The sequence below is a fragment of the Pseudomonas sp. 910_21 genome (assembly GCF_052850735.1).
On record NZ_VXCY01000005.1, the window covers coordinates 288,358 to 402,665 of the forward strand.

General features: G+C 59.8%; 109 protein-coding genes, 1 tRNA gene and 3 pseudogenes (1 of these 113 running past the window's edge). 57 read left to right on the top strand and 56 right to left on the bottom strand.

Annotated features, from left to right (window positions below; all coding sequences use genetic code 11):
• The 3 genes in view from gspK to gspM are tightly spaced (at most 6 nt apart) and all read left to right on the top strand, a layout consistent with a single transcriptional unit that may run on beyond the window.
• Positions 1-149: the 3' portion of a type II secretion system minor pseudopilin GspK gene (gene gspK, locus FW796_RS17920; protein ID WP_346635233.1), read on the top strand. Its footprint begins 739 nt before the window's first position; 149 of the gene's 888 nt are visible here — the last part of the coding sequence; its start codon lies off the left edge, out of view; the stop codon is at positions 147-149.
• Positions 150-155: 6 nt separating this feature from the next.
• Complete coding sequence (gene gspL / locus FW796_RS17925; RefSeq protein WP_446439697.1) at positions 156-1,295, top strand: type II secretion system protein GspL; 1,140 nt, start codon at positions 156-158, stop codon at positions 1,293-1,295.
• A 2-nt stretch (positions 1,296-1,297) separates the two neighbouring features.
• Positions 1,298-1,801 carry a type II secretion system protein GspM gene (gene gspM / locus FW796_RS17930; RefSeq protein WP_446439698.1) on the top strand — a complete coding sequence of 168 codons (504 nt, stop codon included), beginning with the start codon at positions 1,298-1,300 and terminating at the stop codon, positions 1,799-1,801.
• A 73-nt stretch (positions 1,802-1,874) separates the two neighbouring features.
• Here the strand turns inward: gspM and FW796_RS17935 are convergent, their stop codons facing one another.
• On the bottom strand, positions 1,875-2,546 hold the full coding sequence (locus FW796_RS17935; protein ID WP_123725856.1) for a Bax inhibitor-1/YccA family protein: 672 nt from the start codon (positions 2,544-2,546) through the stop codon (positions 1,875-1,877).
• 123 nt (positions 2,547-2,669) lie between these two features.
• On the opposite strand from FW796_RS17935, the gene FW796_RS17940 reads away from it, so the two are divergent.
• Positions 2,670-2,757 (top strand) — tRNA-Ser (locus tag FW796_RS17940).
• Between the two features lie 201 nt (positions 2,758-2,958).
• On the opposite strand, the gene FW796_RS17945 is transcribed toward FW796_RS17940, so the two are convergent.
• The 3 genes from FW796_RS17945 to FW796_RS17955 form a co-directional block, all read right to left on the bottom strand.
• Positions 2,959-3,171: a hypothetical protein gene (locus tag FW796_RS17945; RefSeq protein ID WP_346635230.1), complete on the bottom strand. Its 213-nt coding sequence runs from the start codon at positions 3,169-3,171 to the stop codon at positions 2,959-2,961.
• Between the two features lie 191 nt (positions 3,172-3,362).
• Entirely contained in the window at positions 3,363-3,716 is a 354-nt protein-coding gene (locus tag FW796_RS17950) for a CHAD domain-containing protein (protein WP_404937258.1), read from the bottom strand.
• Between the two features lie 116 nt (positions 3,717-3,832).
• Positions 3,833-4,282, bottom strand: a complete 450-nt coding sequence (locus tag FW796_RS17955) for a tautomerase family protein (RefSeq protein ID WP_346635374.1) — start codon at positions 4,280-4,282, stop codon at positions 3,833-3,835.
• Positions 4,283-4,378: 96 nt separating this feature from the next.
• Here FW796_RS17955 and FW796_RS17960 point away from each other — a divergent pair, with 96 nt between their 5' ends.
• Entirely contained in the window at positions 4,379-5,338 is a 960-nt protein-coding gene (locus FW796_RS17960; protein WP_446439830.1) for a GlxA family transcriptional regulator, read from the top strand.
• Positions 5,339-5,918: 580 nt separating this feature from the next.
• On the top strand, positions 5,919-6,851 hold the full coding sequence (locus FW796_RS17965) for a diguanylate cyclase domain-containing protein (RefSeq protein WP_346635228.1): 933 nt from the start codon (positions 5,919-5,921) through the stop codon (positions 6,849-6,851).
• Between the two features lie 183 nt (positions 6,852-7,034).
• Here FW796_RS17965 and FW796_RS17970 read toward each other — a convergent pair whose 3' ends face one another.
• On the bottom strand, positions 7,035-7,667 hold the full coding sequence (locus FW796_RS17970) for a hypothetical protein (RefSeq protein ID WP_446439699.1): 633 nt from the start codon (positions 7,665-7,667) through the stop codon (positions 7,035-7,037).
• A gap of 571 nt (positions 7,668-8,238) precedes the next feature.
• Here FW796_RS17970 and FW796_RS17975 point away from each other — a divergent pair.
• Positions 8,239-8,438, top strand: a pseudogene (locus FW796_RS17975) (DUF159 family protein); the annotation flags it as partial.
• 287 nt (positions 8,439-8,725) lie between these two features.
• A complete protein-coding gene (locus tag FW796_RS17980) occupies positions 8,726-8,986 on the top strand; it encodes a hypothetical protein (protein WP_123725845.1) in 261 nt (86 codons plus the stop codon).
• Between the two features lie 293 nt (positions 8,987-9,279).
• Here FW796_RS17980 and FW796_RS17985 read toward each other — a convergent pair whose 3' ends face one another.
• Complete coding sequence (locus tag FW796_RS17985) at positions 9,280-10,116, bottom strand: bifunctional allantoicase/(S)-ureidoglycine aminohydrolase (protein WP_123725844.1); 837 nt, start codon at positions 10,114-10,116, stop codon at positions 9,280-9,282.
• A 185-nt stretch (positions 10,117-10,301) separates the two neighbouring features.
• Positions 10,302-11,186, bottom strand: coding sequence for a LysR family transcriptional regulator (locus FW796_RS17990; protein WP_404937259.1), 885 nt, complete (start codon positions 11,184-11,186; stop codon positions 10,302-10,304).
• Between the two features lie 129 nt (positions 11,187-11,315).
• Between FW796_RS17990 and pseH the strand changes: the two genes are divergently transcribed.
• A complete protein-coding gene (gene pseH, locus FW796_RS17995; protein WP_346635226.1) occupies positions 11,316-11,864 on the top strand; it encodes a UDP-4-amino-4,6-dideoxy-N-acetyl-beta-L-altrosamine N-acetyltransferase in 549 nt (182 codons plus the stop codon).
• A gap of 69 nt (positions 11,865-11,933) precedes the next feature.
• On the opposite strand, the gene ykgO is transcribed toward pseH, so the two are convergent.
• Positions 11,934-12,083 (bottom strand): type B 50S ribosomal protein L36, encoded by a 150-nt coding sequence (gene ykgO, locus FW796_RS18000; protein WP_011062095.1) that lies wholly within the window; start codon positions 12,081-12,083, stop codon positions 11,934-11,936.
• A 186-nt stretch (positions 12,084-12,269) separates the two neighbouring features.
• Here ykgO and FW796_RS18005 point away from each other — a divergent pair, with 186 nt between their 5' ends.
• Positions 12,270-12,479, top strand: a complete 210-nt coding sequence (locus FW796_RS18005; RefSeq protein WP_346635225.1) for a hypothetical protein — start codon at positions 12,270-12,272, stop codon at positions 12,477-12,479.
• A 69-nt stretch (positions 12,480-12,548) separates the two neighbouring features.
• Here the strand turns inward: FW796_RS18005 and FW796_RS18010 are convergent, their stop codons facing one another.
• The 3 genes from FW796_RS18010 to FW796_RS18020 form a co-directional block, all read right to left on the bottom strand.
• Positions 12,549-13,766, bottom strand: coding sequence for a TPM domain-containing protein (locus FW796_RS18010; protein WP_446439700.1), 1,218 nt, complete (start codon positions 13,764-13,766; stop codon positions 12,549-12,551).
• 156 nt (positions 13,767-13,922) lie between these two features.
• Positions 13,923-15,329 (bottom strand): aldehyde dehydrogenase family protein, encoded by a 1,407-nt coding sequence (locus tag FW796_RS18015; RefSeq protein WP_446439701.1) that lies wholly within the window; start codon positions 15,327-15,329, stop codon positions 13,923-13,925.
• 10 nt (positions 15,330-15,339) lie between these two features.
• The gene (locus tag FW796_RS18020) at positions 15,340-16,383 is read right to left on the bottom strand and encodes a homoserine dehydrogenase (protein WP_446439702.1); all 1,044 of its coding nucleotides are present in this window, start codon (positions 16,381-16,383) and stop codon (positions 15,340-15,342) included.
• A 272-nt stretch (positions 16,384-16,655) separates the two neighbouring features.
• Here FW796_RS18020 and FW796_RS18025 point away from each other — a divergent pair, with 272 nt between their 5' ends.
• Positions 16,656-16,937, top strand: coding sequence for a hypothetical protein (locus FW796_RS18025; protein ID WP_446439703.1), 282 nt, complete (start codon positions 16,656-16,658; stop codon positions 16,935-16,937).
• A gap of 69 nt (positions 16,938-17,006) precedes the next feature.
• Here FW796_RS18025 and FW796_RS18030 read toward each other — a convergent pair whose 3' ends face one another.
• The 9 genes from FW796_RS18030 to FW796_RS18070 form a co-directional block, all read right to left on the bottom strand.
• A complete protein-coding gene (locus FW796_RS18030) occupies positions 17,007-17,399 on the bottom strand; it encodes a DUF2846 domain-containing protein (RefSeq protein ID WP_446439831.1) in 393 nt (130 codons plus the stop codon).
• A gap of 180 nt (positions 17,400-17,579) precedes the next feature.
• On the bottom strand, positions 17,580-18,032 hold the full coding sequence (locus FW796_RS18035) for a hypothetical protein (RefSeq protein WP_346635221.1): 453 nt from the start codon (positions 18,030-18,032) through the stop codon (positions 17,580-17,582).
• A 45-nt stretch (positions 18,033-18,077) separates the two neighbouring features.
• Complete coding sequence (locus FW796_RS18040; RefSeq protein ID WP_446439704.1) at positions 18,078-26,873, bottom strand: hemagglutinin repeat-containing protein; 8,796 nt, start codon at positions 26,871-26,873, stop codon at positions 18,078-18,080.
• Between the two features lie 27 nt (positions 26,874-26,900).
• Entirely contained in the window at positions 26,901-27,038 is a 138-nt protein-coding gene (locus FW796_RS18045) for a hypothetical protein (RefSeq protein WP_346635026.1), read from the bottom strand.
• Positions 27,039-27,427: 389 nt separating this feature from the next.
• Positions 27,428-27,865, bottom strand: a complete 438-nt coding sequence (locus FW796_RS18050; RefSeq protein ID WP_019095870.1) for an Lrp/AsnC family transcriptional regulator — start codon at positions 27,863-27,865, stop codon at positions 27,428-27,430.
• Positions 27,866-27,887: 22 nt separating this feature from the next.
• Positions 27,888-29,264, bottom strand: a complete 1,377-nt coding sequence (thrC, locus tag FW796_RS18055) for a threonine synthase (protein WP_346635027.1) — start codon at positions 29,262-29,264, stop codon at positions 27,888-27,890.
• Between the two features lie 16 nt (positions 29,265-29,280).
• Positions 29,281-30,171: a LysR substrate-binding domain-containing protein gene (locus FW796_RS18060; RefSeq protein WP_110652790.1), complete on the bottom strand. Its 891-nt coding sequence runs from the start codon at positions 30,169-30,171 to the stop codon at positions 29,281-29,283.
• 41 nt (positions 30,172-30,212) lie between these two features.
• Positions 30,213-31,649 carry an amino acid permease gene (locus FW796_RS18065; RefSeq protein WP_346635028.1) on the bottom strand — a complete coding sequence of 479 codons (1,437 nt, stop codon included), beginning with the start codon at positions 31,647-31,649 and terminating at the stop codon, positions 30,213-30,215.
• A gap of 152 nt (positions 31,650-31,801) precedes the next feature.
• Positions 31,802-33,076 carry a cystathionine gamma-synthase family protein gene (locus tag FW796_RS18070; RefSeq protein ID WP_346635029.1) on the bottom strand — a complete coding sequence of 425 codons (1,275 nt, stop codon included), beginning with the start codon at positions 33,074-33,076 and terminating at the stop codon, positions 31,802-31,804.
• A gap of 247 nt (positions 33,077-33,323) precedes the next feature.
• Between FW796_RS18070 and FW796_RS18075 the strand changes: the two genes are divergently transcribed.
• The 4 genes from FW796_RS18075 (at position 33,324) to FW796_RS18090 (ending at position 35,007) form a co-directional block, all read left to right on the top strand.
• Complete coding sequence (locus tag FW796_RS18075) at positions 33,324-33,860, top strand: DinB family protein (protein ID WP_346635030.1); 537 nt, start codon at positions 33,324-33,326, stop codon at positions 33,858-33,860.
• Between the two features lie 57 nt (positions 33,861-33,917).
• Positions 33,918-34,238: a YceK/YidQ family lipoprotein gene (locus FW796_RS18080; protein ID WP_346635031.1), complete on the top strand. Its 321-nt coding sequence runs from the start codon at positions 33,918-33,920 to the stop codon at positions 34,236-34,238.
• A gap of 63 nt (positions 34,239-34,301) precedes the next feature.
• Positions 34,302-34,559, top strand: a complete 258-nt coding sequence (locus tag FW796_RS18085) for a YceK/YidQ family lipoprotein (RefSeq protein WP_346635032.1) — start codon at positions 34,302-34,304, stop codon at positions 34,557-34,559.
• A gap of 58 nt (positions 34,560-34,617) precedes the next feature.
• Positions 34,618-35,007, top strand: a complete 390-nt coding sequence (locus FW796_RS18090) for a hypothetical protein (RefSeq protein ID WP_346635033.1) — start codon at positions 34,618-34,620, stop codon at positions 35,005-35,007.
• A 36-nt stretch (positions 35,008-35,043) separates the two neighbouring features.
• Here FW796_RS18090 and FW796_RS18095 read toward each other — a convergent pair whose 3' ends face one another.
• Complete coding sequence (locus tag FW796_RS18095; RefSeq protein ID WP_404937277.1) at positions 35,044-35,817, bottom strand: EAL domain-containing protein; 774 nt, start codon at positions 35,815-35,817, stop codon at positions 35,044-35,046.
• 249 nt (positions 35,818-36,066) lie between these two features.
• On the opposite strand from FW796_RS18095, the gene FW796_RS18100 reads away from it, so the two are divergent.
• Positions 36,067-37,068, top strand: a complete 1,002-nt coding sequence (locus tag FW796_RS18100) for an AraC family transcriptional regulator (RefSeq protein WP_346635035.1) — start codon at positions 36,067-36,069, stop codon at positions 37,066-37,068.
• Between the two features lie 46 nt (positions 37,069-37,114).
• On the opposite strand, the gene FW796_RS18105 is transcribed toward FW796_RS18100, so the two are convergent.
• Positions 37,115-37,636 (bottom strand): SgcJ/EcaC family oxidoreductase, encoded by a 522-nt coding sequence (locus tag FW796_RS18105; protein ID WP_346635036.1) that lies wholly within the window; start codon positions 37,634-37,636, stop codon positions 37,115-37,117.
• A gap of 172 nt (positions 37,637-37,808) precedes the next feature.
• Between FW796_RS18105 and FW796_RS18110 the strand changes: the two genes are divergently transcribed.
• From FW796_RS18110 to FW796_RS18125, 4 genes are read left to right on the top strand one after another with little or no spacing between them, the layout of a single operon-like run.
• Complete coding sequence (locus tag FW796_RS18110; protein ID WP_404937278.1) at positions 37,809-38,972, top strand: sensor histidine kinase; 1,164 nt, start codon at positions 37,809-37,811, stop codon at positions 38,970-38,972.
• Positions 38,969-39,637, top strand: coding sequence for a response regulator transcription factor (locus tag FW796_RS18115; RefSeq protein ID WP_346635038.1), 669 nt, complete (start codon positions 38,969-38,971; stop codon positions 39,635-39,637). Before FW796_RS18110 ends, FW796_RS18115 begins: the two co-directional genes overlap by 4 nt.
• Entirely contained in the window at positions 39,634-41,961 is a 2,328-nt protein-coding gene (locus FW796_RS18120; protein ID WP_346635039.1) for an ATP-binding protein, read from the top strand. The genes FW796_RS18115 and FW796_RS18120 overlap by 4 nt, the downstream gene beginning before the upstream one ends.
• Entirely contained in the window at positions 41,958-42,410 is a 453-nt protein-coding gene (locus FW796_RS18125) for a response regulator (RefSeq protein WP_346635040.1), read from the top strand. Before FW796_RS18120 ends, FW796_RS18125 begins: the two co-directional genes overlap by 4 nt.
• A gap of 48 nt (positions 42,411-42,458) precedes the next feature.
• Here the strand turns inward: FW796_RS18125 and FW796_RS18130 are convergent, their stop codons facing one another.
• Positions 42,459-43,256: an AraC family transcriptional regulator gene (locus tag FW796_RS18130; RefSeq protein WP_346635041.1), complete on the bottom strand. Its 798-nt coding sequence runs from the start codon at positions 43,254-43,256 to the stop codon at positions 42,459-42,461.
• An 85-nt stretch (positions 43,257-43,341) separates the two neighbouring features.
• Here FW796_RS18130 and FW796_RS18135 point away from each other — a divergent pair, with 85 nt between their 5' ends.
• From FW796_RS18135 to FW796_RS18160, 6 genes and pseudogenes are all read left to right on the top strand, one after another.
• Complete coding sequence (locus FW796_RS18135; RefSeq protein ID WP_346635042.1) at positions 43,342-44,340, top strand: bile acid:sodium symporter family protein; 999 nt, start codon at positions 43,342-43,344, stop codon at positions 44,338-44,340.
• Between the two features lie 104 nt (positions 44,341-44,444).
• Positions 44,445-45,473, top strand: a complete 1,029-nt coding sequence (locus tag FW796_RS18140) for a hypothetical protein (protein ID WP_404937280.1) — start codon at positions 44,445-44,447, stop codon at positions 45,471-45,473.
• A gap of 187 nt (positions 45,474-45,660) precedes the next feature.
• On the top strand, positions 45,661-46,686 hold the full coding sequence (locus tag FW796_RS18145) for a hypothetical protein (protein ID WP_446439705.1): 1,026 nt from the start codon (positions 45,661-45,663) through the stop codon (positions 46,684-46,686).
• 40 nt (positions 46,687-46,726) lie between these two features.
• The gene (locus tag FW796_RS18150; RefSeq protein ID WP_446439706.1) at positions 46,727-47,410 is read left to right on the top strand and encodes a hypothetical protein; all 684 of its coding nucleotides are present in this window, start codon (positions 46,727-46,729) and stop codon (positions 47,408-47,410) included.
• Between the two features lie 93 nt (positions 47,411-47,503).
• Positions 47,504-48,226 (top strand): CPBP family intramembrane glutamic endopeptidase, encoded by a 723-nt coding sequence (locus FW796_RS18155; RefSeq protein ID WP_346635046.1) that lies wholly within the window; start codon positions 47,504-47,506, stop codon positions 48,224-48,226.
• A 156-nt stretch (positions 48,227-48,382) separates the two neighbouring features.
• Positions 48,383-48,475: pseudogene (locus FW796_RS18160) on the top strand (LysE family translocator); the annotation flags it as partial.
• A gap of 9 nt (positions 48,476-48,484) precedes the next feature.
• Here FW796_RS18160 and ptrR read toward each other — a convergent pair.
• Positions 48,485-49,363: a putrescine utilization regulator PtrR gene (ptrR, locus tag FW796_RS18165; RefSeq protein ID WP_110652865.1), complete on the bottom strand. Its 879-nt coding sequence runs from the start codon at positions 49,361-49,363 to the stop codon at positions 48,485-48,487.
• Between the two features lie 100 nt (positions 49,364-49,463).
• On the opposite strand from ptrR, the gene FW796_RS18170 reads away from it, so the two are divergent.
• The 3 genes from FW796_RS18170 to FW796_RS18180 all read left to right on the top strand — a co-directional run bounded on the left by FW796_RS18170 (position 49,464) and on the right by FW796_RS18180 (position 53,804).
• Complete coding sequence (locus tag FW796_RS18170) at positions 49,464-50,855, top strand: aldehyde dehydrogenase family protein (RefSeq protein ID WP_446439707.1); 1,392 nt, start codon at positions 49,464-49,466, stop codon at positions 50,853-50,855.
• A gap of 262 nt (positions 50,856-51,117) precedes the next feature.
• Complete coding sequence (locus FW796_RS18175; protein ID WP_346635048.1) at positions 51,118-51,366, top strand: Arc family DNA-binding protein; 249 nt, start codon at positions 51,118-51,120, stop codon at positions 51,364-51,366.
• A gap of 254 nt (positions 51,367-51,620) precedes the next feature.
• Positions 51,621-53,804 carry a TonB-dependent siderophore receptor gene (locus tag FW796_RS18180; protein WP_446439708.1) on the top strand — a complete coding sequence of 728 codons (2,184 nt, stop codon included), beginning with the start codon at positions 51,621-51,623 and terminating at the stop codon, positions 53,802-53,804.
• Between the two features lie 207 nt (positions 53,805-54,011).
• On the opposite strand, the gene FW796_RS18185 is transcribed toward FW796_RS18180, so the two are convergent.
• The 3 genes from FW796_RS18185 to FW796_RS18195 form a co-directional block, all read right to left on the bottom strand.
• Positions 54,012-54,494: a DUF4265 domain-containing protein gene (locus FW796_RS18185; RefSeq protein WP_446439709.1), complete on the bottom strand. Its 483-nt coding sequence runs from the start codon at positions 54,492-54,494 to the stop codon at positions 54,012-54,014.
• A gap of 85 nt (positions 54,495-54,579) precedes the next feature.
• On the bottom strand, positions 54,580-55,266 hold the full coding sequence (locus FW796_RS18190) for a hypothetical protein (protein ID WP_446439710.1): 687 nt from the start codon (positions 55,264-55,266) through the stop codon (positions 54,580-54,582).
• Entirely contained in the window at positions 55,266-56,243 is a 978-nt protein-coding gene (locus FW796_RS18195) for a hypothetical protein (protein ID WP_446439711.1), read from the bottom strand. The genes FW796_RS18190 and FW796_RS18195 overlap by 1 nt, the downstream gene beginning before the upstream one ends.
• Positions 56,244-56,669: 426 nt before the next feature.
• Between FW796_RS18195 and FW796_RS18200 the strand changes: the two genes are divergently transcribed.
• Entirely contained in the window at positions 56,670-56,951 is a 282-nt protein-coding gene (locus FW796_RS18200) for a fructose-bisphosphate aldolase (RefSeq protein WP_446439712.1), read from the top strand.
• A 441-nt stretch (positions 56,952-57,392) separates the two neighbouring features.
• Here the strand turns inward: FW796_RS18200 and FW796_RS18205 are convergent, their stop codons facing one another.
• The 6 genes from FW796_RS18205 to FW796_RS18230 are packed head-to-tail and all read right to left on the bottom strand — an operon-like array spanning position 57,393 to position 67,152.
• A complete protein-coding gene (locus FW796_RS18205) occupies positions 57,393-59,342 on the bottom strand; it encodes a hypothetical protein (protein ID WP_446439713.1) in 1,950 nt (649 codons plus the stop codon).
• Positions 59,343-59,355: 13 nt separating this feature from the next.
• Entirely contained in the window at positions 59,356-61,764 is a 2,409-nt protein-coding gene (locus tag FW796_RS18210; protein ID WP_446439714.1) for an ATP-binding protein, read from the bottom strand.
• 20 nt (positions 61,765-61,784) lie between these two features.
• Positions 61,785-62,612, bottom strand: coding sequence for a phosphoadenosine phosphosulfate reductase family protein (locus FW796_RS18215; RefSeq protein ID WP_446439715.1), 828 nt, complete (start codon positions 62,610-62,612; stop codon positions 61,785-61,787).
• A complete protein-coding gene (locus FW796_RS18220; RefSeq protein WP_446439716.1) occupies positions 62,590-66,048 on the bottom strand; it encodes a hypothetical protein in 3,459 nt (1,152 codons plus the stop codon). The genes FW796_RS18215 and FW796_RS18220 overlap by 23 nt, the downstream gene beginning before the upstream one ends.
• Positions 66,041-66,946, bottom strand: coding sequence for a DUF4007 family protein (locus FW796_RS18225; RefSeq protein WP_446439717.1), 906 nt, complete (start codon positions 66,944-66,946; stop codon positions 66,041-66,043). Before FW796_RS18225 ends, FW796_RS18220 begins: the two co-directional genes overlap by 8 nt.
• Complete coding sequence (locus FW796_RS18230) at positions 66,946-67,152, bottom strand: hypothetical protein (RefSeq protein ID WP_446439718.1); 207 nt, start codon at positions 67,150-67,152, stop codon at positions 66,946-66,948. Before FW796_RS18230 ends, FW796_RS18225 begins: the two co-directional genes overlap by 1 nt.
• Before the next feature lie 276 nt (positions 67,153-67,428).
• On the opposite strand from FW796_RS18230, the gene FW796_RS18235 reads away from it, so the two are divergent.
• Entirely contained in the window at positions 67,429-67,941 is a 513-nt protein-coding gene (locus FW796_RS18235) for a hypothetical protein (protein WP_446439719.1), read from the top strand.
• Positions 67,938-68,546: a class I SAM-dependent methyltransferase gene (locus FW796_RS18240; RefSeq protein ID WP_404941058.1), complete on the top strand. Its 609-nt coding sequence runs from the start codon at positions 67,938-67,940 to the stop codon at positions 68,544-68,546. The genes FW796_RS18235 and FW796_RS18240 overlap by 4 nt, the downstream gene beginning before the upstream one ends.
• A gap of 7 nt (positions 68,547-68,553) precedes the next feature.
• Here FW796_RS18240 and FW796_RS18245 read toward each other — a convergent pair whose 3' ends face one another.
• The 3 genes and pseudogenes from FW796_RS18245 to FW796_RS18255 form a co-directional block, all read right to left on the bottom strand.
• On the bottom strand, positions 68,554-69,537 hold the full coding sequence (locus FW796_RS18245; RefSeq protein WP_446439720.1) for a hypothetical protein: 984 nt from the start codon (positions 69,535-69,537) through the stop codon (positions 68,554-68,556).
• Positions 69,534-69,893, bottom strand: a complete 360-nt coding sequence (locus tag FW796_RS18250; protein ID WP_060841984.1) for a nucleotide pyrophosphohydrolase — start codon at positions 69,891-69,893, stop codon at positions 69,534-69,536. The genes FW796_RS18245 and FW796_RS18250 overlap by 4 nt, the downstream gene beginning before the upstream one ends.
• Positions 69,894-70,111: 218 nt before the next feature.
• A pseudogene (locus FW796_RS18255) lies at positions 70,112-70,588 on the bottom strand (sulfatase); the annotation flags it as partial.
• 447 nt (positions 70,589-71,035) lie between these two features.
• Here FW796_RS18255 and FW796_RS18260 point away from each other — a divergent pair.
• Both FW796_RS18260 and FW796_RS18265 read left to right on the top strand, forming a co-directional pair.
• Positions 71,036-71,797 (top strand): SDR family NAD(P)-dependent oxidoreductase, encoded by a 762-nt coding sequence (locus FW796_RS18260; RefSeq protein ID WP_446439721.1) that lies wholly within the window; start codon positions 71,036-71,038, stop codon positions 71,795-71,797.
• Positions 71,798-71,936: 139 nt separating this feature from the next.
• Complete coding sequence (locus FW796_RS18265) at positions 71,937-72,671, top strand: hypothetical protein (protein ID WP_446439722.1); 735 nt, start codon at positions 71,937-71,939, stop codon at positions 72,669-72,671.
• A gap of 66 nt (positions 72,672-72,737) precedes the next feature.
• Here FW796_RS18265 and FW796_RS18270 read toward each other — a convergent pair whose 3' ends face one another.
• The 10 genes from FW796_RS18270 to FW796_RS18315 form a co-directional block, all read right to left on the bottom strand.
• Positions 72,738-73,673 (bottom strand): hypothetical protein, encoded by a 936-nt coding sequence (locus FW796_RS18270; RefSeq protein ID WP_346635061.1) that lies wholly within the window; start codon positions 73,671-73,673, stop codon positions 72,738-72,740.
• On the bottom strand, positions 73,674-74,405 hold the full coding sequence (locus tag FW796_RS18275; RefSeq protein ID WP_346635062.1) for an alanyl-tRNA editing protein: 732 nt from the start codon (positions 74,403-74,405) through the stop codon (positions 73,674-73,676). It lies immediately after the preceding gene.
• 289 nt (positions 74,406-74,694) lie between these two features.
• A complete protein-coding gene (locus FW796_RS18280; protein WP_446439723.1) occupies positions 74,695-75,468 on the bottom strand; it encodes a 1,6-dihydroxycyclohexa-2,4-diene-1-carboxylate dehydrogenase in 774 nt (257 codons plus the stop codon).
• A 260-nt stretch (positions 75,469-75,728) separates the two neighbouring features.
• Entirely contained in the window at positions 75,729-76,742 is a 1,014-nt protein-coding gene (gene benC / locus FW796_RS18285; protein WP_446439724.1) for a benzoate 1,2-dioxygenase electron transfer component BenC, read from the bottom strand.
• Positions 76,743-76,752: 10 nt separating this feature from the next.
• Complete coding sequence (gene benB / locus FW796_RS18290; protein WP_346635065.1) at positions 76,753-77,241, bottom strand: benzoate 1,2-dioxygenase small subunit; 489 nt, start codon at positions 77,239-77,241, stop codon at positions 76,753-76,755.
• Positions 77,238-78,602: a benzoate 1,2-dioxygenase large subunit gene (benA, locus tag FW796_RS18295; RefSeq protein WP_446439725.1), complete on the bottom strand. Its 1,365-nt coding sequence runs from the start codon at positions 78,600-78,602 to the stop codon at positions 77,238-77,240. Before benA ends, benB begins: the two co-directional genes overlap by 4 nt.
• A gap of 222 nt (positions 78,603-78,824) precedes the next feature.
• A complete protein-coding gene (locus FW796_RS18300) occupies positions 78,825-79,781 on the bottom strand; it encodes an AraC family transcriptional regulator (RefSeq protein ID WP_430962741.1) in 957 nt (318 codons plus the stop codon).
• 137 nt (positions 79,782-79,918) lie between these two features.
• Positions 79,919-80,848 (bottom strand): catechol 1,2-dioxygenase, encoded by a 930-nt coding sequence (gene catA, locus FW796_RS18305; protein WP_346635067.1) that lies wholly within the window; start codon positions 80,846-80,848, stop codon positions 79,919-79,921.
• Between the two features lie 51 nt (positions 80,849-80,899).
• Entirely contained in the window at positions 80,900-81,190 is a 291-nt protein-coding gene (gene catC, locus FW796_RS18310; RefSeq protein ID WP_011062149.1) for a muconolactone Delta-isomerase, read from the bottom strand.
• A gap of 10 nt (positions 81,191-81,200) precedes the next feature.
• Positions 81,201-82,349 carry a muconate cycloisomerase family protein gene (locus FW796_RS18315; RefSeq protein WP_446439726.1) on the bottom strand — a complete coding sequence of 383 codons (1,149 nt, stop codon included), beginning with the start codon at positions 82,347-82,349 and terminating at the stop codon, positions 81,201-81,203.
• A 125-nt stretch (positions 82,350-82,474) separates the two neighbouring features.
• Here FW796_RS18315 and FW796_RS18320 point away from each other — a divergent pair, with 125 nt between their 5' ends.
• The 4 genes from FW796_RS18320 (at position 82,475) to FW796_RS18335 (ending at position 85,105) form a co-directional block, all read left to right on the top strand.
• Positions 82,475-83,383 (top strand): LysR family transcriptional regulator, encoded by a 909-nt coding sequence (locus FW796_RS18320; protein WP_346635069.1) that lies wholly within the window; start codon positions 82,475-82,477, stop codon positions 83,381-83,383.
• A gap of 102 nt (positions 83,384-83,485) precedes the next feature.
• Positions 83,486-83,986 (top strand): RDD family protein, encoded by a 501-nt coding sequence (locus tag FW796_RS18325; RefSeq protein WP_446439727.1) that lies wholly within the window; start codon positions 83,486-83,488, stop codon positions 83,984-83,986.
• Between the two features lie 36 nt (positions 83,987-84,022).
• Positions 84,023-84,352: a DUF6388 family protein gene (locus FW796_RS18330; protein WP_346635071.1), complete on the top strand. Its 330-nt coding sequence runs from the start codon at positions 84,023-84,025 to the stop codon at positions 84,350-84,352.
• 48 nt (positions 84,353-84,400) lie between these two features.
• The gene (locus FW796_RS18335) at positions 84,401-85,105 is read left to right on the top strand and encodes a YoaK family protein (RefSeq protein WP_446439728.1); all 705 of its coding nucleotides are present in this window, start codon (positions 84,401-84,403) and stop codon (positions 85,103-85,105) included.
• Between the two features lie 15 nt (positions 85,106-85,120).
• Here FW796_RS18335 and FW796_RS18340 read toward each other — a convergent pair whose 3' ends face one another.
• Positions 85,121-85,870 (bottom strand): SDR family oxidoreductase, encoded by a 750-nt coding sequence (locus tag FW796_RS18340; protein WP_446439729.1) that lies wholly within the window; start codon positions 85,868-85,870, stop codon positions 85,121-85,123.
• A gap of 186 nt (positions 85,871-86,056) precedes the next feature.
• Between FW796_RS18340 and tusD the strand changes: the two genes are divergently transcribed.
• The 6 genes from tusD (at position 86,057) to FW796_RS18370 (ending at position 89,529) form a co-directional block, all read left to right on the top strand.
• Positions 86,057-86,449 (top strand): sulfurtransferase complex subunit TusD, encoded by a 393-nt coding sequence (gene tusD, locus FW796_RS18345; RefSeq protein ID WP_446439832.1) that lies wholly within the window; start codon positions 86,057-86,059, stop codon positions 86,447-86,449.
• 1 nt (position 86,450) lies between these two features.
• Positions 86,451-86,813, top strand: coding sequence for a sulfurtransferase complex subunit TusC (gene tusC, locus FW796_RS18350; RefSeq protein ID WP_123727943.1), 363 nt, complete (start codon positions 86,451-86,453; stop codon positions 86,811-86,813).
• Positions 86,813-87,109: a sulfurtransferase complex subunit TusB gene (gene tusB / locus FW796_RS18355; RefSeq protein WP_346635074.1), complete on the top strand. Its 297-nt coding sequence runs from the start codon at positions 86,813-86,815 to the stop codon at positions 87,107-87,109. The genes tusC and tusB overlap by 1 nt, the downstream gene beginning before the upstream one ends.
• Entirely contained in the window at positions 87,106-87,441 is a 336-nt protein-coding gene (locus FW796_RS18360; protein ID WP_253164781.1) for a TusE/DsrC/DsvC family sulfur relay protein, read from the top strand. Before tusB ends, FW796_RS18360 begins: the two co-directional genes overlap by 4 nt.
• Positions 87,438-88,439 (top strand): glycosyl transferase family protein, encoded by a 1,002-nt coding sequence (locus tag FW796_RS18365; RefSeq protein ID WP_446439730.1) that lies wholly within the window; start codon positions 87,438-87,440, stop codon positions 88,437-88,439. Before FW796_RS18360 ends, FW796_RS18365 begins: the two co-directional genes overlap by 4 nt.
• A gap of 88 nt (positions 88,440-88,527) precedes the next feature.
• Positions 88,528-89,529, top strand: a complete 1,002-nt coding sequence (locus FW796_RS18370) for a glutathione S-transferase family protein (protein ID WP_446439731.1) — start codon at positions 88,528-88,530, stop codon at positions 89,527-89,529.
• 67 nt (positions 89,530-89,596) lie between these two features.
• Here FW796_RS18370 and cysG read toward each other — a convergent pair whose 3' ends face one another.
• From cysG to FW796_RS18400, 6 genes are all read right to left on the bottom strand, one after another.
• Complete coding sequence (gene cysG / locus FW796_RS18375; protein ID WP_446439732.1) at positions 89,597-90,991, bottom strand: siroheme synthase CysG; 1,395 nt, start codon at positions 90,989-90,991, stop codon at positions 89,597-89,599.
• Positions 90,992-92,272, bottom strand: a complete 1,281-nt coding sequence (gene serS / locus FW796_RS18380) for a serine--tRNA ligase (protein WP_404937303.1) — start codon at positions 92,270-92,272, stop codon at positions 90,992-90,994. It lies immediately after the preceding gene.
• 16 nt (positions 92,273-92,288) lie between these two features.
• Positions 92,289-92,663 carry a fluoride efflux transporter CrcB gene (crcB, locus tag FW796_RS18385; protein ID WP_016966951.1) on the bottom strand — a complete coding sequence of 125 codons (375 nt, stop codon included), beginning with the start codon at positions 92,661-92,663 and terminating at the stop codon, positions 92,289-92,291.
• Positions 92,660-93,985: a replication-associated recombination protein A gene (locus tag FW796_RS18390; RefSeq protein WP_346635079.1), complete on the bottom strand. Its 1,326-nt coding sequence runs from the start codon at positions 93,983-93,985 to the stop codon at positions 92,660-92,662. The genes crcB and FW796_RS18390 overlap by 4 nt, the downstream gene beginning before the upstream one ends.
• Before the next feature lie 33 nt (positions 93,986-94,018).
• On the bottom strand, positions 94,019-94,642 hold the full coding sequence (gene lolA, locus FW796_RS18395; RefSeq protein ID WP_123727938.1) for an outer membrane lipoprotein chaperone LolA: 624 nt from the start codon (positions 94,640-94,642) through the stop codon (positions 94,019-94,021).
• Positions 94,643-94,710: 68 nt separating this feature from the next.
• On the bottom strand, positions 94,711-97,119 hold the full coding sequence (locus tag FW796_RS18400) for a DNA translocase FtsK (protein ID WP_346635080.1): 2,409 nt from the start codon (positions 97,117-97,119) through the stop codon (positions 94,711-94,713).
• A gap of 295 nt (positions 97,120-97,414) precedes the next feature.
• Between FW796_RS18400 and trxB the strand changes: the two genes are divergently transcribed.
• The 4 genes from trxB (at position 97,415) to infA (ending at position 100,203) form a co-directional block, all read left to right on the top strand.
• Complete coding sequence (gene trxB / locus FW796_RS18405) at positions 97,415-98,365, top strand: thioredoxin-disulfide reductase (protein WP_446439733.1); 951 nt, start codon at positions 97,415-97,417, stop codon at positions 98,363-98,365.
• Between the two features lie 72 nt (positions 98,366-98,437).
• A complete protein-coding gene (gene aat / locus FW796_RS18410; protein ID WP_346635082.1) occupies positions 98,438-99,118 on the top strand; it encodes a leucyl/phenylalanyl-tRNA--protein transferase in 681 nt (226 codons plus the stop codon).
• A gap of 58 nt (positions 99,119-99,176) precedes the next feature.
• Positions 99,177-99,884, top strand: a complete 708-nt coding sequence (locus FW796_RS18415) for an arginyltransferase (protein WP_346635083.1) — start codon at positions 99,177-99,179, stop codon at positions 99,882-99,884.
• Between the two features lie 100 nt (positions 99,885-99,984).
• Positions 99,985-100,203 carry a translation initiation factor IF-1 gene (gene infA, locus FW796_RS18420; protein ID WP_002553999.1) on the top strand — a complete coding sequence of 73 codons (219 nt, stop codon included), beginning with the start codon at positions 99,985-99,987 and terminating at the stop codon, positions 100,201-100,203.
• Between the two features lie 126 nt (positions 100,204-100,329).
• Here the strand turns inward: infA and clpA are convergent, their stop codons facing one another.
• Both clpA and clpS read right to left on the bottom strand, forming a co-directional pair.
• Positions 100,330-102,600, bottom strand: a complete 2,271-nt coding sequence (gene clpA, locus FW796_RS18425; RefSeq protein ID WP_346635084.1) for an ATP-dependent Clp protease ATP-binding subunit ClpA — start codon at positions 102,598-102,600, stop codon at positions 100,330-100,332.
• A gap of 29 nt (positions 102,601-102,629) precedes the next feature.
• The gene (clpS, locus tag FW796_RS18430; protein ID WP_011062173.1) at positions 102,630-102,992 is read right to left on the bottom strand and encodes an ATP-dependent Clp protease adapter ClpS; all 363 of its coding nucleotides are present in this window, start codon (positions 102,990-102,992) and stop codon (positions 102,630-102,632) included.
• Between the two features lie 224 nt (positions 102,993-103,216).
• Between clpS and cspD the strand changes: the two genes are divergently transcribed.
• Positions 103,217-103,474, top strand: coding sequence for a cold shock domain-containing protein CspD (cspD, locus tag FW796_RS18435; RefSeq protein ID WP_102864728.1), 258 nt, complete (start codon positions 103,217-103,219; stop codon positions 103,472-103,474).
• Positions 103,475-103,553: 79 nt separating this feature from the next.
• Here cspD and icd read toward each other — a convergent pair whose 3' ends face one another.
• Positions 103,554-104,810 (bottom strand): NADP-dependent isocitrate dehydrogenase, encoded by a 1,257-nt coding sequence (icd, locus tag FW796_RS18440; RefSeq protein WP_102864727.1) that lies wholly within the window; start codon positions 104,808-104,810, stop codon positions 103,554-103,556.
• A gap of 505 nt (positions 104,811-105,315) precedes the next feature.
• Here icd and FW796_RS18445 point away from each other — a divergent pair.
• The 8 genes from FW796_RS18445 to FW796_RS18480 all read left to right on the top strand — a co-directional run bounded on the left by FW796_RS18445 (position 105,316) and on the right by FW796_RS18480 (position 114,064).
• Positions 105,316-107,541, top strand: coding sequence for an NADP-dependent isocitrate dehydrogenase (locus tag FW796_RS18445; RefSeq protein WP_446439734.1), 2,226 nt, complete (start codon positions 105,316-105,318; stop codon positions 107,539-107,541).
• 164 nt (positions 107,542-107,705) lie between these two features.
• On the top strand, positions 107,706-108,152 hold the full coding sequence (locus FW796_RS18450) for an NUDIX hydrolase (RefSeq protein ID WP_446439735.1): 447 nt from the start codon (positions 107,706-107,708) through the stop codon (positions 108,150-108,152).
• Positions 108,153-108,223: 71 nt separating this feature from the next.
• Positions 108,224-109,357 carry a tRNA 2-thiouridine(34) synthase MnmA gene (gene mnmA, locus FW796_RS18455; protein ID WP_446439736.1) on the top strand — a complete coding sequence of 378 codons (1,134 nt, stop codon included), beginning with the start codon at positions 108,224-108,226 and terminating at the stop codon, positions 109,355-109,357.
• The gene (gene hflD / locus FW796_RS18460; RefSeq protein ID WP_011062179.1) at positions 109,354-109,977 is read left to right on the top strand and encodes a high frequency lysogenization protein HflD; all 624 of its coding nucleotides are present in this window, start codon (positions 109,354-109,356) and stop codon (positions 109,975-109,977) included. Before mnmA ends, hflD begins: the two co-directional genes overlap by 4 nt.
• Positions 109,978-110,096: 119 nt before the next feature.
• The gene (gene purB, locus FW796_RS18465; protein ID WP_110723301.1) at positions 110,097-111,467 is read left to right on the top strand and encodes an adenylosuccinate lyase; all 1,371 of its coding nucleotides are present in this window, start codon (positions 110,097-110,099) and stop codon (positions 111,465-111,467) included.
• Between the two features lie 83 nt (positions 111,468-111,550).
• Positions 111,551-112,717: a ribosomal protein uL16 3-hydroxylase gene (locus FW796_RS18470; RefSeq protein WP_346635087.1), complete on the top strand. Its 1,167-nt coding sequence runs from the start codon at positions 111,551-111,553 to the stop codon at positions 112,715-112,717.
• On the top strand, positions 112,710-113,132 hold the full coding sequence (locus tag FW796_RS18475) for a GNAT family N-acetyltransferase (RefSeq protein ID WP_016964775.1): 423 nt from the start codon (positions 112,710-112,712) through the stop codon (positions 113,130-113,132). Before FW796_RS18470 ends, FW796_RS18475 begins: the two co-directional genes overlap by 8 nt.
• Before the next feature lie 176 nt (positions 113,133-113,308).
• The gene (locus FW796_RS18480) at positions 113,309-114,064 is read left to right on the top strand and encodes a secretin N-terminal domain-containing protein (RefSeq protein WP_346635088.1); all 756 of its coding nucleotides are present in this window, start codon (positions 113,309-113,311) and stop codon (positions 114,062-114,064) included.
• The last annotated feature ends 244 nt before the right edge of the window (positions 114,065-114,308 follow it).

Genomic DNA, 114,308 nt, shown 5'->3' on the forward strand with positions numbered 1-114,308 from the left:
GGCAATTTCGCGCCACCATCGACGTCGAACAGGGCCTGCGCCGACTGCGGCTGGTCAGCGACCTGCGAGTAATGGATGCCGAGAACGTCCGGGTCCAGCAGCGCACGCTGCTGCCCAGCCCACCTCCTGATCAATCGAAAACCGAGTAAACCGACATGAGCCAGTGGCTTTATCTTTCCCCCCACGCCACCGGGGCGACGCCATGGCGCTGTTTCTGGTGGCAGGCCGACGGCCCCCTGCATCAGGGCAACCTGGAACAGGCCGCAGCGGACCTGGACCAACAGCCGTTGACCTTGCTGCTGCCCATGGAAATGGCCAGCCATCATCAGGTCAGCGTACCCGCACGCAGCGGTCGCTGGCTGCGTCAGGCGCTGCACAGTGCCCTGGAGGAGCAACTGATCGATGAGCTGGACAGCCTGCACCTGGCCCACGGACCGCTCAAGGACAAACGCCATTGCCCGGTGCTGGCCCTCAATCGCGAGCGCCTGGGCTATTGCCTGGAACAACTGGCCAGGCACGGGTTGCAGCCGTCGCGCATTCATATCGATGCTGATTGCCTGCCCCAGGACCGGCCCCGAGCCCTGGCCTGGGACGGCCGCTGGCTGCTGGGCGGCAGTGCGCCGCTGCGCCAGGCCCTGGGACCGGATGAGCTGGGCAGCCTGGCCCCGCTGCTGCCGGCGGACCTGCACTGGCAAGGGCCGCAGCCGCCGGCCCTGGACCCAGTCGAGACCCAGGGCTGGCAAGCCGACGAACGTCCCTGGGACTGCCTGAGCCAGGGTTCGCAACAGGCCATCGACCTGCGCCAGGGCGAGTTCCAACTGCGCCATCGACAGGCCGCCCCCTGGCGCCTGGCCCTGCTGCTACTGCTGATTGCCGGCGGCGCGCAACTGCTGCAGAGCGCTGGCCAGCGCTGGTACCTGGACCATCGGAGCGACCGGCTTGAGGAACAGAGCCTGGCCCTGTGGCAACAGCGTTTTGCCGATGAAGGCCCGGCCACCGACCTGACGGCACAGATTCGCGCCAAGCAACAGCAAGAGGTCGAAGAGGTCATCGGCAGCGCCCACAAGCTGTCGCAACTGGCCGGCCAATGGAGCGCCAGCCACGGCGCCCTGGCGCTGGTCCACCGTCTCGACTACCAGGCCGGCGAAGGCTGGAGCCTGCACATCAGCGCGCCGGCCTTTGCCGATCTTCAACAACTGCGCGAAGGCCTGATTGCCCAGGGCCTGGACGCCAGCACCGACTCTTCCGTACGCGACGCCCAAGGGGTCAGCGCGCGGTTGCAGATCAAGGAGTGAACGTGACCCAAGCCGTACGGAAAAAGTCGCCCCTGTCCACCCTGCTCCGCCAATCCCAAGGGCACTGGCAGCGCCTGGCCAAACGTGAGCAGCAGGCCCTTCAAGGGCTGGCCCTGTTCAGCGCTGCGACCCTGTTTTATCTACTGCTCTGGCAGCCACAGCAGCAGGCGCTGAGGCTTGCAGAGCAACGTTTTATCGAGGTAACCGATTTGCATCATCAGCTTCAACAACTGCCCGCCACCGCGCCGTCCAGCACCGCCATGGCGATTTCCGCCGAAGCCCTGCCCGGGCTGCTGGCTCGCTCCAGCAGCCAGGCCGGTCTCAACCTTGAGCGCATGGACAATGACGCCCCAGGCCGGATCAACCTGGCCCTGGAAGGACCGCTCAACAGCCTGATCATCTGGGTTGATCAATTGGAACAGCAGCAGGTGGAGGTGCAGTCGTTTTCCATCGAGGTCAGCAAGGAAGCCATCGCCACCGCGCGCCTGCAGGTCCAGACCCGCTGAACCCGGCGCCCTTTTCCCGAAGACACAAAAAAGCCCGCCGAAGCGGGCTTTTTCATTGATTCAACGCCAGGGATCAATCATCGCGACCCATGATGCCGAACAGTTGCAGCAGGCTGACGAACAGGTTGTAGATCGATACATACAGGCTGATGGTGGCCATGATGTAGTTACGCTCGCCGCCATGGATGATGGCGCTGGTCTGGAACAGAATGCAGACCGAGGAGAACAGCACAAAACCGGCGCTGATCGCCAATTGCAGGCCGCTGATCTGGAAGAAGAAGCTGGCCAGCACCGCGCCCATCAGGACAAAGAAGCCGGCGGTGATGAAACCACCGAGGAAGCTCATGTCCTTGCGGGTGATCAGCACGTAGGCCGACAGACCGCCAAACACCAGGGCGGTCATGGCGAAGGCCGAGCTGACCACTTCAGCGCCGCCCTGCATGCCCAGGTAGCGGTTGAGAATCGGGCCGAGCAAAAAGCCCATGAAGCCAGTCAGGGCGAAGGCCGAGACCAGGCCCCAGGCCGAGTCACGGAGTTTGTTGGTGAGGAAGAACAGACCGTAGAAGCCGATCAGCACGACAAAAATGTTCGGGTAGCCGACGCGCATCTGCTGCGCCACATAGGCCATGACACCGCTGAATGCGAGGGTCAGAGCCAGCAAGCCGTAAGTGTTGCGCAGGACGCGGCTAACCTCTAGCTGCTCGGCCTGCACGCCGTTGTTAACTGCGTAATCCTGTTCGCGCATGGCGACACTCCTGTTGGGGGAAACGTTTAGTGGCAAAGATCATAACAGAGGCTCTGTAACTCGCGATGCAGAGAGTTTGACAGTGTGTTTCATTCGGGTATTATGGCGCCCGCAATGCGATCTGGAGGTGTGGCCGAGTGGTTTAAGGCAGCGGTCTTGAAAACCGCCGACTGTAACAGGTCCTAGAGTTCGAATCTCTACGCCTCCGCCAAATCTCAACGAGAAAGCCCTGATTTTTCAGGGCTTTTTTGTGTCTGGGGTTTGGCATTCCTGACGCAGTGATGCATAGAGCATTTGCGCATCTTCTCGCTGCTTTTCGCCTCTGCGTCCCCCTTCAAGGCGTTCCGCCTGACAATCCCCCCAAGCTACAGTTCGTCGGTGCGAATCGCGCCTCACTCAAGCCTCTTTGGATTCATCCCAGAGACAGTCCGCTATGCCAGCAGTTCCTCAACTGCCAGGCATCCTGGAAAAGCCCCACGAAAACCAGCTCACGCCAATCGATGCTCTTGAGTCGATAGGCATTGAGCATTAACAGAGCATTGAAGGCACTGTCTTGGGACTGAGCTCCTCCTGCCCAATCAACCACATCTTCATTTTGTAATAATTCAGCTGCAATACTGCGCATACAAAGCGTGCTTTTTTTCCTGCTGCCACCTAAGGCAGCTTTTTTTTGCCCGCTTGTTTTGGGACCGCTTTGTCTGATTGACCAATTGGACCTCAGCCTTTTGCAGTGCCGTCCAGACCTGCTTCAGAGGCCGCAGGTCGGCTTCAATCAGATCGCCATTGGCCTCAATCACGCGAAAGCTTGATGGCCATTTATCCAGCCGAACCAACAGGTTCTTGATGGACTACCCATTGAGAATGCTTTCGTAGCTTGAATCCAATCGAGACGCTCTGGTTTGCGCCAGCCCGCCCCCCCTTCTCCTGAAGCTCCAGGATCATCACTTCCAAATCCCGGGCCGGGGTCGTTTCTCTGCCGACTTCTGCTGCCGCGCTGTTTAAAGCTGCAACCTCATTCAATAAACGAAATGGCTTCAACAGGCTTCTAATCTTCCTGACGGCTATTCTGAGATCGTGCAAAGCCTCATTGTCGGTACGACACTCCAAGCGCGCCTGCGCGTGATAAAGCGCAACTTGGAGGGTCAGTATCTCAGCCACAAACTTGTTCACAAATGATGTTCAGAGCAGCCTCGTCGAGAGATTGCTGGGTTAGATCAAGCAACGACCTTGAACACGTCCTTCATGCACGAACGACAACGGGATAGGCCAAATGCAGTGCACTTCTACTATGCCGGCCCTTGCAGATGTCGGTATCCAGCCGCTTGAATGAAATCAGCCAAGTGCCAAATCTCTCCATTCGCAGCCCATAAACCATCTTTGACTTCATCAAGGATGATAGAAGTCATGACGATCCGTTGATCGCCGGCTGCTTGCGCCTGGCTGACTGCCTGATGCAAACGCTTTACATAGTCGCTTCGCATGGCCTCATTCAACACGCCAACAGGAACCTTGACCTGCACGATGCAGGGAATGGCCCGAGCGCTGATATCCATCGCGCCGCATGTCCAGGAGCCTGCAGGCACTTCATCAATGAGCGTCCAACACAGTCCCTGTTGACGAGGATCATCGCCGATTTGTTCGACTGCCACGGCCACTTTCGTAACCTCTTCGCAAAGCCGTGCCTGTTGCTCGGAAGTAAAAGAACCTTGAGGCACTTTGATCAAAATATTTGGCATACCGGTTAACGCTCGATGAAATGGAGGCGTCATTAAGCCAGTCATGCAACACTGCAACCAGAGACCGATTTGACATCTTTCATGCATAATCAGCCAATGAACGACTTCACGATTTTGGTCGCCAATGGCGCCTTCGCCTCCAGTGTCGCCCTGACTCTGGACATCCTTTCGACAGCAGCCGTAATCGCTCAGCGACAAGGCACTGCCGTACCACGCTGGCAGATCTGCGGGGTGGACACGGATTGCGTGACCCTCGGCCACGGCATGCAAATTGCCGTTCAGCCCTTGACCACTCGATTCGATGACCGCTCTTGCTGGATTATCCCCGGCATCGGAGTCGCCGATGCCCTTACACTCGAACACCGATTGAAACAGACGGATATTGCCCTGTTGATTCCGGCATTACTCACCCACGTGCAATCAGGGGGCGACGTAGCCGCATCCTGTTCCGGGGTATTCGTCCTGCAGGCTGCGAACCTGCTCGCCGGGCACTGTGTGACCACTTCCTGGTGGCTGGCCCCCTTGCTCCGGCAGTGGGCACCTGAGTGCCAGGTCGATGCCGATCGCATGGTCATCATCGACCCGCCATTGATCACCGCGGGCGCAGCGCTGGGTCATAGTGATCTGATGTTGCATCTTCTGCGAAGCCGCTTCTCCCCGGCTTTGGCAGATGCCGTTGCAAGGGCACTACTGATAGATGGCAGGCAACTACAATCGCCCTTCATGGTTCCGGCAATGATGGCTCAGGGGAACGAATTGATCGCACAGTTGACGGCCCATATTGAAGACTCGCTACCAGCGACTATCAGTGTCAGTGCACTCGCCTCCAGCTTTGGTTTGTCAGAACGGACCTTGTCTCGACACGTCCACAAGGCAACCGGTTATAGCCCGTTACGGCTGATCCAGCGAGTCCAGGCCAATAAAGCCCGAGAACTGCTGGCAAACAGTAAATATTCAATCGACACCATTGCCGAACACGTCGGATACAGGGACGCCACCTCCCTGCGGCGACTGATGAAAAAGATGCTGAACGCAACACCACGGCAATTGCGCTAGCGACCATGGCGAACTGTTTTCAATTCAATTGTCCGATGTGGAGTGCGACTCGAACAGCTCGCTTTTTCATAACTGCACGTCGATAACCAGCTTCGCCTCCGCTCGCTTTGCGGCAAGTCTTTATCACCCTGGCTAGATACGCATGGTGGGTTGAAACGCATTACTTGCACGCTTTTAGATCAACTCCCAAGCATTAGCCTTCTGAAAAAAAGTACAGACATCAATCTCAGGCGAGTACTTTTCTACCCTGGAAAGCGAATATGAATATTTAAAAAATGGTCAACACCTGCTGACCGTCAAGCGGTCGCACGAGAAAAAAGCGATGCGTTAAGTCGCTGGCAAAGATAGCGCCAAGCCCCCAATGTTGTTTCACTTCTGAAGCAGCTCAGCGCAGCTGTCGGCATTTCAGCAGCTCTTTTTACTGCCCCCAATCGTAATCACTATAGAAGACATAGAAAAACAGGCATTGAGTCTTTCAGCGACTACAATGAAAAAATAGAACACTCAAACCATTGTCACGCCTCGACACTACAACACTTGAAAACAATCCTTATCCCTCGCTCCTACTGACGGATCATGTATGAAGCTTGAAATACTCAAACAGGCGGTTATGGATTCGCGAGACGGGATCACCATCTCCGACAATTGCATTGATGACAATCCGTTGATATTTGTAAACCCTGCTTTTGAACGGATGACCGGCTATTCATTCGAAGAAATTACCAACATCAACTGTCGATACCTACAAAGAAACGACAGAGATCAACCTGAACTGGAGCTTATTCACAACGCGGTAAAAAAAGGCGAGTACTGCCTCGTAACCTTGCGCAACTACCGCAAGGATGGAAGCATGTTCTGGAATGAGTTAAGCATATCGCCAATCCATGATGAAAACGGGGCTGTCAGCAACTTTATCGGCATCCAAAAAGATGTAACATCGAGAATGCTTATACAGCAGCAACTTCGCGACGAACATCAGTCTCTCGAGGAAATGAAAATACACTTCGAGCAACTGTCCATAAAAGACGGACTCACGGGGATATACAATCGCCGTTTTTTTGATACGCAGTTCGAAATCCAATGGAAAATTGCCTGCCGCAATGGCGACTCATTGACTCTTGCCATGATTGATATTGATCACTTCAAATCTTTCAATGATATTTATGGGCATCAAGCGGGTGATGAAGCGCTCATACGCGTCGCTGACAGTTTGAATAAATCCTTTCAGCGTGGCTCCGACTTTGCAGCCAGGTATGGCGGCGAAGAATTTGTAATCCTGTCCAATGGCATGACCAAAGAGCAAGCCTCTCTGTATGCCCAAACGCTATGCCAACGAGTTCGGGATCTAAAAATACCGCACTCCGCCTCCAGCACGGGATACTTAACCATAAGCATCGGCTTTTCAGTTCATACATTTGGTCTGCGGCATCCGTCTAACGTGCTACTGGCTCAAGCCGATAAAGCGCTCTATGCAGCTAAAGAACGGGGCAGAGACCAATCATTAAGCTTCTAGGTTCTGTAGCAAAAGCTGGAGCTTGCATCACCCGCCTGTCGATAATCCATCGAAAGGTACACGCCCAGGCCAGCCGTACAGATGGTGCAGCAATTCGGCCCATGCAGTACCCGCCGGGGTTATGACGTAATCGAGGGTGCTGACCACAGGATCGAGGCGAAGAAACACCTGGACACGCTTCCTTCATTTGTCCAGATTCAGTAGTTCCTGCATCCGTAAGCCAATTATTCCTCGCAACCACGCAGCGTGAAACTCCATTTCTTCCAGAGAAGTATCCTCAGCCAATCGATATACAAACTCCTTGTCCCTCGGTCCCTGACACACGACGCTAAAATGGCCATGACGGTCATAACTGGCGAGCACGTAAGGGCAGATACAAATAATGTCGCTAAATGGCACCTGCACTTCGGTGGGCTTACGACCGCGACGGGTGACCGTGAAGGTCAGCAATTGCTGGTTTTCGTCGAACGTGAAGGCCAGCACTCTAGGCGCAGAGAAGATCCACGCGAAGACCAGCCCCATGAGCACAACAGAACCACACAGGAGCTGGATGAACAACCACGTTGTGAGGCTAGACCCATCGCTGTTTGGTTCATCTGACATCGCTTCGAACCCGAGAAGGACCAGTATCGTCAGCACTAAGCCCGGCAACAACCCAAGCACCACAAAGCAGAAACCCAAAATGGCCGCACCCGTGCTTCCAATGGTCAGTAAATCCGTGCCGCGATGCCAGATAGGTGGGTGGACGCCAGGGTTTTCAGTACTTGGCGCGGCTAGAGGCGTTGCGACAGGCTGAGGTGGGCTTTGACGATTCATCTAGCAGGCTCCAGGTTTTGCAGCGCAGACGGTACCACTACTACCAGATGGCCAGGTCCAGGATCATCGGATTTTTTCACTGCGTTTATTGGTCGATGCTCTACCCAGGGCGCTCGCCTTTCATACCAGGCAGTCGAAGGTGCGAGCTACAGCGATTCAGTTCCTTGTTCTGAGTATCAGAGCCAGCACTATGAAGAGGCAGGCAGGTAACAAAAACCAATTACCTCCACCCGCCATACCCACACCAAACAATGTGCACCCAACTAATAACAACGGCAGATTGATTGCGAATTTCATAGCACGCTCCGTGTTTTAGAAAGCAATCCAAGTGGGTCAGATAGGCAGCCAATATACCAGTTGATCCTGGTCTTCGGTCCTCAGTCATAGGTCGCGCTACGTTTGGCGAATCTGCAAATTGTGACGCGACAACAGGTGATGCCGGCGATTGAGTTAGCCTTCGAGACGTTCAGCCAGGTTATCCAGTTAACGCCTATGTCACGCTTGGAGATTTCCAGTTATGGGCAGCATATCGGTTGGTCCTATCTGGAGCATGGCGCTAAGCCCACGGGACTTCTTCCGGCAGATCTGATCACACCGGGTGATCGGCCCGATCGACAACTGGTTCGAGTAAGTGGACGACAGCGGCCCGAAGAAACAGACCTATCTGATCCGACACCGCGACGGCTCCCCCATCTCTGCGCCCCGATCGGACAGCTTCCGGCCCCAGATGAAGGCCAGGGCGAGCATGAAGGCTTTTTGATCATCACCGCCCGCCCAGCGCGGAATAGATCGAACCATCTGAGTAAGGCGAGTCAGCGATGAATAGTGTCATTTCTCTCTTCAAGGCTCGGGACGCAAGTAGCCAAATCAAGGACAGACTCAAGAATGTTGTAGAGCACTGCCTTGCTGATAGCAAAATAGTATCTAGACTCCAGTGCGCTTCACCCTCATTGACTGGCAGGTCTAGTTAAGTTGTATAGAACAACATAACGACTGCAAGCATTGGATAGCAGTCAATAGCCAGATCAAATAAACCTCAATCTAAAAGGAATATAGATATGGGTATTACCGTTACCAACAAATCATCGAAAAAAATTGAAGCCTCGATCAACAAATGGGGTAGCGACGGCGACACCAAATTCTTCGGAATCGATAGCGGCAAGCAGGAAAGCTGGGACCGATCAGACGACCGTGGCTTTGTGCTGTCCCTGAAAAGGAACGGCACCCAGGCGCCTTACTATGTGCAGGCCACAAGCAAGATCGAAATCGAAAACAGTACGGTGAAAGACCACGGTGAAACCATTCACCCGGTCGCGTAAGGCACTAGCAACAGCCAAGGCTGCCCTCGGGCGCCTTGGCTTCAAGTTGATACGTTGGAACAGCGCTCAATAACCGTCTACTGGTCCGAGTCAACTCGGCGGATGTCCGCCTGATACGTCGAGATATCCCTCAATCCCGGAGCGAGCGTCGGCGCGAAAGAACATCGCTCCCCCCTCCGGCGCCTTCATCTCTACCCCGCTGCGCAATCAAAAAACCGGCGAATGATCGCCGGTTTTCATGACGTGCCGTTCGGCCGTGCAGAGCGTCAAACCGCCCCTGCCCTGCCATCGAATCAATGCGGCGCGTTCAGGGTCAGGCGCATCTGGCGGTTCACATCCTTGTACAGCAGGTAGCGGAAGCGACCCGGGCCGCCGGAGTAGCAGGCCTGCGGGCAGAACGCGCGCAGCCACATGAAATCGCCAGCCTCGACCTCGACCCAATCCTGGTTCAGGCGATACACCGCCTTGCCTTCCAGAACATACAGGCCGTGCTCCATGACGTGGGTCTCGGCGAAGGGGATCACGCCGCCCGGCTCGAAGTTGACGATGTTGACGTGCATGTCGTGGCGCATGTCGCTCATGTCGACGAAACGGGTGGTGCTCCAGCGACCTTCGGTGTCAGGCATCACCCGCGGCTCGATGTCCTGCTCGTTGGTGACGAACGCGTCCGGATAAGGCACGCCGTCGACTTTCTGGTAGTGCTTGCGGATCCAGTGGAAACGCGCTTCGGTGCCGCTGGTGTTGCGCAGCTTCCAGTCGGCGGCCGGAGGGATAAAGGCATAGCCGCCGGGCTTGAGGACGTGCACCTGGCCTTGCAACGTCAGGTTGACTTCACCCTCGACGACAAACAGCACCGCTTCGGCGTTGGGGTCCTGCTCGGGCTTGTCGCTGCCGCCATTGGCGCCCACTTCAACGATGTACTGGGAAAAGGTTTCGGCGAAACCCGACAGCGGACGGGCAATGACCCACATGCGCATGTTGTCCCAGTGCGGCAGGTGGCTGGTGACGATGTCACGCATCACGCCCTTGGGGATCACCGCGTAGGCTTCGGTGAACATGGCGCGGTCGGTGAGCAGCTCGGTCTGCGCCGGGTGCCCGCCGTGGGGCGCGTAATAAGTGGTTTTGGACATGGAGACTCTCCTCATTGTTGTTTTGCTGCCCCGTGCTGCAACGCCGCCGGGGTGAACAAATCTGCGGAGCGACGCGCCAGGCAATGCCGGGTATCGCTGCTGGCCACCACGATATCCAGCGCCGCTTTCATGCACAAATTAAATACTGAACTACGGCATATTCATTTATCGAATACCAAGCGGATTCAGCCACGGGTGTCCTGGGCCAGCACCCGTGACAATACCCGCGCCAGCTCCTTGACCATGGGATCGGCCGCCAGGCGGTGCAGCAGCGCCACCTCGAACACATCCACCGATGGCAGGCCAATGCTTTTGGGCAGCACCTCATGCCCCGGGGTCACCGCCCGCAGCGGCAGCAAGCCGATGCCCATGCCGTCGGCAATGGCCGACTGCAAGCCACTGAGGCTGGAGCTGGTGAAACTGATATGCCAGCGCCGGCCGATGGTTTCCAGGGCACTGATCATTTCATCGCGATACACCCCGCGAGGCGGGAAGGTGACGATGGGCAACGGGTCGAGGTCGATGCAGGGGTTTTTCGCACTGTCCACCCAGCGAGTCTTCTCGGGCCAGCACGCCACGGCCTCACGGCTGTTGCGCAATTGCTTGAGTACCACCAGGTCCAGTTCGCCACGGTCATAACTGCCACTCAGGTCGCGGCTCATGCCGCTGGTGACTTCCAGCTTGACCTGGGGGTAGCGCCGGTTGAACGCCGCCAGTTGCTCAGTGGTGCGCCCCGCAGCAAAGTCGTCCGGCACGCCGATACGCACCGTCAGCGCCACCGTGGCCCCGGACAGCGCCTCAAGCATCTCGTCGTTCAGCGCCAGCAGCCGCCGGGCATAGCCCAGCAAGGTCTCGCCGGCATCGGTGGGTAGCACGTCGCGGTTGCCGCGCTCCAGCAGCCGGTGCCCGGCCATGTCCTCCAGACGGCGTATCTTCTGGCTGATGGTGGACTGGGTGGAATGCAGGCGACTCGCCGCGGTGGTGAAGCTGCCGCAATCGGCCACCGTGACAATGGCGCGCAGCAAGTCGAGGTCGAACAGGCGGCTATTGGGTTTCTCAATGTCGCTCATGCAGGTATCTGTTTTCTGAATGCGAGGGTTCTTTCTACCGGTTCTTGTCCCAAGAGACAAATCCATGCAACGGCAGTGGATATGCCATCATGCGCCACCACCGCTCACCCATCCGAGAAGGACATCAGGATGCAGTTCATCCCCCTGGTCGATGCCGATCCCGCCACTCAGGCCCATGTACGCACGCTGCGCAACCAGGAAGAGGTGCGCAAGTACATGTACACCTCCCATGAAATCAGTGAACAGGAACACCAGCGCTGGCTGAGTTCCTTGCAGGGCAATCCGGCCCAGGCAGTGTTTGTCGTCGTGGGCGAAGGCCAGGCCCTGGGCATCGTTTCACTGAATGCCATCAATGCCCGACAGAAAACCGCCGACTGGGCGTTCTACCTGGACGCCAAGCAGCAAGGCAAGGGCCTGGGCAGCCTGATCGAGTTCTGGATGCTGGACTACGCCTTCACTGAAGCCGGTCTGGAAAAGCTCAACTGCGAGGTGCTGGCCAGCAACCCGGCGGTGATCAACATGCACCTGAAATTCGGTTTCCAACAGGAGGGGCTGCGGCGCCAGAACATCCTCAAGGATGGCCAACGCATGGACGTCGTCCTGCTGGGCATCACCAAGGCGGAGTGGCAGAGCAAACGCCCGATGCTTGAGCCGCTGATCGCCCGCCTGGGCAGATAAGCCGCCAAGGCACCCGGCTGTAGTTGCAGCGTATCGGGCGCCCTGTCCTGGACAGGAGCAAGCGGCGGTTCAGCCCTTATTGCGGTTTTTCGCCCCGCCCTGGCGCGCCTTGAAGCGTGGATTGGATTTGCAGATCACGTAGATCCGGCCGCGACGCTTGACGATCTGGCAGTCGCGGTGACGGTTCTTGGCTTCTTTGAGGGAGGACAGGACTTTCATGGGAGAGGCTCCTTGGGGTGATTTTAAAACGTAATAACATATCTTATTTGTAAACAAGAATAATTATCAACATCAAATCCCTTCCTCTCGAAAGAAGGCTCAGCTGGCGGCCTAGAGCATTGGCTCTAAAGATCACCACAAAGCGGTCGTTATCCTTTATTCACCCCCACTCAAGGAAGCAGTGACATGGAAATAAGCAACCGTCCCCTCCCACCACTGACCGCCGGCGGCTCCCAGCCCGGCATCAAGCTGCCTGACTCGGGCAAGGTGCTGACCCCACCGCCCCTGACGGCGGAACAGAAAGAGGCGCTGGAAAAACTCCGCGACAAGGCCAAGGAACAGCCTCAGCCACCGGTCACGCCGCCAAAAACCTCGTTGATCGACGAAGTCGTCTGATCCAAGAACCCGGACGGACACGGCAGCGCCTGGGCCGGTCCGTTCGGCATGGGAAGGGAAACAGGCGCGTCACCAACTGCCCGACGCCCCCCCGCCGCCACTGGAGCCGCCGCCTCCGGAGAACCCGCCTCCCGAGCTCGAACGACCGCCGCTGCCGCTACTACCAGCGCCACTGGACCAGTGAAAGCTGCTGCCACTGGCAAACAGCATAAAACCGAGGAAGTAGGCGAACGGCAACACCGTCAGCCACTGCCGGACCGTGCTCCAGGCGTCGACACCCCAGGCCATTAGTAGAATCAGCACCAGCAGCGCCCCCAGTCGCCACGCAAAGCCCTTGGGGCTCTTGCGCCACCGGTTGCGCATCATGCGGTAGAGCAGCCAATGCCCCCCCAGTACCAGCAGCACAGCGGCCGGCCAGGCCAGCCCGTAAAGGAAGGTCGCACTGCCCAGATACTGGCTGACCAGGCTCAACAGCGCGATATACAGCAACAGCCCCAGCACTCCGTAAAACACCCGACGCGCCTGCCACAAACCGGCGAAGGTCGCGCCGCCCACCAGCATGCACAGTGGCACCAGGAACAACTGCACCAGCCACTCGCGACCGCCCACCGCCCCTACCAGCAACGCCACCAGCAGTACCAGAGCGGCCAGGACCCGACGCCACTTCCAGCCTGCGGCCAGCATCACCCCCGCCACCGAACCGCTGATGAACGCCAGCAGCAAGGCATAGGCTTCCAGCGGTACGCTCAAGGGCGCCGGTTCCGGCAGCTCACCGCCGTCCACCAGGATGATCAGATCGTCCAGCGCACGATCGATCCCACCGGCAAAGTCTCCCTGGCGAAAGGCCGGGGTCAGGTCCCGGGCGATGATCTGCCCGGCCAGCAAGTCGGTGACCACCGGTTCCAGGCCGTAGCCCACCTCGATGCGCACTTTGCGGTCGTTTTTCGCCACCAGCAGCAGGAGGCCGTCATCGACCCCCTTGCGCCCCAGTTTCCACGAGCGAAACAGCTGGTTGCTCAAGGCTTCGATGCTTTGCTGGCCAAGGTTGGGCACCAGCATCACCGCGATCTGCGCGCCACGGCGCTGCTCCAGTGCCGCCAGTTTGTTCTCCATACGCTGCTGATCGGCAGCGTCCAGCGTGTTGCTCAGATCGATGACCCGGCGATCCAGGGAGATCTTCAGCAGCCCGGGCGGGGCCGGCTCGGCCACCACCAGTGTCGGTAACAGCAGACCGAGAAACAGCGCCAGCCACAGGCCGCGCCCTTGTTGCCACAACACCTTGATCATCCGAGCGCTTGCCCCATCGTTCTTCCTGAGTGGGCGAACTTTACCACTGCCTTTGTGCGGGTCGATTCGACAGCACGGCCCCCAGGCAAAAAAACACCGGGCAGGTGACCAAACCTGCCCGGTGCCCGACGACCTGTCGTGTTGCTGCAACCAGCCTCAGCCCAGGCGGTTGAGACACACCACTTTGGGCTGGGTCATTTCCTCATAGGCGAACCGCACTCCCTCACGGCCCAGGCTGCCGTATTTGAAGCCGCCAAACGGCATGGCATCGAAACGGTAATCGGACGAATCGTTGATCATCACCCCACCCGCCTCGATCCGCCGCGCAGCGTCCATGGCGGTGCGCAGATCGTTGGTGAAGATCCCCGCGTGCAGGCTGTATTCAGGCTGGTTGGCCAGGGCGATGGCCTGATCCAGATCGTCGAACGGCTGCAGCACCACCACTGGCGCGAACACTTCGTCCTGCCACAGGCGACTGCCGTGGTCGACATTCTCCAGCACCGTGGCGGCGTAGCAGGAACCCTGGCGCCGATGCCCACAGAGCAGGCGCGCGCCCTGCTGCAAGGCTTCATCCACAACTGTCTGCGCATTCTGCGCCGCCTGCAGACTGATCATCGGCCCGATATCCGTGCTGTCGGCCAGCGGATCACCACTGACCTGAGCCCGGGCCAGGCACACAAAGGCCTCGCGAAAGGCCGCATAGATCGAGGCCTGGACCAGCAGGCGCTGGGTGCCGATGCAGTTCTGCCCCGCCGCCCAGAACGCCCCCGACACGCAACTCTGTACCGTGGCCTGCAGATCACAATCGGCCATCACGATCACCGGCGCGTTGCCTCCCAGGTCCATGGCCAGCTTCTTCAGTCCGGCGCTGCGGGCGATCTGCTCACCGGTGACAAAGCCGCCGGTGAAGGAGATCATCCGCACCTCACGCGCCGCCACCAGGGCCTTGCCCAACTCCGCGCCACCGGTGGCCAGGGTCACCACCGACGTCGGCAGCCCGGCATCACGCAGGTATTCCACCAGCTTGATGGCCGACAACGGCGCCAGCTCCGACGGTTTGAGAATCACCCCGTTGCCCCCGGCGATGGCCGGGCCCAGCTTGTGCGCCACCAGATTCAGCGGATCGTTGTAGGGCGTGATGGCCAGGATCAGCCCCAGAGGTTCGCGGGAGAACCAGCCCTGGCGGTTTTCCGAGCCTTCATAGGCATCGAACGGCAGCACCTCGCCCGCATTGCGCTTGGCTTCTTCCGCCGACAGCTTGAGGGTGTTGATGCAGCGTTTGACCTCCTTCTGCGCCTGCTTCAAGGTCTTGCCCGCTTCGTCGACGATCAGTCGAGCAAAATGCTCGGCGTCGCGCTCAATGTTCAAGGCCGCCCGTTCCAGAATCTGTGCCCGCTGATAACGCGGCAGCGCAGCGCAGTCCTTTACGCCCTGGCGGGCCTGCTGCAACAGGTACGGCACGGCACCGGCCTCAAGGCGTGGCACCGTGCCAATGACGCGGCCATCGAAGGGGCTGCAGACTTCAATCGAATCGGCGACCGGCGCCAGGCGTGACAGGTTCATGGGCAGGCTCCTAGCGGCTCGAGCGCGACTGGTGGATGTGGATGATGTCCGAGAGCAAGGCAAAGGCGGTCTCGATACGCCCGGCGCCCGGCCCGGACACCGTCACCGCGCCCAGCAGCCCGGTGTTGAACGACACCGCGTTGATCGCCCCGGAAATACCCGCCAGCGGATGGGCCAGCGGCAACAGCCGCGGCTCGACACTGGCCTGCAGCGAACCATCGGCTTGACGTTGGGCCGAACCGATCAGCTTCCAGCGCGCACCCTCGACCCGGGCCTGCTCCAGGTCCGCAGCCGTCAGACCGGAGATGCCCCGGCAACTGACGTCGCTGACGCTCAGCTGTGCACCGAGCAGTTCATTGGCCAGGATCACCACCTTCAAGCGCACATCGAAGCCTTCGACATCCGCCGTCGGATCAGCCTCTGCATACCCCAGGGTCTGAGCCTCGGCCACCGCCTCGGCAAAGCCCAGGCCGCCTTCCATGCGGGTCAGGACAAAATTCGAGGTGCCGTTGAGAATGCCCTCGAAACCCAGCAGCTCGCTGCCGGCCAGGGACTGCTGGGCCAGGCGGATCACCGGAGTGCCGCTCATCACCGCGCCTTCGTATTCGAAGGCCGCCTGATTACGCTGGGCCAAAGCCTTGAGCTCAGCGCCGTGCAGGGCAATCGGGCCCTTGTTGGTGGTCACCACATGCTTGCCCTGCTCCAGGGCCCAGCGGCAGAAAGTCGTGGCCGGCTCGCCGTCCACCGGGTTGGTGAAGGTGGCCTCGGCAATGATGTCGGCGCCAGAGTCCTTGATCACCTGCTCGTTGAGCGCCTCTACCTGACCACCGGGCAGTTGCGCCAAAGCGCCTTTGGTTGCCGGCAGCTTGCTCAGCAGGCCGGCGTCCAGCCCCTGGGGAGCAACGATGGAACCGAGGAACAGATCGCTGATGCCGACGATTTTCAAACTGAAACCCAGTTGTTTTTTCCATGCCTGATTGCGCTCGGCAATCAATTGCGCCAGGGCCCGATTGACCCCGCCGAAGCCCACCAGGGCGATGTTGTATTCAATCATTTTTGTTGTGTTCCATCCGGGTTGAGAAGCTGATGGACACAAGGTTAGGGGGCTGGCCCGGGCAGTGAAATATGCCGTTTTGCTGTATTTGCTGAGCATTTTGCCCACGCCTGGAGCCAGGTGCGCGGGCATAGAAACATGGCGGGTTGCGCAGGGACGCCTTCAGGAGTGCCTGGTCCTGTATCCCTGGTCCGCCAACCTTGTGCAATCCGTCACCCTTCTCTGCTTGGCGGCAGAGGGTGATGGCTCTGATTGATACAGGAGGAAGCCCCATGACGACTCTGAATCGATACATGCCGATTACCGGCCATGACTGCAACATTCCCTCGCTGCTGATCGATACCCAAGCCCCCATTGACGTCCTCCACGATGCAGCCGCGTATCGCATTCGCGCTGTGATTCAATTGCTGGAGAGTTTCGCGGTTTCTGATGAAGCGCCCAAAGGTGCAGTGGTACTGCAGGAACTGTCGCTGGTGTGCAGCATTTTGCTGCGAGATGGGTGTGATTTGATGGATGTGACGACAAGGCGGATGCAGGAGCAGGTGTTTCAGTAAGCCAAAAAGGGCGACTTGAAAGTCGCCCTTTTTCTCTCGCTGTAGATCGGATAGCGATCGATCAAAGGCTTACTTGCTCTCTTTGGCAATAGTGCCCAGGCTTGCATCTTTGACCAGATAACGGCCTTCCACATCGCTTAACACCTTTAAGCTGTTGCGAGCCATCATCACACCAACTTCCACTTCTTGCTTGAGGTAGATAACCTCGCCTGCTTTCACCGTCACAGGCATGTCTGCCCAGTTTTCAGCCTTGGAGCTAATAACGTGCTGACCAGGGGTGACGTAGAAATAAATGTATTGGTTACCACGGTTGTAGCCCATTTCCGAGTCGGCTTCCTTGTCATCCAGGAAGACATTGAAACGTACCATCATTCCCACATTGCTAGGACGAACGACGTATACCAGGCCTTTATCGGCAACTGCAGGTTTAGGTAGTGAGTACTGCGCGACCTCGGCTTGCATTTTTTCCATAGATGGGGCTGAGGCACAGCCATAAAGCAGGACTATAGAGACAACAGAGGCGATCTTGCAGACAATCTTAATCATGTAAATCTTCCCTATTACACGTAGCTTTATAATTTCCTACAAACTAGAAAAATCGCTCCACTGCCGAAATCAATATCCGCCTGTGATTTCAACTAATTAAACGTTCGCCTTCCCAACCGAAACCGCAACCTCTATTACTATTTTAGAAGCGCCAGACTGATCACGAGATAAACTTTCATCCTTCAGTGGATCAAGCACATAAAAAACTTCAACACGTGAGCCAACCTGATAAAAACTGACATCCTCTTCATCATGAACATAAATACCCTCAGTACACAAAACACCTTCATCCAGCATCACATCCATTGTATTATCAGGCATATCACCATCCTGACCAGAATAATAGGTCCTAACTATAACACCAGAAATTTTCTTTGCAGGCATAACGCCACAACTAATACTACCCCACCATTCCTTAGAACCAAAAAGTCCAAAACTGCCCTTAAGCCCTAACAAAGGTCTATTTTTATCCAAAGTCAACGACTGCACTAAAAAAACCTGCTCTGGATCACGCCTAAGCTCCTCAGCCAATTGATAAACTAATCTCATGGGCACACGACTCTCAGCCAAAGATAAAAACATCCCCACCCCCACCTAACGCAATGTTTCAACACGAAGAATATTTTTATTAAAAATATCTAATGCAACCCCCTTTCCCAGCTGAGTATTCAATACTCCGGCACCGCCGCTTACATGAGCCTCTCCAGTCGCCTCCACTTTAAAGCGAGCATTTGTTTGGTTCCACTTCCCCGTTTGGGTCGACATACTTGGAAACTGGTTTGTCGTTGGAGAGTTTGCGGAAACCCCAATTTCTTGAAGCTTCGCAGACGTGCCTGGTTTTGTAGTAATCCTTACCAACACTCCATTATATTTTCCAACATAGTCCTTGTTTGGCGAAATAGATGTTTCACCTGTGCCAGGTATAAGCCCTGTACGTTGCATCTTTGCGAAATCCGCCTCAGACATTACTCGATACATTATTTCATTACCTTTTGCATCAAACTCCAAAACAGGACTTAGAGGGTTTGATGACTTAGTAACGGGCACTCCAACAATATCATCAGTTCTAAATCTTGCAGCAGCAAGATTCGCTGCATCTTGGGCCGTTCCGTCCTCACTATACATCACTCCCGGATTCAGCTTGTGCTCCGGAGTTACATAGGCACCATCCTTCTGCACTCCATCCAGCTGAGTACCGCCAGTATGAGGCGTAGTGATAACTCCACCCCCTTCAGCGTAGCCCCCGCTGGCGGGATTCCCTCCTGACGTATCAACAATCGGATTGACCAGCTTTCGGTTTTCATCATCAAGCAGGTGAATTGGAAACGCAGTGAGGGTTATAAACTCCCAAAGGCCGATTGAAATTTTTAGCTGCTTCTGCACCTCTTCCTTTGCAGCACCACCTGCTTTTTTAGCGCTCTCAACAACCGAGTTGGCTGTGTTACGCATATTTTCTTGAGTCTCGGGCGACGCTACCGAGCCGACTGCGTCACGCATATTTTCTTGAACCTGAGGCGTCGCTACTGAGTAGGCCAGCGCAAACGCTAAGGCCCCCATCATTCCTGCGGCAGGAGCAGCAGCGAGATTTAGCGATCCATTTGAAGGGTTCTTCAAACTGGCCAACATTTCTGCCAGCTCAAGTGACTTTTCCGGGCTCTCGCGGGCGATATCCTTCATTCGAGCGATAAGAAGTTGCGCGCGCTCTCCATTCGCTTCGCCGACTTTCGCCCGGATCAGATAATCCATACCCTCCGCACGTTTGTTCTCATCCTTGCTGACGAGTTTTCGAGCGTTTTCACGGATCACCAGCACGTTATTCACATGCCTGGATGCAAACTCGATATCACTTCCCGCTGTCAGCAGCACGACCATACTGGCCATAAGCTCGTCGAGCTTTAAGATCGCGTCTCGACTGTTCTCCCCATACAACTCAACATTCTTCTTCCACTGCTCATACGTCTTCTTCGGACTCGCCACAGCGCCAAGGGAAGAACTGCTCGCATACAAATCCGTACGCGTCTCCTCATCCTTGGTGATCTCATACGCCTTGCTCACATCCCGGTTCAGCCCGGCCGTTGAATCGGCCCCGGTTTCAGCATCCTTGCGCACCACGATCTCGCCCGCCCCGACGGTGGCGCGGACGATCTGCTCGCGGTCCTTCTGGTAGTCCCAGCCGCTGACGCTCCAGCCGGTTTCACCTTCCTTGCCTTTACCCACCTGGCTGCTGTCTTGTGTGGTGCCACTACCGGAGCTGTAGGTGCCGCCCACGTTCAGGTAATAGCCGTGTTCCTTGTCCTTGCCGGCGATATCGCTGAAGCCCAGGGTGCCGGTGTCCAGCTTGAGGTTGCCGTTGTCAGCAGCGATCAGCGCACCGTCGATTTGGGTGTGGTTTTCGGTGCGGATATCGACCTTGTTCTTGCCAGTGATGCGGGTTTGCTCTTCAACCCAGTCGGCCTTGCCGGTGGTCTGGCCATAACCGACCGAGCCACTGAGCCCCGGAGCAGGACCAAAGGTGGCGGTGACGCTGATGTCGAATTCCTTGCCCTTGACCTTGCCGGTGTCGGCGACCGAAGCAACGTTCAGGTCTCCCCCGACACGCCCGATCACTTCATCACCACGCAGGTTGGCACCAGAAATGTTGGTGTCCTTGCCACTGGTGAAGCCCAGACGGTCCCCGGCATAGAGATAAGCCTCTTGCTGGCGCTCGCCTTCACGCTCCAGATTGCCTTTGCCCATGCTGACGCTGGCGTAGACGCCCACGCCTTCTGAACCAAAGGTGAAGCCCATCTCCCCACCACCACTGTTGCGGTTGTTCTCGCTGCTGTGGTCGTTCTGCGCGGCGCGGATGTTCAGGTCGTTGCCGGCATCCAGGTCGATGTTGCGTCCGGCCTGGGCCTGGGTCCCGATCAGGTTCAGGTCGTTGCTGGCCTTGAGGTTGATGTCGCGCCCGGCATCCAGTTGGGTGGCGGTGGAGGAACCTTGGCTGCTCTCGGTGCTGGCGGTGCCGAAGCTGCCGCCGACGCCGATCTTGAAGCCGCCACTGGTGCCGCCATGGATGCCGCCCCACATCTCGGTGTTGCGGGTTTCCTCGCTGATGCTGCCTTTGGCCACATCCAGGGTGACGTCGCGCCCTTTGATGTTGATGTCGCGCCCGGCACCCAGCTGGCTGCCCTTGACGGTCACGTCGTTGTTGGCCGTGAGATTCAGGTCGTTGCCGGCGTGCAGGGTTGAGGAGCGATTGCTCTGCTCGATGATCTCCTGGCTGCTGCTTTGCTTGCTGTTGCCAAGCTTGACGTCAGCGGTCGGCCCGGCGAGGAACTGGCTGACCGAGTCGATGGCCTTGAGGGTGCTGGAGGCTTTGCTGGTGTTGTTTTCACCGTCGCCGGCACCATTGACCGCGTCCTTGGTCTTGCCATAGTTGTGGTTAAGGGTGACACCCAGGCCATTGCGCTCGCTTTCACGCTGCTGCTCGGTCACCCGCACTTCCCGGGTGGCGTCGATCTTGATGTCGCGGCCGGCCACCAGATTGATGTCGTGATCGGCCCGAAGGTCGGAACCCACCTGATTGATGTCGCGCTTGGCGTTGACCGACAGGTCTGCACCAGCGCTGATTTGGCTGGCGGCGGCGGTCTGGGTTTCGACGCGATTCTTCTCCTTGTTGCGCTCGGCACCAGCGAAGAGGCTGACACCGTTGTCGTCGCTGCTGACGCCCACGCCGACTTGCTTGCTCTTCTTCCAGTCCTGCTCCGCCGAGCTGTTCTGTGCCGCCAGCACATTCACATCGCGTCCGGCGTCGAGGCTGACATTGCGCCCGGCGCTGATGCCGCTGCCCACCACATTGATGTCACGCTCGGCCTTCAGGCTCGCATCGCGGTCGGCCAGCACCTGGCTGCCCACGCTGGTGCTGCTTTGCGCCTGGCGCCCGGACTCCTTGGCCGAAGCAAAGGAGACGCTGGCCCCGGAGGAGGAAAGCCCGACCTTTTTCTTGTACTGCTCGCTGCGGCTGTAGGCCGTGTCATTGGCCGAAACCAGATTGATGTCACCGCTGTCCTTGACCAGCCCGGCACGCAGTTCCACATCGTTGCCGGCCACGGCTTCACTGGCCCGCAGGCGGATATCGTTGCCTGCGGCCAGCACCACATCGTTGCCAGCGCTCAGCTCGCTGCCGACCTGGGTCGCGGTGGTTTGCAACTGGCTCTTGCCGCTCTTCGACAGGCCGAGGAAGCCGGACTTGGTCTTCTTGCTGTAGGAGCCGTGCTCCTCGACACCGGAGAGGATCGCCACATCGCCGGTAGCGCCCACCATCAGGTCTGCGCCAGCCTTGAGCTGGCTGCCGATCAGCGTGACGTCGCGGCCACCGTTGATGCTCATGCCGCCATCGGCTTTCTTGCTGGTGTTGAGGGTCAGGTCTTTCCCGGCCTCGACCACAGAGGCGATGTTGGTGCTGTGGTAGCTCTCCTGTTGCTTACTGCTGCTACGCCCGAAGGAGCCTTTGCTCTTCTTCGAGTAGAAAGAGGCGCTCTCGTCCTTGGCGGACAGCAGGCTAAGGTCGCGAGTGGCATCCAACGCGACGTTTTGCTCGCCCTTCACCTGGCTGGCCACCAAGGTCAGGTCCTGACCCGCCTTGATCGACAGATCGCCGCCAGCGGTCACCGAAGACGCCTGCTGACGTACCTGATCGTTACTGCTGGTGACCTTCTTGCTCTTCGACGCGCGGTGGCTCTCATTGGCCGCAGCTTCGATGGATACGTCACGCGCCGCTGCCAATGCCAGGTTGCCCTGGGCAGCGACCTTGCTGGCCACCATCTGCAGATCCTGGCCGGCCGTGGCGGAAAGATTGCCACCGACCTGCACTTCACTGCCGTACTGGGTGGTCTGGCTCTGGCTCCAGTTGGTCTTCTTGTGGCGTCCGCTGCTGCTGTTCACTTGCTCGGTGGCCACCAGCGCCAGATCACGCCCCGCCTTGAGACGCGCATCCCCCCCGGCCTGGAGCACGCTGCCGCTGTTACGGATATCCCGTCCGGCGTCGATATTCAGGCTGTTGTCCGCCTCGACCCGAGCCGCGTTGTTGAGGTAGTCGTTGTGCTGGGCCCCGCCGCCATAACGGGTGTCCTGGCTGACTTTCGAGCGTTCGTTGATGACGTCGCCCTGGGTCGCTACCAGGCTGACGTCCTGGCCTTTGAGAATCCCGCCCCGGGCATTGCGGATGCTTTGGGTGGCCAGCAGCGACAGGCGTTCGTTGGCGTCCATCAGGCCGCTGTTGTCGATGTTCTGGGCGCTGGCTTGCAGTTGTGCACTGGCGCGAAGGGTGCCCTGGTTGGCCAGGGCGCCGCCGGAGATCAGGTTCACGTCGCGCCCCTGAATCAGTGCTCCGTTGGGCGCCAGGCGGTTGTTGGCCTGGGCCATGTACAGCACCGGTACCAGGACCTTCTCGCCGTTGACCTCCTGTTCCTGCATCCAGACGATGTCGTGGGTCAGGGCCGCGACCTGGGCTGAGGTCAGGGCTATACCGGGTGACAGATCAAGGGCGGTCTTGCTGGCGATCGCGTTGTCCATCAGGTAGCGGAACATCGCTTCGTCGCTGTCCAGCCCGGCAATAAAACGCTGGCCGGTGCGGGCAATCACCGCTTCGCGGATCAGCCGTTGCTCATAGAGCCCGTCGCCCAGGCGGCGCTGGGCCTGGTCGCTGTTGAAGCCAATGCGGTTGAGCAGGTAGTCAGAACTGATGAACTGCTTGAGGTTGGCGAACGCCGGGTTGGTTTCGATCAGGTATTTGTGTTGCGGGTTGCGGCTGACTCTGAACAGGCCGCTGTCACCTTGCGGCAAGCTGAAACTGGGCAAGGCCAGAGGGTTGACCGCTTGTTGCTGCAGGTCCGGAGCGGCTTGCAGGTTCAACTGCGGCAGGGCCTGGGTGCTGCTCTCCACAGCTGTCATGCCGACCCGGCTGGCACTGGCGGCCACGGCTTCACCCGGACGAATCACGCTGTTTTCCAGCAGTTGGGTGCCGGTGATGTGCACCTTGCCGGCGCCCTGGATGACTGCCGCGGCGACTTCGCCACTGCCGGTGGTCTCGACCTTGCTGAAGCCGCTCAGGCTACCGAGCGCAATCGCTCCCAGCGGCATCGCCGTAGGGTTGTAACTGGCAGAGTTGGGGTCGTTGTAGGCGTTGTAGCGCCCAATGTTGTTGACGAAGGTGTAGTAGGCGCCTTCGTCCTTGGTGTAGATCGAGTAAGCGTAATTGCGGATCTCGCCCCCACCGGCACCGATGTTCTTCAGGCTGTTGCTTTGCAAACTGATATCGCCGGCGGCGGAGACGGTGCTGAACTGGTTCTCGAAGCTGTCGCCCTTGAAGGTCAGTTCGGCACCGGAAATCAGGTTGCCGCGCGATGAGTCTTCGGTGATCTTCGTGCCATAGACCTCGGTCACCGAGTAGTAAGCCTCGCAGTGCTTGCCCTTGCAGTTGTCGGTGAAGCCCAGGTTGATACGCCCGGAGGTCAGGGCCGGAAGAAAGGCGAACTTTTCCTTGCGGTTGATAAGACGGTTGGCCAGCAACTGCATGCCATGAGCGCTTTCGAGGGTGCCGGAAATGTTTTCGATCAGGCTGGCAGGCTGCTGCCCGGGTGCATTGACGTCCAGGCGGCCGAGGCTATAGATGTCGCCCTTATCGTTGGTCAGGCTGCTGGTTTCCAACTGCATGTCGGCGCCGCTGAAGATCAGCCCGCCCTGGTTGACCAGGGTCGGGGTTTCAATATGCAGGGCATTCCCCGCCCCCAGAGTGCCCAGGTTGGTCAGGCTGTCGACCTTGAGTTGCAGGTCTCCGGCAGCCGTGAGCGTGCCGAGGTTCTGCAGGTGACTGCCCAAGGTGAAATCGGCCACACCGCCACTGCGCACCTCGGCCTTCTGGCCAAGGTCGGCGCGGGCGGCGGCAAAGGTCATGCGACCCTGGCTCTTGAGAATGCCGTTGCCTTGGTAGGAGCCACTGAGCATCAGCTTCAGGTCGCCGTCGGTTTCCAGGCCGCCGTCGTTGATCCAGTGGTTACCACTGGCTTCGACGCCCTCCACTGAAATCAGCTTGCCAGTGCGGGTCTGGGTGAAGGTCCCGACCTTCAAGCCGAGCTTTTGTGCCTGGATCTGACTGGTATTGCTCCAGTCCGCCAGGTCCAGATCCAGCCGGCTGTTGGTGATGAAACTGCCGCCGGCATTGCCGGTGTCCGCCAGGGACAACGCGAAGCCTTGTTGCCCCAGGTGGCGCACCAACCCTTGCTGGTTGCTCAGGCCCCCGCTGCTCAGCAGCAACCGCTGGTTGCCGATCTCCACCAGGCCCTGGTCGTTATCGAAACGGCCACCGATGCTGAAGCGGCTCTCGCCCTGCTCGCCCAAGGCCCGCAAACGGCCCTTGGCATTGCTCACCGAACCGGCTTCCACCGCGAGGCTTTCCCGGGACTCGATCAGCCCTGCGTCGTTGTCCAGCTTGCCGGAAAGTGCCAGCCCGATGGTTTCGGCGCTGAGGCTGCCCTTCTGGTTCTGCAGACTGTCGACGGAGAGTTGCAGGTGCTTCTGGCTGGCGATCTCGCCCTCGTTGTTGTGCACCTCGCCGCCCTTGAGTTGCAAATCGCCTGCGGTGGACAGTACATGCCCCTGATCATTGATCAGACGGGAGCTGCTGCTGATCTCGACTGCCGCCCCGCGGGCCTGCCCCTGAGAGTTGTCGAAGGTCGCGCTCTTGACTTCAAGCTTGCCAGTCTGGGCGTTCAGTCGTCCTTGCTGGTTGCGCAGTTCATCGGCTTCCAGGCTCAGTTTGCCGGCACCCGTGAGGATCTTGCCGCCGCCGTTGTCGAGGACCTGCTTGACCCTGGCCTTGAGCTCGCCCTGGTTGGCTTGCAGGGTGCCCTGGCGGTTATCCAGGCTGCCGGCATTCAGGGTCAAGTCTGCGCTTTTGCTGAGAATCAGCCCCTGATCGCGGTTGTCCAGGCTGTCGAACGCCACCTTGAGTGACTGCTCGGCGGCCAGGGTCCCGCCACGATTATCCAGACTGTCACCCTCAACCTTCAGGGCTTGCTGGCCAATCAACTGACCGCCACGGTTATCGACACGACCGGCCTTGAGGCTCAGCTCGCCCGCTGCCACCAGTTCCGCGCCCTGGTTATCCAGGCGCTCAAGATCAGTCGTGAGACTGCCCCGGGCGTTGATACTGCCCGTGTTGGTCAGACTGCCACCCTGAAGCTGCAGATGGCTGGTGGGGTTGATGGTCTCGATACCCTCTTGCCGCTGAAGCCCCGCATTGAGCTGACCGCGACTGACCACCTGCTGGCCTTCGAGGTGCAGGTTGCCGCCCGCGGTCAGGTTTTTGTCCACTGTCAGTTTTTCAGCGGCAACCACTTTGGCGTTCCGGTCCGCATACACCGACTCGGTCAGTTGCACCGCTTGCGCCTTGAGTTGCACGTCGCCCTGGGCTTGAGCACGAGTCAGGGTCAGCTTGCCGTTGGCATCGATTTGCAGGTCACCACCGCTGGTGGCCATATCACCTGCCAGCTTCACCCCGACCCCAGCTTCAGTGCCCACCAGCTTGATGGCCCCGGCGTACATGCCGCCCAGAGCCGAAGAGTCGATGGCCAGTTGCGGCGCATCCGCTGGGTTGGCGGCGCGGGCCGTGGCGTTCAAGGTCTTGGCGTCGACGTCATTGGCCCCGGCGATCACCGCCAGGTGCTTGGCCTGGATCTCGGCGTTGATTTTCGCGCTACGGGTGATGATTTCGAACTGGTCGATATTGCCAGCGTTGAGGCCCGCGCCCTCGATGGACACGCTGCCCTGGTCCACCTGATAACGCTGGATCTGACCGTTCTCGATCACCGGCTTGCCGGTGGTCAGGGTGGCTTTCGGGGTGTTGATAAAGCCGCAGCCGTTGCAGCTCACGCCATAGGGGTTGGCAACGATGACATGGGCCGATTGCCCGGCCACTTCGGTGTAGCCCTTGAGCTGGCTGGGGCTGCCGCCGTTGACTTCGTTGAGGATCACATTGGCCGCGCGGCCACCCAGGTTGGGGTTGCCGAGGATGATCCCGCCGAGTTGGGTTTCCTGGGTACGGTTGATGGCGTTGTTGAGGATCACGCCCTGCTGGCCGACGTTGTAGTCGCTGAACTGGTTATGGGACAAGCCACCGCCATTGGGGGCGGCGATGTTGACGATGGGCACGCCATTGCCGGCCTGACCGAGACTGGTGCCGCTGCCGTTGACCACGATGCCGTCGGCCATCACCACCAGCGGCTGCCAGAACATCACGTTGGCCAGGATGAACGCCAGTCCGCGTTTCGGCAGGCCCAAAAAGGACTCACGGGATTGCAGGGCAGCCGAAGGCTGGCGGGCCAGAAAGGCAAACTGACGAACGTCCATGTCGAATATCTCAGGCAAAAAGCGGAATTAGAGGATCAGATCCTGGTCGCCGGGGTTGAAGGTCGGTGCGGGCAAGGGAGCGGCAATCGCCATGTGCACGGGGCCGGCCAGCAGCAGGCAAGACAAGGCACAGCACAACCTCATCCCGAGGGCGGAGATAGGCATATTCGGTCCTTCGAAAGGGCAGCAAGGGTCAATACAGGGCGGCGATATTAATGTGCCACTATCCTGGCGTCAAACAAGCGCCGAGCACCCCAGCAAACGGCGTATACCCCCGGAATACGGGCCTTGCAGTGGGTGCCGATACTGGATTAACCCCAATAACCGACACATCAGACACTTCTGAATTTTCAGGAAAGGTTTCTTGGTAGCGGACTGTTGATCCGCCAGAGGCGTTTCTTCGAGCCATCGGCTACCCGCGCAGATTTCCACCGAAACCATTTCAAGGCGTACCGCCCAACACCTGTTCATGAGGCATGAACGGGCACATTCCGCGGCGCCAAAAAAGCAAAAAAGCCAACACTGGTTGGCTTTTTCAAGCAGGCAGACAGCCCCTAACTCACCGAGGACAGGACAAAGGACGTGACGGTGTTTTCCACCCCGGGCAAGGCGGCGATGTCATTCCACACCCGATGCACCCGCTCCGCCGTGGCGGCGCTGACCCGCACCAGTACATCGAACTCGCCGCTGAGCACTTCGCACTGGACGATCTCCGGCATGGCACGCAAGGCCTGCAGCACTTCGGCGCCGCGCATGCGGTCGTAGCGGTAGACGAAGATCAGCGCATTGATCCGGGTGTCCGCGCCCCGCCCCTCCCCCACGCGAATGGTGTAGCCCTGGATCGCCCCGTCCCGTTCCAGGCGCTCGATACGCTGGCGCACGGCATTGCGCGACAGGTTGACCTTGGCCGCCAGCTCGGCGTGGGCGGCCCGGGCGTTGAGGGTCAGTTCGGCCAGGATGCGCTCGTCCAGAGGATCAAGAATCCGCTTCATGGGCTCACCTTGCACCGGCCCATCACCAGGACTCCAGGCAGTGCAGCAGCGCGCCAAAGTCATCCGCGGCCAGCGTCTGCCACTGCAGCGTCGAAGGCTGTGCCACCGGCTCTTGCGGCAACCCGGGGAGGCCCAGCGAGCTCAGCAGGCGCGCCGACTTGGCCGGTGCAATCTCCCCCAGGGTGACCATCGGCGCCACCAGGCTGCGGCGGTACAGGCGTGCCGCCAGAACCCCGGTGGCGGCATGGGGGTCAATGACGTAGCCGGTGTCCCGATACAGGCTGACGATCTCCTTGCCGGTCTCTTCGTCGCTGACCGAATAGGAGTCGATGATCATCCGCGCCTGCAGCCAGGCCTCGTTATCCAGGGTCATCTCGCCGCTGTCCTCGAAGCCCTGCATCAGCACCGCCACCGCGTCCGGGTTCTGGCCATACAGCTCCCAGACCAGGCGCTCCAGGTTGGCGAACAGCGACAGGTCCATGGCCGGCGACAGGCTCTGGCTGGCCTGCCCCCGGGAATACTGGTTCTTCAGGAACAGTTGGTGCAGGGCGTCATTGCGGTTGGTGGCCACGATCATCTGAGTGATGGGCAGGCCCATTTTCTGCACGATGTAGCCAGCATAGACCTCGGCGAAACTGGCCGCCGGAACACTGAAGCCGATGGGCCGCTGGCCTCCGCCCAGTTGCAGCACGGCGTGGAAATACAGCACCAACTGGGCCATGACCCCGACCCAATTGCTGGAGTTGAAGCCGATCACCTCGTGCGCGGCCAACGGCCACTGACGCAGCAAGCGGCTGACCAGGGTCTGGCAGTCATCGAAGCTGCCCTCCACGGCGAAGCGCCACAGGCCCGGCTGGTGCGCCGCCTGCAACTGCCGCCCTTGCTGCTCGGGCACCCCGTGCTGCGGATAGAACACCAGCAGTCGCGTCTGCGGGCAGTCCTTGAAGGCCTCGATGGCCGCCAGCCCGGTGTCACCATTGGTGGCCCCCACCAGCACCCCACGCCGCTGCCGGCGCTGGAGAAAGTAGCTCACCAGTTGGGCCTGCAGGCGTGCGGCAAAGTCCTTGGCCGAACCACTGGGGCCATGAAACAGCTCCAGCAGCCACTCATTGCGATCGATCTGGCGCAGCGGCGCCACCGCACGATGGCCAAAACCGCTGTAGGCCTGCCGAAGCAGCCCCTTGAAGTCCGCCTCGGGCAGGCTGTCGCCAACAAAGGGGCTGAGCACGCGAAAGGCCAGTTCGGGGTAATCCAGGGTCGACCAGTTGGCGATTTCCTGGGGGCTGAAACTGGGCAACTGCTGCGGCACATAAAGCCCGCCGTCGGCCGCCACGCCGGACAGGACCACGGTTGCGAAATCCACCTGTTCGGTGGCACTGCGGGTACTCACATAACGCATGCTTGGCTCCGGCCAGTCATTTGTAGCGATGGGCCTGCTCCACCAGCCAGGTGGAAAACTTCAGCGCATCGGGGTGTTGCTCGGCGTCGGCGCCGCGCACCAGATAAAAGGACTCGCTGGCCTCGATGCGTTGCTCGAAGGGTTCCACCAGACGCCCGTCAGCAAGCATTTCAGCGACCATCGAGGAACGGGCCAGGGCCACGCCCTGGCCCAGCTCGGCCATGCGCAAGGTCGAGATCAGGGTGTCGAACTGCATGCCCCGGGACGAGTCCACGCCACTGGCGCCGGCGCGCTTGAGCCAGTAGCCCCAGCCCTCCTCATAGCCCAGTACATGCAGCAGTTGATGCCGGGCCAGATCGTCCGGCACCTGCAGTGGCAAACGCGCCAGCAAGGCCGGGGCGCAGACCGGGAACAGGCTGTCCCAGGTCAGGCGCTGGGCCACCAGCCCCGGCCAGTGCCCGCGGCCCCAGCGGATCTCCATGTCGTCCTCGCCGTCCAGTTCCTTGACCCAGATATTGCTGATGTAGCGAAGGTCCACCTGGGGCTGGGCCTGCTGGAAGGTCACCAGCTTGGGGGCCAGCCAGTGGACGAAGAACGCCAGGCTGCCGCGGACCTTGATCGGCCGGTGCTGGTGCTGGCCGAAGATTTCGTTGGTGCCCACCGCCAGCCGGGTGATGGCGTCCTGCACCACCGGCAGGTAGGAGCGCCCCTCCTCGGTCAGGTCCAGGCCCCGGGGCAGGCGCTTGAACAGCGCCACCCCGAGGTGGCTTTCCAGTTGGCGGATCTGCTGGCTCACCGCGCCCTGGGTGAGGAACAGTTCCTCGGCGGCGTGGGTGAAGTTCAGGCAACGGGCGGACACTTCGAAGGCGCGCAACCAGTTCAGCGGGGGCAAGCTTTTCTGCTTCATGGCCTGGCTCTCATGGACACCCTGGATACCGCTCCCGTCCTTCAGCCTTGCAAGGCATCGGACGAGCGTGCCAGAGGTGCCAGGGCCAGGCGCCGCTGGCGGCTACTGCGGGTAATGTAATACACGAAGTAGCACCAGGCGATGAAGGGCAGACCGAAGTACAGGGCCACCCGCTGCTCGGGATCAAAACCGATGCCGACACAAGCCAGGGCGCAGCAGAACAACGCCCCCAGCGGCACCCAGGGATAGCCGCGGACACGGAACTTGAGCTCGCGAACATCGCCGCCGTTGGCCACATAGTGACGGCGAAAGGCGATCTGGCTGGCGGCGATGCTCATCCACACCACCACCACCGCCAGCCCGGAAATCGACACCAGGGCCAGGTAGATGGTGTCCGGGGCGAACACACTGCTGAGCAGAGAGGCCGCACCGCCGGCCATGCTCACGATGATCGCGTTGAGCGGCGTGCCCATGCGGGTCAGGGCCGAGAACTGCTTGGGCAGATGGCCCTGGTCACTCAGGGTCCAGAGCATCCGCGAGGCGGCGTACAACCCGGAGTTGGCGGCGGACAGCAGCGCGCTGATGATCACGAAGTTCATGATGTCCGCCGAGTACGGAATACCGATGTAGGTGAACACCGTGACGAACGGGCTTTCCACCAGGCCGGCCTGCTCCCGGGGCAACAGGGTGGCGAGGACGAAGATGGTGCCGACAAAGAAGATCGCCAGGCGCAGCACCGTGGTGCGGATCGCCCGTGGCACGTTGCGTTGCGGGTCGCGGGTTTCGCCGGCGGCAATGCCGATCAGTTCAGTGCCGGAGAAGGCGAAGGACACCGCCAGCAGGGTCATGGCAATCGGCATGAAACCGGTGGGGAACAGCCCCTCACGAGTGAAGTTGCTCAAGCCGATGCTGTGGGCCTGATCGATGTTCAACAGGCCCAGGATCGCCCCGCCACCCACCGCCAGGAACACCAGCACGGTGATCACCTTGACCAGCGACAGCCAGAACTCGGTCTCGGCGAACAGCCGCACCGAGACCACGTTGGACAAAAACACCACCATGGCGAACAGCGCGCTCCAAATCCACACCGGGGTGTCGGGGAACCAGCGGGCCATGAGGATGCCGGCGGCGGTGAATTCCGAGCCGATGGCCACGGTCCAGGTCAGCCAGTACAGCCAGGCCACGGTGTAGCCGGTGCCGGGGCCGAGAAAGCGCGTGGCGTAGGTGCTGAAGGAGCCGGTCTCGGGCATCTGCACCGCCAGTTCGCCGAGGCACATCATCACCATGTACACCATCAGCGCGCCGATGATATAGGCGATCACCGCGCCCAGGGGGCCGGCCTGGTTCACCGTGTAGCCGGATGTGAGGAACAGCCCGGTGCCGATCACCCCGCCGAGGGCGAGCATGACAATGTGCCGGGTCTGCATTTCTTGCTTGAAGCCGCCGCGCAAGTCGGTCTGTTGTTCTTGTAGGGACATGATGGTTCTCATGAAAGTTGTCAGGGCAAGTCTCAATTTCTGCGACTGTGGAAATGGGCAGAAAACAAATCGGATGCCACCAGGTTTTTATTGTTATTCCTCTTCATGAAGCCCCCACGGGCTGCCTTGCTGTGGGGGTGTTGCGCGCTCTTTCAGTGGGCGACCTCGGCCCGGGCATTCAGGGAAGGGACGGCGCCGGGCGCCGCATTCTGCTTGAGGGATTGGCGCAGCCAGGCAAAGGCCTGTTGCAGGTCTGCCAGCAGGTCATCGGTGTCTTCGATGCCCACCGAGATCCGCACCAGGCCTTCGGAGATGCCCAGGGCCTGGCGCTCTTCCAGGGTGTTCTCCACATGGCTGGTGGTGCGGGCCGGGCCGTAGATGGTTTCCACCGCCCCCAGGTTGCCGGCGCAGTGGGCATAGCGCAGGCGCGGCAACAGCAGCTTGACGCTGTCCATGCCGCCCGCCAGGACAAAGCTGACGATGGCGCCAAAGCCGCGCATCTGCGCACAGGCCACGGCGTGGTTCGGGTGGCTGGGCAACCCTGGGTAATTCACCGCTTCCACCAGCGGCTCGTTGAGCAGGAACTGCGCCAGTTGCGCCGCGCTGTGCTGTTGCTGACGCATGCGCAGGGCCAGGGTCTTGATCCCGCGGATGATCAGGTAGGCTGAAAACGGATCGAGGCTGGCACCATTAATTTCCCGGTAGTGACGCACCTGGCTCATCAGCGCTTCGCTGCCGCAGGCCACGCCACCGAGCACATCGCCGTGGCCGCTGAGGAACTTGGTGGCGCTGTGAATCACCACATCCACGCCCAGCGCCAGGGGGTTCTGGTTCAGCGGCGTGGCAAAGGTGTTATCGGCCACCACCAGGGCGCCGACCTTTTTCGCCGCGCTCACCAGACGCTGGATATCGACGATCTTCAGTGTCGGGTTGGTCGGGGTCTCCAGGTACAGCAGGTCGCAGCCCTTGGCGATCTCGGCTTCGATCTGCTGCTGGTCGAAGGTTTCGCAGAGGGTCACGGCCACGCCCATGCGCGGCAGGAACTCTTCGAAGATCTTGTTGGTGCCACCGTAGCTGTCCTTGGTGGATACCACTCGCTGACCGTGGCGCAGAAAGCTGTAGAGCACGCCGCTGATGGCCGCCATGCCGCTGCTGAAGGCCACCGCCGATTCGGCGTTTTCCAGGTCCCGCAGCTTGGCTTCCAGGGTCTCCACCGTGGGGTTGCTCATGCGGCTGTAGATGAAGCCCGGAGCCTTGCCCAGGGCCACGTCGTACCACTGGTCGATGTCGTCATAGCCATAGGCGGCGCTGGCGATAATCGGCGTTTGCGTGGCGTTGTAGGGATGACGGATCTGCTCTCCGCCCCAGACCACCCGGGTGGCGGTTCCGGGATTTTCCAGCCCTGTGCGTTCAGGTTTTTTATTCATTGCAACGGCTCACCATAAAGGGTGCGCGGCTTGTTGCCGCGCTGGATCTGGTGGCCAATATAGAGAAAAGCCCAAGCCCCGAGAAACGATGTTATCGGGGCCAAAGGGGCGTTTTTTTTAATGCCTCGAAGGCCTGGAAAACGCCCATCGCACGGGCATTTTCAAACCGCCCTTGCGCGCCGGCCATCCTCCTTGCGAAGCTGATGCCCGCCTGATCGAGCGCCCTACACCACCACAAGGAACGGCCATGAACCGCACCGAACACCTGAACCTGATGGCCCGCTACAACCAATGGATGAACGCCAAGCTGTACAACGCCGCCATGAGCCTGCCCGAGGGGCAGATCGTGCTCGACCGCCAGGCATTTTTCGGCTCGATCCTCGGCACCCTCAATCACCTGCTGGCCGGTGACACGATCTGGCTCAAGCGTTTTGCCCAGCACCCTGCGCAGCATCCGGCACTGGCCCCTCTGCAGCAGGTGGCCCAGCCACAGGACCTCAAGACCCTGCTGTTCAGTGACCTGCGCGGGCTCTGGCAGCAGCGCCAATGGCTGGACCAGTTGATCCTCGATTTCAGCCAGTCCCTGAGCGAGACCGACCTGGACAGCAGCCTGCATTACGCCAACACCCGGGGCGTGGTCGCCGAGCGCAACTTCCATGCCCTGCTGGTGCATTTTTTCAATCATCAGACCCATCACCGAGGCCAGGCCAGCACCCTGTTGACCCAAGCCGGCGTGGACATCGGCGATACCGATCTGCTGCTGTTGATTCCATCAGCGATCTGAGCGGGTGCCGATTATTTATTCGAGCCTATCTAGCGTGCGTCCCAGGCTTCTGCGACGATGCGCGCGGCAAAAATCTGCTCGCTAAGGAATGGCATCATCAAAGCCCTCAACGCTGTACTTCTGCTGTCCCTGCTGTCCCTGACGGGCTGCGGCACCCTGATCGCCCGCACGCCCAACGCCCATACCGGCTACGACTACTACAAAGGCACCCAGGCCAATATCGAGCTGCTGACCATGCGTGGTTCCAGTGGCTACGACGGCTACGCCACGGTCTTCTGCTGGGTCAGCATCGTCTGCCCGGTGGTGGCCATTGTCAGCCTGCCGGTGGATGCCGTGGCCGACACCGCGCTGCTGCCCTATGACGCGATGAATCACTGATCCGCGCCGCCCCCTGTCTCAACCCTGCGTGGAAGCCTGATCATCCGAATCATCCCTTGCCTGTTGCTGCTCAACACCCTGCTGCTGAACGGTTGCGGCACCTACATGGCGCGCAGCGGCCATGATTGGCGTGACGATCGCTATTACCGCGGCACGACGATGAACGCGCAGATACTCACCGGCTATGACATGGGCTACGCGGGCATGCTCACCGGCATCTGCTGGGTGAGTGTGGTGTGTCCGATCCTGATGGTCGCCAGCCTGCCCCTGGACGCCGCCGTCGACACCGTGCTGCTGCCCTACGACGCGAGCAAGCCCTGAGCCCCGCCCCAACCGCTACCTGAATGGAATCCCGATCATCCGAATCATCAACTACCTGTTGTTGCTCAACACCCTGCTGCTGACTGGCTGCGGCACCTACATGGCCCGCGGCGGCAGCATGGACTGGCGCGACGATCGCTATTACCGCAGCACCAGGACCAACGCGCAGCTGCTCACCGGCTACGACATGGGCTATGGACGCATACTCACCGGCGGCTGCTGGGTGACGGTGGTGTGCCCGATCCTGATGATCGTCAGCCTGCCCCTGGACGCAACGCTCGACACCGTGCTGCTGCCCTACGATGCGTTCCAGCCGGAGCGGCCCAAGCGCGACATGCACGTCAGGAGCCGGCCGGTGCCCGAAGAAGACCTGCCTGCCTTGCCCCTCGGTGCGCAGGTGCAGGATCCAACGGCCAACACCCCACCCATTACCCCCCATCCCGACTGAGCCGCCGGCCATCCCCGGCCCCTGGCCCAAGCACCGCTACGCCTGATCCGGCGCGCAAAGCTCCGCCACCCGCTGCTCCAGACAGCAGCGCCGGCCGAGGCGATCCACCTGCGGGCGACCGAACAGATAGCCCTGCCCCCACTCGCCACCACAGGCCGTGGCCAGGCTCTGGTCGGCAGCAGTTTCGACCCCTTCGATGATCACGCAAGGCGCCAGAGTCTTGCACAGCTGCACCAGGTGGCTGAGGGTCTGGGCGCTGTTGAGTTCGCCACGGGCGCGCTGGATGTAACCCTTGTCGATCTTGACGATATCCGGCCGGGTCTGGCGGATGAATTCCAGGGTGCCCAGGCCCGCCCCGAAATCATCGATGGCCACCCGGCAGCCCAACGCCCGCAGGCACAGGACGAATTCGCTGGCGGCCTCGATGCTCGGCGGCGTGGCGCTTTCGGTGATCTCGATCACCAGCCGCGCGGCCACGGAAGGAGCCTCCTGCAACAGCTCGATGATGGTGGACCAGTAGTTGTCGATGATCGCGCTGCGGGCCGAGATGTTGCAGCCCAGGCGCAGGCGTTCGTCACGCTGCAGACCCTCGATCACACAGAGCACCACGCTGCGGTCCAGCTCGCGCATCACCGGGTGTTTCTCCAGCAGCGCCAGGGGATAGGCATCCCCGCCCTGGGCATCGACCTGGCGCAACAGCCCTTCGTGGTAAAGCACCCGGCTGCTGTCCGGCAGCCATACCACCGGCTGGAACGCCAGCATCAAACGGCCTGCGGCCAGTTCGCGATAAAAGTCTTTGCTGCTTTGCATGACAGATCCATAGGCAAGACAAAGGCACACCCCGACAAGCAGCACCCGACGAACCGGCCGTCGTGGTCACTCAAGGGTCCCTGCCCGACCATGATCGACCCTCCCTCGCCCCTTGAGGAAGTGTTCCCGGATACCTTTCGCTTGTCCTCGGAAACCCTGGCCTCGGCTTAATCGTCTGCGGCCTTTTGTTTATTGCAATCATGCAAAAGGCCTCATCGATATCATTTAGCCATTAGTTCAGGAAGACCTATGCACAGAATGACCAGCGCCAGCTTTCGGGTGCTTGCCGATGTCATGAGAGAGGGCGGCGCCAATGTCGATGCCCTGCTCAAACAGTTCGGCAGCAGCATCCAGGACGTTGATGAAAACCCCAAGGGCGTCAGGCTGGAACTGGTCTATCAAGTCATGGGCGAGGCGACCCGGCGCACGGGCAATCCGGATCTCGGACTGCTGGCCTACAGCAAGGCCCATCCGGCCAACCTCAAGGCGCTGGGGTATGCAGTGATGTCCTGCGCAACCCTGGGGGCGGCCCTGCAACGCCTGGTGGACTATCACGCGCTGATCAGCAATGGCTTCTGCATGTGCCTGGAGCGCAATCCCCAGGCGCTGAAACTGATAGGTTTCGATGTCACCGCCGCGCCCTCGCTGATGCCCCGGGCCGTGATCGACGCCGGCACGGCCCAGACCCTGGGCCTGCTGCACTGGCTGCTGCCCCAGCACAAGCCCCGCCCACTGGCTGCGGCCTTCACCTACCCCGAGCCTGCGGATACCCGGGCCCTGCGGCGCCTGCTGGGGGACAACCTGCAATTCGCCGCCCCCCACAACAGCCTGACCTTCAGCCACCAGGACTGCGCCATCGCCCTGCCCACCGCCGACCCGGCCCTGGATGTGCTGCACATGGAATACGCCCGCAGCCGGCTCAACGTGCTGCTCAGCGGCTCGATGACCGCCCGGGTGCGCCGGGCCCTCTCGGAATGCCTGGCCCGGGGCGCCCCCAGCGACCTGCCGCACATCGCCGAGCGGGTCGGCGTCAGCACCCGCAGCCTGCAACGGCGCCTGGGCCATGAAGACGTGCACTTTTCGGCCCTGCAGGATGAAGCCCGGTTGATGCTGGCCCACAGCTTCCTGCGCAACTCCATGCGCAGCGTCAAATACATCGGGGCGTTACTGGGCTTTCGCGACCAGAGCAGTTTTCACAAGGCCTGCATGCGCTGGTTCGGCATGACGCCCGGGCGTTACCGCGAGCAGTAAGGCAAACGCCGAGCACAGGCTCGGCGCAAGAGGTGACGCGGATGAATCAGTGGCTGGCCTGCAACTGCGGCTGCACTTGCGGCATGGCCGAAGAGTGGTGGTTGAGGATCTTCCACTGCCCGTCGAGGCGCTCATAGAGGAAGGTATAGCGAGCCTGGACCTGCTGCTGCTTGCCGTCAGCGGCGGTCAGCGTAAAGGTGTAGACGCCGCTGTCCATCGCCGCGTCCGGGCTCAGGTGACGGATCTCGCGGTAGTTGATCTGACCGACCGGCTTGGACGCCAGGAAATGCTCGAAGTAGTCCTGGATCTGCGCGTGGGTGCTGCGCACCTGGTTGGAGACGGTCGGTTGCAGCACCGCGTTGGGCGCATAGAGGCCGACCACGGCTTGCGGATTGCCGGTCTGCAGGGCGCTGTTCCAGCGATCGAACAAGCCGGCGATTTCCCGGTCTTGCACATTCTGCGGCTGCTCGGCCACGGTGCGGTACACGTAAGGGGTGGCTTCCAGGGCCTGGGCCAGAGGGGCGCCCAGAACGAAGAACAGGGCCAGGGCGGTGGTTTTCAGTTTCATTGGCAGACTCCAGTGGGTTTCAATGAGCCACACTGTGCCAAGGGCCGCCGCCCGCGCCATCGGCCAACTGGAGCCATCGGCCTATGCCATTCGGCAGATAGGCGCAGCCCAGGTCACAGGGTCTAATGCCCCGGCCCGCTCAATCACACCGACGCCCCGCTGGAGTCCTGTCATGTCCACCCCGCCCCTCGATCCCGGCAGCGCCCTGGCCCTGCGCAGCCAGTACCGGCAATCGCAAAGCCGCGCCGCGCGCCTGCGCCTGCTGGTGGACACCGGCCAGGAACTGCTGCAACTGCCTCCCGAGCAGATGCGCCTACGCGTCGTGCAGCGCGCCTGTGCCTTTGTCGCCATGGATCACGGCGTACTGCTGGAGTGGAACGCTGACGGCGTGGTCCGCACCACTGCCGAGCATGGCCACGGCGAGCGCCTGAAGGCCCTGCGCGCCCTGGCCGAGCAACCCCAGTGGCTGGCACGCCCGGTCACGGAGCCGGCTTCGGTACTGCGGGTGTTGTTGCACCGTGCCGATGGCCAGGCCTTTGGCGCCCTGCTGCTGGCCAACAGCGTGCCCATCAGCGCGCCGGACAGCGAAGACCTGGAATCCCTGCAACTGCTGGCCACGCTGCTGGCGGCGCACCTGGAAAACCAGCGTCTGTTGCAGGACCTGCAAGCCCGGGAACGCAGCATGTCGGAACTGGTGCTGCGCCTGTTCAGCGCCCAGGAAGATGAGCGCAAGCGCGTCGCCTATGACCTGCACGACGGGCTGGCCCAAACCCTGGCCGGGTTGCATCAGCGCCTGCAAGGTTTCGCCGGGCGCTGCCCGTCACTGCCCAGCGAGTTGAACGACGAACTGCAGACCATCTTGCAACTGGCCCAGGGCTGCGTCGGCGAGGGCCGACAACTGATCGGCGGCCTGCGGCCCCACGTGCTCGACGACTTCGGCCTGCTGCGGGCCATCGACCGCGAGGCCGACCGCCTGCGGGAGGCGGGCCTGAGCGTGCACTGGGAGCAGCGTTGCCCGGAGCGCCTGCCGGGGGCCGTGGAAATCGCCCTGTTCCGCATCGCCCAGGAAGCCATCAACAACATTCTCAAGCATGCCCGGGCTGACGAGGTGCGCCTGAGCCTGGCCATGGAAGACCGCCACGCCCTGCTGCGCGTCAGTGACGACGGCTGCGGCTTTCTCAGCCTGGCGACCCAGGGCGTTGAACAACTGGGACAGGTGGCCATGCACGAGCGCGCGCACTTGCTGGGCGGTCATTTCACCTGCCATAGCCAACCCGGCCAAGGCACCCGGATTCAGGCCCGAGTGCCGGTTCAACCTGTGGAGCAACCTGTATGAGCGAGGTAATACGCCTGGTCCTGGCGGACGACCATGAAGTGACCCGCACCGGTTTCGTCGCGCTGCTGGCGGGCAACCCGGAGTTTGCCGTGGTGGGTCAGGCCAAGGACGGCGAAGAAGCCCTGGTGCTTTGCGAACGCTTGCGCCCGGACATCGCCATCCTCGATATCCGCATGCCGCAGCTCAATGGCCTGGGGGCGGCGCGCCTGCTGCAACAGCGCCAACCCGAGGTCAAGGTGGTGATCTTCACCATGGACGACAGCCCCGATCACCTGGAAGCGGCCATGGCAGCCGGCGCCGTGGGCTACCTGTTGAAGGACGCCAGCCGCGATGAAGTGATCAGCGCCCTGCAGCGGGTAGCCCAGGGCGAGGAAGCCCTCAACAGTGCGGTCAGCGCCCGCCTGTTGCGCCGCATGACCGAGCGTGGCAACGGCACGACGCCCCAGGCCCAGCCCCTCACCGCCCGGGAGCGCCAGGTGCTGGGCCTGGTGGCCGGCGGTTTCAGCAACCGCGAGATCGGTGAAAAACTCGGCATCACCACCGGCACCGCCAAGGCCCATGTGGAACGGGTGATCGGCAAGCTGGGCGCCGCCGACCGCACCCAGGCCGCCGTGCGCGGCATTGCCCTGGGGCTGGTGGCCCAACCCGGCGGGCAGTGGCCATGAACCTGTTGAGCGCCCGGCGCTGGGCCGATCTGCCGCTGCGGGGCAAGGCGCTGGTGGTGATCTCGCTGCCGCTGGTGATCCTGCTGCTGTCCCTGGTGCTGATCTACAGCACCGAGCGCCAGACTGCCCGGGCCGAAGAGGACGTGCGCCGGGTGCTGCTGGTGCAGGGCGACATCCAGACCGTGCACACCCTGCTGGCGGAAGCCGCCGCCAGCGTGCGCGGCTACCTGCTGACCCGGCGCGAAGACTTCCTCCCCGCCTACCTTCAAGCCCGGCCGCAGATCGAGGCCGCCCTGCAGCGCCTGGACCAGAATGTGCGGGATGCGCGCATGCGCGAGTACCTGCAAGCCATCACCCCGCTGATCCATACCAAGCTCGATGGCCTGGTGGCCCTGCGCAATGGCAGCCGCGACGACGCCGACACCGTGACCGCGATCCTGATCGACAACAAACAGGTGCTGGACGTGCTGCGGGAGAAGATCAGCGCCATGCGCGTGCGCGAAGACGCGTTGCTGGCCGAGCGCACCGAAGCCGCCGTGGCGACCCGCATGCGCCTACTGTTCGCCACCCTGCTGGCCGCCGGTTGCGGGCTGTTCGGCGCCATCATCGCCGTGCTGTTGCTATCCCGGGGCATCGTCACCCGGGTGCAGCAGGTGCAGGGCAATGCCCAGCGCCTGGCCCTGGGACAGCCGCTGCTGCCGCAAGCCCCGGAGCAGGATGAAATCGGCCAGCTGGGCACCCGCCTGGTAGAGGCCGGGCAACTGCTGGCCGAGCGCGAGCGGGCCCTGCGGGACAACGAGGAACGCCTGCGACTGATCATCGACGGGGTCAAGGACTACGGGATCTTCGCCCTGGATACCCAGGGCCGAGTCACCACCTGGAACGTCGGCGCGGAACGGATCAAGGGCTACCGCGAACAGGAAATCATCGGCCGCCACTTCTCCCTGTTCTACCTGCCGGAAGAATGCCCGCAGCACCCGGACATGGCCCTGCGCGAAGCCACCGCCCACGGCCACTACATGGAAGAAGCCTGGCGCTGCCGCAAGGACGGCAGCCGCTTCTGGGCCAGCGTGGTGATCACCGCCCAGTACGACGCCAGCGGCGCCTTGCGCGGTTTCTCAAAGATCACCCGGGACATCACCGACCGCCGCGCCGCGGAAATCGCCCTGGGCACCGCCCGCGAGGAAGCGGAAAGCGCCAGCCGCGCCAAGAGCGAGTTTCTCTCGCGCATGAGCCACGAACTGCGTACCCCGCTGAACGCCATTCTCGGCTTCGCCCAGTTGCTGGACATGGATTCCACCGCCGGCCAGCGGCCCCAGGTGGGGCACATCCTGCGGGCCGGGCAGCACCTGCTGGGGCTGATCAACGAGGTCCTGGACATCGCCCGTATCGAGGCCGGACGCCTGCCGCTGAACGTCGAGCCGATCGCCCTGAAGGCGGTGCTGCATGAAGCCCTGACCCTGGTTTCGCCGATGGCCGCCGACGCCGGTATTCACCTGGCCCCGCTGCCGGAACTGCCGGCGGACAGCGGGGTGATCGCCGATCGCCAACGGCTGATCCAGGTGCTGCTCAACCTGCTGTCCAATGCCATCAAGTACAACCGCAGCGCCGGCCAGGTGAACATCGAGGTGGCGACCGACGAGCCGCGCCTGCGTATCAGCGTCATCGACACCGGCGGCGGCATTGCTGCCGATCACCTGGAGCGCCTGTTCAAGCCGTTCGAACGCCTGGATGCCGACCCCAAGGTCGAAGGCACCGGCCTGGGCCTGGCCCTGAGCAAGAGCCTGCTGGAAATGATGGACGGCGCCCTGGACGTGCACAGCACCCCGGGCGCCGGCAGTTGCTTCACCCTGGAACTGCCCTTCGTGCGCCTGGCCGATGCGGCCGACGGGACTTCCTTCAGCGCCCCGGTGCTGAACGTGCCGGCGCCACAACCCGCGAGCCGTTACCAGGGCAAAGTGCTGTGCATCGAAGACAACCTGCAAAGCCTGGCGCTGATCGAAACCCTGCTGCAGCGCCGTCCGGGGATTCAGTTGCTGTCGAGCATGCAGGGGCAGATGGGCCTGGACCTGGCCCGCCAGCACGCACCGCAGATGATCCTGCTGGACGTCAACCTGCCGGACCTGCAGGGCCTGGAAGTGCTGCAACGCCTGCGAGCCTCCGCCATCACCGCCACCACACCGATCCTGATGATTACCGCCGACGCCAGCGAGCTGACCCAGCGCACCCTGCGCGAAGCCGGGGCGACGGCGATCCTCACCAAACCGATCCATATACCGGCGTTCCTCGCCCACCTCCAAGCCTGCCTAGCGGAGCCCGTATGACTGCCGATATGCGCATCCTGATTGTCGACGACCAACGTCCCAACCTCGACCTGATGGAACAACTGCTGGCCCGGGAAGGGTTGCACAACGTTCTGAGCAGCACCCAGCCGCTGCGCACCCTGGAGCTGTTCAACAGCTTCGAGCCGGACCTGGTGATTCTCGACCTGCACATGCCCGAGTTCGATGGCTTTGCGGTGTTGGAGCAACTCAACCGACGGATTCCGGCCAACGACTACCTGCCGATCCTGGTACTGACCGCCGATGCCACTCGCGACACCCGCTTGCGGGCCCTGGCCCTGGGCGCACGGGACTTTATCAGCAAGCCCCTGGACGCTCTGGAGACCCTGTTGCGGATCTGGAACCTGCTGGAAACCCGAGCCTTGTACAAGACCCTGCGGACCCTGGTGCCGCCGGAGCAGATCGAACTGCTGCGCCCGTCAAGAACCTGAAGCCCGCGGCCCCCTGCGGCAGTGGCAACAGGCGTCGGCGGCGAGACGTCATAGATCGCGGAAGAATTCCCCCGGCGTGGCATCGAACTGCTGGCGAAACGCGGCGATAAAGGCCGAGGTCGAGTCATAGCCACAAGCCAGGGCCACATCCGTGACCCGCTCGCCCTGTTCCAGCGGGGTCAGGGCGCCGAGCAGACGCAGACGCTGGCGCCAGGCACGAAAGGTCAAGCCAGTGTCCTTGAGAAACAACCGGCTGAGGGTCTTCTCCGTCACCCCCAGTTTCTGGCTCCACTGGCCCAGGGTGGTCTGCTGTTCCGGGTGCGCCTGCAGGCTGCGGTAGATCGCGCGCAAGCGCACGTCGTGAGGCAGCGGCAGCATCAGGTCCAGTTGCGGCGCGGCCGCCAGCTGATCCAGCAGCACCTGGGCCAGGCGCCCGTCGGCGCTGTCCTCGACATATTCCACCGGCAACTCGCTGAAGGCGCGGATCAACTCCCGCAGCAGGCTGCTGACCGCCAGCACCTGGCAATTGTCGGTGGCCGCCCAGGCGGTGACGCTGCAGTCCAGGTACAGGCTGCGCATCTCGGTACGCGGCGAGCTGAACACCCGGTGCGGCACCCCGGCGGGAATCCATACCGCCCGTTGCGGCGGCGCGATAAAGCGCCCGCCGCTGGTGTGAATTTCCAGCACCCCCTGGATCGCATAGGACAATTGCACCCAGGGATGGCTGTGGCGCCGGGTCAGGGCCCGATTGGGCAAGGATTCGGTGCGCCCGTACACCGGCCGGGGCAAGCTCGGCAGCCCGGGAATACTGCGCCGGACGATCTTTTCATGTCCTTTAGGCGGCATTAACTGGCTCCTTGGCGTTAGTCGGTAAATTCCAGCCACGTTAGAGTCGCCCCATCGCTCTTGGCAACCCCCGGATGATCCCGCTATGACTCGCTCGCGTCTTTTACCCGACAACTTCACCCTGACCCTGATCGGCGTGGTCCTGCTGGCCAGCTTCCTGCCAGCCAGTGGCCAGGTGGCGGTGGGTTTCGGCTGGCTGACCAATATCGCCATCGGCCTGTTGTTCTTCCTCCACGGCGCCAAGCTGTCGCGCGATGCGATCATCGCCGGGGCCGGCCACTGGCGCCTGCACCTGTTGGTGTTCAGCCTGACCTTCGTGCTCTTCCCGCTGCTGGGCCTGGCGCTCAAACCGCTGTTGTCGCCGCTGGTGGGCAATGAGCTGTACATGGGCATGCTGTATCTGTGCGCTCTGCCGGCCACGGTGCAATCGGCCATCGCCTTCACCTCCCTGGCCCGGGGCAATATCCCGGCGGCCATCTGCAGCGCTGCGGCGTCGAGCCTGTTCGGGATCTTCCTCACCCCGCTCTTGGTGACCCTGCTGCTGAACGTGCACGGCGACGGCGGCTCGACCCTGGACGCGATCCTCAAGATCAGCGTGCAATTGCTGCTGCCATTCATCGCCGGACAGATCGCCCGGCGCTGGATCGGCGCCTGGGTCGGGCGCAACAAGCACTGGCTGCGCTTCGTCGACCAGGGCTCGATCCTGCTGGTGGTCTACGGCGCCTTCAGCGAGGCGGTGAATGAAGGCATCTGGCAGCAGATCCCGCTGTGGGAACTGGGCGGGCTGCTGGTGGCCTGCTGCATCCTCCTGGCCCTGGTGCTGCTGGCGTCGAGCTTTCTCGGCAAGCTGTTCGGCTTCGACCAGGAAGACCGCATCACCATCCTCTTCTGCGGCTCGAAAAAGAGCCTGGCCACCGGCGTGCCCATGGCCCAGGTACTGTTCGCCGGCAGCACCATGGGCGTGCTGATTCTGCCCTTGATGCTGTTCCACCAGATCCAGCTGATGGTTTGCGCGGTGCTGGCCCAGCGCTACGCCAAGCGCCCGGAATCGGTGGCCGAGCTGATGGGCCAGGTCGACCCGTAACGCTTCCGGCAAGGCGGCCCGGCATCTGGCCGGGCCTGCGCGCAGATGGCGATGAAGCGTGCGCAATGGCATGATGCCGCGGCGAAAATCATCAAGGACCGCTGATGTTTCCCCATCGAATTCAAGCCCCCAGCCAGGCCGACCTGGAACTGCAGGTTAGCGCCCGCCTGGAGGCCGATGACCAGGCCCAGGTCATCGTCCAGTTCGCCAAGGCCGAACAGTACGACGGCGAACTGCTGAGTCAGCTCGACACGCTCTGCGCCCGTTTCGGTGAACGCCTCAAGGTACGTTTCTATAGCCATTATCCGGGCAGCGCGTTCGATGCCCGGGTGTTGCTGGCCCTGCCCCATGTGCAGTCTCTGAGCCTGGACTGCCTCGACACCCTGGATCACTACGAGGCCATCGGCCGCCTGCCCCTGCTTCGGGAGTTTGCCCTGCAGGTGATCAGCGCCGACCTGCCTGAACTGCTCAGCATGCCCAACCTGGAGCAACTGCACAGCCTGCGGCTGTCCATGGACAAAGGCCCGGCGCTTGAACTGGCGCCGATTGGCTGGATGCCCGAGTTGCACAGCCTGAGCATCAGCGTGCAGAGCCATCAGCTGGATGTGCTGAGCCAGTGCCCGAGCATCAGGCACCTGAGCCTGCATCGCCTGCCGGCCAAGACCACCCTGGGCATGGTGGCCGGCATGGCCGGGCTGCGCAGCCTGGCGCTGAGTTTCGGCAGCCGCGAGAGCATGCCGGAGTTGCGCAACCCCCAGGTCACGGACCTGGAGATCCTGCGGGTGCGCGGCCTCCACCAACTGCAACTGGATGGCTTTCCTCAGCTTGAGGTGCTGAAGATCGAGGACCAGGCGCAACTGCGCCGGCTGGATCTCGCCGGGCTGGCGCGGCTGCACCAGCTGAGCCTGATCAACCTCAAGAGCCTGGGGGAACTCAGCGGCCTGAAAACCTCGAACATCGCTGATCTGCGCATCATCAAGGCCCCACAGATGGATCTGCTGACACTGATCGACAGCCAGTTACCGCCCAGCGTGCAGCACCTCAAGCTCATCAGTGGCAAACGCGCCGTGGACAAACAGCTCGAAGCCCGGCAACAGCAACTGGGCATTCCTGAACCCCGCGGCCCGTTCTGACCGCCGCCCTCTCGTAGGAGCGAGCTTGCTCGCGAAGCACCTCAACGATAATCCGCACTCACCGCGAGCCTGCGCAGTGCTTGCCACCATCGCAAGCACGTCAGCCCCGGCGGCCCGTTGGCTATCGGCGTTACGCCAAGCCCAGAGTGATGGCATGATGCCGCGCGACAATCATCAAGGACCGCTGATGTTTCCCCATCGAATCAAAGCACCGACCCAGGCCGACCTGCGCCTGCAGGTCGGTGCCCGGCTGGAGGCCGATCCGCGGGCCCGAGTCATCGTTCAGTGGCACAGCGTCGAGCAATACGATTACCCACTGCTGAAACAGACCGATGCCCTCTGCGCGCGTTATGGCGAGCGCCTCACCGTGCGTTTCTACAACCACTATTCGAGCAGAAGTTTTGATGGCCGGACCTTGCTCGCCCTGCCCAACGTCCACTCGCTGAGCCTGGACGGCCTCGAAACCCTAGAACATTTCCAGGCCATTGGCAGCCTGCACCCGCTCAGGGATTTTACCCTGGAAGTCTTCCGTGCCGATCTGCCCGGGCTTCTGGCCCTGCCCAACCTCGAACACCTGCACAACCTGCGGCTCTCCCTGGACCAGGGCCCAACCATCGATCTGGCGCCGATTGCCCGCATGCCCGAGTTGCAGAGCCTGCACATCAGCCCGCAGAGCCATGACCTGGAGATTCTGAGCCAGTGTCCGAGCATCAATACCCTGAGCCTGCATCGCCTGCCGGCCAACACCCCCCTGGGGATGGTCGCCGGCATGAGCGGCCTGCGCAGTCTGTCGGTGGCGTTCAGCAGCCGTGAGCAGATGCCCGAGCTGCACAGCCCCTACGTCAGGGAGCTGGAGATCATGCGGGTGCGTGGCCTCAACCGCCTGGACCTGGACGGCTTTCCACAGCTTGACGTGCTGAAGATCGAGGACCAGGCGCAATTGAGCCGGCTGGACCTTGGCGGGGCACCGCAGTTGCGCAAGCTGAGCCTGATCAACCTCAAGACCCTGGGGGAAATCAGCGGCCTGAAAACCTCGAACATCGCTGACCTGCGCATCATCAAGGCTCCTCAGCTGGATGCACTGACACTGATCGACAGCCAACTGCCGCCCAGCGTGCAGCACCTCAAGCTACTCAGTGGCAAACACACCCTGGACAAACAGCTCGAAGCCCGACAACTGCAACTGGGCATCCCACGGCCCGTTGGGCATTAATCTGACCGCTCCACCTTTTCGGACCTGATAAGGAGATCCCATGTCCTTTGTTCCCCGCTTTACCGAACTGCTGCTGACGCACCTGCAACAGGAAGAACGCCAGCGCATTCTCAAATCGATTGTTGTCAGCGTCGCTCCGGAACTGTGGCTGAGCCTGGAATCGGCGGCATTGCTGGACATCAATCGCGAGCACTTCGGCCTCGGCGGCCAGTTCGATGAACGCGAAGACTACCGCCCCAGCCACATCAGCGCTCCTCGCTGCAACGTCCCCCGCTGGCTGATCGCCGCCGAGCGACGCAAGGTGGATATCTGGATCGAGGACAGCTACAGCGAAGAGGCCTCAACCGCCATCGAATTCAAGGTGGTGCACAACAACAAGAACGCCCACTCCAAGATCCGGGAGATCCGCAAGGATCTGGTCAAGCAGATCCCCCACACCACGCCTGACGACCATATCGAACGCTGGGGCATCGTGCTGCTGACTTACTCACAGTTCTACGGGGACCAGAAAGGCGGCTACACCTACGGCAACTTCGAAAGTTGTGAGGCCTTTCACCATGCCTTCAAGTACGGTCTGAGCAGTGGAGAGGAGCGCTACAAGGGCGCACCCGAACTGGAACTGGTGATGGAACCGACCAAGGTTGCCGATCTGGAAGGCGCCCATTACATCGAACCGGGGAAAGAAGCCGGGGTGTATCTGGCACTGGTCAGGTGCAAAGGCTGAAGGCTCTTTGCAAGGGCCACCTGAAAGCAGTTCCTGGTGGTCGCCAATGGTGGCACTATGCCGCCCCGCTTATCGCACATTCATGGAGTGACTGTGACTCATCTGTTTTCCCCGCCTGGGGCCTGCGCCCCCGAGCGTTCTACCTACCGGTTCTTTCCTAGGCTCGGACTATTCATTCTGGCTGCCCTGCTGTTCTTCCTGGCTGGAATACCCGGCATCCTGCTGGTGCCGGCAGAGATGCAGAACCACCTGATGATCGTCATCAGCAGTGGTTCCGCCGCACTCGTCCTGTCCATCCTGTTCGTCATCCAGTACCGCTCTGACCCGGCCGCTGTATGGCGCGGGCGAACATTCAGCCAGCCATTAAAAGTTGGCGCGCTGGCCCTCATCGCACTCTATGCACTGTTTGGCATCGTCATCGCAGTTTTGCATCTGCCTCAAGAAGCCTTCATGAACGACTTGCTGGCCGGGCTTAGCCCTTGGCAAACCTTGATCAAAATCGCCTCACTGCTGGTGCTGCCGCCGATTGCCGAGGAACTGTTTTTCCGCCACTACCTGCTGCGGCTATTTCCATATGAGAACAGCCAGGTCTGGAAATGGATTGCCATCATCGTGACCTCGGCCATTTTCGCCGGGCTCCACCTCCAGTACGGCAACTGGACGTCAGTTGCCCTGATCTTTTTGAGTGGCTGTGTGTTCGCTGTCACGCGAATTGTCAGTGGAGGACTATTGGTCCCCATGCTGCTGCACCTGCTGTTGGAAATCATCGGGTTGAGCACCGATTGGGCATTCAAACTGGCAGGTCTCTACGGCTGATCGGCGGTTCAATCAGGGCGAACACACGGGTTCGCCCAGCAGGCTCGGCCACTGCCCAAAAACTATTGAACAAGCGCAACGGGTCGAGCGCGTGGCCTGTTAACGTGCCTGCACCCTCACCTTGAAGCCTGCCCCATGTCGATCACTGAGAGTCTCCTGGCCTTCGGCCAGGGGGCCTTGATTGCGGTGTCGGAGCTGGCCTTCAACCTGTTGAAGAACTGCGGCGCCGCGTACCTGGCGTGGCTGGGGCCCCGCCATTCACCCCTCGGCGAGCACCGCCCCCCGCTCCTCCAGCAGCTTCACAAAACTGCTCAAACTCTGGGACACGGTACCGCGCCGCCAGACCAGCCAGGTGCGCAGGAAGCGAAAGCGCGGGGACAGCGGCCAGACGCTGACCGTGGCGCAGCCGGGCATGCTTTCCAGCATGCTGCGGGGCATCAGCGCCAGCCCGGCACCGGCGCTGACGCAGGCCAGCATGCCGTGGTAGGACTCCATTTCGTGGATCTTGCCCGGCACCGCGGCGTCCTGGGTGAACCAGCTTTCGAAGTGATGGCGGTAGGAGCAGTTGGCGCGAAAGGCGTAGATGCTTTCGCCATTGACCTCCCGCGCCCGGGTGATGGGCGCATGCCCCAGGGGCGCGATCAGCACCATTTCTTCCTCGAACACCGGCAGCCCTTCCAGGGCCGGGTGGCGCACCGGGCCGTCGACGAAGGCCGCCACCAGACGGCCGGAGAGCACGCCTTCGATCATGGTCCCCGAGGGGCCGGTGGACAGGTCCAGCTCGACCTTGGCGTATTGCTGGTTGTAGGCCGCCAGCAGCGCCGGGATGCGCACCGCCGCCGTGCTTTCCAGGGAACCCAGGGCAAACGGGCCCTGGGGTTCCTCGCCGGCCACGGTCAGGCGCGCTTCGGCCACCAGATCGAGAATGCGCCGGGCGTAGTCGAGGAAGTTCCACCCGGCAGGCGATAGGCGCAGACGGCTCTTCTCGCGGATAAACAGCTCCACCCCCAGGTCCTGCTCCAGTTGTTTGATCCTTGTGGTCAGGTTCGACGGCACCCGGTGGATCAGTTGCGCCGCGGCGCTGATACTGCCCTGTTCGGCAACTGCCTTGAAAATCTCCAGCTGGACCAGATCCACTTCATTCTCCAAACGTGAACGACTCGCTTAATATTATTCAGTTTTCAGCAAAGATCCAGCACCGTAACCTGCTGTCATTCCCACCCAGCAGGACGGTGCCATGAGCCTTGTTTCCAGCCAGACCCACGCCTTGTCGATCAACCCCGCCACTGGCGAGCAGATCGGCGCCTACCCCTACCAGTCCGAGGCCGAGCTGGACGCTGCGCTGAGCCGCGCTGCCGAAGGTTTTGCTCAGTGGAAACGCCAGAGCGTCGCCGCCCGCGCTACTCACCTGAACGCCCTGGCCCAGGCCCTGCGGGACAACAGCGAGGCCATGGCGCGCATGATCAGCCTGGAAATGGGCAAGCCCCTGCCCCAGGCCTGCGGTGAAATCGAGAAGTGCGCCCAGCTGTGCCTGTGGTACGCCGAGCACGGCCCGGCCATGCTTGCCCCGGAAGCGACCCTGGTGGAAAACGACAAGGCGCGCATCGAGTACCGCCCCCTGGGCCCGCTCCTTGCGGTGATGCCGTGGAACTTCCCGATCTGGCAAGTGCTGCGTGGCGCAGTGCCGGCACTGCTGGCGGGCAACACCTATGTGCTCAAGCACGCACCGAACGTCATGGGCAGCGCTTACCTGCTGCTGCAAGCGCTGCAGCGCGCCGGCTTCCCTGAAGGCGTGTTCGAGGTGCTCAACGTCACCCCGGACGGCGTGTCCCGCGCCATCGCCGACCGCCGCATCGCCGCCGTGACCCTCACCGGCAGCGTGCGCGCCGGCATCGCCATCGGCGCCCAGGCGGGCGCCGCGCTGAAGAAATGCGTACTGGAACTGGGCGGTTCCGATCCCTTTATCGTGCTCAACGACGCTGATCTGGACGAAGCGGTGAAGGCCGCGGTGATCGGCCGCTACCAGAACACCGGCCAGGTCTGCGCCGCCGCCAAGCGCCTGATCATCGAACAAGGGGTGGTCGCGGAGTTCACCCGCAAATTCGTCGAAGCCACTCGCGCCCTGGTGCTGGGCGACCCACTGGCGAGCGACACCTACATCGGCCCCATGGCCCGCTTCGACCTGCGCGATGAGCTGGACCAGCAAGTCCAGGCAACCCTGGGCGAAGGCGCCACTCTGCTACTGGGCGGCGGCAAGGTCGAAGGCACCGGCAACTATTACCAACCGACAGTGCTGGCGGACGTCACCGAGCAGATGACCGCCTTCAAGCAGGAACTGTTCGGCCCGGTGGCCGCCATCATCAGCGCCCGCGATGCCCAACACGCCCTGGAACTGGCCAACGACAGCGAATTCGGCCTCACCGCAACGATCTTCACCCAGGATCTGGAACGGGCCCGGCAGATGACCGACGAGCTGGAAACCGGCGGCGTGTTCATCAACGGCTACAGCGCCAGCGACCCCCGGGTGACCTTCGGCGGGGTGAAGAAAAGCGGCTTCGGCCGCGAGCTGTCGCACTTCGGCGTGCGCGAGTTCTGCAATGCGCAGACGGTGTGGCTGGATCGACGTTGAGGTCGGGCACGGGGCTTCAGCCATCGGCCAGCCCCTGATGCAAACGAACCTTCACCTGTGGCGAGAGGGCAGGCGCCCTCTCCCCCACCTGTTGATTTCATGGCATGGCTTTATGGGCGCAAAGCCCAGATTCGGCTCAGCGAGCCGCCCATCCTGCTCAGCAAAACTAAGCCTGATCCTGCTGTTTTTTCAGAATTTTCTTGAAGCCCCCCTACCCCGATCTTTCTATGATGTTTCTTTTTGATATCACCTGAGGTCCGGCATGTGCGCCCCCGTTCAAAAGTTCATCGTTCGCCTGCCTGGTGAGCTTCACCTGCAAGTCAAGCGCATCGCCAAGCAGGAAAACCGCAGCATGAACCACGAAATCGTCAACCGCCTGGAAAAGTCCCTGACTGTCACCGACGCCCGCCCCCTGGACGAAAAACTCATCACTATCCTGCTGAACAAGATTGAGTCCCTGGAACAGCAGATTGAATCCCTGCAAATGAACACCCCTGAGCCTGACCAGTAACGCCATTCCTGTTCACCTATCAGAGCCGCCCCCTCGGCAACCTGAGCTGATTCCTCTCCTGCCTTTACCCCCACGCCGCACCTTGTATGATGGCGCCTGCCCGACAGCACCCAGCGGCAACCGCCAGGCCCTTGCCTGATGCCTGCAGGGCTCCCCCGCTGTTCTTCACTACACACGCAGGTCGACGATCGTAGCCTTCTCAGGAACCTCCCCCGGCTTCTGCCATGGGACAGCGTCGCCTTCTAGGATTGTTCATGAGCCGGATTCACCCGACGCCCCCCACACGCGCCTGCTCCAAAGGATTGCCTTTCAATCGCCTGACCCTGGGCCTGCTGCTGGCCGGCAGCCACGCCGTGACCAACGCCAGCGGCACCCAGTTGCCGACCCAGACGGTCAGTGGCGAAGAGCAATACGGCTATCGCGCCGACAGCGCCTCGGTGGGCGGCTTCAGCGAAACACCGCTGCTGGACACCCCGGCCTCCATCAGCGTGCTCAACGAAGAGCTGATCAAGGACCAACAGGCGCGGCTGCTCAGCGAGGTGCTGAAGAACGACGCCTCGGTGGGCCAGAGCTACGCGCCGGTGGGCTACTACGAAAACTTCGAGGTGCGCGGCTTTTCCCTGAACGCCGCCAGCAGCTACAAGATCAACAACCGCACCGTCACTGGCGAACAAAGCGTCGCCCTGGAAAACAAGCAGCGGGTGGAATTGCTCAAGGGCCTTTCCGGCCTGCAAAGCGGAGTCAGCGAACCGGGTGGCTTGATCAACTACGTGACCAAGCGGCCCACGGATATCCGCTCGGTCACCGTCTCCACCGACGATCGCGGCAGCGGTTACCTGGCCACCGACGTGGGCGGCTGGTTCGGCAGCGAACAGCAGTTCGGCCTGCGCGCCAACCTGGCCCATGAAGACCTGCACTCCTATGTCGAACACACCAATGGCCAGCGCGACTTCGCCTCCCTGGCCTTCGACTGGAACATCAGCCCCGATGCCCTGCTGCAACTGGACATCGAATACCAGAACAAGCAGCAGCGCTCGGCACCGGGCTATCAACTGCTGGGCGGCGCCAGCCTGCCCCACCACGCCTCGCCGAAAAAGCTCCTGGGACACCAGAGCGGCTCCAAGCCGGTGACCAATGAGTCGCTGAACATCAGCGGCAACTTCGAATACCGCTTCAACGACGACTGGAAGGGCAACCTCAGCGCGTCCCGCAGCCGGGTGGTGATCGATGACTACAGCTCGTTTGCCTGGGGCGGCTGCACCACTGGCTGCATCAACGCCAACGGCAACTACTTCAGCCCTGAAGGCAACTACGACATCTACGACTTCCGCAGCCCCGACGACACCCGGCGCAATGATGAAGCCCAGGCGCTGCTCAATGGTCGCTTCGACGCAGCGGGCCTGGGCCATGAACTGAGTGTGGGGACCAGTGCATTTCGCCGTGTGGTGGACCGGCGCGAGTCCATCAATCAATGGATTGGCACGGGCAATATCCAGAGCGAGCCGGAGAACTTCAAGCGCTACGACGGCGCCCTCAACGACCCCCATAAACGCCTCGACAGCCGCCAATACGGCCTGTTCCTCAGTGACCGCATCAGCTTCAACGAACAGTGGCAGACCGTCCTCGGCGGGCGCGAAGTGCGCCTCGACGAAGAGAGCTTCGACAAGGACGGCGTGCGCGATCGCCACACCCAGCGCTATGTCTTCCTGCCTCAGGCGGCGTTGATCTACAAACCGATCAACGACATTTCGTTGTACACCCAATACGGCAAGGGCTTGTCCTTGGGTGGCCAGGCCCCCTGGTTCGCCACCAACAGTGGAGCCACCCTGGCCCCCACCGTCTCGCGCCAAATCGAAACCGGGATCAAATACGACTGGCAACGCATGAGTTTTACCGCCGCGCTGTTCCAGATGCGCCAGGCCTACCAGTACTCGCGCCCCAACGCCGCTGGCGGTTTCACCTACATCCAACAGGGCCAGCAAAAGAACACCGGCCTGGAGCTCTCCGCCAACGGCTGGGCCACCCAGCGCCTGCAGATTGCCGCCAGCGTCGCGGCGATTCGCTCCCGGGTCGAGGACACCGGCACCCCGGCCTACGAAGGCCATCAAACCCTCAACGTCCCACGCCTGCGAGCCAGCCTCCAAGGCGACTACGCCCTGCCCTGGCTCGACGGCCTGGCATTGCTGGGCGGCATGCAATACAGCGGCAGCAAATACGCCGACCGCCAGGGCAACGTCGCCACCGGCGCCTACGCCATCTTCAACATCGGCAGCCGCTACAGCACCCGCATTGATGGCTACGACACCGTGTTCCGCCTGACCGTGGACAACCTGTTCGACAAACGCTACTGGCGCGATGCAGGGGAATACATGGGCGACGACTACCTGTTCCAGGGCGCGCCGTTGACGGCGCGGTTGAGTGCTTCGGTGAATTTCTGATGCAGACGGCCCCTTCCTACCTCTCCCGTAGGAGCCGGCTTGCCGGCGAAGGCGTCCTCAAGACCGCCCTCGCCAGTAGAAAGCACACCCAAATGCAGACCCGCCCCACAGAACGGCCGCTGTAGCACTACCGGGTGCTGACTTGGTCGCTTACTTGGTCGCTACTTGGTCGGTTTGTTTAGTGGCATACCCAGGTCCCGGGGAGGATCACACGTCCAACCACCAGTTCAACAGCGTCTCGTCCTCATCGTCGTCGAGGTTTTTATAGACATTGGCGTAGTACCACTCAATCCCGGTTCTCTCGCGGAAGCGATCGAACACCGCATTGATACGGTCCATGCCATTCCTCGCAGGAACAGCGAATGACAGGTTCCCTTCGAACAGCCCATCCAGGGTTCCGCTCAGTTCACCAGCGACCTCGTTTTCAAGCGCACTGATCACCGTAGGATCAATGTAATCGGCATAGATCTGAATGCAGAAATTCCCACCTCGTTTCAGCACTTGCGCCGGAGCATCGGGATTGCGGATTGAAACGATATCGCCCCGCGCCAGGTTTTGCGCCAGGCCCGGTGAGGACAGTAACTCGTAAATATCCTCATCGATCTGCCGCGCCAGCAGCTCCTCGCGAACGGCGCCGCCGTCATCGGCCATGTACACCTGAATCAGCACAGGGGGTTGCTTGTCATCCATACGGGGCTCCACAACTTCCAGGTTCAACACCAGACTCATCCAATCCACTAGCCGCCAGGTCGCAAAGGGCGCAAACGAACGGGCCTCAAGGCAACGGCGCAAAGCTCCCACCGCCCTCATTCCAGCGAAACCCCGGAAACGTGCAGTCCTTGAAAGCAATCCGCAGTTGCTCCCCCTCACCCCGCAACTGCAAGGTATCCACCCCCTGATTCGGACAGCCCGGTGCCGCGATCGCCAGGCTCACCAGCAACTTGCCGGTGGCCTTGTCCATCACCTCCACCGTCGTGATCCGCCGATCACTGCCCGGCATCGGCACCTGGAAATACCAGCGTTTGGTGGAAGCACTCTGCAACAGCGTGGTGACCGGCTGCGGCCACGAGCGATCCGAATCCACCAAGCCCACCAGCTTCAGCGCAATGGGCAAGGTCTTGCCCGTGCGATAACTGGTCCAGGTGCCGCGCACAAGCTCCTGCTGGCGGGAGTTCATCAAGTCATTGAACTGCAAACGCGCCACCGGCAAGCCCTGCTCGTCCAGCTCATCCATGGCCAGCACCTTGTTGCTGTAGCTGAAGGTCGGCTTGAGGCGAATCGGCGTGCGATAGCGCTGATAGGCATAGGTGCCCTGGTAGACCGCATTCTGGCTACCCAGGGTCAAGACAATCGCCTGCTTGCCCAAGGTCCCCTCATACACCCCGTGTGACGCCTGCGCCGGCAACAGCCACAGCGCCAACACCAACACCGCCAACCCCCGAGCAAAATCAAACCCGCGCATCAGAAACGCTCCTCGCCCGACGACAGATATTCCAAACGCTCAGGGGTGATCACCCGGTAATAATCCCAACGCCGAGTGCGCTGGTCGTAATTGATAAAGTCCTGCTTGCTGAACTCCATCTGCCCACTGGGGGAAAAACGCAGATCACCGTCCACCGCGAACTGCTCCAACTGCGGATGACGCCGATAGGTCCGCAGATCCCGGCTGTACAGGTAATACTGCGTGGGCGAGCACCACACCCGGCCATCCGCTTCCCCCACGCGATAGCCCTGGACCTGAAAATCCATCCGCGCCTCGGCATGAAAATGCCCGAAGGTCAGCGTCCTGGTGCCCACGGACGACAGACACCACTGCCCGCCAATCTCCTGCACCCGCTTACCGGTGGCCCGGCTGATCACCCGGATACTGTCCACCTGCGCCACCTCCTCCCCGGCCTTGCGCGCGGCATGCACACTGAAATAGAAATCCCGATCGAACACCGGCTGCAACAACTCCCCCTCAAACGCCTCCCGCTGACTGCCACCAAAACGCGTCACCCGCTGCAACTGCAACGGCTGCTGCGTGCCCGTGCGCAAATCCACCAGACTGCCCTGCAGCGCCTCTGCCCCCTCGGCGAACGGCTGCAACGACACCGCCGTCGCCGGCAGGGTCGGGTTGTCCATGATGTTGATCAAGAGCGCGGAGCCGGGATGGAAAGGCGTGGATTCCAACGCCATGGGCAGGCGCTCGGACTCGGAAAACCAATAGCCGGACATGCCACCGCCGTATTGGGAGTCGTAGGTTAGGGCCAGTTCAACCGGGGTGTCGCCGAGGGTGCCGCGGTAGGTGGTGGTGGGGTTGGCACTAGCCGTCGGCACACTCAGCGCCATACCCACAAACAGCGCCGGCGCCAACCAGGATAGAAAATGCCGCAAGCGAGACACACTACCCCGCGTCCCTGCCCCGACTCGCCTCCCGCCACCAACGGACTGGGTCATGCCTGCGCTCCTTGCTATGGATAAAAGGCGCGCAGGATAGCAAAGTTGGTTGGGGGATTAGAGGGTGTTGCTGCGGCCCTGTAGCCGCTGCCGAGCCCGCGAGGCTGCGATGGGGCGCGCAGCGACCCTAAATCGGCACACCACGATTGTTCAGATACACCTCAGCGGCTGAATGGCGGACGCTCCCCCACGGCCTATACCTGCGGTAACCGCTACGGAGTTCTTGGTAACCATCTCGCTTGCGACAAGGACCAACAACTCAGCCTCGCCCTACCCACAATCGAGACCTTTCCTACAGCCCTGCCGTTGTCCCTAATCCACCCCACACCTATAGTTTTCACGTCTGCTGATTCCAGTCAGCGACAGGGGTTCGCAGCCTTATCGAGAGGACATTCAATCAATATATTTCTTCGACAAGGAACAGCGATGAACACCCAAACCCCATCCGAACGTTTTATTCCCCTGACCCCAATTGCCAGCGACACCCCAGTGCTGTTTATTGACAGCCAAGCACCATTGGTGGATCTGCATGCATGCGCTAGCGAGCGTTTACTCACCACACTCAACTATCTGAATTTGATGATCTGCACTACCTTACGAGACTCCAGCGACAGAGATATCGATACAGTAGCTAACACAGCCAGATTGTTACTACAGGATGTGCGGGACGTGTTGGCGGTAATTGAGATTCGCGCTCTTAGCGCCTGATCTAAAAATGCAAATCAGGGGATAACAAGATAACTTTTTATCGTTCGAAATAATCTATTTCACCCAAGAGTCTACCTGGTAGCTTGGCTATTCAAGAGGCAGGTATTTCAATGGGTCGAGGAGGAGGGGAACAAAAGGAGGCGACAGGAGAGATAAAATGGATAGGCTGAATCCACAAGTCGAAAACTTGACAAACCCCAACACCTATGGAGATGGTGATTTGCTTCGCTCAGTCATCAAGCACACCGAAATTAAAATCCTCGCCAACTCTTCTTCATTAGAGTTTTTTATAATACGGAGACCTCGTCAACAGATAAATAAGGCCGCATATGCGGCCTTATTTATTATGAAAAAAAACTATTCAGAATCGTCATATATGAAAAGTAAAAACACCAGAATATCACGACCTTAAGTACCAAATATTTACCTTTCACCCAACCTCTAGGATCCAGGCGTAGAGCTAGGCTCTCTAGCCAAACTATCCCCAGCAAAATGGATAGACGGGGTAAGCTCAAGCTGAACTCTTGCCTGAGCGCCTCCGTTTACTATTTGTGGAAGACCATTCATCACCAGAATGACAGAAGATGAAATTCGAAAACCTTCTATTTCCTCCTCCTTTGCCTTTCCGATCAGACTATATGACGCCTCAGCTTGCCTCAGCGCGACCAGAAACTCGTTAACTCCCTTAACACTCCCTGCAGGAAAAAATTCTGACGTCAATAACTGTTGCATCTCGGAGTTGAGCCAGCGTTGCAACTCACCAGAGAACAACAAACGCAACTTGACCGAGCTAATCTTTTCATTGCGTAGAACGCACAAAACAGAGCTATTATTGAGAGTTCGGCGAAGTGCAAGAATCTCCTCGCCTTTTTTATCAAAGACCTTTAAATCGGCAACACCGAAAAAGACTCGATAACCTGGAACAATAGGCACACCGATACGCCCCAAAGTATGCAATGCACTATGCTGAACCTCCAACGCATAAATCTCGTTCAGCCTACCAATGTAGTCATAACCGGAATCTCTAGATAATTTCTTCTGCTCGATTGTGAGCAAATCCTTCTCGGCCCAAGCAATCTGAAAATACCTATCTCGACTCTTTATAAGAAAATTACCACTCGCCCCCATCTGACGGATAGTCGTCTGTAGCAGATCAATCTCAGTTGGCTTAACCTCTCGCCCCCGACCTTGAACACATAAAACTTGGCCATTAGTGATCTTTCCTTGCAACAGATCACACGTCTGCGATATCACCAAGTAGTATGGTTGCTCAGTTGAAACCGCGGTCCCTGCACGTGCTCGAGGTTTTCTCAGATAGATATCACCAAAACGAACATCCCTATTTTTTTTCTCTAATTTAATAAGCTCACCAGCAGCCGACTGCACCGATGAAAACTCCGAAAAGATCCCAGATAAATGTTGCGTAGGTTGACAGTGCCCCAGCAGTATTTGATAACTTTCATCTGGCAAGTCCATTGCCCTCTCTGCAAGAGCCGGATTCTTTTGGATCGAAGACATTACTAACTGCCCAGCCATCCAACCAAAATAATCAGAAAGCGGTTCTTTTTCCGTAACCAACTGTGCAGTATAGAGAGTTGCTAGGTCCTCTAGCTCTAGCTCAGAAACTTGTTTGCTTAGCTGCTGACCTGCTGCCACCACCGCTTTTTCGAGCTCGATATGAAGGCAACGAAACTTTTGAAGTTCCTCACTTTTCACATAAAACGACTCTACAGCATCAAGAAACTCGGAGCTCGCGTTGAGCTTTCGAACAAATCGAAACATTCCTCCTGGGGTAGAGCTCCCCACCCTGAAGTCAACCGAGTCTCTACCTGCTATGTTAGGAAGGCTCGAAATCAAAATAATAAATGGATGAATTGCATTTGATACACTCTTAGCCGCATCTACGACTGAGCGAAGAAAGTTCACACTCTCCTGGACTCTTTCTTCTAAATCATCCGCTGATTGACTCAGCTGATAGTCTATAACTATCAGTGAAACATCTACACCCACCGAGGCTGTATCAGGCAAAACCGCGCTACGGGTCACACTCCAACCGTGATCATCCAGGATTCGACTAATAGTCTCCAATGGAGAGTGATGTTGACTGAGCTCCTCCGATAAATCTGCGAAAATCTCTTCTAAATCTATTCCCGCTGGAGAGGTTTTACGAAGGGCCCAGAACCTTAACACCTCTTCAGCGCTACTTATTAATGGATTAAAATATGCACGTGCATTATGACTACCCGAAAGTCCAAAATTCTCATCCAACCATTGCTTGGTTTCTTCATTTTCGGTTAGAAAACTGCGCAATGCTCGCAGATAGGGTTGAAACTGTGCAATTGTTGGTTGAGAAAAGGCATCATCAATAAATAATGCTTTCTTCACGGACATCCCTGTAACCATTTCATTCACTCGCAAATTGGAAGACAAACCCAGCATGGGAATTGCGATTACTTGCCTCAATTAAAGAGACATCAATCTTATTATCTGAACAAAGATTTTTTACTATATAGAGCCCAATACCACGACCAGACGGTTTTTTACTAAAAAACGGGTCAAAAGCCTTCTTTCCATCCTCCACCCTAATACCAGGCCCATTATCTCGAAACACAATCTCTCTAGCCTGGCCATCAACAACTATTTCAATGCTGGGTATAAAGTCCGTCGATCCTCCACTCGCCTCATGAAGCATACTATTATGATGAGAAAGCCAATACACAGAGTTCGAAATAAGATTCTCAAATATCTGATACATTTGTCCTTCAACAACCTTTGCAAAGAAAGGTTCTGTATCATCAAAGCTCACACTGATCGAATTTTGCTCAAACTGAGACTCGTGTGCATCAATCAGATTTTTTATCACCTGAGTCATATCCGTAGTTGCTTTTCTCTGTCGGCCTGGGGTACTGACAGGATCTAAAATCCTTAGACGTTTCTCAAGTGTCTTGAGCTGTGCATTAAGGGAGCGCAGTGGAGCTGGAAGACTTTTAACATTTACCTTATTAAGGTCAGCCAAGGTAGCTCTTGTCATCCTATTTAGTTCATGGACAACAAACTCCATTAGCATTCCTGCACCGGCTAGGTGCAAATAAATATCCGATTGATCTTGTTGCTTCCTGATAGTCGACTTAGCCTTCGACCAAGCCGCTTCGAGTTCCTCGACATACCCCTTCAAAGCATGAATTGTTTTTTCCTCTCCTGGAAGTTGCTTCGCAATCTCCCGCAACTGAGCTCTAGCATCCTTGGAGTTCTTCTTGACCTTAACATCAATTTCTTTAATTGTGCTAATGGACCTAGATGCACTTTTAACTTCATACTTCTTGACAAGTGCGCCGAGCTCCTTCCAGATTACATATTGAAGGCACTGAACAAGTTTCTTCTGTTCAGGCGAATCACAAAGCCCCTGTCTGTTGGTCTGATCTTTGAGATTAGGATTATCCCGAGAGCTAATACGGACATACCCTACAAACTGCCCCCTATTGAGCTTGAACGAGCGCTGCTTCAACGCTCGCTGATCTAACTCAAGCCAATCATCATCGGGATCCGCGTAGGGATAGACCCTAAAACCATCTCGATACATGAGTAGGCCACCAGCCCACAGACTTAACCAATCGTTGAACTCTTCATACTTTTCTTTGGGTAGCTCACGCCGCTTTCGCTGCCTATTGAACCAATATCCTTCAGCAGTAAACTCACCTAAAGTCTGAATACCCGCATAACGAACAGGAGCATTTTCTCCATCTTTATACAGTGGCTGATCAGCGTCAGCGAGAACACTATAAAGATCATCACCCGCGCTATATACATTTGCCTCATCTATATCTGCCTCTTCAGCGGATAAAGACTCTTGCCCCGGAGGCCTGAACTTCACAACACCACTAATCACCGGCTGCGCCTTACCGTGATTTTTTTCGTAATGGAAGCGAATTTTAAAATATCCATGCCACTCATCATCAAGCCATTCGGTATTAAATTCTTCTAATACCTCGACGGCTTTATCGTTGAAGCTCATACGTAGATCTAGAACAACACCGTCAGGATCAAAGGGGTCTTGAAGTTTAGAAAGCTGAGTTTTTGATACCTGAGACACACGCTGGAGAGACCAATCATTGCGCAAATCACTAATTCTAATTAACGTCCCTTTATTTTTTTCTTTCTTACGCCCTCCTCTAACTGCACCGACTTTAAACTTATCCAAATCTAAATCTAAATTCTCACCAAGAGACTTCCAGTCCACATCCAACGTCGAAACATAGTCTTCACCAGCAGTCACTGTTAAAAGCTGCAGGCGCTCACCAAGTCGCATTGTGGAGAGCCGGCCAATCCCCTTTTCACCGAGTATTGGATTATCTTTATCAAACTCAGTCAGCTTTCGCTCAGTCGCTCGGTGCGGGGTGCCTATCGTCAAAAAATTCTCATCAAGATCAGCCAGAGACATACCTTGCCCCCAGTCCTCGACCTCGATAAAGGAAGTTTCACAATAATACTCCCGCAGGCGTAGCAGCGCCTGTTCCTTAGGTAAGCCAGACAATATCTTAACCAAATCATCTCTAAGCTCTTGCTTTGTACTTGGTTCAAAATATCTGGCTGACTCCTGCAAAATTCGTTCATCTAGTTTTGCCCCGCAGCCCTGGATATCAGCGATCAAGGCTTGATAGCCAGAGGCACTAAGAGCAACATTAAATCTCACAGCTACTTTTGGACTCTTCGCATCAATTGCATTTTTAATAAGTTCGTAAAGCGCAATACCATCCGAGCTTATCAGCTCTGCACCTAATTCAAGCAGCACCCTAGCTTTAACTTTGAACGCCATTGAACTTCCTTTTCGTTATTTCAAAGTTGGCAGACCAAGCACCCTTGATCATCTTCGTCGTCTGGAGTTTCAGTAGAATCAAGCTCTGAAAATACTGCTATCAGAGTTGAGTTATCTTTTCGCTGCGCCATTCGCTCAACACGCAACGCATGATCTCGTTTAATCTGAGCCATCCGCTCAGGCTGCTCGAGCTCGGCCAGGCTTTCCCCCTGACTCCAAGTAAAGAAGTTCCCCGTTTTTTCAAACGGCACTTCATACTCTTTTGCTTTCTCGTATAAGTCGGGATGCGTTTCTTTCAACTTCACCCATTCAATCTTTTGCTGATAGAAGCAAAAATAACATCCTGAACGAGTTCTTCCCCATTTAGTGTAAGGAGGCATCCCCACACCAGATACTCGAAGAATCTCCTCGATATCACGAAGAATTAGACCATCCTCCTGAAAAGGATAGACAGCCTTAATATTGGTCTTATGACTGATGTAGCCCGAGCGGTTTTCATCCGCTCGAAGCCCTACATAATTGATTATTGGCTGATCTCCACAAAAATCCTCAAAAGGCTTGAGCTTGAGCATCTTCGTACACCAACGACGATGATTGGAGGGAATCATCCCTCCATACATGTCATACCAGTGATCAAATCCCAGGTCAGCGTTCAGCCTATGCAATGGCTTCCCAAGGTAATTTTCAAGGCGCTGCAAATAGTCGTAGGTTTCTGGCAGCTCTTTACCAGTATCGCTAAAGATGTACTCCATCTCCGGCACACGATCACGCATGTAAATTGCTAGCGCAGCGCTGTCTTTGCCCCCAGAGAGGCTAAGGATGTGTCTAACCCGCGGTTCGTTGCTCATCGCTCAGCTCTTTCTCAGGAGATTCTGTGGAGCCCTGCTGCAATTGCAGCAAAGCTTGAGCAAGGGCAGACGCGGCTAAGTTTCGGTTGCCGCCTACTTGCTTCGTAAGGTTCTGCAGAAGGCTATCTGCCATCATCTTTGTCTCCTGGTCAGAGGTCAACAGCATTGCCGCCTCCTCCCCACTCGGGAGCGTCAAGGTCACTCCCATGAAGCGTTGTGTTTGACGCTCAAAGTCCCCCTTTCGCATAGCCACTCTTAACCAACGCTTGTAGCGACCGCATAACTCCAGGACCGACTCCGCGAACTTGGGTGCATCACCATCTTTCCAGATATCCAATGGTCTATGGACGACTACGCTTGCAATGGAGTCCATCCACCGATCGTCAGTCAGAGTGATGTCTGAACAACGCATGATGAACGCTTTAAGCTCAACATCTGCAAGGGACTGAGCAGTGTCTGCGCACTCTTCCTGAAGCTTTGATCGCAGAGCTTTAAGGGGGCCAGTTATTTCAAATGCCTGAGCCATCGAAAGGCTGACTTCGTCCTGCAAACGACGAAATGCCATACCCAACTCTGTCAGACTCTCAGCCAAAAGATCCGGGAACGGGATACCCTCCTTAGCTTTCGCCGCAGTCACCACCCGTGGAACATCAAATGCAAGCAGCGAAACCGGGTCAGTTGCCCTTTTAATCACATCACGAAGCGCTTTGGTTTGGCTCGTGAGCCGCAGAGTCTCTTGCGAATACTGCGGAAGCCGCCCATACCAACGGATCAGCTCGCGCGCCGCATCTAGATACGATGCGTTCAGGCCTAACTGGATACCTACAGTTCCAAGTGCCTTGGCATAATCCTTGATTAGCTCTTTGCGCTCAGAAGTGATGTCGAAACGGCGGAAGCTAAAGGTGTGAGGGCTTCTGAACATCCGTTGCTGATGATCAGAGGTCAATTCAAGGATCAGACTGCCTCGCTCGAAAATAGCGCACGACTCCTTGTTAACCAGGAGATAAACCATGAACCAAACACTGGCCGGCCCGCTCCGGACACCCAATGGTGGTAATGCCAAGCTGGAAATGACCTCAGCAAAAGTAACCTGACCATCAATCATTAACTGATTATCAAGTTCAGCCCACACTCTGCGAATGTTCACTGGGGAGCTACTATCCGGCGCACTTAAAAACCAGCGATCGCCGGCTCCCTTACGGTGCAGTCCTGTGGATTGAAGCAGAGAGCTGTAAAGCAATCGCTCAGGTGGGAAATCGACAATACCCAGTAGCTCTGAACCAACAGCTTTTTCGAGCAGATCGAACAAACGCTGACGAGCCGCGTTAATCGCAGATGACGGTTTGTCTTTATTGATTAGTTCGTTATGAATGATCGGCGCATTCTTGTATACCTTGTCGAACAACCAAGACGCAGCCTGACTAAGGTTCATGGCACCGCTGCCCGCAATCACCCTCCCGGCATGCCAATATTCCATGCTGGAAGCTCCCTTGGCCTGCCGATTGAGCAACGCCAGGACTAGTCGACTCACACACTCACGTGCTGCACTGAATCTCGACTCGACATAACGCTCAGTCCAAGGATCTAAATGGCGACTTTTAACCTCTTCATGAACCATCAGCCAACGAGAGTATTCAATTAGAGCCTCACGCTCATCCGGGCCGACTTTAACAATTGCAGTGAGTGATAAAACGTCTTTAGTAGAACGAGTCACCTCTTCAGCAGCATCTACCAGGGCGGAAGACTCAGCATCCACGAATATCAGCCCAACACTGCCATCGTGTCGACCATGAGTACCGATTGACTGCTTAATTTTATCTGACGTCCCTGCAATCACTTTGACAGAACGGAGAGTTCCCGTTTGTTGATAGTGGCGACTTGCAATTACGCTTCTTTCAGAGAGCGCTTGGGAAACACCATTGAACATGAGTTCATCAGCCGAGCGCTGCATCGTTTGTTCATACAAAGCCTCAACGTTTACTGCATGACTGATGGCATAACCATAGTCATCGCTCGTATGACGATGTATCAAGATTGCCTTGCTAGTGAGCTTGCTCAACGCTTCGGAGATAGCTTTAGCATCCCCCCCCGTAACAAACCTGAGGAGTTCGACTGACAAGTTAATATGCAGGACTTGAGCAACCAGCTCAATGACAGCAATCGACTTAAGTAGGTCAAGCTGTAACGCCGTCATTTCCGCGTCATTACGCTCTATTACAGAGCGGGCAAAGTCCCAGCGTCGCTCTGCCTCAAGATCACGAAAACGAAGCCCTACTCCAGTCGAGAGGTAGTCAAAAAGCTCCGTCATCCCATACCAAGAGGAAGGATCAGCAATATTGCGCTCTGCGAAGTCTCGAAGTGCCCCGGACTCATATCCGCGCATGAATGCGTGGAATGAACGCTCACTCTGACCGAATCGCTTGGAGATGACAGCTAAGCAAGCCAGTGCGGCCGGATGCAATGGGTACAAGCGCTCGGCTTGAGAAAACGGCTCACTCTCAGCAACTCCACGAAAAAAACTAAAATCAATTGCCTGCTTGTAGATGCGTCGAGCATCTTTTTTCAGGGTAGGAGAATCCGTAATGGTTACGTCCGCACCTAAAGCATGAAGAGCGAAATGGGCATACCGCTCAACTGGCTCATCAAATGGTACTTCGTCGAAGCGTGCAGAGACCTTGTGCCACTCATCGGAAAGGGTGCGACCGACACCTTTAGCATAAGCATCAAAGTGCTGGTGCAGCATTGATACGACGAGGAGACCATCATCCGTGGGGTGCGATGCGACCTCAGCGATTTGCTGCAAAGACATCAAATCACCAGCTTCCGGATTTAGAGCTGCGTGTTCAATGAACTTGCCGAGCTCGTCAATCAGCAGCAGGACACCGCAACACCCTGCACCTTGAGTGACTAAAACAAAGTCACTTAGCAACTTACCCGTCGCAGCGTTAAGGGGTATATCACGATAAGTTCGAGCTTTCGTATCCAACTGGCGCTTCAATTCAGTAGCCAGGCGACTTTTCGGCAAGTGCTCAAGTGCTTCAAGGATAGATTGCGCCAACGCGTCACCCAACGATACGCGTGAACCGCTTATTGCCAGTGCGAATCGATTCTGTCCTTGGGGGAAAAGCTCAACAACGTCAGTGGAGGTATCAACGAGCTGTTTGTAAATTGCATGAGAGCTTTTTTGCCCCTCTAACAACCGGGCGAGCAGCAATCCTAGTGCTGACTTACCACTACCATAGGGCCCAATGAGCTTCCAAGCGCGCTGTGCGCTGCCCGACTTCAACGCACTGCCAATCTGGCGGAGCACTGCCAAAACAGCAGGAGTGATCAGATAACTGTCGAGCGAGTCTTGTGACCGCAAATCTCTAGCCAGAGAAATAGAACGCAAGAATTTCGAATCCAGCTCAAGATGATCTATTAGTCGGTCAGACATTCAATTCTTCTCCCGCACCCAGCAAGCAAGTAGCCCAATCGGGCGATAGGGTTTTATCTAAGATGATTTGCTGGGTATCAGCCGTATCAATAAATCGCACAACGCCACCAAACTCTTTTTCTATACTTTCAATAAAACCACTGACTTGGAAATTATCCAACCTAAACACACTACCGGGACTAAACTCACCATGCACAATCTGACTAAGGCTTAGAGAGGCAGTATTCTGGCGTTTGAAATAATCAATCAAGGAGAAAAGAAATACACGGGTAGACAAACCTAAAGGCGCATTTCTACCCACTAGGTAAACGGTTTTGCCGTCGTCAGCTGTGACTTCTTCGAAAAGCCCCAAATCTTGTAATGGGCACCATGAGGTATCGTCCCCAGCTGACTCTTCACGCTTATACGAATGCAAGAAGATGCTCGCATGTTGCTCCAGCGTCGATATCGCTAGCTTCTTGTTGTTGCCAGAAGCGAGGTCTTCAAGACCTGCGATGAGTGTCTTTCGATCAAAGCGTGAATATGCTGAGCTTCCGAATACCAGGTTCCAAACAGCTACCTCCGCGTGGGACGACATCCACCAGTGGAGCAACCAAAGCGACTCAGGCTGCTCCAGATAGGGATCCCAACCCTCTTCTGAAAGCAGCAGTTGTCCAATAGGGCCAGATTGGAGGCCCGCAGAATCACGCCCGCTGACTATCCCGAAAGCTTCACCCCAAAACTGAATCGACTTGACCATATTTCGGCCAATGCCCAACGTAATGGTTGCCTGAGCCTCATCTTTTAGGGCAAGCGGATTGTTGACAATCGCCTGATGTAGCTTTGGCAGCCATCCGTAGCGACAAACAAAGGACTCATGACCCGAGAATCGCTCGTCTCGTCGTTGCATGGTCGACATTACCCCCTCCTCCCTGAAGCCGATTTTTCCGAGGCAGCCTGTTCATTGCTCTGAGCTGCAGGCTCAATAATGATGCGTTTCGTAGCGGCGTCGAAGTAGAGATCTACCTGATCGCCTTCGTGCAAGCCGGCATTCCTCAGCAACTGCTCGCTAAGAGAAACCCGACCCAGCTTTTGGATCCTGCGGGTGTCAAACAAAACCTTCATCCTACGTACTCCAAGCCTCGTGGCAGGCTCCATCAATACTCGTAGAATACTTTATTGAGAGCTTCGACGCAGGCTCTCTCCCCCTCTCCCAGAGCTTATTTTTTTCAATATTTCAATCGATTAGCCTAAACTCGACCAAAGGTCAGGCGCTGCGCCTCTCCGTCTGTAGCCCGATGGTGTTCCCCACCGGCCACACCCCATTCAATCGCCATTGCTGGTCCAGCACGGACTCCAGTAAGACTGGCAAAATTCATTCCCAGGTAGACTGGAACGTTGATGAACGACGAAGATCTCGAAGCGCTAAAACACAAAAATGCCAAAGAGCTTGAACACATAAAATGGCAGTTCAAAAAGGATGAACTCAGCTACCTTGAGGCAGGACAGCATTTGAGATCGCTTAATCAACAATTATGGCAGGTGCCCAGTATGGTCATCGCGATTACTGGTGGCATTTGGTATGGCGCTGCGTCCATAAGCGGTGATTTGCCAAAGGTATTGGCACTCTCTTTTGCAGCAATCGTAAACCTTCTAACAATCCCTATAGTTATTCGCCTTAGGCAGCTAATAAAAAAGCATATAACCCTTCAACTCACCTTTAATATGCTAAAAGACAGCAAAGGTAGTTATACTGTCATCACGTGCTGGATCCTACTCTTGCTGACAGCCGCAGGGCTGAGCATTGCCGCCGCAAGCAACACTGAAAAGCTCAGCAATGAAAATAAAAAAAACGAACCCCAAATCACAAACAACTATCTCTATCCTCAGAAAATAGAGGCATTAAGCAAATGACTTCTAAAAACAGCACAACATGGGCAAGCTATGACTTCGAGAGCGCCAAGTACTTCGAAAACTATAGCAAACTATACTTCTCCAACGTCCACAGGCAGTTCATAAAATTTCTGCCGAAAAGTGCCAACGCAAAAATTCTAGACATTGGATGTGGCTCCGGCCGTGATGCATTATCCCTTGCTCGCCGTGGATATCAGCTAACAGCAGTTGAACCCAGTACTAAGATGCTTGAGCTTGCAAAAGCAAAAAACAATCACAAAAATATACGCTGGTTGAATGACAGCCTTCCACATCTTTCAGTTCTACATGAGAACACCTATGACTTTATTTTACTGAGCGCTGTATGGATGCATATAGCACCGAAAGAAAGAGAGGCATCAATAAAACGAATGAGCGAGCTACTAAACAGAGACGGGCACCTTGCCATCACTCTAAGAATTGGTGCACCAGACCCTCTTAGAATGATGTATCCCATATTCACAAATGACCTTTTAACTCAATCAAAAAAAGCTGGCTTGACTTTGGTTTATTCAAGCCGCGAAACGAAAGACTCTCTAAAAAGAGATGAAGTAAAGTGGAAAAAGGTTGTACTAAAAAAAGAATAAACTGCTGTCAACCTATTCCTGCCAGTGCCCCAGGCTCAAACCCATGAGCACTCAGATGCCACTCGAAATATTTCTGGCTCTTCGTCGCCCACTCCCTTACCTCTCTTCCAACCACACTTTCCACATAACTCGCCGTTGCAGCAGTCATCTCCCGAGAAGGGTGTTTGATCACCTTGCCGTCCTTGACGGAGAGATAACCATGCTCGAATAAAGGATCGCAACCGAGTCGGCACATAGGAACAGCGATGTTCTTGATATCGAGCTTTTCCTTCTGACTGCAGACCGAGCGTTTTTTAATGTGCGCGGCAACTAGTAGATGGCGGGGATACTCATTAAGGCAAATACAGCAACGGCCAGTGAGTTTGCCCTGGAATAAGTGGCGAACGATGTATTTGTGCTCAAGACGCGTAGGTCTGTTGGCCATTCCGTCTGTTGATTGATCCTCGATATCCTTTCGCGCCTCTTCAAGGCTCACTTCGTTATCGGCGTAGTCGTGATCGAGACTGGGAAAGCGCTCCAGGATCGCGGCGCTTTGAGCGGCATCGTAACGATAGAAAGACCTGTCATGTCGACTGTTGATATGCGCCTGAATAGCTTTGAAACGGATAGCCTGGTGGCGTACGTCGGTGACGAAGTAGATATTCTCCCAGGTGCTTTCATTTTCTTTATCCGCCCAGCCCCAGAGCTTCAACGCCAGATCGCGGTTGTGAGTTCGATGGGTAAAGCAGGCACTAACAGTAATGACCGTCTTGGTATTGAAGATCACCGTGTCTCCTGGCTCTGCGGCGAGCCAGGTATTTCTGGTTCGAGGCGAAGCAAGTCCCCAGATAAACAATTTGCCATCCGGGAAGGCTGCGAGGAGTTCAGCCTGCAGTTCAGGCTCAAGTAAATCCGCAATTTCGCTGAACAGCACAGGGTTAAGGATCGTGGTCTGCAGGTTCTTGCGTGCGACATCATCCGAGCAGGGCTGGTAAATCACTCGAGCCGTCATTCGCCCCTCCTCGAATATTTGACGGCGTTCCCCTTGGCCTCTGCTACTGGGTACTTCTCTGCATTGAGCTGCAACTTCGCCTGCGCAATGGCTCCAAGATCGACATTGAGTCGATCAGCGAGCCGTACCAGATACAACAGCACATCGGCCATTTCTTCTTCGATAGCCTGCAAAGCTTCGCTCGATAGGGCGTTGAACTCGCTTTGCTCGGGAGTCAGCCACTGGAAACGCTCAAGGAGTTCTCCGGCTTCACCGGACAAGGCCATGGCCAGGTTCTTGGGGGTGTGGAATTGGTCCCAGTCACGTTCAGCAGCGAAGGTGGCTAGTTCCGTCTGCAGAGATTTCAAGACGTCCATGAGAGGAAAATCGCGTGTATAGCTGTAGGAAGTGTGACGGTAGCTTGTAAGGATTTTCCTGTCCATATTCGGTCAGTGACGGCCCCCCTTGTAGGGACCGCTACTAATGTCATGGCTGCTTTGGACGTTCTTTTTTGAGATCGATAGAGCTTAGGCAGCCGCCTTCGCTGGCAAGCCAGCTCCTACACGGGCTGGCGTCAACCGCTGACTACGCGGTGTCAGCGAACGTTGCGATACAACATCAACCGCGCCCCCTCATGCATCCCCCGGGTCAACTCCAGCAACCGTTCAAACTCCTGCGGATGCTCCTGCGCCACATCCTCACGCGGGGTGCTCGACGCCAAATCATGCAAGGTCGCGCCACTGCCGTCGTGCTGCATCTGCAACAAAAAATCCTTGGTCACGCCGCCAATCACCGGAAAGGTCCCTTCCCTCAATACCAGCGGCACCACCCGCTCCCCTTCCGGTGCGGGCTGCTGAATGTCCCGCCCCATGGCGCCATTGATGAAGGGCATCTCGGCCATACCGGCCACGGTGGGTAGCAGGTAGGCGAGGCCGACGGCTTCTTCGATCACCTTGGGCTGCAACATCCCCGGGGAATGAATCAGCAGCGGTACGTTGTTGCTTTCCAGCCCTAGCTGTTCAAACGCGGGGGCCATGTGGGGGATCTGGCTGATACGGGTGTTGTGGCCGCCCAGCCGGCGTTGCCGCCGATCAGGTAGAGCTTGTGGTACTCGATATTGCTTAAGCACTCTCGATGATCTGCCACTCCCATGGCCGCGTAGTGAGAGCATCCCCTCTCTCCCCTACTCGCCCCCTTTCCTACTCACTGCTGAACTCCCAAACCTGTTGGGAAAAGAATATCCTTACGGCCTCTTACGCTGCGTCGTACAGCGAATCGGGAAACCTACGGATAGCTCCCGCATGCCCCCTGCACCTACCCGCAATCAATCCAACCCTGCTTGCAGCCGCGACGAACTCGTTCTGGCCCTGAACCTGTGCCTACTTCACCGCAACGGTTTACCCGGTAAGCGCCAACCTGATTTGAAGATGGATACCTGCCCATCGTGACTGCCTGACGCCGACGTTGCTCGCTTGGTGCTCCGGTGCTGGCTTTCCAGCAACCCATTAGAGAAATCCATATGACCCCCAATCCGACAATCGATAACGTATTACGCGTCGCCTTGGTTACAGGATCCACTTCCGGTATCGGCGCAGCCATTGCACGTGTACTAAGCCAGGCAGGCTATGCGGTGGTGATCCATTCGCGAAATTCTGCGGATACGGGACGCGCTATGGCTGCCGAAATGAAGCAGGCTATTTACGTGCAAGCTGATCTTGCTGTCGAAGCTGACAGGGTCAGGCTTATTAACGAGGCGATCGCCGCGTGGGGGCAGCTCGACGTATTGGTCAATAACGCCGGTATTAGCAAAGTGATTCCCCACGGCGACCTTGCCTCGGCCAACTCGACGGTGTGGCACGAACTTAACGAGGTGAATGTCGTGGCGCCGTTCCACCTCGTCACTTTGGCCGAGTCGGCATTGCGCGATGCCGCCCGTTACCGTCGAGCAGGTTGCGTCGTGAATATCAGTTCCCATGCCGGTATCCGTCCTAAGGGCGCATCGATTCCCTATGCGGTCAGTAAAGCCGCGCTTAATCACATGACCCGCTTGCTCGCGTTATCCCTGGGGCCAGATATTCGCGTAAACGCTGTGGCGCCTGGCTTGGTCGACACGCCTATGACCGCAGAGTGGACGGGGGCCCAAGAGCTATGGCGAACTCGCGCCCCTATGCGCAGGGCCGCTAGCCCAGACGACATCGCAAAAGCTGTTGTGATGCTGGTCGAGTCGGACTACTTGACCGGCGAGATACTCCTCTCAGACGGCGGGTTGAATCTGACCTAGGTTTAGCGTGCTGCGGTGTAGCAGGTGAGTAGGCGAGTCACTCTGTTTCACCGACTCGCCCAAAGGACGGACACCATAGTTTTCAGAGCGGGCTAGAGGACACCGGCAGGCGGATACCCTATCGATTTAAGTGCGGCGGATGACCCGGTTTTTTTGCGAAGCAGAGGAAGGCAAAGTGCTGACCCGGGTGCATCGGGTACGGGAAAGAGACAAGAAAATCGTTAAGCGCAAATCAGAGTGGCTGGTTGGAAGCTTTGGTGGCGATCTCGCGGACGCCTTCGCCGGCAAGCCGGCTCCTAGACATGAAATGACAATCAGGGAGACACCCATGGCCATGCCGGAACGGCTGAAACCAACACCCGCGACGCCGAAAATACAGGCGTTGATGAAGGACTTGCTCAAGCAGATCCTCGACCGGATCTGGGACAATCAGGAACGGGAAAGCCCCGAGATCAGTGCGCTGATCCAGCAGTGGAACAGCCACGCCGGCCGACCTTTCGAATTCCACGAATTTCGCGATATGCACAGCCATACCAGCGCGGCGAACTTTCTGCGCACGGCCTTTCATCAAGAGCGCTACGTTGACGACCTGAGCTTCGACGAGGCGTGCGCCGTGGCGGACTTCATCTGCCAGTGCGAGGGCACGGAGTCTGATACGGACTACGCTCTGGGCCTGCTGGAAACCAACTTCCCCGAGGCCAATGCCTCGGACCTGATCTTCTGGCCCAACGCGTGGTTTGGCGATGAAGACCTGTTGCATATCGAGCTGAGCTCGGCGCAGGTCATTGGTTATCTGATGGCGAGGTCTTCGCAGCCTTTGCGGGACGCGCCGCCCATCACCCTGCCCTATGCCATTCCCCAGAACAGGTCATAGCGCCGCCGAGGCCGTCTCCACCCACTGTTCGGCTGTGGCCATTGGCTGCAGCGGCCTCAGTCTGCTTCATCCCCGGCTCTTTTTCTTCGATCGCCCCGCGCGCCCGTCGTACTCCGGGCGGCCCGACACCACCAGCCCGAAGAAGTAGGGATCAGCCCCTGGGTCTTCCAGCTGTCCGGCGGATTTGTTGTGCACTTCTATCACTGAAAAAAGATCGACAAGACGGTCCTGGATCTCTTCGATTTCCGCCGCTTTGAGCGTGACCATCGCGCTGTATTTGAATGATCCGGATACGTTGAAATATTCGCTCTGCTCGGGCTTGGTCAATGATCGGTCGATCTCGTGGCGCAGGAACCGGTCCTTGAGCGCCAGGGCCTCTGCGGTTCTTGGCATTCTCAAGGTGGGGGCATGGCGCACGAAGGGTGACTGCGGGGTGCTGCGCTCTTTGGCCACAAGGCTCAGGAAGGCTTCGGTGCGCGCGTCGTAGGCCAGGCCGAGCTGCTGGCACACCGCCTGGATTTCGGCCACCGAGGCGCTGTCCACCATGTACAGATAGGTCATCAACGGCAGCAGTTCGAAGTGTTCCTTGAAGGCTGCAATGATCTCTTCGGTGACGATGAACTCACGTTCGTAGCGGCTCAGGCTCAAGGCGCGACGCAGTAGCTTGGAGTCGTGCTCGCGCACCTCAAGCATGGCGGAAAGATCCTTGACCTCCACCCCTTTGCCAAACAGCATTTCATGCACGGGGGCCGGCAACAAATCACGAAAGTAATGCCAGTAGTAATCGAAACTCGACTTGCTGGAGGGGGCGATGCCCAGGTTGTCATGCAGCTCGACGGCCGAGTCGAGACTCAGGTGCTTGCGCCCTGCCTCGACGTCTCGGTAGTGGTTGGCGGAAAACGGAATGTTCACGCTGTCCAGGAAGGTTGAAATCTTCAGGTGGCCGCTTTCGAGGCGCAACTGGGTGAGAAACGCGCCAAAGGCCTGCTGGTTCTCCGACATTTATTCAGCCCCTGCAGCAAGCGTGACAGCGACCCGGGTGGTGTTTTTCCTGATTTTCATGCTGGCTGTGACGGCCCCTATCTCTCGCGTATTGCCGACATGCACGCCGCCACAGGGGATCGACCATTCGCCGCATTGCCACCAGCGATAGCCTGGTCCTTTGCCGGTATCGGCCTGGGTTCTGACGGCATGACCGGCCGCGCAGAAGCGATTCAGTTCTTGCGTGGCGCGCTCCAGGCTCTGTTCATCGAACTCGCCCATGAACTCATAGTGGTTTTCCCCGCCCTGGTCATTCAACGGCGAGCGGACCGGGTGTGGAATCGAGCGCCCCAGCGTCTGCTCCAGCAGGCAGTGCATCAGGTGCATGGCCGAATGAATGCGCATCTGCTGATAGCGCAGGGACCAATCCAGGGTCGCCGTCACCCCCTGCCCCGGCACAAGTGATTGCAGCTGGCCGAACCCGGCGTCCTCCAGCTTCAGGTAATGCCTGATCTCGTCGTCCTTCCTTTTGGTGGTGGTGATCTCGATCACCTGCGGCACATCACCGGCCCCGGGTTCGCTGAGGGTCAGCTGCCCCCGATCTCCCAGTTGGCCGCCGCCCTGGGGATAGAACACCGTCTCGCTCAATAGAGCGAAGGGCGCACCCGAATCGTCCCGTTCAAGCCGGTGGATCTGGCATTGCACGGTTTGCAGGTAGGGTTGCTGGTGAAACAAAGGAAGGGTTGGGTTCATGTGTGCCTCGCGTCCTTGAGCATTCACGGCCGGCCGGGGATTCCCATGAATAGCCGTTGCCTGTGCGATGTATTAAAAACCCTCTGCCGACAAAAATTCAACCTTTGGATTAATAATAAATCCACAGGATTAATTTACAGAACGCACGACCCCCAACCTACCCCTCGTGCGAAAGCCAATCCAATACGTTTTTACCGTAGGAGCCGGCTTGCCGGCGAAGGCGATCTCGCGGACGCATTCGCCGGTAAGCCGGTTCCTACAGGTCGGTCATTCAGCAGGAGGTTGCCCCTCAGCCCTGGTCGCCACCACCCACCGGCAGCACCGTGCCGGTGATGTAGGAAGCTTCGGCGGAGGCCAGAAACAGGATGGCTGAGGCCTGTTCGTCGACGCTGCCGTAGCGCTTCATCAGGCTGCTGTCGAGGGTCTGATCGACGATCTGCTGGTACCAGACTTGCTCCTCGGGGCTTTGTTCAGCGCTGTTGCGCGGAATGCGCCGCGGCGGGGCTTCGGTGCCGCCGGGGGCGGTGGCGTTGACCCGCACGCCACGACCGGCGGTTTCAAAGGCCAGGCACGCAGTGAGTGCGTTGATGCCGCCCTTGGCCGCGCCGTAAGGCACGCGATTGAGGCTGCGGGTGGCGATGGACGAGACGTTGACGATGGCGCCGCTGCCCTGCTCCAGCATCTGCGGCAAGGCGGCGTGGCAGCACCACAGGGTGGGGAACAATGAGCGGCGGACTTCGGCTTCGATTTGTGCAGGTTCGTAGTGCTCAAAAGGCTTGGCCCAAATGGTGCCGCCGACGTTGTTGATGAGGATGTCGAGGCGGCCGAAGTGGGCGATGGCCGCCGCCATGATCCGGCTGCATTCGCTGTACTGCTCCAGGTCGGCGGTGAGGGCCAGGACCGGGAACCGGGGGCTGAGTTCGGCGGCCAGCTCGAAGATCAGTTCGGAGCGGTCCACCAGCACCACCCGGGCGCCCTCTGCGGCCAGGCGTTCGGCAACGCGACGGCCAATGCCTTGGGCGGCACCGGTGACCAGGGCGACTTGGTTGGGGAAACGGTTCATGGAAACCTCATGAGTGCAAAAATATGGAGAGGACCTTGCCGTGCGTGACTCCGTAGGAGCCAGCTTGCCGGCGAAGAGGCCTTTGAGCCTTGCAGCGTTCTTGGGGACGCCTTCGCTGGCAAGCCAGCTCCTACAGCGCTATGGCTTGCCGTGCTGGGTTCCGTAGGAGCCGGCTTGCCGGCGAAAGGGCCCTTGAGCCTAGCAGCGCCCTTGTGGACGCCTTCGCTGGCAAGCCAGCTCCTACAGCGGTGAGGCGCTCTTCAGGCAGCGCTGGCGGCGAACTTCTCGTAATAAAAATTCGCCGGGGCGATGCCCTGTTCACGGATGAACTGGCTCACTGCCTCGACCATCGGCGGCGGTCCGCACAGGTAGACGTCCACATCGCCCTGGTTGAGGTGCGCCGGTTCGATGTGCTGGGTCACGTAGCCCTTGCGCGGGTACTGGCTCTCGGGGTTGGCCACGCAGGCGCTGAAGCTGAACTGGGGGATGCGCGCGGCAAAGTCTTCCAGGCGCTCCAGTTCCACCAGGTCGAAATCGTTGGTCACGCCATAGATCAAATGCAGCGGATGTTCGCTGCCCTGCTCGGCGATCTTCTCCAGCATCGCGGTGAACGGCGCCAGCCCGGTGCCGCCAGCCAGCAACAGTAAGGGCCGGCGAATATCCCGCAAGTAAAAGCTGCCCAGGGGCCCGGCCAGGCTCATGCTGTCGCCGGCTTTGGCGAGACGGGTGAGGAAGCTGCTCATCAGGCCACCGGGCACGTTGCGAATCAGGAAACTGACCTCGCCATCACGCTGCAAGGAGCTGAAGGAATAGGCCCGGGTCTGCTCACTGCCGGGTACGCCGAGGTTGACGTATTGCCCCGGCAGGAACGCCAGCTGGCTCAGGGCTTCGCCTTTGATCGACAGGGCGATGGTGCTGGCGGACAGCTGGCGCACGGCGCTGATACTGGCCTGGAAAGTACCCTGCCCGGCGCGACAGACCTGGGACGAGGCCGGTACCCGCACCACGCAATCGCCGAGGGCGCGCATCTGGCAGGTGAGGACAAAACCCTGCTCGACCTCAGCAGCGCTCAGGGCGTCTTCGATGTAGTCCTCCCCCAGCTCGTAGCGCCCCGCGTCGGCAAAGCACTTGCAGGTGCCGCAGGCGCCGTCCCGGCAGTCCAGGGGGATGTTGATGCCCTGGCGGTAGGCCGCGTCGGCCACGGTTTCGCCCGGGTTGGCGTTGACGAAACGGGTCACGCCGTCTTCGAAATTGAGTGCGATTTGATGGCTCATGGCAGTCGCCTCAGAGGTGGTAGATATCAACGACCTGGCGAACGTAGTCGTTCTTCAGGATGACTTTCTTGGCCAGAATCCGCGGGTTTTCGCCCCGCAGGTCGAGGGTGTAGAAGCTGCAGCCGAAGTAGCTGTCCACGGTCTTGTAGCGAAAGCTCAGGGTGTGCCAGTTGAAGCGCAGCTTGCAGAAGCCGTCGCCGTGCTCCAGCAGCTCGATGTTGCTCAGGTTGTGGGAGGTGCGGGTGTCGGGAATGCTGGCGCTGGAGCGCTCGGTCTTGATGCGGAACACCCGGTCTTCCAGGCCGCTGCGGTTGCCGTACCAGATCAGCGAGATTTCCCGCTGCGGGTCTTCGGTCAACTGGTCGCTGTCGTCCCAGGAGGGCATCCAGAAGGTCGCGTCCGGGGCATAGAGTTCCAGCCAGCTGTCCCACTCCTTGTCGTCCAGGTAGCGGGCTTCGCGGTACAGAAAATCCCGCACGGCATCGTAGGAAATGTTCATTGCACGGCCTCCACTGCGATCTGGCGTGAGGCTTCACGCTCCAGGGCCGCGAGCAGGGTTTGCTGCCAATACTTGTGCTGCATCACGAACAGGCCTTCGTCCTCGGTGCGCACGCCGCTGAGGAGCGGCTGCAGGTCGATTTCTTTCGCTGCGGCGTCCGCCCCCTGGACCCAGTGTTCGGCGCCGCGGGACATGTCGTTCCAGGCCGTGGTGCTGCCCTGATAGCCGAGCTGGCAGGAACGGAACTCCTCCAGGTCGTCCGGGGTGGCCATGCCGCTGACGTTGAAGAAGTCTTCGTACTGGCGGATGCGCCGGGCCCGGGCTTCGTCGCTCTCGCCCTTGGGCGCAATGCAGTAGATGGTGATTTCGGTGCGGTCCACGGAGATCGGCCGGGCAATGCGGATCTGCGAGCTGAACTGGTCCATCAGGTAGACGTTGGGGTACAGGCACAGGTTGCGTGAGTTTTCGATCATCCAGTCGGCGCGGGCCTGGCCGAAGTCCTGGGACAGCTCATCGCGACGCTCGTACAGCGGGCGGTCCTCGGGGTTGGACCAGCGGGTCCAGAGCAGCATGTGGCCCTTGTCGAAGGAGTAGAAACCACCGCCCTGCTTGGCCCAGGTGCCGGCGCTCATGGTGCGGATGTCTGCCCCGGCCTCGCGCTGCTTGCGCTGGTTCTGGGTGGCGGCGTAGTTCCAGTGCACCGAGCTGACGTGGTAGCCGTCGGCGCCGTTCTCGGCGGTGAGCTTCCAGTTGCCTTCGTAGATGTAGCTCGACGAGCCGCGCAGCACTTCCAGGCCGTCGGCGGACTGGTCGACGATCATGTCGATGATCTTCGCCGACTCCCCCAGGTGCTCGGTCAGAGGCAGCACGTCGGGGTTGAGGCTACCGAACAGAAAGCCGCGGTAGGACTCGAAGCGCGCGACGCGGGTCAGGTCGTGGGAGCCTTCGCAGTTGAAGCTGGCCGGGTAGCCGGCGGCGGCCGGGTCCTTGACCTTGAGCAGCTTGCCGGCGTTGTTGAAGGTCCAGCCGTGGAACGGGCAGGTGAAGGACGCCTTGTTGCCGGTCTTGTGCCGGCAGAGCATGGCGCCGCGATGGCTGCAGGCGTTGATGAAGGCGTTGAGTTCGCCGTTCTTGTGGCGGGCAATGAAGATCGATTGCCGGCCCATGGTGGTGCTGTAGTAGTCGTTGGGGTTGGGGATCTGGCTTTCGTGGGCCAGGTACAGCCAGTTGCCTTCGAAGATGTGCTGCATCTCCAGGTCGAACAGCCGGGGGTCGGTGAACATCTCCCGCTTGCAGCGGTAGACGCCCTGGTCGGGGTCTTCTTCAAGCAGGGAATGCAGGTATTCGGGTCGCAGGGACATGGCCGCCGCCTCCATTGTTTTTATTCAGGCAGGGCCATGCTAGGACGGGGGTTGGCGGGGCAATAGCCGATGCGTGCAGACCTGTATCCGTATTCTGCAAAAGCGCCGACGGCGAGTTGTGTGGGAGCCGGCTTGCCGGCGAAGAGTCCCTTGGACGGGGCGCTGGGCCTGCCGGCCCTTTCGCTGGCAAGCCAACTCCTACAAGAGGCCGATGCCTGAGGATCAGTGCCGACGCTTGAGGGTGTCGGAGGGCAGTTCGCCGTATTGCTGGCGGTAGCTTTGGGCGAAACGGCCCAGGTGCAAGAAGCCATAATCCAGGGCCAGTTCGGTGACGTTGCGCACCGGGCTTTGCGGGTCGCTGAGGCAGGCGTGCACCCGTTGCAGTTTCTTCTGGCGGATGTAGTGCTTCGGCGTGGTGCGGGCGTTGCGTTCAAACAGGCCGTACAGCGAACGCAGGCTCATGCGCGCCTGTTGCGCCAGTTCTTCGCAGCCGATGTCGTGCCTGAGGTTGCGGTCGATGTAGTCGGCAATCCGTTCGAAGGTCGCCGCCGAGGCGCCCAGGGTGCCGCGCTGGACGTTGGTCTGCATCAAGCCCAGCAGTTTACCCACCAGGATCTGTGCGTAGTGCTCCTGGACCTTGGGCATGGTCTCCAGGGCTTCGGCTTCCTGGCACAACAGGCTGAGCAAGGGCACGAAGCCTTCCAGTTCCTGCAATTGGTAGCGCTGGCGCAGAAAGCGCACGCCCTGCCCTGGGTACTGCCAGCGCTGTTCCTGGCAGGCATTTTCCAACAAGCGGGTGGGAATCTTGATGATGAATTTTTCGCAGTCGTCGGAATAGGTCAGGTCCACCGGATCGTCCGGGTTGATCAGCAGCAGCTCCCCCGGGGCGAAGGCGTGTTCCTGGCCCGCGCCGCGCCACCGGCAGTGGCCGCGCAGCAGCACTTGCAGGTGGTAGATGCTTTCCAGGGCCGGCGAGGTGACGCGCACGCTGCCGCCGTAGCTGAGGCTGCACAAGTCCAGGCTGGCCAGGGCTCGGTGGTTGAGGCTGGCCTGGGGTTGGCCCGCCCGGGGCAGACGGATGCAGTGGCTGCCCACGTGCTGATTGACGTAACCGGACACGGCATAGGGATCGGCTTGAACAAACACGCGGCTGCGCTCACTCAACAGATGCATTTGCATGATCGGGTCACTCTGATGGTTCTTAACAGGTCTGCGTTTCAGGCACGCAACGCAGTCTCGTCAGGCCAGGCATAACGGCAAAAGCCACGGGGCACCTGGGTCGGTGCTCCGTGGCCGGGTCAAGCCTGGTCGGCGCTTCAGTCCTCCAGGGCGCGAACCCGTTCGTGGCGCTGCTGTTCTTGCGGCTGGGCCGACGACTGCAAAGTGAAGTCGAACTCGATCTCGGCAAAGCGCCCGCTGACGCCCAGGGCCTTGGCCCGGGCCTGGTCTTCGCTGAAGGTGATCTGGGCGATCAGCTCGTCGCGGGTGGCGTAGGCGAAGTCGTCGTGCAGGTACTGATCACCATCCAGGTTGATCTGGGTGGTCAGGTGGCGATGGTCATCGGCCGAGATGAAGAAGTGGATGTGCGCCGGGCGCTGGCCGTGGCGTCCCAGTTGGTCCAGCAGCTGCTGGGTCGGGCCATCCGGTGGGCAGCCATAGCCGGACGGCACGATGCTGCGAAAGCGGTAGCGACCCTCGGCGTCGGTGACGATGCGCCGGCGCAGGTTGAACTCCGACTGGCTGCCGTCGAAGTAGGAATAGGTGCCGCCGGTGTTGGCGTGCCAGACATCGACGATGGCGCCGGCCAGGGGTTCGCCGGCGGTGTTGGTCACCCGGCCCTGCATGAACAGCACCACGCCCGGATCGACGCCGTCGTCCAGGCGCGCTTCACCCTGGCTCAGGGGCGCGCCGGCCACGTACAGCGGGCCTTCGATGGTGCGCGGGGTGCCGCCGGTCTTGCCGGCCTGTTCGTCGGCGGCGTCCATCAGCAGGTCCAGGTAGTGCTCCAGGCCCAGGCCCGCGGCCAGCAGCCCGGCTTCCTGGCGGGCACCGAGGACGTTGAGGTAGTTGACGGCCTTCCAGAACTCTTCCGGGGTCACGTCCAGGTCTTCGATGATGTTCACCGAGTCCCGCAGGATGCGGTAGATGATGGCCTTGGCCCGGGGGTTGCCGCCCTCGGTGAACTGACCGCTGGCTTCTTCAAGAAACTGTTGGGCACTGGCAGTGTGGGAAATTCTGACGTTCATGATTAATCCTCATCTTGTATTTATTAGAGTGGTGAACGGGCTGGCACGGGCTCAGCGGTCATCCTCATGAATGGAAGAAGGATGCCTGCACATCGCATCAACTTCGATGGCCATGTACGGGTACAGCGGCAATTGCATCAGGGTGTCGTGCAGTTCCTGCACGCTGTCGACGTCGAACACGCTGTAATTGGCGTACAGCCCGGCGATGCGCCACAGGTGGCGCCACTTGCCTTCGGCCTGCAGGCGCTGGGCCAGGGCCTTTTCATCGGCTTTAAGTTGCGCGGCGCGCTCGGGGTTCATGTCGACCGGCAGGTTCACGGTCATTTTCACGTGGAATAGCATGCAGCCCTCCTCAGGTGTGATGCAGCACGGGGGTGGTTTTGTCGCGACGGAAGAACGCCAGGCGCTCTTCGTCCAGGCTCAGGCCGAGGCCCGGCGCCCGTGAGACATGCAGGTGGAAATCCCGGTACACCGGCGCCTCGGCGAGGATGTCCTCGGTCAGCAGCAGCGGGCCGAACAGCTCGGTGTCCCAGCTCAGTTTGTTCAAGGTCAGGAAGGCGTGGGCCGAGGCCAGGGTGCCGATGCCGCCTTCGAGCATGGTACCGCCATACAGGCCGATGCCTGCCGCCTCGGCAATCGCCGCGGTGCGCAAGGTGGCGCGGGGGCCGCCGTTCTTGGCGATCTTCAGGGCGAACACCGACGCCGCCCCCTCCCGGGCCAGGTTGAAGGCGTCTTCCACGCATTCGATGGATTCGTCGGCCATGATCGGCGCCGGGCTGATGGCGTTCAGGCGCACCATGCCGGCGCGGTTGTTGCGGGAGATGGGCTGCTCGATCAGGTCGATGCCGTTGCTGCCGAGAATGCGGCAGGCGCGCAGGGCTACGGCTTCGTCCCAGGCCTGGTTGACGTCGACCCGCACGCTGGCACGCTCCCCCAGGGCCTTCTTGATGGCGATCACGTGGGCCAGGTCGCGGTCCACTTCACCGGCGCCAATCTTCAGCTTGAAGATGCGGTGGCGGCGCAGGTCGAGCATCTTCTCGGCTTCGGCAATGTCCTTGGCGGTGTCGCCGCTGGCCAGGGTCCAGGCCACGGGCAGGGCATCGCGCACCCGGCCGCCCAGCAGTTCGCTGACCGGCAGCCCGAGGCGCTTGCCCTGGGCGTCGAGCAAGGCGCTTTCGATCCCGGACTTGGCGAAGGTGTTGCCGCGGATGCTCTGCTCCAGGCGCAGCATGGCGGCATTGATGTTGCTGGCGTCCTGGCCGATCAGCAGCGGGCTGAAGAAGCGGTCGATGTTGGTCTTGATGCTGTCCGGGCTTTCATTGCCATAGGCCAGGCCACCGATGGTGGTGGATTCCCCCAGGCCTTCGATGCCGTCGGCGCAGCGCAGGCGGATCAGTACCAGGGTCTGGTTCTGCATGGTGTGCATGGCCAGTTTGTGGGGGCGAATGGTCGGCAGATCGACGATGATCGTTTCGATCGATTCAATGGCAGAAGCGTGCATGTCCATACCCGTCAGGTTCTTGAAGTTCTGCGCTCGATTCTGTCCCGGCTTTTTCCGGGGTTCCAATATAGAATTGGTCTGGCTTGATACCTATAAGGTATGCACATCATCACAGGGGAGCTGTCATGGAGCTGCGTCATCTGCGCTACTTCCAGGTGCTGGGGGAAACCCTCAATTTCACCCGCGCCGCCGAGCGCCTGCACATCGCCCAGCCGCCCTTGAGCCGGCAGATCCAGCAGTTGGAGGACGAGCTGGGAGTGCTGTTGCTGGAACGTGGCCGACCGCTGCGCCTGACCGCCGCCGGGCGGTTTTTCTACGAGCACTCCAATCGGGTACTGGAGCAGTTGGGCAAGGTCTGCGACAACACCCGGCGCATTGGCCTGGGGCACAAGACCTGGTTGGGCATCGGCTTTGCCCCTTCGACCCTGTACGGCGTGCTGCCGCAACTGATCCGCCGCCTGCGCAGCAACGAGACCCTGGAGCTGGAGCTGGGCCTGTCGGAAATGACCACCCTGCAACAGGTGGAAGCCTTGAAGGCCGGGCGCATCGACATCGGCTTCGGGCGTATCCACATCGACGACCCGGCCATCGTGCAGAAGGTCCTGACCGAGGACCGCCTGGTGGTCGCCCTGCCCGCCGGCCACCCCTTGCTGGGACAAGAGGTGAGCCTTGAGCAACTGGCCAGCGAGCCCTTCGTGCTCTATCCGGCCAACCCGCGCCCGAGTTACGCCGATCACGTGATCGCACTGTTCAGCGCCCGCGGCCTGAACCTGAAGATCGCCCAATGGACCAATGAACTGCAGACCGCCATCGGCCTGGTGGGCGCCGGGATCGGCATCACCCTGGTGCCGGCCTCGGTGCAGGTGCTGCATCGCGACGACATCGGTTTTTGTCCGCTACAGGAACCCGAGGCCACCTCGCCGATCATCCTCAGCCGCCGGGTCGGCGAGCCCTCACCGGGGCTCACCCACTGCCTGCACCTGATCGCCCAGCTACGGGCCGAGATCGGTCGCGAACAGCCCGTGGTCAGCTGACTCGGCGCGGGTGTGGTAGGCCCCGGCCAAAACCACTGCTACACCCCGCCCTGCGGGGATTACACTGCGCCCGATGTGATGGAAAAAACTTTGGAATCGACCATGGAAGTCTCAAGAACCCAACTGATCCTGCGCCGTGCCGCCGCCTTCATGCTCGACCAGGTGCTGGCGCTGGCGGTGTATTTGCTCCTGTCGCTGAGCCTGCACGGGGTGCTGGCGTTGCAGCCAGTCAGACGCTTGCTCGACCTCGAGCAACAGACGGGGCTGGAGCCCTACCTCCATTCAATGCTGTTCATGCTGATCTGGCCCTTGTACTTCGTGGCCTGGGAGTATTTTTTCAAGGGCCGCACGCCCGGCAAGTGCGCCCTGGGCCTGGTGGTGATCAACGCCGCCGGGACGCCGCCGACGCTGATCCAGGTACTGATCAGAAGCGCCACCCGCTATCTGGAGGCCGCTTTCGCCTTTGTCCCGCTGATGGCCTGCGCGGAATCAAGCCGCTGCCAGCGAATAGGCGATATGCTCGCCCGCACCTACGTGATCCCGCACAAGGATCTGCAGCAGATACGCAGTGAAATGCCAGAACATCCCCTGTCCCAGGCTTGATGCCTGAAGACTGCCCGTTCCCCTCAAGGAGCCCCGATGCCCGCCAATGCCCTGCACCACGAAATAGCCCTGGAAAGATTTCTCGCCGCCCGCCCCGAACTGCGCGAAGCCCTGGACAAGCTCAATCCGCTGGAGGCCCAGGTCAAGGGCGAGACGCCCGAGCAGTACCGCAACGAACGCCTGCATGAAGCCTTTGAAGCCGAAGCCGAGCGCCTGGGGCTGTTCGCCTGGGAACTGAGCCTGCAACTGACCGCCGCCAGCCCCGAAGAATTCCACGCCCAGCGCCTTGAAGTGCACAGGGAAGTGGCGCAAATGGCCGGCTTGCCCTGGGATGAATATTGCGCCCTGCATCCTCTCGATCCATAGCCTTGATCCGCACGCGTCCCCCGCAGTCCCTGTTCAGGAGAACCGACGATGTTGCCTTCGACTTCCACGCAATCGGCCAGCGCCGCCCTGCAGCACACGCAGAAATGGCGCGGGCGGGTCGGCCTCGGGCTGGTGGCCTGCCTTTCGGTGCTGGCTGGCATGACCGACGCCATCGGCTTCATGGCCACCGGGGATTTCGTGTCCTTCATGAGTGGCAACACCACCCGCATGGCAGTGGCCATCAGCGATGGTGAGCTGGGTCTGGTGCTGCGCCTGCTGCTATTGGTGGCGACCTTTATCGTCGGTAACGCCCTGGGCGTGGTGGTCAGCCGCCTGGCCGGGCACCGCGCCCTGCCCTTGCTGCTGAGCATTGGCGCATTGCTCTGCGCGTCCGCCGCCTGGCCTTTCGAGCAGCAACTGCCGGCCCTGCTGGCGGCCATTATTGCCATGGGCATGCTCAATGCGGCAGTGGAGGAAGTGAACGGCCTGCCCATCGGCCTGACCTACGTCACCGGTGCTCTGTCGCGCTTTGGCCGTGGGCTGGGGCGCTGGATGCTCGGTGATCGGCGCAACGGCTGGCGGGTGCAACTGGTGCCCTGGGGCGGGATGTTCGCCGGGGCGGTACTGGGGGCGATTCTGGAACAGCACCTGGGGCTCAAGGCGCTGTATGTCAGCGGGTTGTTTGCAGCCCTGCTGGGCATCGCGTCATTGAAGATCCCGCGACGCTGGCAACTGGGCTACAAGAACCGCTGACATCAGGCCCGGCGATCAGCTGAACAGACCGCCGCTGTCGGTATCGATGACGATGGATGACAAGCTGATATGCCGCGGTCGGGTCAGGGCAAAGACCACCGCTTCCACGACATCCCGGTTGGTGCCCTGCTCACCCTTCTGCCGCGCCGGGATCTGTTGCCAGGCGTCGTCCAGCGGCGAGATATCTTCCAGGTACGGTGGATGCACGCACAACGAACGCACCGGCGTGCCTTTGAGCATTTGCCGCAGGCCGTCGGCCAGGGCCAGTTGCCCGTGCTTGGCCGCGTAGAACGGCAGCGACACGCTGTGCAGTGGTGCATTGGGCAAGCCGCTGATGGAACCGATGGTGACGATGTCCGGACGCTTGGAGGCCTTGAGCGCCGGCAGCAGGCCCTGGGTCAGGAGGAAGGTACCCGTCAGGGCCGCATCGATCACGCCCGTGACCTCGGCAGCGCTGTGGGGCTGCTCGCTGGCCTCCAGCCACATGGCGCCGTTGTTGATCAGGATATCCACCTGGGGATGGCGCACATGGATCTCCGCCAGGGCAGCCTTGACGCTGTCGCTGTTGGCCAGGTCCACCACTACGTGATCGGCGGGGCTGCCGGTGCGCGCTTCGATGGCCGCACTGACTTGCGCCAGGGCCTCGGGGTTGCGCCCACAGAGAATCAACTTGCAGCCCTGGTCCGCCAGACTGATGGCCAGCGCCGCTCCCAGACCACGACCGGCACCGGTGATCACCACCACCGCCGAATTCAAATCCATCATCCCTTGCTCCTTGTCCCAGGTTGAATGAAGGCGCGAGTCTATCCCCCGCCCCGGGGTTTGGGGCCTGGCAAAGCTTTACCCGATATGTCCTGAGCTCCCGGAGCCAGAGCCTTCGGGGCGAAAGGGGTTTAGCCGATCCACGGAGAAAGCTTTATCATGGCCGCAGTTTTATCCATCGAGTCCGTCATGAAGTTCGCCATCGCCCTGTTCTCCGCCGCTCACGCGCCTTCCTCGCGCCGCGCCCTGCTGTTCGCCCAGGCGGCGCTGGCGGGCGGGCATGAGATTGTCCGGCTGTTTTTTTACCAGGACGGCGTCTACAACGCTGCCAACAGCATCGTCACGCCCCAGGATGAGCAGAACCTGCCCCAGGAATGGCGCGACTTTGTCGGCCAGCATCAGTTGGATGCTGTGGTGTGCATCGCCGCGGCCCTGCGTCGGGGTGTGTTGAATGCCGACGAAGCCCAGCGCTATCAGCGCACGGCGGTGAGCGTCGAAGCCCCCTGGGAGCTGTCGGGGCTCGGGCAATTGCATGACGCGGTACAGGCCGCCGACCGCCTGATCTGTTTTGGAGGGGCGTGAGATGGCCAAATCCCTGTTGCTGATCAGCCGTCAGGCGCCCTGGTCCGGCCCCGGTGCCCGGGAGGCCCTGGATATCGTCCTGGCCGGCGGCGCCTTCGACCTGCCCATCGGCCTGCTGTTTCTCGACGATGGCGTGCTGCAACTGGCGCCCGGGCAACAGGCTTCATTGCTGCGGCAGAAGGACTTGAGCGCCAACCTGCAGGCGTTGTCGCTGTTCGGCGTCGACGAGCTGTTTGCCTGCAGTGCCAGCATCGCTGCTCGCGGCCTCGACCCGGCGGCTTTGAGCCTTGACGCTGTACAGCTGCTGGACGCCCCGGAGCTGGCCGGGATCATCGACCGTTTTGACCAGGTGATTACCCTCTGATGTCGACCTTGCATGTGTTGTCCCACTCGCCCTTCACCGACACCCGCCTGAGCAGTTGCCTGCGTCTGCTGGGCAGCGCCGATGGCCTGCTGCTGTGCGGCGACGCCGCCTATGCCTTGCAGCCGGGTACGACGCTTTACGGCGAACTGGGCGCCCGTAGCGGCCTGAATCTGTATGTGCTGGAAGAGGACTTGCAAGCCCGGGGCCTGACCCTGCCGGCCTGGGCCCGCGCAGTGGATTACCCGGGCTTCGTCGAGCTGTCGATCGAGCATGACAAGGTCAACACCTGGCTATGAGTACCTTGACTGTGGGCGCTCGCGCCATCGAACTGGACAAGGACGGTTACCTGGTCAACCTCGACGACTGGTCCGCCGACGTGGCGCAGGCCCTGGCCGCCAATGAAGAACTTGAACTGAGCCCGGAGCATTGGGAAATCCTCGAACTGCTGCAGGGCTTCTATAGAGAGTTCCAGCTGTCCCCGGCCACCCGCCCGCTGATCAAGTACACCGCCCTCAAGCTGGGCCCGGACAAGGGCAACAGCCTGCACCTGAACCGACTGTTCAAAGGCACTCCCGCCAAACTTGCCGCCAAGCTGGCGGGCCTGCCGAAGCCGACCAATTGCCTATGAACGATTTCGCCCCCCTGCTCACCCAGACCCCGCAAGAGCACCCGTTTGCCCAGTTCGTGCGCATCCTCGGCAAGGGCAAGCGCGGCGCCCGCAACCTGACCCGGGAAGAAGCCCGGGAAGCCATGGGCATGCTGTTGGACGGCAAGGTCGAGGACACCCAGCTCGGCGCCTTCCTCATGCTGCTGCGGCACAAGGAAGAAAGCCCGGAAGAACTGGCGGGCTTCACCGAAGCCTTGCGCGAGCGCCTGAATGCCCCGGCGATCCAGCTGGACCTCGACTGGCCGACCTACGCCGGCAAGAAGCGCCACCTGCCCTGGTACCTGCTGGCGGCCAAGTGCCTGGCACAGAACGGCGTGCGCATCCTGCTGCACGGCGGTGGCGCCCATACGGCCGGACGCCTGTACACCGAGCAGTTGTTGGACCCCCTGGGGATTCCCCTGTGCCGTGACTGGCCATCGGTCGCCAAGGCACTGGATCAGGGCAACCTGGCCTTCATGCCGCTAGGCGACTGGGCGCCACAGCTGCAACGGATGATCGACCTGCGCAACATCCTCGGCCTGCGCTCACCGATTCACTCCCTGGCGCGCATTCTCAACCCCCTGGGCGCCCGTTGCGGCCTGCAGAGCATCTTCCACCCTGGCTATCAGGCGGTGCACCGCGATGCCAGCGGCCTGCTGGGGGACAACGTCATCGTGATCAAGGGCGATGGCGGCGAGATCGAGATCAACCCGGACACCACCAGCCATCTGTACGGCAGTACGGGCGGCGTCAGTTGGGACGAGGAATGGCCGGCACTGTCGGCGCAACGCCATGTGAAACCGGCCAGCCTGGAACCCGAGCACCTCAAGGCGCTGTGGCGTGGCGAGGTGGAGGACAGCTACCCGCAGTTGGCCCTGTTGGCCACTATGGCTCTGGCCTTGCGTGGCCTGGGCATGCCTCGGGAGCAGGCCTTCGAGCGCGCCCAACACTACTGGGACGCCCGGGACAGATCGATTTAATCGATCCTGACTGCCCAAGTTTTGCGCTTTTTGTTCGAACCCAGCGCAATAGACTGCACTCCAACGCAAAATGGCTGAGGAGCATTTCATGGGTCTGCTGATCGAAGGGCGCTGGCATGACCAGTGGTACGAAAGCGGCAAGGACGGCACCTTCCAACGGGAACAGGCGCAACGTCGCCACTGGGTCACCGCCGACGGCAGTCCGGGGCCCAGCGGCGAAGGCGGCTTTACCGCCGAGGCCGGGCGCTACCACCTTTATGTATCGTTGGCCTGCCCCTGGGCCCACCGCACGCTGATCTTGCGCAAGCTCAAGGGCCTGGAACAGCTGATCGACGTCTCGGTGGTCAGCTGGCTGATGCGCGAGAACGGCTGGACCTTCGACAGCGCCTTCGGCTCCAGTGGCGATGCCCTGGACCCCTTCGACTTCATGCACCAGCGCTACACCGCCGAAAGCGCCGACTACACCGGTCGGGTCACCGTGCCGGTGCTCTGGGACAAACAGCAACAGCGCATCGTCAGCAATGAGTCGGCAGAAATCATCCGCATGTTCAACGGCGCTTTTGATCACTTGACCGGCAATGAGCTGGATTTTTATCCGCAGCCTTTGCGCGCACGCATCAACGAACTCAACGCACGCATCTATCCAGCGCTGAACAATGGTGTGTATCGCGCCGGGTTTGCCACGTCACAACAGGCCTATGAGGCGGCGTTCGATGATGTCTTTGCCGAGCTGGACGCTTTGGAAGCGTTGCTGGGTAAACAGCGCTACTTGGTTGGCGAGTATCTGACTGAAGCCGATGTACGGCTGTTCACCACGTTGATCCGTTTCGATGCGGTGTACTACAGCCACTTCAAGTGCAACCTGCGGCGGATTGCCGATTACCCGAACCTGTCGAACTGGCTACGAGAGCTGTATCAGTGGCCGGGGATTGCCGAGACCGTGGATTTTGCCCATATCAAGGGGCACTACTACGCCAGCCATAGCACCATCAATCCAACGGGGATTGTGCCGAAGGGGCCGTTGCAGGACTTCAGCCGCGGCCATGATCGGCAGCGGTTGAGTGGGCAAGGGGTTTGGTGCAGGGGTTGAGGACGCTTTCGCTGGCAAGCCAGCTCCTACATCGATCCTGTAGGAGCCGGCTTGCCGGCGAAACTTTTCAGACCTCGGACTGAGCGCCTTCGAACCAGGCCAGCTTCTCGCGTAGCTGGACCACTTCGCCAACGATCACCAGGGTCGGGGCATGCACTTCGTGTTCCGCTACCAGGGACGGCAGGTTGGCCAGGGTGCCGGTGAAGACTCGCTGGTTGCTGGTGGTGCCCTGCTGGATCAAGGCGGCCGGGGTATCAGCGCCGCGCCCGTGCTTGATCAACTGCTCGCAGATCGTCGGCAAGCCCACCAGGCCCATGTAGAACACCAGGGTCTGCGCTGGCGCCACCAAGTCGCTCCAGGGCAGGTTGCTGGTGCCGTCCTTGAGGTGGCCGGTGACAAAGCGCACCGACTGCGCGTAGTCGCGGTGAGTCAGGGGAATCCCGGCATAGGCCGAGCAACCACTGGCTGCGGTAATCCCCGGCACCACCTGGAATGGAATACCGTGGGCTGCCAGCTCTTCGATCTCTTCGCCGCCCCGGCCGAAGATGAACGGATCGCCGCCCTTGAGACGCACTACACGTTTGCCTTGCTGGGCCAGGGTCACCAATTGCTGGTTGATCTGTTCCTGGGGCACGGCGTGATCGGCGCGACGCTTGCCGACATAGATGCGTTCGGCGTCACGGCGGCACAGCTCGAGAATTGCCGGCGCCACCAGGCGGTCGTAGAGCACTACGTCGGCCTGTTGCATCAAGCGCAAGGCGCGAAAGGTCAGCAGGTCCGGATCACCCGGGCCGGCCCCCACCAGATACACCTCGCCCGGCGCATGGGGCGCCTTGCCGGCAATCTTGGCCTGCAACAGACGTTCGGCTTCCGCTCCCTGCCCCGCCAGTTGGCGATCGGCGATGGGGCCCTGGAATACATCCTCCCAGAACGCCCGGCGCTGCTGCACATCCGGAAACAGGCCTTTGACCTGGGCGCGGAAACGCGCCGCCAACCCGGCCAGTTGGCCGTAGGTGGAAGGAATCCAGGTTTCCAGCTTGGCCCGGATCAGCCGCGCCAGCACCGGCGCATCGCCGCCACTGGAAACTGCGATGACCAGTGGCGAACGGTCGACGATAGCCGGGAAGATCACGCTGCACAGGGCCGGCGCGTCCACCACATTGACCGGGACGCAACGCCGATGGGCATCGGCGGAGACTTGGGCATTGAGGGATTCATCGTCGGTGGCGGCAATGATCAGGGTGCAGCCGTCGAGGTCGGCCTCGACATACCCGCGCAACAGGGACTCACCGCCGCTGGCGACGATCAGCTCCTGCAATTGCGCTTCTATTTCAGGTGCAACCACTCGCAGCTGCGCACCGGCATCGGCCAGCAGACGGGACTTGCGCAAGGCAATCTCCCCTCCGCCGACCACCAACACACGACTGCCGCGAAGGTTGTGAAACAGCGGCAGATATTCCATTTAGCCGATGACCTCAAGGCCACCCATGTACGGCTTCAGCACGTCCGGCACACGGATCGAACCGTCGGCCTGCTGGTAGTTTTCCAGCACCGCCACCAGGGTACGGCCCACGGCCAGGCCGGAACCGTTGAGGGTGTGCACCAACTCCGGCTTGCCGGTTTCCGGGTTGCGGAAGCGCGCCTGCATGCGACGGGCCTGGAAGTCGCCGCAGTTGGAGCACGAGGAGATCTCGCGGTATTTGTCCTGGCTCGGCACCCAGACTTCGAGGTCGTAGGTCTTGACCGCGCTGAAGCCCATGTCGCCGGTGCACAGGGCCAGTACGCGGTACGGCAGTTGCAGCAGTTGCAGGACTTTCTCGGCATTGGCGGTCAGGCCTTCCAGGGCCTCCATGGAAGTCGACGGCTCGACCACCTGGACCATCTCGACCTTGTCGAACTGGTGCTGGCGGATCATGCCGCGGGTGTCGCGACCCGAGGCACCGGCTTCACTGCGAAAGCACGGCGTGTGGGCGACGAACTTCAGCGGCAGTTGCTTCGGATCGAGGATCTCACCCGCGACGATGTTGGTCAGGGACACTTCGGCGGTCGGGATCAGGTACAGATCGGCTTCGCCTTCGCGAGTGATCTTGAACAGGTCTTCCTCGAACTTCGGCAGCTGGCTGGTGCCGACCAAGGCCGGAGCCTGCACCAGATACGGGGTGTAGGCCTCTTCGTAGCCGTGCTCGCCGGTGTGCAGGTTGATCATGAACTGCGCCAGGGCGCGGTGCAGACGGGCGATAGGACCGCGCAGCAGGGCGAAACGCGCACCGGACAGCTTGGCCGCGGTTTCAAAGTCCAGCCAGCCGTGGGTTTCGCCCAGGGCCACGTGGTCCTTGATCGGGAAGTCGAAAGTAGTCGGGGTGCCCCAACGGCGCACTTCGACGTTGCCGTCTTCGTCTTCGCCCACCGGCACCGATTCGTGAGGCAGGTTGGGAATGCCGAACAGGATCGAATCCAGTTCGTTCTGGATGTTTTCCAGTTCCACCTTGCCGGAGCTCAGCTCGTTCCCCATGCGCTCAACGTCGGCCATCAGCGGGGCGATGTCTTCGCCACGTTGCTTGGCCTGGCCGATGGACTTGGAGCGCGCGTTACGTTCAGCCTGCAGTTGCTCGGTGCGGGTCTGCACGGTCTTGCGCTGTTCTTCCAGCGCTTCGATGCGTGCCACATCCAGGGCAAAGCCGCGGGATGCCAGACGATCCGCTACGTCCTGGAGGTTGCTACGTAACAGTTTGGAATCGAGCATGTCGTTCTCTCGTTTATCAAAGTTTGGTCAAGGACAGGCCGGCCCAGGTAGCAAGCAGCCCGCCGAATACACTCAGTGCCGCATAACCCAGGGCCAGCGCCACTTGTCCGCTTTCCAGCAGACGCACGGTATCCAGTGAAAAGGATGAAAAAGTCGTCAGGCCACCGAGGAAGCCCACTATCAATCCGGCACGCACTTCGATCGGCACTTCCGGACGGATCAGGAACAGTCCGTACAACACGCCGATCAGCAGGCAGCCCACGATATTAACGGCCAGCGTCGCGGTATAGAAGTGCCGCGGCCAATTGGCGTTGATCCAGTTGCCCGTGGTGAAACGCAACAGGGTGCCGGCCACGCCGCCGGCGGAGACTGCGAGGATCAGGGGGATCAAGGTTTTCTCCGCTGCAGGGGGCTGGCCCGGTCCAGGGCAGCCAGATGCTTGAGCTTCTCGCCGATCTTCAGCTCCAGGCCACGGGGCACCGGCTGGTAGAGCGGCAAAGGCTCGAGCTCTTCGGGGAAATAGTCTTCGCCGGCAGCGTAGGCATCCGGCTCGTCATGGGCGTAGCGGTATTCGTCGCCGTACCCCAACTGCTTCATCAGCTTGGTCGGAGCGTTGCGCAGATGGATCGGCACTTCCAGGGAACCGTGCTCGGCAGCGGCGCGCATGGCGGCCTTGAAGCCCATGTACACGGCGTTGCTCTTCGGCGCACAGGCCAGGTAGGTGATGGCCTGGGCCACCGCCAGCTCGCCTTCGGGACTGCCCAGGCGCTCCTGCACATCCCAGGCCGCCAGGCACAGGCTCAAGGCCCGCGGGTCGGCGTTGCCGATGTCCTCGCTGGCCATGCGCACTACGCGTCGGGCCAGGTACAGCGGGTCGCAACCACCGTCGAGCATGCGTGCAAACCAGTACAGGGCGCCGTCAGGGTTGGAGCCGCGCACGGACTTGTGCAACGCGGAAATCTGGTCGTAGAAGGCTTCGCCGCCCTTGTCGAAACGCCGGCGAGTATCCCCTAACAGGCTTTGCAGAAGATCGACGCTGATCTCGCCACCGTCTTCCGCCAGGTCCGAGGCGTTTTCCAGCAGGTTGAGCATGCGCCGGCCATCGCCATCGGCCGCCGACAGCAGCATCTGGAAGCCTTCCTCGCTGAGGCTCAGCTGACGCTTGCCCAGCCCCCGCTCTTCCGTCAGGGCACGCTGTACCAGAGTGCCCAGGGCCGCTTCATCCAGGCTCTTGAGCACATAGACCCGGGCCCGGGAGAGCAAGGCGTTGTTGAGTTCAAAGGACGGGTTTTCCGTGGTGGCACCGATAAAGATCAGCGTGCCGTCTTCCACGTAGGGCAGGAAGGCATCCTGCTGCGATTTGTTGAAGCGGTGCACTTCGTCGACGAACAGAATGGTCCGCCGCCCGTATTGTCCGGCCTGCTGCTTGGCGATTTCCACCGCCTGGCGGATCTCCTTGACCCCGGCCAGCACCGCCGAGACGGTTTCGAAGTGGGCGTCCGAGACTTCCGCCAGCAGCCGCGCCAGGGTGGTCTTGCCGACCCCAGGCGGGCCCCAGAAGATCATCGAATGCAGGGCGCCCTGCTCCAGTGCCTCGCGCAGCGGCTTGCCCCGAGCCAGCAGGTGCTGCTGACCGACGTACTCGTCCAGGTTGGTCGCACGCAAGCGTGCAGCCAGTGGCTGGGCGATCGGGGCACTACGAAACAGGTCCATGGACTACCTTCGAAACCTTGCGGCTGCGGCTGCTTACTCTTGGATCACATCGGCACCCTTGGGGATGTCGAACTTGAACTTGGACGCCGGGATCGATTCGTTGGCCTTGACCCCGGTGAACAGGATATTGGTGCGCTGACCAACGCTGTCAATCAATTGCATGTCGTTGATCATGCCGTTGCGGAACGACAGGCGCAGGCTGTCGAACAGGGTGTCGCGGGTTTTCGGCTTGAGGGTGAAGTCCATCACGCCGCCGGCTTCCTTGGAGGTGATGTCGAAGCTTTCGCTGATCTTCGACACGTCACCGGACAGCAACAGGGCCGGAGTCTGGGTCAGACGCTGGTCGAGCTTCTTGATGGTCACCTGCTCCAGGTCCGGGTCCCACAGGGAGACTTTCTGGCCATCGGACACCATCAGTTGTTCTTGCGGCGCGTCGGTGTGCCAGTAGAACAGGCCAGGACGCTGCAAGGACATCTCGCCGGCGGTTTCCTGCAACTGAGTGCCGCTGCCGTCGAGGGTCAGCTGGGAGAAACGCGCCGTCAGGGTCTGGGACTTTTCCAGCAACTGGGTCAGGCGTGCCACGTCTTTCGGGTCGGCGTGGGCCGACAGGGTGGTCACAGCCAATACCGGCAGCAGCAACATGCGAATCAGGCGCATGGAATTCCTCATAAATTGGATGGGTATGCGAGCGGCGTGACCTCACGCCGCTGAAAGCGAAACAGGGATCAGTCGCGCATCGGGCCCGGCGCCAGCACTTCGCGGGAGCCGTTGGTGTTCATCGCCGTCACCACGCCGGCCATTTCCATGGCCTCGATCATCCGGGCGGCGCGGTTGTAGCCAATCTTCAGCTTGCGCTGTACCGCCGAGATCGAGGCCCGGCGGCTTTCCAGGACGAACTGCACGGCTTCGTCGTAGAGCGCGTCGGCTTCCGGGTCATCGCCGTCGCCACCGCCGCTGCTACCTTCGAAACCACTGCCCGCCTCTTCGACACCGTTGAGGATGTCGTCGTTGTATTCCGGCGCGCCCCGCAGCTTCCAGGCCTCCACCACGCGGTGCACTTCATCGTCGGAGACGAAGGCACCGTGGACACGAATCGGCAGGCTGGTGCCCGGTGGCATGTAGAGCATGTCACCGTGGCCCAGCAGCTGTTCGGCGCCGCCCTGATCGATGATGGTCCGCGAGTCGATCTTGCTCGACACCTGGAACGCCATGCGAGTCGGAATGTTGGCCTTGATCAGGCCGGTGATCACGTCCACCGACGGCCGCTGGGTCGCGAGGATCAGGTGGATACCGGCAGCACGGGCCTTCTGGGCGATACGGGCGATCAGTTCTTCAACCTTCTTGCCGACGATCATCATCATGTCGGCAAATTCGTCCACTACCACCACGATGGTCGGCAGCTTGGTCAGCAGCGGCGCTTCGTCGTGGATGCTTTCGCGGTTGTACAGCGGGTCCGCCAGCGGCGTACCGGCTTCAATGGCTTCCTTGACCTTGGCGTTGAAGCCCGAGAGGTTGCGCACGCCCATCTTGGCCATGAGCTTGTAGCGCCGCTCCATCTCCGCCACGCTCCAGCGCAGAGCGTTGGCCGCGTCCTTCATGTCGGTGACCACTGGGCACAGCAGATGCGGAATGCCTTCGTAGATCGACAGTTCGAGCATCTTCGGGTCGATCATGATCAGCTTGGCGTCTTCCGGGCCGGACTTGAACAGGATCGACAGGATCATTGCGTTGACCCCCACCGACTTACCGGAACCGGTGGTACCGGCCACCAGCAGGTGAGGCATTTTCGCCAGGTCGGTGATGATCGGTTTGCCGCCGATATCGTGGCCCAGGGCCAGGGTGACCGGGGATTTGAAGTTGTCGTATTCCGGGGTCGAGAGCACTTCGGAGAAGCGCACGATCTGCCGGTCTTCATTGGGAATTTCGATGCCCACGGTGGTCTTGCCGGGAATCACTTCCACCACGCGCACACTGGTCACCGCCAGGGAACGCGCCAGGTCCTTGGCCAGGTTGGCGATACGGCTGACTTTCACCCCGGCCGCCGGCTGGATTTCGTAACGGGTAATCACCGGGCCGGGATGGATGGAATCCACCGCCACTTCGACGCCGAACTCCTTGAGCTTGATCTCCAGCAGGTGGCCGACAGCCGCCAGGGATTCGGGGGAGTAATTGAGCTGTTTCTTTTCCGCGGGATCGAGGATCGAGATCGGCGGCAAGGTGCCTTCCACCGCACTGTCGACGAACAGCGGTACTTGCTTCTCTTTCTGCACGCGCTTGCTCGGCTCAGGCGCCTTGGTGACCACTGGAGTGATCACCGGCGGCACCTGCTTCTCGCGCTCGGACATATGCTTGCTCAAGGCCTGCTCGCGCTCGATAAGACGCTCCTTGACCTTGGCCTGCTCGCGCTTGTCGGCGATGCTCGGGGACACCACCTCATCGACCCGGGCATCCACTTCGCGCAGTTGCGCCACCAGCTGTTTACGCTCGACGCGAGCGTCCCACCAACGATTGGCAGCGCCCTGGAACAGTTCGAACAGGTCGAGCGTGATCTTGCCAGTGACGTCCATCACCTTGAACCACGACAGGTCGGTGAACACCGTCAGGCCGAACAGGAACAGGGCAATGAACATCAGGGTGCTGCCCTGGACGTTCAGCGCATTCTTGGCCAGGTCGCCCAGGCTCTCGCCCAAAGCGCCACCGGCACCGGCCGGCAGGCCCGTGGCGGCATGGAAATGGATATGCGCCAGCGCCGCGCCGGACAACACCAGGAACACCAGACCGATCAGCCGCCAGGAAAACAGCCAGCCGCTCCACTGCCAGGGTTCATGCCGCTGACGGAAGATCTGGTAGGTCTTGATCGCCAACAGCAACGGGAAGATATAAGCGAAGTAACCCAACACCATAAACAGGATATCGGCGCTGTAAGAGCCAGCAGGACCGCCGAAGTTCTGCACATCTTCGATCTTGCTGTTATGGCTCCAACCCGGATCATCTTTACCGTAGGTCAGAAGTGCCATCATCAAGAACAGGCACAGGGCTCCAATGGCGATCAATGCACCTTCCTTGAGCCGGTAGTGCAATTGCTGACGCCAGAGCGGAACAACAGGTTTAGGTGCTGCGGTGGATTTCTTCAAAACGCGTCTTTTCCTGCGCCATAAGCGCGTCCAACGGGTGATTGACTACAAGATACTGCTCAATCCGAGCAGGTAAATAAAGTTGACCGGCGTAACTGGGGCTACTTTTAACACTCTGCCCCTTGCTTCTGAAACGGTGCAATTCTGAATAAGCCTGGTACATCGTCGTATTGTACGGGTTTGTTCACACCATGCCACGTCAGAACAGTCTGTTAAGCATAGCCAATTGCGTAATACGCACTGTTCAATTGGAGCATGCATTCTCTTTTGTGACAAAGGCTTATGAGGTGTTTTTATGAACCAAGCGAAGCATTCACGCCTGATCATTCTGGGCTCCGGCCCTGCCGGTTACAGCGCCGCCGTTTATGCCGCTCGCGCCAACCTCAAACCGACCGTGATCACCGGCCTGCAAGCTGGCGGCCAACTGACCACCACCACCGAAGTCGACAACTGGCCCGGTGACGTCGAAGGCCTGACCGGCCCGGCACTGATGGAGCGCATGCAAAAACACGCCGAGCGTTTCGACACCCAGATCGTCTATGACCACATCCACACCGCTCAGTTGCAGCAACGGCCGTTTATCCTTATCGGCGACAGCGGCACCTACAGTTGCGACGCGCTGATCATTGCCACCGGCGCATCGGCCCAATACCTGGGTCTGCCATCGGAGGAGGCATTTGCCGGCAAAGGCGTTTCAGCCTGCGCCACCTGCGACGGTTTCTTCTATCGCAATCAGGTGGTAGCCGTGGTGGGCGGCGGCAACACAGCCGTGGAGGAGGCACTGTACCTGTCGAACATCGCCAAGGAAGTGCACCTGGTGCACCGCCGCGACAAGCTCCGCGCAGAGAAAATCCTCCAGGACAAACTGTTCGACAAGGCCGCCAACGGCAATATCCGCCTGCACTGGAACCAGCATCTGGACGAAGTACTGGGGGATGCCAGCGGCGTGACCGGCGCCCGCCTCAAGGACAGCCACAGCGGAGAAACCAGGGATCTGGCACTGGCTGGGGTGTTTATCGCCATCGGCCACAAACCCAATACAGACCTGTTCCAGGGGCAACTGGAGATGCGCGACGGCTACCTGCTGATCAAGGGTGGCAGCGAAGGCAATGCCACCGCCACCGGCATTGCGGGAGTATTCGCTGCTGGCGATGTGGCCGATCATGTCTACCGCCAGGCCATTACGTCCGCCGGCGCCGGCTGCATGGCAGCCCTGGATGCGGAAAAATTCCTCGACGACAACTAAGCCCTCGCCCTACGCTTGTGGCGGGCCATCATTGGCCTGCCACCGCCCTCCCCTGCCGTAAGTCTGGATGCCATGCTGACCTGGTTACAACGCAACAAACTTGATTTCCCCCCATTGGAAAAGGCCATGCGCGAGCCCAACGGGCTGCTGGCTGCGGGCGGTGATCTGTCCGCCGATCGCTTGATTCAGGCTTATCGCCACGGCTGCTTCCCGTGGTTTTCCGAGGGGCAACCGATCCTCTGGTGGTCTCCCGATCCACGCACCGTGCTGCTGCCGGACGAACTGCATGTCTCCCGCAGCCTGGGCAAGCTGTTGCGCAAACAGCGCTATCAAGTGACGTTCGACCAGGACTTCGCTGCGGTCATCAGCGCTTGCGCAGCACCTCGGACTTATGCCGACGGCACCTGGATCAGCGAGGCGATGCAACAGGCCTATTTGCAATTGCATCAGCGCGGCTATGCCCACTCGGTGGAAGTCTGGGATCAAGGCACGCTGGTGGGAGGGCTGTACGGCCTGGCCATGGGCCAACTGTTTTTTGGCGAGTCGATGTTCAGCCGCGCCGACAACGCCTCGAAATTCGGATTCGCCACCCTGGTACAGCATCTGAAGGAATGGGGATTTGTATTGATCGACTGCCAGATGCCTACCGAGCATCTGCACAGCCTGGGTGCGCGCTCCATTTCCCGACCAGAGTTTGCCGGCTACCTCACGCGTCACCTGGATCAGCCGAGCCGCGCCATATGGGTTTCCTAGGCGGGTTTGACGGCAGTGGCTTACACTTAATTTCAAAGCTTATTCCGAGGGTTGACTCATGACCGAGTTGGCGCGCCTGAAGTTTTATGCCACTCAACCCCATTCTTGCAGCTACCTGCCCGACGAACAGGCCACTACCTTGTTCCTCGATCCCAGCCAGCCCATGGACGTGCATGTCTACGCAGATCTGTCGGAAATGGGATTTCGTCGCAGCGGCGATCACCTGTATCGGCCCCACTGCCAAAACTGCAACGCTTGCGTCCCGGCGCGCATTCCAGTGGCGCAGTTCCTGCCCAATCGTCAGCAAAAACGCATTCTCAAACGCAACAGCGACCTGAGCGTACAAGCGGCCAAACCTGGCTTTAGCGAAGAGTACTTCGACCTCTACCAACGCTACATCGAGCAACGCCACGCCGACGGCGACATGTTCCCCCCCAGCCGCGACCAGTTCTCGACCTTCCTGGTGCGCGACCTGCCGTTTTCCCGCTTCTATGAGTTCCGCCTGGAGGGGCGCCTGCTGGCGGTAGCCGTTACCGACCTGTTGCCCAACGGGCTCTCAGCGGTCTACACCTTCTATGAACCCGATGAAGAGCGTCGCAGCCTGGGGCGCTACGCGATCCTCTGGCAAATCGGCGAAACCCTGCGCCTGGGGCTGGACGCGGTGTACCTCGGCTACTGGATCAAGAACTGCAAAAAAATGAGCTACAAGACCCAATATCGCCCCATAGAGCTGCTGGTTAACCAGAGATGGGTGATCCTCAACTAGAAGGTCTTGGCTTAAACCCCACTTTTCGGGCACAATGCACGCCGCTTTTGCCTGGCGCAGTTGCACCGGGCCATTCATTGGACACCGAGGGCTTTACTGCATGTCGAAAGAAGACAGCTTCGAAATGGAAGGCACTGTCGTCGACACCCTGCCCAACACCATGTTTCGTGTGGAGTTGGAAAATGGGCACGTCGTAACCGCGCATATTTCCGGCAAGATGCGCAAGAACTACATTCGTATTCTTACCGGTGACAAAGTGCGCGTCGAGCTGACGCCCTATGACTTGAGCAAAGGGCGCATCACTTACCGCGCTCGCTAAGCAAGTCAATACAAGACGCCCGGTTATGCCGGGCGTTTTTGTTCGTCTGCAAAAAACTGTTCAAACCCCAGATAGCACAAAGGCACCCTCCGGTGCCTTTGGCGGTACTACTGCGTTACGCGGCCATCAAGCCATTTCCGCCGTGGTCTCGAAATCAAAGGTCAACTCGCCATCCTTGATGTCGATGTGTACCACACCGCCATGGTCGGACAATTCGCCAAACAGGATCTCCTCAGCCAGGGGACGCTTGATCTTGTCCTGGATCAAACGCGCCATTGGGCGTGCACCCATTGTCACGTCGTAACCACCGGCAGCCAGCCAGCTGCGAGCGGCATCGGTCACTTCCAGCTGCACGCGCTTGTCTTCCAACTGCGCTTGAAGCTCGGTAAGAAACTTGTCCACCACGCTCTTGATCACTTCATGACTCAGACGACCGAACTGGATAATGGTGTCCAGACGGTTGCGGAACTCCGGCGTGAAGCTCTTCTTGATCACTTCCATGGCATCGGAAGAGTGATCCTGATGAGTGAAACCGATAGAGGCTCGCGCCGCGGTTTCAGCACCGGCATTGGTGGTCATGATGACGATTACATTGCGGAAGTCCGCCTTGCGCCCGTTGTTGTCGGTCAGAGTGCCGTGATCCATCACCTGCAGCAGCAGGTTGAAGACTTCCGGATGCGCCTTCTCGATTTCATCAAGCAGCAATACGCAATGCGGCTGTTTGGTGATCGCCTCGGTCAGCAAGCCACCCTGGTCGAAACCGACATAGCCGGGAGGCGCACCAATCAAGCGCGATACGGTGTGCCGCTCCATGTACTCAGACATGTCGAAGCGCACCAACTCGATCCCCATGGCCTTGGCCAACTGCCGTGCCGCTTCGGTCTTGCCGACACCGGTAGGACCGGCGAACAGGAACGAACCCACAGGCTTGTCCGGAGACTTCAGGCCCGCACGGGACAACTTGATGGCGGTAGACAGCGAATCAATCGCCGCATCCTGGCCAAACACCGTCAACTTGAGATCGCGCTCAAGGTTGCGCAGCAGCTCTTTGTCGGAGCTGGTGACATGCTTAGGCGGAATACGGGCAATTTTCGCCACGATGTCCTCAACCTGAGCCACTTCGATGCGCTTCACGCGCTTCTCGGCCGGCTGCAGACGCTGGTAGGCACCCGCCTCGTCGATGACGTCGATGGCCTTGTCCGGCATATGCCGGTCATTGATGTAGCGCGAGGCCAGTTCCGCTGCGGCGCGCAGGGCTTCATCGCTGTATTCGATGCTGTGATGCTGCTCGAAACGACCTTTGAGACCGCGCAGGATACCAATGGTGTCCTCGACCGAGGGTTCGGACACATCGACCTTCTGGAAGCGCCGAGCCAGGGCCCGGTCTTTCTCGAAGATGCCACGAAATTCCTGGAAGGTGGTCGAACCGATACAACGGATATCACCCGAGGACAGGAGCGGCTTGAGCAGGTTCGAGGCATCCATTACCCCACCGGAAGCCGCACCGGCACCGATGATGGTATGAATCTCGTCGATGAACAGAATTGCCTGAGGACGCTTCTTCAACTCTCCCAGCAACGCCTTGAAGCGCTTCTCGAAGTCGCCACGGTATTTGGTACCCGCCAGCAACGCCCCGAGATCCAGGGAGTAGACAACGCTATTGGCCAACAGATCTGGAACCTGATTGTCGACAATACGTTTGGCCAAGCCTTCGGCAATGGCGGTCTTGCCCACACCCGCCTCACCTACCAATAACGGATTGTTCTTGCGACGACGAGCGAGGATCTGCGCAACGCGCTCTACCTCCTGCTCGCGGCCCACCAACGGATCAATCCGCCCTTGACGGGCCAGTTCATTGAGGTTGCTGGCATAGGCATCCAGAGGATTGCCCGAAGAAGACGACTCACCACCCTCTTCGTCCTGCATATCCTGTTCACCTTCAGAATGATCACCATGCCCAGGCACCTTGGAAATGCCATGGGCGATGTAATTGACCACATCGATACGGGCAACGCTCTGCTGTTTCAGCAGGAATACTGCCTGACTCTCTTGCTCACTGAAGATTGCCACCAGCACATTGGCGCCGGTGACTTCACGCTTGCCCGAGCTCTGTACGTGAAAGACAGCACGTTGCAGCACACGCTGGAAACCCAGGGTTGGCTGAGTCTCGCGATCCTCGTCATGCACAGGAATCAGCGGCGTGGTGGAGTCGATGAACTCCTGCAGGTCGTGCTTGAGTTTGTCGAGGTTTGCTCCGCAGGCACGTAAAACGGTGGCGGCGGCCTCATTATCCAAAAGAGCCAACAGAAGGTGCTCGACGGTCATGAATTCATGACGCTTCGAACGGGCCTCCTTGAAGGCGAGATTGAGGGTGACTTCGAGCTCGCGGTTTAACATAGCTTCACCTCATACCCAAGTGGTCGGCGTTAACCGTCCTTCTCGATTTCACAGAGTAGCGGATGCTGGCTTTCCCGGGCGTACTGGTTGACCTGCATGGCCTTGGTCTCGGCGATGTCGCGGGTAAACAATCCACACACTGCCCGTCCTTCGGTATGGACGGCCAGCATGACCTTGGTCGCCAGCTCGCGATTCAGGTTAAAAAACATCTCGAGCACTTCGACGACGAAATCCATCGGGGTGTAGTCATCGTTGAACAAAACCACCTTGTACATCGGCGGCGCCTGTAACGCAGGCTTAGCTTCCTGTACAGCCAAGCCAGCGGAATCGTCGTCGTGCAAGTCCGGGCGATCCTGATTGAATGTTAGTCGAATCTGGCTGATTGCATGCATGGAAAGAAAGGTTCGTCAGTTGTGCAAATACAGTGGTGGGGGCGCCCTGGATGGAATTCAACTCCGACCGCCGGGTCACCTTGACTATCGGCAAAACGGTGTTACAACCAATAGGGCCCACATTGGGTAATAAACGTCCGCGGCGTCAACCTTTTTACCAAGTTTGGCGGCGGATGAACTGGATGATACTCCAGTGATGGAGTCTGTTGCAGAGGGATATGAGTATGGCTAGCGGTAAGGTCAAGTGGTTCAACAATGCCAAGGGTTATGGCTTTATTAATGAGGAGGGCAAGACTGACGATCTCTTTGCCCATTACTCGGCCATCGATATGGATGGCTACAAGACCTTGAAAGCCGGACAGGCTGTGAGCTTCGAGATCATCCAAGGCCCCAAGGGGCTGCATGCGATCAAAATCAGCGCCTTGAAGGTGCCCGGCGAAATCGTCACCGCCGAGGTCCAGACTGAAAGCGCCCTGAGCTGATTGATACAACATCCAGTCATAAAAAAACCGGCCGACTCAAGGGATTGAGTCGGCCGGTTTGCTTTCAGCCCGGATTCGCTTACATGTGCGAGATCAGCGCATCACCGAATGCCGACGAAGACAGCAGGGTCGCCCCTTCCATCAGACGCTCGAAGTCATAGGTCACGGTCTTGGCCGAGATGGCGCCATTGGTGCCCTTGATGATCAGGTCGGCCGCTTCGGTCCAGCCCATGTGGCGCAGCATCATCTCCGCAGAGAGAATCAGCGAGCCTGGGTTGACCTGGTCCTTGCCGGCGTACTTGGGCGCGGTACCGTGGGTCGCTTCGAACATGGCCACGGTGTCGGACAGGTTGGCCCCCGGAGCGATACCGATACCACCGACTTCCGCCGCCAGGGCGTCGGACAGATAGTCACCATTGAGGTTGAGGGTCGCGATCACATCGTACTCGGCCGGGCGCAGCAGGATCTGCTGGAGCATGGCGTCAGCGATAGCATCCTTGACGATGACGTTCTTGCCGGTTTTCGGGTTCTTGAACTGCATCCAAGGGCCGCCGTCCAGCAAGGTTGCGCCGAACTCTTCAGCCGCCACTTCGTAGGCCCACTCTTTGAAGGCACCCTCGGTGAACTTCATGATGTTGCCTTTGTGGACGATGGTCAGCGAGTCGCGGTCGTTATCCACTACATATTGCAGCGCCTTGCGCGCCAGACGCTTGGTGCCCTGCAGGGAAACCGGCTTGACGCCGATGCCGCAGTTTTCGTCGAAACGGATCTTGGTGACGCCCATTTCTTCTTTAAGGAACTTGATGACCTTGGTGGCCTCTGCCGTACCGGCCTTCCACTCGATACCGGCGTAAATGTCTTCGGAGTTTTCACGGAAGATGGTCATGTCCACATCGCCAGGCTTTTTCACCGGGCTGGGCACGCCTTCGAACCAACGCACCGGGCGCAGGCATACATACAGGTCCAGCTGTTGACGCAGGGCCACGTTCAGGGAACGGATGCCACCACCGACCGGTGTGGTCAGCGGGCCCTTGATGGAAACCACGTAGTCCTTCACCGCGTCCAGGGTTTCCTGAGGCAGCCAGGTATCCTGGTCGTACACTTGAGTCGCTTTTTCCCCGGCATACACTTCCATCCAGGAAATCTTGCGTTCGCCGCCGTAAGCCTTCTTAACCGCAGCATCGACAACCTTGATCATGACCGGGCTGATATCAACACCAATACCGTCGCCTTCGATGAAAGGAATAATCGGGTTGTTAGGAACATTGAGAGAATGGTCTGCGTTGACGGTGATTTTGTCGCCGACTGCTGGAACCTGAATCTTCTTGTATCCCATGCTGAACTCCGTTGTGTGGATTGAACATCTGGCTGCGTTCGAGCGTAACCCAGTTGAATCTGGACGGGAACCTCATGTTCCACCCATATGCCGTGAAAGCTGCACAGTTCGCGGCCTACAAGCCTGAAAGCAAAGGGAAAAGTGCCAAAATCGAGCACCTCGAACGACTCTACGCCTGCACCCCGCCTGCGACCTTTAGACCAATGGACGAGAACGGGCACCTATGAAGCATCGGCGTTTTGCTAGCTACCTATGTATAATGCCGCCGCTGACCACAGAGTCACGACGGCCGAACGCTCTGCTACCGAATAAAACAAGCCGAGAATGGCCGCCCAAAGCCGGGTTGTTACCGCAGCCCACCCGCTTGACGCTCGACTGATGCACCCAACATCACCGCGAAGAAACCTCGACATTCGGCTCATGGATGACCTTTGAACGAAAGCGCTTACCCGGCGCACCTCGAGTTTCTGCGCACGCTTTAGCAAAGAAGAGAGTTAATCCGAATATGCCCACCCGCTCGAAGATCATCTACACCTTCACCGACGAAGCCCCGGCCCTCGCCACCTATTCCCTGCTGCCTATCGTAGAAGCCTTCACCGCTTCGGCTGATATCGCCGTGGAAACCCGCGACATCTCCCTGGCCGGCCGCATCCTCGCCAGCTTCCCTGAGCAGTTGGGTGCCAAAGCGGTACCGGACCACCTCGCCGAACTGGGCGAACTGGCGGTCACCCCGGAAGCCAACATCATCAAGCTGCCGAACATCAGCGCCTCGGTACCGCAACTGCAAGCCGCGATCAAAGAGCTCCAGGCCCTGGGCTATGCCCTGCCGGACTATCCCGAGACCGTCACCAGCGACGCCGACAAAGACGCCAAGGCCCGTTACGACAAGATCAAGGGCAGCGCCGTGAACCCGGTCCTGCGTGAAGGCAACTCCGACCGCCGCGCCCCGCTGTCGGTGAAGAACTACGCGCGCAAGCACCCGCACAAGATGGGCGCCTGGGCCAAGGACTCCAAGTCCCACGTTGCCCACATGAGCAACGGCGACTTCTACGGCAGCGAAAAAGCTGCCCTGATCGAAGGCGCAGACAGCGTTAAAATCGAGCTGATCGCTCAAGACGGCACTGCCACCGTCCTGAAGGAAAAGACCACCGTGCAAGCCGGTGAGATCCTCGATTGCGCAGTCATGAGCAAAAAGGCCCTGCGTGCCTTCATCGCCGCCGAAATCGAAGACGCCAAGAAGCAAGGCGTACTGCTGTCGGTGCACCTCAAAGCCACCATGATGAAAGTCTCCGACCCGATCATGTTCGGCCAGATCGTTGCCGAGTTCTATCAGGACGCCCTGAGCAAGCACGCCGCCGTGCTGCAAGAAATCGGCTTCAACCTGAATAACGGCATCGGCGACCTGTACGCCCGCATCAAGGCCCTGCCAGCCGACCAGCAAGCTGCGATCGAAGCCGACATCCAGGCCGTCTACGCAGCCCGCCCTGCCCTGGCCATGGTCAACTCCGACAAAGGCATCACCAACCTGCACGTGCCGAGCGACGTGATCGTCGACGCTTCGATGCCGGCCATGATCCGTGACTCCGGCAAGATGTGGGGCACCGACGGCCAGCTGCACGACACCAAGGCAGTGATCCCGGACCGTTGCTACGCCACCATCTACCAGGCGGTGATCGAAGACTGCAAAGCCAATGGCGCATTCGATCCGACCACCATGGGCAGCGTGCCGAACGTTGGCCTGATGGCGAAAAAAGCCGAAGAGTACGGCTCCCACGACAAGACTTTCGAAATCAAGGCTGACGGCGTGGTTCGCGTCACTGACGGCAAAGGCAGCCTGTTGCTGGAGCAGAAAGTCGAAGCCGGCGACATCTTCCGCATGTGCCAGACCAAAGACGCGCCGATCCAGGACTGGGTCAAGCTGGCGGTCAACCGTGCCCGCGCCAGCAGCACCCCGGCCATCTTCTGGCTGGACCCGATGCGCGCCCACGACGGCGTGATGATCGAGAAAGTTCAGGCCTACCTGAAGGATCACGACACCAGCGACCTGGACATCCGCATCATGTCTCCGGTCGACGCCATGAAGTTCACCCTGGCCCGCACCCGCGACGGCAAGGACACCATCTCGGTGACCGGCAACGTACTGCGCGACTACCTGACCGACCTGTTCCCGATCATGGAGCTGGGCACCAGCGCCAAGATGCTGTCGATCGTGCCGCTGATGAACGGTGGCGGCCTGTTCGAAACCGGCGCCGGCGGTTCGGCCCCGAAACACGTGCAGCAACTGCTGGAAGAGAACTTCCTGCGCTGGGATTCCCTGGGTGAGTTCCTGGCCCTGGCCGCCTCCCTGGAGCACCTGGGCAACACCTACAACAATCCGAAAGCCCTGGTACTGGCCAAGACCCTGGACCAGGCTACCGGCCAGTTCCTCGACAACAACAAGTCGCCATCGCGCAAAGTCGGCAACATCGACAACCGCGGTAGCCACTTCTACCTGGCGCTGTACTGGGCCCAAGCCCTGGCCGCCCAGACCGAGGACGCCGCCCTGCAAGCGCAGTTCAGCACCCTGGCCAAGACCCTGACAGAGAACGAAGCGACCATCGTCGCCGAGCTCAACGCGGTACAGGGCAAGCCCGTGGACATCGGCGGCTACTACAGCGCCAACCCTGAGCTGGTGAGCAAGGCCATGCGCCCGAGCGCCACCCTCAACGCAGCCATCGCTGCGCTGGTGTAAGCAGGACCGTCCTACACAAACCCCGGCCATGTGCCGGGGTTTGTGCTTATGGATTGCGCAGGAGCCGGCTGGCCGGCGAAATGCACCCACGCCAAACAGGCGGTGCTCGCTTCGCCGGCAAGCCGGCTCCTACAATGCTTACCCCTTATAAAAGGAGAGGCTTTATGGAATGGCAACCTCACATCACCGTCGCCACCATCGTCGAAGATCAGGGGCGCTTCCTGTTCGTCGAGGAGTACTCGGGCGAACAGGCCGTGCTCAATCAGCCTGCCGGGCACCTGGATGCCAATGAAAGCCTGCTCCAGGCGGCCATCCGCGAAACCCTGGAAGAAACCGGCTGGGGCGTGGAGCTAACCGGCGTGGTCGGCATCTACCTCTATACCGCCCCCAGCAACGGCGTGACCTACCAGCGCGTGTGCTTTGCCGCCAAGCCGCTGCGCCATCATCCGGACTATCAACTGGACGACGGCATCATCGGCCCCCGCTGGCTGACCCGCGAGCAACTGCTGGAACAACGGGCCAACTGGCGCAGCGAGCTGATCCTGCAGTGCCTGGACGATTACCTGGACGGCCAACTGCACAGCCTGGCGCTGATCCGACCAATGCTTTAACCGCAGTTTTAGCCTTGCAGGCCTCAGCCTGTTAGAATCGCGTCCTTTTTCAAGACACCCATTGAATTCCTATGCGTGATCCAGCCCCTTCTGACACCCAAAAGAAGCGCGTCATTGTCGGCATGTCCGGCGGCGTGGATTCTTCCGTTTCCGCCCTCCTGCTGATGGAGCAGGGATACCAGGTGGAAGGCCTGTTCATGAAGAACTGGGAGGAAGACGACGGAACCGAGTACTGCACCGCCATGGACGACCTGGCGGACGCCCAGGCCGTGTGCGACAAGCTTGGCATCAAGCTGCACACCGCCAACTTTGCCGCCGAGTACTGGGACAACGTGTTCGAGCACTTCCTGGCCGAATACAAGGCCGGCCGCACGCCGAACCCGGACATCCTCTGCAACCGCGAAATCAAGTTCAAGGCGTTCCTCGACTACGCCATGATGCTCGGCGCCGACTTGATTGCCACCGGGCACTATGTGCGTCGTCGCGACATCGACGGCCGCACCGAACTGCTCAAGGGCCTGGACCCAAACAAGGACCAGAGCTACTTCCTCCATGCCGTTGGCGGCGAGCAGATCGCCAAGACCCTGTTCCCGGTGGGCGAGCTGGAAAAACCCGAAGTGCGCGCCATCGCCGAGAAACACGACCTGGCTACCGCCAAGAAGAAAGACTCCACCGGCATCTGCTTTATCGGTGAGCGGCGCTTCAGCGACTTCCTCAAACAATACCTGCCAGCCCAGCCCGGCGAGATCAAGACTACCGAAGGTGAAGTCATCGGCCGCCATCACGGCCTGATGTACCACACCATCGGCCAGCGCCAGGGCCTGGGCATCGGCGGCCTGAAAGATGCCGGCGAAGAGCCGTGGTACGTGCTGATCAAGGACCTGGAGCACAACGAACTGATCGTTGGCCAGGGCAACGATCATCCCTGGTTGTTCTCCCGCGCCCTGCTGGCCTCCGACATCTATTGGGTCAGCCCCATCGACCTGAACCAGCCACGACGCCTGACCGCCAAGGTGCGCTACCGCCAGAGCGACCAGGCCTGCACCCTGGAAAAGACCGCCAACGGCTACCGCGCCACCTTCGACGATCCACAGCGCGCCGTGACACCCGGCCAGTCCGTGGTGTTCTACGACGGTGAAATCTGCCTTGGTGGCGGCGTCATCGAAGTGGCCGAACCCTGGAGCAGCAAGGACGTCCGTCCATGAGCCCGATTCAGGAGCAATTGACGGCGCTGGGTGGTGTATTCCTCGCAGCGGTGCTGGTGGACCGCATCGCCAAGACCGGCCAGGTCAGTGAAGCTGCCTTGAGCTGCATGCTCGGTAGCCTGCTGATTCGCGACCCGAAAGACACCCTGGAAGTCTACGGCGGCGACGACATCAACCTGCGCGAGGGCTACCGCGCCCTGATCGGCGCCCTGGAGCGCGACCCCAGCACCCTGCAACGCGAGCCCTTGCGCTACGCGCTCTCGATGCTCGGCCTGGAGCGTCAGCTGGCCAAGCGCGACGACCTGCTGGAAACCATTGGCAAGCGCCTGCCGCAGATCCAGTCCCAGGTCGAACACTTCGGCCCGGCCCACGAAAACGTCATTGCCGCGTGCGGCGGGCTGTATCAGGACACCCTGAGCACCCTGCGCCAGCGTATCCAAGTCCACGGCGACATGCGCAACCTGCAGCAACCGAGCAACGCCTCGAAGATCCGCGCCCTGCTGCTGGCCGGCATTCGTTCGGCGCGCCTATGGCGCCAGTTGGGCGGCCATCGCTGGCAACTGGTGATCAGCCGGCGCAAATTGCTTAAAGAGCTGTATCCGTTGATGCGCAGCAGCTGAGCTGCGCCTGATTTTTCAAGAGCTGCGCGTAAGACGCTGGTCAGTTGGCAACGGACCTGCGGATATTTTCATGTATGATACGCGCCCCATTTCGTTGCCCGACTGTCCGAGAACACCCCATGCAGCTCTCTTCGCTCACTGCGGTTTCCCCTGTTGACGGCCGCTACGCCGGCAAAACCCAGGCCCTGCGCCCCATTTTCAGCGAATACGGCCTGATCCGTGCTCGCGTCCTCGTTGAAGTGCGCTGGCTCCAACGCCTGGCCGCCCATAGCGCCATCAGCGAAGTGCCGGCGTTCTCCGCCGAAGCCAACGCTGTCCTCAATGCCCTGGCAGAGAACTTCTCCCTGGAGCACGCCGAGCGCGTCAAAGAGATCGAGCGCACCACCAACCACGACGTCAAGGCCATCGAGTACCTGCTCAAGGAACAAGCCGCCAAGCTGCCTGAGCTGGCCAACGTCAGTGAATTCATCCACTTCGCCTGCACCAGCGAGGACATCAACAACCTGTCCCACGCCCTGATGCTGCGCGAAGGCCGTGATGAAGTAATGCTGCCGCTGATGCGCCAGACCGCCAACGCCATCCGTGAACTGGCGATCCGTTTCGCCGAAGTGCCGATGCTCTCGCGTACTCACGGTCAGCCGGCCTCCCCGACCACCCTGGGCAAAGAACTGGCCAACGTCGTGTACCGCCTGGAGCGTCAGATCGCTCAGGTCGCTGCCGTGCCGCTGCTGGGCAAGATCAACGGCGCCGTGGGCAACTACAACGCCCACCTGTCGGCCTACCCGGACATCGACTGGGAAGCCAACGCCCGCGCCTTCATCGAAGACGAACTGGGCCTGGCCTTCAACCCCTACACCACGCAGATCGAGCCGCACGACTACATCGCCGAGCTGTTCGACGCCATCGCCCGCTTCAACACCATCCTGATCGACTTCGATCGCGATATCTGGGGCTACATCTCCCTGGGCTACTTCAAGCAGCGCACCATTGCCGGCGAAATCGGTTCCTCGACCATGCCGCACAAGGTCAACCCGATCGACTTCGAAAACTCCGAAGGCAACCTGGGGATCGCCAACGCCCTGTTCCAGCATCTGGCGAGCAAGCTGCCGATCTCCCGCTGGCAGCGCGACCTGACCGACTCCACCGTACTGCGCAACCTGGGCGTGGGCTTTGCTCACAGCGTGATTGCCTACGAAGCCAGCCTCAAGGGCATCAGCAAACTGGAGCTCAACGCCCAGAAGATCGCTGAAGACCTGGACGCTTGCTGGGAAGTCCTGGCCGAGCCGATCCAGACCGTGATGCGTCGCTACAACATCGAAAACCCTTACGAAAAACTCAAGGAACTGACCCGCGGCAAGGGCATCAGCCCTGAAGCGCTGCAGACTTTCATCGACGGGCTGGACATGCCTGCCGCGGCCAAGGCCGAGCTGAAGAAGCTCACCCCGGCCAGCTACATCGGCAATGCCGTGGCCCAGGCCAAGCGTATCTGACCGATTGCTCGACCTTTTGACGCCCGGCCGCGCCGGGCGTTTTTATTCATGCTAGAAAAGTGCACTTTTTCAATAGGTTACACATGAATCCTGATATTCCACTTCAACTTCTGGGCGGCATCACTGCACGGGAATTTCTGCGTGACTACTGGCAGAAGAAGCCCCTGCTGATCCGTCAGGCCCTGCCTGACTTCGAAAGCCCGATCGAACCCGACGAACTGGCCGGCCTGGCCCTGGAAGAAGAAGTCGAATCGCGCCTGGTGATCGAGAACGGCGAGCGCCCCTGGGAGCTGCGTCGCGGCCCCTTCGCCGAAGACGAGTTCAGCAAGCTGCCGGAACGCGACTGGACCCTGCTGGTCCAGGCCGTGGACCAGTTCGTACCGGAAGTCGCCGAGTTGCTGGAACACTTCCGCTTCCTGCCGAGCTGGCGCATCGACGATGTGATGATCAGCTTCGCCGCACCTGGCGGTAATGTCGGTCCGCACTTCGACAACTACGACGTGTTCCTGCTGCAGGGCCACGGTAAGCGCAACTGGAAGATCGGCCAGATGTGCGACTCCGAAAGCCCGCTGCTGCAGCACGCGGACCTGCGCATCCTCGCCGAATTCGAAGAGACCGAAAGCTGGGTCCTGGAGCCGGGTGACATGCTCTACCTGCCACCGCGCCTGGCTCACTACGGCGTCGCGGTGAATGACTGCATGACCTACTCGGTGGGCTTCCGCGCTCCAAGCGCCGCCGAAGTGCTGACCCACTTCACCGACTTCCTCGGCCAGTTCCTGCCGGACGAAGATCGCTACACCGATGCCGACGTGCAGCCGGCCAGCGACCCGCACCAGATCCAGCAGGACGCCCTCGATCGCCTCAAGGGCCTGCTGGCCGAGCACATGAGCGACGAGCGCCTGCTGCTGACCTGGTTCGGCCAATTCATGACCGAGCCACGCTACCCGGAACTGGTGGTCGGCCCGGAACTGGAAGAGGACGACCTGCTGGGCAGCCTGGAACAGGGCGCTATCCTGATCCGCAATCCAAGCGCGCGCCTGGCCTGGTCGGAAGTGGATGAAGACCTGCTGCTGTTCGCCAGCGGCCAAAGTCGCCTGCTTCCCGGTAAACTGCGCGAGCTGCTGAAAATGATTTGCGCCGCTGACGCCCTGCATATCGACAACCTCGGCCCCTGGCTGGCGGATGAAGATGGGCGCGGCCTGCTGTGTGAACTGGTCAAGCAAGGGAGCCTGGGGTTTGCCGATGAATAAGATTCACGTACGTGTCGCAGACTGGCAAAAGGATAACGCCGAGATCCGGCGCATTCGTGAAGCAGTGTTCATTGCCGAACAATCCGTTCCACCCGAGCTGGAGTGGGACGCCGACGACGACAGCGCCGTGCACTTCCTGGCCTTCGAGGGTGATTTCCCTATCGGAACCGCACGCTTGCTGCCGGACGGCCATGTCGGCCGGGTCTCGGTGCTCAAGGACTGGCGCGGCCTCAAGGTCGGCGATGCGCTGATGCGCGCAGTGATCGACGAAGCCGAGAAACGCGGCCTGAAGCAACAGATGCTCAGCGCCCAGGTCCAGGCCACGCCGTTCTACGAGCGCCTGGGCTTCTCGATTGTCAGCGAGGAATTCCTCGAAGCGGGAATCCCCCACGTCGACATGGTTCGCGGCGCCTGACCGACCAGCCCTAGCGGCAATCGCCAGAACGAACGCCCCGCCATCCCCTTGCACCCACCCGGCGCAAGACCAGGATGCCGGGGCGTTTTGCCGTCTAGGATTCAACTTGCCCCACCCAAAGCCGACAAAGTGTCAAACTCAAGGCTTTACGCCAGCTACTCCCGGAGATAACGGATATGTCCCTACGCACCTTGCTCACGACGCTGCTGCTGACCTTCAGCTGCTCGGTCATGGCCGCCACCGAGATCGTGCCCCTCAACAACCGCACCAGCGCCGACCTGCTGCCGGTGGCGCAGAACTTTCTTGGCAAGGACGGCAAGGTCAGCGCCTATGGCAACCAACTGATCGTCAATGCCGAACCGGGCAAGATCGCCGAACTGCGGGCTTTCATTGCGCAATTGGATACGGCGGCCAAGCGCCTGCTGATCACCGTCGACACCAATGAAAACAACTTCCAGGACAATCAGGGCTATTCGGTCAACGGCGCGCCTCAGACCCGAATCATCAATCGCAGCACCGAGAGCCGCGATGGCGGCATCCAACAGGTCCAGGCCAGCGAAGGCGTGCCGGCGCTGATCCAGGTAGGCCAGAGCGTCCCCCTGACCACCACCCAGACCGATCCCTACGGTCGCCTGCAAAACCAGACTCAATACCGCAACGTCACCCAGGGCTTTTACGTGACGGCCAGCGTGACCGGCGAGACCGTGCACCTGAGCATCAGCACCAACCGTGACCGCATGAGCCAGGAACGTCCCGATGTAGTGAACGTGCAAAGTACCGACACAACTGTCAGCGGGCGCCTCGGCGAGTGGATCACCCTGGCCGGGGTCAATCGCCAGACCCAGGCCGACAAACAGGCCCCGGGCCGCAGCTACTCGACTCAAGGGCGGGATGACATGACCTTGCGAGTCAAGGTCGACGCCTTGGACTAAAGCACCAAAAACTGACTGATTAGTCGTATTAGACCAAAGATGTAGTGCCACAAAAAAAGCACTACAAAACATTTGACGAGCCCAAAAACCGCGGGCATGATGGCCTCGCTCCCGCTAATCAGGGGCCCTGGCAAGGGCCTTCGGATCGCCGCTCTAACCTACCCACCTGAGCCGATTCGTGTCTGTACTGCCCACAAGGTGTGTTTGACGAGATTGCGACTGGAACGAAGTTGTCCCGAGGGAC

Coding starts and splice junctions, on each gene's coding strand:
- gspL (WP_446439697.1), top strand. CDS start 156: ATGAGCCAGTGGCTTTATCTTTCCCCCCACGCCACCGGGGCGACGCCA.
- FW796_RS17935 (WP_123725856.1), bottom strand. CDS start 2,546: ATGCGCGAACAGGATTACGCAGTTAACAACGGCGTGCAGGCCGAGCAG.
- FW796_RS17945 (WP_346635230.1), bottom strand. CDS start 3,171: ATGCGCAGTATTGCAGCTGAATTATTACAAAATGAAGATGTGGTTGAT.
- FW796_RS17955 (WP_346635374.1), bottom strand. CDS start 4,282: ATGCCAAATATTTTGATCAAAGTGCCTCAAGGTTCTTTTACTTCCGAG.
- FW796_RS17960 (WP_446439830.1), top strand. CDS start 4,379: ATGAACGACTTCACGATTTTGGTCGCCAATGGCGCCTTCGCCTCCAGT.
- FW796_RS17965 (WP_346635228.1), top strand. CDS start 5,919: ATGAAGCTTGAAATACTCAAACAGGCGGTTATGGATTCGCGAGACGGG.
- FW796_RS17970 (WP_446439699.1), bottom strand. CDS start 7,667: ATGAATCGTCAAAGCCCACCTCAGCCTGTCGCAACGCCTCTAGCCGCG.
- FW796_RS17980 (WP_123725845.1), top strand. CDS start 8,726: ATGGGTATTACCGTTACCAACAAATCATCGAAAAAAATTGAAGCCTCG.
- FW796_RS17985 (WP_123725844.1), bottom strand. CDS start 10,116: ATGTCCAAAACCACTTATTACGCGCCCCACGGCGGGCACCCGGCGCAG.
- FW796_RS17990 (WP_404937259.1), bottom strand. CDS start 11,186: ATGAGCGACATTGAGAAACCCAATAGCCGCCTGTTCGACCTCGACTTG.
- pseH (WP_346635226.1), top strand. CDS start 11,316: ATGCAGTTCATCCCCCTGGTCGATGCCGATCCCGCCACTCAGGCCCAT.
- ykgO (WP_011062095.1), bottom strand. CDS start 12,083: ATGAAAGTCCTGTCCTCCCTCAAAGAAGCCAAGAACCGTCACCGCGAC.
- FW796_RS18005 (WP_346635225.1), top strand. CDS start 12,270: ATGGAAATAAGCAACCGTCCCCTCCCACCACTGACCGCCGGCGGCTCC.
- FW796_RS18010 (WP_446439700.1), bottom strand. CDS start 13,766: ATGATCAAGGTGTTGTGGCAACAAGGGCGCGGCCTGTGGCTGGCGCTG.
- FW796_RS18015 (WP_446439701.1), bottom strand. CDS start 15,329: ATGAACCTGTCACGCCTGGCGCCGGTCGCCGATTCGATTGAAGTCTGC.
- FW796_RS18020 (WP_446439702.1), bottom strand. CDS start 16,383: ATGATTGAATACAACATCGCCCTGGTGGGCTTCGGCGGGGTCAATCGG.
- FW796_RS18025 (WP_446439703.1), top strand. CDS start 16,656: ATGACGACTCTGAATCGATACATGCCGATTACCGGCCATGACTGCAAC.
- FW796_RS18030 (WP_446439831.1), bottom strand. CDS start 17,399: ATGCAAGCCGAGGTCGCGCAGTACTCACTACCTAAACCTGCAGTTGCC.
- FW796_RS18035 (WP_346635221.1), bottom strand. CDS start 18,032: ATGAGATTAGTTTATCAATTGGCTGAGGAGCTTAGGCGTGATCCAGAG.
- FW796_RS18040 (WP_446439704.1), bottom strand. CDS start 26,873: ATGGACGTTCGTCAGTTTGCCTTTCTGGCCCGCCAGCCTTCGGCTGCC.
- FW796_RS18045 (WP_346635026.1), bottom strand. CDS start 27,038: ATGCCTATCTCCGCCCTCGGGATGAGGTTGTGCTGTGCCTTGTCTTGC.
- FW796_RS18050 (WP_019095870.1), bottom strand. CDS start 27,865: ATGAAGCGGATTCTTGATCCTCTGGACGAGCGCATCCTGGCCGAACTG.
- thrC (WP_346635027.1), bottom strand. CDS start 29,264: ATGCGTTATGTGAGTACCCGCAGTGCCACCGAACAGGTGGATTTCGCA.
- FW796_RS18060 (WP_110652790.1), bottom strand. CDS start 30,171: ATGAAGCAGAAAAGCTTGCCCCCGCTGAACTGGTTGCGCGCCTTCGAA.
- FW796_RS18065 (WP_346635028.1), bottom strand. CDS start 31,649: ATGTCCCTACAAGAACAACAGACCGACTTGCGCGGCGGCTTCAAGCAA.
- FW796_RS18070 (WP_346635029.1), bottom strand. CDS start 33,076: ATGAATAAAAAACCTGAACGCACAGGGCTGGAAAATCCCGGAACCGCC.
- FW796_RS18075 (WP_346635030.1), top strand. CDS start 33,324: ATGAACCGCACCGAACACCTGAACCTGATGGCCCGCTACAACCAATGG.
- FW796_RS18080 (WP_346635031.1), top strand. CDS start 33,918: ATGCGCGCGGCAAAAATCTGCTCGCTAAGGAATGGCATCATCAAAGCC.
- FW796_RS18095 (WP_404937277.1), bottom strand. CDS start 35,817: ATGCAAAGCAGCAAAGACTTTTATCGCGAACTGGCCGCAGGCCGTTTG.
- FW796_RS18100 (WP_346635035.1), top strand. CDS start 36,067: ATGCACAGAATGACCAGCGCCAGCTTTCGGGTGCTTGCCGATGTCATG.
- FW796_RS18105 (WP_346635036.1), bottom strand. CDS start 37,636: ATGAAACTGAAAACCACCGCCCTGGCCCTGTTCTTCGTTCTGGGCGCC.
- FW796_RS18110 (WP_404937278.1), top strand. CDS start 37,809: ATGTCCACCCCGCCCCTCGATCCCGGCAGCGCCCTGGCCCTGCGCAGC.
- FW796_RS18115 (WP_346635038.1), top strand. CDS start 38,969: ATGAGCGAGGTAATACGCCTGGTCCTGGCGGACGACCATGAAGTGACC.
- FW796_RS18120 (WP_346635039.1), top strand. CDS start 39,634: ATGAACCTGTTGAGCGCCCGGCGCTGGGCCGATCTGCCGCTGCGGGGC.
- FW796_RS18125 (WP_346635040.1), top strand. CDS start 41,958: ATGACTGCCGATATGCGCATCCTGATTGTCGACGACCAACGTCCCAAC.
- FW796_RS18130 (WP_346635041.1), bottom strand. CDS start 43,256: ATGCCGCCTAAAGGACATGAAAAGATCGTCCGGCGCAGTATTCCCGGG.
- FW796_RS18135 (WP_346635042.1), top strand. CDS start 43,342: ATGACTCGCTCGCGTCTTTTACCCGACAACTTCACCCTGACCCTGATC.
- FW796_RS18140 (WP_404937280.1), top strand. CDS start 44,445: ATGTTTCCCCATCGAATTCAAGCCCCCAGCCAGGCCGACCTGGAACTG.
- FW796_RS18145 (WP_446439705.1), top strand. CDS start 45,661: ATGTTTCCCCATCGAATCAAAGCACCGACCCAGGCCGACCTGCGCCTG.
- FW796_RS18150 (WP_446439706.1), top strand. CDS start 46,727: ATGTCCTTTGTTCCCCGCTTTACCGAACTGCTGCTGACGCACCTGCAA.
- FW796_RS18170 (WP_446439707.1), top strand. CDS start 49,464: ATGAGCCTTGTTTCCAGCCAGACCCACGCCTTGTCGATCAACCCCGCC.
- FW796_RS18175 (WP_346635048.1), top strand. CDS start 51,118: ATGTGCGCCCCCGTTCAAAAGTTCATCGTTCGCCTGCCTGGTGAGCTT.
- FW796_RS18180 (WP_446439708.1), top strand. CDS start 51,621: ATGAGCCGGATTCACCCGACGCCCCCCACACGCGCCTGCTCCAAAGGA.
- FW796_RS18185 (WP_446439709.1), bottom strand. CDS start 54,494: ATGGATGACAAGCAACCCCCTGTGCTGATTCAGGTGTACATGGCCGAT.
- FW796_RS18190 (WP_446439710.1), bottom strand. CDS start 55,266: ATGCGCGGGTTTGATTTTGCTCGGGGGTTGGCGGTGTTGGTGTTGGCG.
- FW796_RS18195 (WP_446439711.1), bottom strand. CDS start 56,243: ATGACCCAGTCCGTTGGTGGCGGGAGGCGAGTCGGGGCAGGGACGCGG.
- FW796_RS18200 (WP_446439712.1), top strand. CDS start 56,670: ATGAACACCCAAACCCCATCCGAACGTTTTATTCCCCTGACCCCAATT.
- FW796_RS18205 (WP_446439713.1), bottom strand. CDS start 59,342: ATGTCCGTGAAGAAAGCATTATTTATTGATGATGCCTTTTCTCAACCA.
- FW796_RS18210 (WP_446439714.1), bottom strand. CDS start 61,764: ATGGCGTTCAAAGTTAAAGCTAGGGTGCTGCTTGAATTAGGTGCAGAG.
- FW796_RS18215 (WP_446439715.1), bottom strand. CDS start 62,612: ATGAGCAACGAACCGCGGGTTAGACACATCCTTAGCCTCTCTGGGGGC.
- FW796_RS18220 (WP_446439716.1), bottom strand. CDS start 66,048: ATGTCTGACCGACTAATAGATCATCTTGAGCTGGATTCGAAATTCTTG.
- FW796_RS18225 (WP_446439717.1), bottom strand. CDS start 66,946: ATGTCGACCATGCAACGACGAGACGAGCGATTCTCGGGTCATGAGTCC.
- FW796_RS18230 (WP_446439718.1), bottom strand. CDS start 67,152: ATGAAGGTTTTGTTTGACACCCGCAGGATCCAAAAGCTGGGTCGGGTT.
- FW796_RS18235 (WP_446439719.1), top strand. CDS start 67,429: ATGAACGACGAAGATCTCGAAGCGCTAAAACACAAAAATGCCAAAGAG.
- FW796_RS18240 (WP_404941058.1), top strand. CDS start 67,938: ATGACTTCTAAAAACAGCACAACATGGGCAAGCTATGACTTCGAGAGC.
- FW796_RS18245 (WP_446439720.1), bottom strand. CDS start 69,537: ATGACGGCTCGAGTGATTTACCAGCCCTGCTCGGATGATGTCGCACGC.
- FW796_RS18250 (WP_060841984.1), bottom strand. CDS start 69,893: ATGGACGTCTTGAAATCTCTGCAGACGGAACTAGCCACCTTCGCTGCT.
- FW796_RS18260 (WP_446439721.1), top strand. CDS start 71,036: ATGACCCCCAATCCGACAATCGATAACGTATTACGCGTCGCCTTGGTT.
- FW796_RS18265 (WP_446439722.1), top strand. CDS start 71,937: ATGACCCGGTTTTTTTGCGAAGCAGAGGAAGGCAAAGTGCTGACCCGG.
- FW796_RS18270 (WP_346635061.1), bottom strand. CDS start 73,673: ATGTCGGAGAACCAGCAGGCCTTTGGCGCGTTTCTCACCCAGTTGCGC.
- FW796_RS18275 (WP_346635062.1), bottom strand. CDS start 74,405: ATGAACCCAACCCTTCCTTTGTTTCACCAGCAACCCTACCTGCAAACC.
- FW796_RS18280 (WP_446439723.1), bottom strand. CDS start 75,468: ATGAACCGTTTCCCCAACCAAGTCGCCCTGGTCACCGGTGCCGCCCAA.
- benC (WP_446439724.1), bottom strand. CDS start 76,742: ATGAGCCATCAAATCGCACTCAATTTCGAAGACGGCGTGACCCGTTTC.
- benB (WP_346635065.1), bottom strand. CDS start 77,241: ATGAACATTTCCTACGATGCCGTGCGGGATTTTCTGTACCGCGAAGCC.
- benA (WP_446439725.1), bottom strand. CDS start 78,602: ATGTCCCTGCGACCCGAATACCTGCATTCCCTGCTTGAAGAAGACCCC.
- FW796_RS18300 (WP_430962741.1), bottom strand. CDS start 79,781: ATGCAAATGCATCTGTTGAGTGAGCGCAGCCGCGTGTTTGTTCAAGCC.
- catA (WP_346635067.1), bottom strand. CDS start 80,848: ATGAACGTCAGAATTTCCCACACTGCCAGTGCCCAACAGTTTCTTGAA.
- catC (WP_011062149.1), bottom strand. CDS start 81,190: ATGCTATTCCACGTGAAAATGACCGTGAACCTGCCGGTCGACATGAAC.
- FW796_RS18315 (WP_446439726.1), bottom strand. CDS start 82,349: ATGCACGCTTCTGCCATTGAATCGATCGAAACGATCATCGTCGATCTG.
- FW796_RS18320 (WP_346635069.1), top strand. CDS start 82,475: ATGGAGCTGCGTCATCTGCGCTACTTCCAGGTGCTGGGGGAAACCCTC.
- FW796_RS18325 (WP_446439727.1), top strand. CDS start 83,486: ATGGAAGTCTCAAGAACCCAACTGATCCTGCGCCGTGCCGCCGCCTTC.
- FW796_RS18330 (WP_346635071.1), top strand. CDS start 84,023: ATGCCCGCCAATGCCCTGCACCACGAAATAGCCCTGGAAAGATTTCTC.
- FW796_RS18335 (WP_446439728.1), top strand. CDS start 84,401: ATGTTGCCTTCGACTTCCACGCAATCGGCCAGCGCCGCCCTGCAGCAC.
- FW796_RS18340 (WP_446439729.1), bottom strand. CDS start 85,870: ATGATGGATTTGAATTCGGCGGTGGTGGTGATCACCGGTGCCGGTCGT.
- tusD (WP_446439832.1), top strand. CDS start 86,057: ATGAAGTTCGCCATCGCCCTGTTCTCCGCCGCTCACGCGCCTTCCTCG.
- tusC (WP_123727943.1), top strand. CDS start 86,451: ATGGCCAAATCCCTGTTGCTGATCAGCCGTCAGGCGCCCTGGTCCGGC.
- tusB (WP_346635074.1), top strand. CDS start 86,813: ATGTCGACCTTGCATGTGTTGTCCCACTCGCCCTTCACCGACACCCGC.
- FW796_RS18360 (WP_253164781.1), top strand. CDS start 87,106: ATGAGTACCTTGACTGTGGGCGCTCGCGCCATCGAACTGGACAAGGAC.
- FW796_RS18365 (WP_446439730.1), top strand. CDS start 87,438: ATGAACGATTTCGCCCCCCTGCTCACCCAGACCCCGCAAGAGCACCCG.
- FW796_RS18370 (WP_446439731.1), top strand. CDS start 88,528: ATGGGTCTGCTGATCGAAGGGCGCTGGCATGACCAGTGGTACGAAAGC.
- cysG (WP_446439732.1), bottom strand. CDS start 90,991: ATGGAATATCTGCCGCTGTTTCACAACCTTCGCGGCAGTCGTGTGTTG.
- serS (WP_404937303.1), bottom strand. CDS start 92,272: ATGCTCGATTCCAAACTGTTACGTAGCAACCTCCAGGACGTAGCGGAT.
- FW796_RS18390 (WP_346635079.1), bottom strand. CDS start 93,985: ATGGACCTGTTTCGTAGTGCCCCGATCGCCCAGCCACTGGCTGCACGC.
- lolA (WP_123727938.1), bottom strand. CDS start 94,642: ATGCGCCTGATTCGCATGTTGCTGCTGCCGGTATTGGCTGTGACCACC.
- trxB (WP_446439733.1), top strand. CDS start 97,415: ATGAACCAAGCGAAGCATTCACGCCTGATCATTCTGGGCTCCGGCCCT.
- aat (WP_346635082.1), top strand. CDS start 98,438: ATGCTGACCTGGTTACAACGCAACAAACTTGATTTCCCCCCATTGGAA.
- FW796_RS18415 (WP_346635083.1), top strand. CDS start 99,177: ATGACCGAGTTGGCGCGCCTGAAGTTTTATGCCACTCAACCCCATTCT.
- infA (WP_002553999.1), top strand. CDS start 99,985: ATGTCGAAAGAAGACAGCTTCGAAATGGAAGGCACTGTCGTCGACACC.
- clpA (WP_346635084.1), bottom strand. CDS start 102,600: ATGTTAAACCGCGAGCTCGAAGTCACCCTCAATCTCGCCTTCAAGGAG.
- clpS (WP_011062173.1), bottom strand. CDS start 102,992: ATGCATGCAATCAGCCAGATTCGACTAACATTCAATCAGGATCGCCCG.
- cspD (WP_102864728.1), top strand. CDS start 103,217: ATGGCTAGCGGTAAGGTCAAGTGGTTCAACAATGCCAAGGGTTATGGC.
- icd (WP_102864727.1), bottom strand. CDS start 104,810: ATGGGATACAAGAAGATTCAGGTTCCAGCAGTCGGCGACAAAATCACC.
- FW796_RS18445 (WP_446439734.1), top strand. CDS start 105,316: ATGCCCACCCGCTCGAAGATCATCTACACCTTCACCGACGAAGCCCCG.
- FW796_RS18450 (WP_446439735.1), top strand. CDS start 107,706: ATGGAATGGCAACCTCACATCACCGTCGCCACCATCGTCGAAGATCAG.
- mnmA (WP_446439736.1), top strand. CDS start 108,224: ATGCGTGATCCAGCCCCTTCTGACACCCAAAAGAAGCGCGTCATTGTC.
- hflD (WP_011062179.1), top strand. CDS start 109,354: ATGAGCCCGATTCAGGAGCAATTGACGGCGCTGGGTGGTGTATTCCTC.
- purB (WP_110723301.1), top strand. CDS start 110,097: ATGCAGCTCTCTTCGCTCACTGCGGTTTCCCCTGTTGACGGCCGCTAC.
- FW796_RS18470 (WP_346635087.1), top strand. CDS start 111,551: ATGAATCCTGATATTCCACTTCAACTTCTGGGCGGCATCACTGCACGG.
- FW796_RS18475 (WP_016964775.1), top strand. CDS start 112,710: ATGAATAAGATTCACGTACGTGTCGCAGACTGGCAAAAGGATAACGCC.
- FW796_RS18480 (WP_346635088.1), top strand. CDS start 113,309: ATGTCCCTACGCACCTTGCTCACGACGCTGCTGCTGACCTTCAGCTGC.